The sequence below is a fragment of the Photobacterium proteolyticum genome, assembly GCF_001939735.1.
Lineage (GTDB): Bacteria > Pseudomonadota > Gammaproteobacteria > Enterobacterales > Vibrionaceae > Photobacterium > Photobacterium proteolyticum.
In genome coordinates, this window is the sequence record NZ_MJIL01000087.1 from 1 (window position 1) to 115,343 (window position 115,343).

The following is a 115,343-nucleotide window of genomic DNA, read 5'->3' on the forward strand; positions in this document are numbered from 1 at the left end:
AGCCAGAGCCGGATATCAATGCATTGCTCCCCTGGAACTTCTCACATTAATAACCGCCCCGTGGGTTTATGGGGCGCATACGCTTCTTTGGCTCTAGAGGAAGGATCATTGGGAGGTAAAGATTGAAATTATGTCGTCGTAAACTTAAAGCGTTTTTGCATAGTTAGGCATATCTCTCTAGTTGTGAAATACAATATGAATATATGCCCATATGCTAATTAGATGCGGATAATAAGGTGGACACTTACCTAATAAGCACCTCTATTAAGGTTAGTGTCCGGTTCTAAGAGTTGGTTCGCTCACAACTAGGAAACACGGGTCCCTAATTAATAGCTGCAGCTCTAACTACCGATTGTTCCAACAACTCTTGGCTTCTTGCAGATAATTTTCATCTTGAGTTAAACGACGAACTATCTCTTCGACAGCCTGTTGCGAGTATATGTGTCTGTTAGCCAGAGCTTGATGATGATGAAACTCATTGTTACTCCTTTTCCATTTCAATTTACCTACAATCGCTTGAAAACAATTGTTGTTGAAAGTTGGCTCGCCTTTTTTATCCTTAGCAACCAAGCAGCGTTTCAATTTAGTTGGTTCGAAGCGTACTTTTAACTGTTCGTTAATAGCCCTAATCGCTGTTGCTTGGCTATATTTATGTGATTGTTCTGGATCAACCGTTTTTTGAACAATCAAGGCATTCTTAAGCTGCTCTAGATCCTCTGCTTTCCCGTTGGCCTTAGCGATAATTATTTGGCCTTCTGCATCATCCTTCGCATACACCAGCGAGACATTGATAGGTATCGCAAACTCGATATCATTTGTCCGTTCTATCTCGTCCTGAACTGTTTTAGCTAACTCCAACATTTCCTCTGCTGCTTCACCATAATAGCTTTTCAATAGTGATTTGGGTGGTAACTTGAAATCGCCCACTAAAGAGATCATTCCAGAATGCTGAGACTGTAAAAATTGAACTTCAGTGAATTCTTCAAATTTCGATGAATAGTTAAGGATTCCTGCTTGGAATACACGTGATGCCAAACCTTGAAGCTCAGGCATTAGCAGATGAACGGCATCATCTCGCCATCCAGCGATAAGCTCGATATTCTTACGTGTTTTATCACCACTCTTAAATACTTTATCTAGACAATTCCGCAAAGAAATAGTTTGCTTAATGCCCTTTTTGGTCGGCTTACAGTAAATTGCCATTTCACCATCAGACTCGATAATCATCGACTTCAGTAACTGCTCCCAGGATGTTGAGAATAGCATCACGAACCCATCAAGTTTGTTCTCTAGTGACGGTCGGTTATACAGTTCGAGTGCCAGCATCATGTTGTCGCGGGATTTTTTGATTAGAGCCTTAGCTAGATTTGATTTACACTTGTGGCCTAATTCTTGATAATGCTTACTTTGGGACAAGCGCTTTTTGAATTCAACGAAGCCTATATCTAAGGTGTTAACTGCTTCATACTCATCACCATCTAGAAAGGATAAGAACTGGGTAATTTGCCCTTTGCTAAAGTAAGAATTGAAAGTGTTTGGTTTCCAGCCAGTGGCACCTATGACTTCTTGCTTAGTAAATGTTTTTTGTTGGCGTTGCTTCTCCTTTAGAAACTCAAAAAACTTTTTCTGTGCACTATCTCTCGACATACATACCTTCGTTACTGATTAAAGTAAAAAAACCAAACTCAAGATATCAAACTCATTTCATTTATTCTTTGATAATTACGCGTTTTTTAGAGTCGAGATACCAGGAAAAATCAGACACAAGAATACACAGAAACACTACCACCGGACTCAGACCAGAAACATAGAAATTCAGCCTTGGGTATGGTGGCACGAAAATTACACACAGTTCATCAACACAGGAAATTTACACAGGGAACAGGAGATAGACAGGAGGGAAAATTTGGAAAGTGATAACTCCAAACTTCAGGCACAAAAAAACCAGCTCGAAGCTGGTTTATTGTTTAAGGTAATAACCTTCTAAGTTCGATATTTAATTATCAAACTAAAATATGGAGGCGCGTCCCGGAGTCGAACCGAGGTCCACGGATTTGCAATCCGCTGCATAGCCACTCTGCCAACGCGCCTTATATTTAGATGGTGCCCCGGGCCGGACTTGAACCGGCACAACGCGAACGTCGAGGGATTTTAAATCCCTTGTGTCTACCAATTCCACCACCAGGGCACGCAATTCTTGATTGCGATGCTCCTAACCAATGTGCTTTATAAAAAAGCGGTTAGACACCATCTTTGATACTGAGTACATCAATATCGCAAAATTTGGAGCGACACACGAGGTTCCCGATCTTCGAGGAGCTAGGCGTGACCTCAACCTTGGCAAGGTTGCGCTCTACCAGCTGAGCTAGTGTCGCAAATGGAGGCGCGTCCCGGAGTCGAACCGAGGTCCACGGATTTGCAATCCGCTGCATAGCCACTCTGCCAACGCGCCTTATATTTAGATGGTGCCCCGGGCCGGACTTGAACCGGCACAACGCGAACGTCGAGGGATTTTAAATCCCTTGTGTCTACCAATTCCACCACCAGGGCACGCAATTCTTGATTGCGATGCTCCTAACCAATGTGCTTTATAAAAAAGCGGTTAGACACCATCTTTGATACTGAGTACATCAATATCGCAAAATTTGGAGCGACACACGAGGTTCCCGATCTTCGAGGAGCTAGGCGTGACCTCAACCTTGGCAAGGTTGCGCTCTACCAGCTGAGCTAGTGTCGCAAATGGAGGCGCGTCCCGGAGTCGAACCGAGGTCCACGGATTTGCAATCCGCTGCATAGCCACTCTGCCAACGCGCCTTCGTGTTACATATAAAAGCAGTCTTTCGACTTACCGCTTAACGAGTCTCCCCGCTGCGGTACGAGGTGTAATTTACTGATTTTAAATAATGAGTCAATGAAAAAATGTCGATTTTCTTTCAACTGCTCAAAAAGCAACAAAAGCAGCGATAAACCATGCAAAAACTGATCAATAACACAACACACCCTGTTTGCACTGAAGACGCACAGCTTAAAACAATAAAGGCCGCAGTGCGGCCTTTATGATTCAAAAACGAAGCTGAACTAGCTAACACTCCACTGTGACAGCGAGCGCTTAAAGTCGTCGTAGCCAAACTCGTTCAGTTTTTCGATGTCCCCATTCTGACGCTGACAGTACACCGACGGCATCTTCAAACCGTTAAACCAATTGAGCTTCACCATGGTATAGCCTGCGCTGTCCATAATATGGAGGCGCTGACCAATCTCCAGCGGCTGCTCAAACTGAGTCACACAGAACTGGTCGCCCGCCAGACAAGAACAGCTACCAATCACATACTGATGATCGCCGCTGTCGCTTGCTTCTGCGATAGAGGCAGGCTCATCGTAGATTAACGTATCAAGACGGTGCGCTTCGGTCGCACTATCTACAATCGCTGTCTTGACTTCGTTTTCAACGATATCAACCACGGTAACAACCAAATCCGTCGTCTTGGTGATGATAGCCTCACCCGGCTCCAAATACAGCTGAACACCGTGCTTTTCAGAGAATGCCTTCAATGCCGCAGCCAGCTTTTCAAGCTGGTAACCCGGCCAGGTAAAGAACACGCCACCGCCCAGACTCACCCAATCAAGCTTATTCAGATATGGACCGAACTGCTCAGAAATAGCATCGAGCAAAGCGATAAAGGCATCAACGTCTTTGTTCTCACAGTTCATGTGGAACATCACACCGTCCAGCGTTTCAAACACTGACGGGTCGATATTGTCTGCCTGAACACCCAAGCGCGAGAACTTACGCGCCGGGTTCGCCAAATCCTGACCGGCATAGCTCACGCCCGGGTTCAAACGCAGCCCTAACGACGCCTTGCCTTCAACAAGATGACGGTAAGCCGCCAGCTGGCTTTGCGAGTTGAAAATCATCTTGTCGCAGATATCAGCCACTTCTTTGACGTCATCTTCGCTGTAGCCAACGCTGTATGCGTGCGTCTCGCCACCGAAAGTTTCATAGCCCAGCTTCACTTCATACGGACCACTGCTGGTCGTACCGTCCAAATAAGGCTTTATGATGTCGAATACGCCCCAGGTCGAGAAGCACTTCAGAGCCAATACCAGCTTCACGCCAGACAGCTCTTTCAGCAGCTTGGCCTTCTCCAGATTGGCAATCAGCTTTTCTTCATCAATCATGAAGAAAGGGGTTTTTAGATCAGTCTTGTTCATTGTTCGGTCCGTGTATTGCAGATCCGTAAACTAAATAAAGCTGGTATCGGAATACCAGCTTTATCAATACTATTTATTTTGGGGTTAAGTTGTTACTTAAGGATGTTGATCAGAGGCTGACCCACTTCCAGCTCTTGTACGTGCCAGTCCAGACCGATACCCGGCATTGTTTCCAGGAACGGATCCGGGTCTAGCTGTTCCATGTTGAACACGCCAGCTTCTGCCCAAGTACCGCGGAAGTACTGAAGCGCAGCAGAGATAGCCGGAACACCAGTGGTGTAAGAAATCGCCTGATGCTCAACATCTTCGTAAGCTACTTCGTGATCAGCATTGTTGTAGATGAACACGCTGCGCTCTTTGCCGTCTTTTTTACCCTGAACCCAAGTACCGATACAGGTCTTACCGGTGTAGCCCGGCGCCAGAGACGTTGGATCTGGCAGGATAGCCTTCAGTACTTTCAGCGGCTCAACCACAGTACCGTCTTGTAGCGTTACAGGATCCGGGCTTAGCAGGCCGATATCGCGCATGCAGTTGAAGTAGTTCAGGTATTTGTCACCAAAGCCCATCCAGAATTCGATACGCTTGGCAGGAATGAATTCCTTCATAGAGCGAACTTCATCGTGCGCCATCGAGTAAACTTTGTGGCTGCCTACTTCCGGGAAGTCGAACTCCATCATACGGGTGTGACATGGTACCTGCTTCCACTCACCATCTTCCCAGTAAAAAGAATCACCCTGGATTTCCAGCATGTTTGTTTCTGGATCGAAGTTAGTTGCGAACTTCTTGCCGTGATCACCGGCGTTAACATCCATCACATCGATAGTGTCGATTTCATCAAACAGGTGCTTAACCGCATAAGCGGCAAATACGCTTACTACGCCCGGATCGAAACCGGCACCAAGAATGCCTGTGATACCCGCTTCTTTGAATTTCTCGCGGTAGCCCCACTGCCAATCGTAGGCCTGTGGAACCTGCTGGCCTTCAGAGCACAGGTCAACCGCTACAGATGTATCCAGGTAAGATACCTTGGCCTGGTAACACGCTTCCATGATTGCCATGTTCACCCATGGAGGACCAGCGTTGATAACCAGATCAGGCTGTACTTCCTTGATCAGGGCAACCAATGCTTCAACGTCGTCAGCATTTACAGCGCGTGCTTCCAGCTTCTTTGATGGATCTTTCAGGTTGTTCTTCTTCTGGATCGACGCAATGATTTTTTCGCACTTAGAAACAGTACGGGATGCAATCGTAATATCACCAAGAACGTCGTTGTTTTGAGCTGCTTTATGCGCAATTACCCAGCCAACACCACCAGCACCAATTTGTAGAATAGCCATCGTTATTTTCTTCCGTTAATAATCAATACGTTTTAGAACGCTGGTGCTGCCACAACTGTTTCCAGCCAGTGCGCAGCAGCACCTATTGTTAGTAAATCAATTAATCAACCAGCGTACGGGCCAGATCATTAATATCGTTAAGTAAGGTTTCGAAATCAGCCATCGTCAGACACGGGTTCAGAATAGTGAACTTAAGTGCCACTTTTCCGTCGACCACGGTTTCACCCAATACAGCAACACCTTTCACCAGAGCTTCAATACGCAGCTGCTTGTTGAACTGATCGATATCGACTGTTTGATCGCCAAGGGAGCGGAACAATACCGTCGACAAAGCGGGATCGGCCAGCAATTCAAAGTCAGCAGACTGATTGATCAAATCGGCAACCTGCTGCGCCTGTCCCAGCAAATGATCATACATCGCGCCAAGCGCCTGGGTGCCCACACACTGCATCGTCATCAGCACTTTCAGTGCATCAAAGCGCTTAGTAGTAGCAATCGACTTGTCGACCAGGTTTGGCAGCAGATCATCTTCACGATTCAGGTAATCAGCATGGTGCAGCAGGTATTTAAAGTGCTCTTTGTCTTTCAGCAATACCGCACCGCAGCTGATTGGCTGATAGAACAACTTATGGAAGTCCACGCTGAGCGAGTCTGCTCGCTCAATACCGTGCAAGCGCGTCTTATGGCGGCTCAAGATCAACGCGCCACCGTAGGCGCCATCAACATGCAGCCACAGGTTGTGCTGCTGGGCAACATCTGCCAGACCAGCCAGGTCATCAATCGCACCGTGATCGGTCGTCCCTGCTGTACCCACAAGGGCAAACGGCATCAAGCCTTCGCTTTTCATCGACTCTATGGTCGTCACCAGCGAGGCCAGCTTGATTGTGCCATCTGGGTTGGTATCGACACACTCCACGGCATGTTCACCCAGTCCAAGCAGCGATGCAGATTTCTGTACCGTGAAGTGAGACTTCTTAGAACATAGGATACGCAGTTTGCCCGCATAATCCGGCAAACCTTCTTTTTGGATGTTATGGCCGGAAATCGTATCTGCCGCCCAGTCACGTGCCAGCAACAAGCCCATCAGGTTGCTCTGGGTACCACCACTGGTAAACACGCCATCAGCCTGCTCGCCAAGCTCATAAACACCGCACAACCAATCGACAACCTTCTGTTCCACATAAGTTGCAGAACTTGCCTGATCCCATGAGTCCATTGACTGGTTCAATGAGCTGATAAATGCCTCGGCGGCAACCGCTGGCAATAAAGGCGGTGTATGCAGATGCGCAATGCAGCTTGGATGCTGAACCATGATCGAGTTCTTGGCGATCAGTTCTCCAGTCTGCTCAATGACTGTCTCCAGCGGCAGCTGCTGATCGTCCAGCTCGATGTTGTTGATCAAGTTTTTCAGTACCAGCGGCTCGAGCCCTGAGTACGGCGCATCAGCCGCTTCGAAAACTTGTTTCAGAACTTGTGTGGTCTGGTTTAGCGCAACCTCAAGCTCGTCTGCACCGCCTTCACCGGTGTGGATGAAGTACGAACGCCACTGCTCCTGATCCGATTCCGCATTGGCTTCTGAAATTGTTGCCGGGCCAGCTGTAGCAAGAATGGCCTTGCTCAACGCTTCGAGGGCAAAATCAATTTGCTCGTAGCTAATAATCAACGGTGGCAGAAAACGCAGAACAGAACCCTGACGTCCGCCTTTTTCGATGATCAGACCACGCTCCAACGCAGCGCGCTGGATATTCGCCGTCATTTCAGGATCGGCTTCAGGCTCACCGAACTTGTTCTTCTGATTGTTTGGCTTAACAATCTCAACACCCAGCATCAAACCTTTGCCGCGTACTTCAGCGATACAATCGGTATATCCGGCAATGCGCTCCAGGCCCTCACGCAGGTACTGGCCAGCTTTTTCGGCATGCTCTACCAGGTGATCACGACGAATAATTTCCAACGCTTTTGCACCGGTCGCCATTGCCAGCTGGTTACCACGGAATGTGCCGGTATGCTCACCCGGACGCCAGGTATCAATCGACTTGTCAAAGAGCAATACAGACATCGGCAGACCGCCACCGACAGCTTTCGACAAACAAAGAATGTCTGGGGTAATGCCTGATTCTTCAAACGCAAAACGGTGACCGGTTTTACCGATACCACACTGGATTTCATCAAGGATCAGCAGAATGCCATGTTCTTTGGTGATACGACGCAGCTCTTGTAGCCAGAAAGCCGGAGCCGGGATCACCCCACCCTCGCCTTGCACAGGCTCAACAATGATCGCCGCGGGTTTCTGTACGCCGCTTTCATCGTCGCTCAGCATACGTTCGATATAACGAATGCTTTGTTTGGCTCCTTCATTGCCTTTCAGGCCGAACGGGCAGCGCAGGCTATATGGGAACGGCAGGAAGTGGACATCTGCCATCAGCCCCTGACGACGCTCTTTCGTCCCCAGGTTACCCATCAACGCCATGGTTCCGTTAGTCATACCATGGTAGGCACCATGGAAAGCCGCCATCGTGTTTCGGCCAGTGGTTTGCTTGGCCAGTTTAATCGCCGCTTCTACAGCGTCGGCACCGGAAGGGCCACAGAACTGAATACGGGCGTTGGCTGCAAAATCATCCGGTAGGAAGTTCATCACTTCTTTGATGAATTTATCTTTGGCCGGGGTTGTCATATCCAGAGTCTGGTACGGCAGCCCCTGGTTTAGCTGTTCGATAATTGCCTGGTTGATTTCTGGGTGGTTATAACCCAGAGCCAGTGTTCCGGCACCAGCCAGACAGTCTAGAAATAGTTGGCCTCGGCTATCTTCCACCAGCGCGCCTGATGCTTTCTTGATAGCAAGAGGCAGCCTTCTCGGATAGGAGCGCACTTCCGACTCATAATGCTCCTGACTCAGCAGCAGTTCATCGGGTGTCAAATCGTACAATTCATGTACAACCGGTACGTTTGAGGCTAGCTTGATATCGTCTAAATCAAACACATTACTCATGGGTGTCATCCAATAATTAACACGTCATATGAAACATGACGCTCGGCAGAACATACCTGAGGTAATATCCGACTCAACTTATATAGCATGCAATCTGATTAATACATTACATAGCCACATAGAGGGTCATTAGGATTGTCAGGTATTCTTTTCCTGCCGGTAAACACAAAGATACCATCAGCCAAAAGCTAATGAGGTAACAGGTTTACAGCAAAAAGCTGAAATGATTTAGATAGGAAATATCAAGGTTCAGTAATAATACTGCAGTTAGGTAAGACTAAGCTGATTTGGGTTTTCAATGTTAGTGTTTTCAATGTTGGGTTCCTTCAATATGCTCCTGCTCTATTTGGTGGCAGGTCCGCGCTATTAATGCCCTTCTACTGACGAAAGGTTCGCCAGTACCTACGGCACGTTGTGACACAATCAGCCTGAATTCATCACAACGCATATGTCTCAGTAATACTGCCCCCTGAGATTGCGCAGAAAAGTAACATATTGTGTGTCTGGATGCCAAGTGTTATTTCACAAGCTGCCCGCCCCTATCAAAACTGAGATTATCCTCTCTTATATATAGCGATAACGACACTTTGCCTAACCGCATCCGTTGACACTTTTTTAATACAATGTGACTCGCCTTAAGGATATAAACCTGATTTCACAACAGAACATGAAGCAGTTCAAAAATCATACAACAGAGTTATGTTAGGTTAATCAACAGGAATCAAAGTTAATTTAAACTACGTCTCGGCATGGTGATCGTTATGAACAGTCATTTTCTGTCAAAGAAGAAACTATCGGCTTGTATAGGCCAGCTCCTCCCCTGAGGTAAAACATACGCTGACAGTCTGTCAAGCATGGCTTACTTCATCTCTCTGGCAAAACTCAACTTCCACCTCAAAATCACGATACCCGATCCCGGTTAATTTCAGCTTCTCTCTTCATTCATCAATTAATTTAATACTTTGGGCGTAGCTCTGCTTTCATTCGCCCTAAAAACAATGATAAGGAAATAATATGGAAATTATCCTCGGTATTGCTGCACTACTGGCAGCATTGGGTTTGTTTTCAGTATTCAGTTTCAAGGCTCCCAACGGCAGTGCGGCTATGAGTGGTCTTGCTGATGCCGCCATTGCGACCTTTCTGGTTGAAGCCATTCATAAATATGTCATGGGGAACCTGCTTGGCATCGAGTATTTGGCTGATTTTGGCAACATGGTCGGTGGCATGGGGGGTGTCGCGGCGGCTACTCTCGTCATGCTACGAATGGGAGTACAACCTGTCTTTGCCATCGTCACGGGTCTAGCTATGGCTAATCTCGGGATCCTCGAGGGCTTCATTGCCGGTTACCTGTTCTCTTTCGCAACACCGCTATTTAAGAAATACCTTCCCGAAGGCGTCGATGTCATTGTCGGTGTCTTGACCCTGGCACCACTGGCCAGACTACTTGGTATCTTCATAAGCCCGGGACTGGATATGCTGATGGGCACACTGGCCAATATGATCACCGAAGCTACCCTGCTATCGCCGCTTGCTATGGGCTTCTTGCTAGGCGGACTGATTAAGATGGTCTGTACTTCACCGCTCAGCTCAATGGCACTCACAGCTATGCTCGGTTTGACGGGCTTGCCGATGGGAATTGCAGCCATCGCCTGTGTCGGTGGTTCATTTACCAACGGGTATATTTTCCACAGCCTCAAGCTCGGCAAGTCCAGTAACACCGTTAGTGTGATGCTGGAACCTCTCACTCAGGCCCATATCGTTACCCGTAACCCTGTGCCTATTTTTATGTCGAACTTCCTCGGTGGTGCCATGGCAGGTACCATCGCCGCCTACTTCGGTATTATCAATGATGCCCCAGGCAGTGCAGCACCGATTCCAGGACTGCTAGCCTCTATCGCCTTCAACGATCCGCTAACACTGTTTATGGCAGTGGTTGCTGCCGCTTTCGCAGGCGTTGTCGGTGGTGTCATTGGTAACCAGATCTATAAACGTTTGTTGGCTGACCGTGTTCCATTACAACAATTTGTAAATGGTTAATCATCAAAAGTAAGACACAACGTCGATATAGGCTTACCCTTTGGTAAGCCTTTCTTTTCTTCCGCAATACTTCTTATTAATCCAGTCATCACTAACGTGATCAACAGAGCAAAACGAGCACCTCAATTCATTCATTTACTAAATGTCTTACATTTAATTGCTATAATTCAACAACCCTAGAAATTGTTGCAAAAAGTATACTAATAATGCGAAACACCGATGACTTCCTGATTTTTTACCACCTGATCGAACAAGGCTCTTTCAGCAAAGCTGCCGAGCAGGTTGGTTTAACCAAATCCGTTGTCAGTAAACGTATCACCCGACTTGAAGAAGAGCTTGGCGTACAGCTTCTATACCGCACAACACGCAAACTTACCCTGAGTGAGGCCGGTGAAGTCTTCTTCAGTCATGCCCGCGAGGTATACCTTTCGGTACAAAATGCTGAGGATGCGATGAGCGGCCTTGGTGAGAGCCTTTCCGGCAGTATCCGTATCACCGTTCCGACAATTTCCGGAGAGCTGATTTTACCTCAGGCCATCGCCGAATTTAGCGATAAGTACCCTGAGATCACGGTTCATATGGATCTGGACAATCGTTTCGTCGACATAGTCGAGGAAGGCTATGATCTGGCCATCCGCACCGGTGTGCTTCCGGACTCAAGTTTTATCGCCCGCCGACTCGCTGATGCCCATTGGGTGATCTGTGGTGCTCCTGCTTACTTTGAGCGTCGCAGCGAGCCAAAGACTTACCAAGATTTGGCAGATCACAACTGTCTTGCCTATTCCTATCAAGAAACGGGAGCCACCGAATGGCTGTTCAAAGGGCCATCGTCACCTTTTACCGTTAAAGTCGCTGGCAATTTCAGTACCAACAATGCATCGGCATTAAGGCGTGCCGCGCTTATTGGACAGGGACTGGTATATGTGCCCAAAGTATTGGTCGCCGACGATCTGAGAGAAGGAAGACTGGTAGAAGTGCTACAGCACCAGGTCGCGAAGTGTCTCGGGATCTTTGCCATCTACCCCTACACTCGCCACCAACCTGCAAAAATAAAGCTATTCATTGAACACCTTTATCAATGCTATCGACAACATGAAGATAAGTTCTAGACACTAAAAAGTGTGGCCATCTCTGGCCACACTCTTCTTATATTGATACTTTCAGATATCAAATCACTAAATCAGGGTACTCATTATCGCTGCACCCACGCCGTAAACCACCATGGGTACAACCGTTCGCTTGATAATAAAACCTTCTTTATTGGCAATGCCGAGAATAGTCGATACCGCAATAATATTATTGATACACACCATATTCCCCATAGCGCCACCCACTGATTGCAACGCCAAGATTGTTGTCTGTGGCAACCCGACGTTAATGGCGATGGTTTGTTGAATAGCCCCAAAAGTAAGGTTAGACACCGTCGCCGATCCCGAGAAGAAAGCCCCAAGCGCACCAAGATAAGCCGCAACATACTGCCAGCTGGTTCCCATCAGATCGGAAAACGCCTGGCCTGTTGTCATAATGGGTGAGTTTTCACCACCCGTCATCATCAGCTTAACCATAATCAAGGCACCAACAAGCGCAATAAATGGCATCTTGATACGGTTTCCAGTTTCAGCAAACATCTGCTTCACCACACCGGCTGGTAGTCTGAACAATGGGATTGAGATCAGGACCACCAATAGGAACGGAATAAGCGCAGGTACATACAGTGTTTTATATGCCCAAGACACATCTGTGCCTAAAATGTGACTGAGTTTAAATATCAACGCCTGGCTGATACTAAAATCTCCCAACGGACCAAAGGACACACTGAACATCTCTGTGCTGTCCGTTAACATCCCCTTAATGCCAAATTGCTTGATGCGGGTAACTATCAAAATCACAATCAGCAAAATAGTCGGCGTCATTGCTTTGAAAACATCATGCGCCGCAACGGGAGCAGATGCCGTGCTTTCCGCAGATGATGGGGTTGGAACCAGGCCAAAACCACTTCGCGCCGTAATCACAGACAGCACCAAGCCGATGGCACCACCCACCAAGGCAGGAAACTCATAGTTCCATTGCGCCAGCAAGAAATAAGGCACCGTACAAGATAAAGTACTTACAAGAACAAACAGGTAATTACGGCGAATTTCATTCCAGCTCACGATAAAACGCAATGCCATAGGAGGGATAATAAAAGCAGCGATAAGATGAATGAGTGCTGTGATCTTGCCCGTTTCTAGCAAAGCGACATCATCCAGCCCCAAATTCGAGAAGCCAAACCACGTTGGTGTGCCTACCGCACCAAAAGATACTGGCACAGAGTTCATTACCAATGCCAGCATGGCAACTTTCAACGGATTGAAGCCAAGGCCTACCAATATAGGTGCCGCGATGGCTGCCGGGGTACCAAAACCGGATGCTCCTTCGATCATAAAGGCAAATGCCCAGCCAATGATCATCAACTGCGCAACCTGATTGCGGCTAATACCTTCCAGCCAGCGACGAATAACGTCCTCTGCACCTGATAGATATATCATTCGATTCAAAAGAATAGCACCAGCAACAATTGAAATCGGCGTGATTGCAGACAACATACCAGCAATGATATTGGCATTAATTAAGGTTATATCAGTGCCAAAGTAAAACAATTGCAGTGCACCGACCATTGCTGCCGTAATAGGCAAAGCAATATGAGACGGTACGCCATTCTTCTTTGTCATCATCCAAATAAGAATAACAATTGGTATCACCGATAAAAATAGGGACGTCATTAAAATATACTCCGTGTATTCAGACCCAGTTATCGCCATATAAAACAGCATGTGTATAGTAATTCGGGTCTTGCTAACTTTGACGTGTAAACTACACATCCATTTTTATTATTGAAGGCTGAGTGTATTATTATTGTGGGTTGAATATTTTAATGACCTTTTTAATTATTACCACTACCAAAACAACAGTTAGTTAACCAAACGCCTACAAATCAAATAGAAACATATTGTCAACGAAACACCCCCGATCAAAACAAACCTTATCAAACAACCACTTAAAGACAAAAATCAAAAACACCAATTATAATTAAAGAGGTATATGACACAGTAAGTTTCACAAACATTCACTATATAAACGACAAATACAAGTAAATATGACAATTTATTCAAGAGTAATCCCAATAGTTAACATGGGTTAAAAAATACAATATTGTAAACTTACAAAATAACTTATACCGCAGGCATAAATAGCGTTTAAAGGTGAAATAAAATAACAACAAAAATTAGTAGCAGCACTTGTTTATATATATTTATGATATGAAAAATTAAGATTAAATGTGAATAATATAAAATGACAAAGGTCTAACAATGCAATAATTAACCCTAAATACTTATTGCAAGGTATCTGCATTTAGGATTAATAAAAACTTTTCATTTTAGCCATAAAAAAGAGCAAGCTGTGTTGCAGCTTGCTCTTTCAATTTAAAAACATTATCCGCGGATAAATCTATAAAATTAGCTTCTACGCGCCTGACTTACTTTATCGACCAAATAGAGAATAGAGCGATACTCTATACCGCTATGTTCCGACAGACCAATCTCACAAGTGCGGCTATTCGAGTAACCTTCTTTACAGTTTTCAGGCACCTGAGCTTTGAGTGGCGACAGTGCCGACTCATTGAGCTCTGGCGTCGTAAAGCCCTTATCACCGGCGAAGCCACAACATTGAATATCTTCAGGGATTATTACCTGATTGGCACAAGCCTCGGTCACTTGCTGCATAACTCCGGCCAACCCTTTACGGCGTGAAGTACAGGTAATATGTAGCATTACAGGTTCATCCTGAGGAGTAATATCAAGGCGTGGCATCACAAAGTCCGCCACAAACTTGAACGGCTCGTAGATAGTAATATCCTTACGCAACGTATCTTTGCTCAGGCTTGCACACGGGCTGGTATCCATTAGCACAGGCAGTGTTCCCTGCTCTGATGCTGCCCATAATGCCTCTTCAAGCTGCTTGGCTTTGCTATTGGCCGTATCAACAAACCCTTTGCTCTTATACGGCATCCCACAGCACTGGCTACTTAAATCATTGGGCAGAACGACTTCATAACCTGCCTTTGCAAGCAGCGACATCGTTACTTCTGCTAACGGACGCGCATCCATAGCCTTCTTCTCGGTCCCCATATTCCTCGAAGCACAGCTCGGAAAGTAAACGACTTTTTGCTTAGACACCGAATGGATGATCAACGCCTCGGGCTTCGGCATCTTGCCTGCCGACCTTGGCATATGCGGCGTCCAGAGCGGAATTTTCTGGCCGGATATTTTATGGGCAGCCTTCGATAGCGCCTGCATATTCTTACTGCCTAGAACCGAGTGCATTCCATTCGCAGCACTGAGCCCTACCCGCGTAGCTGCAGTAATGCCATTAAAGTTGTTTGCCGTCCAACGAGCTATGCTTTTCGCCATCCCGGAATGGTCTTCACGTAGCTTGCGCATCAGATCACCGGTATTAATTCCGACAGGGCAGCGATCGGCACACAGCCCTGTGGCCGCACAGGTATTTATTCCCTGGTATTTAAATGACTTTTCCATTTCTGCCAGTCGTGCCGGATCTTCATCGGTACGACGCAAGCGGCTGATCTCACGAAATACGGTATTACGCTGCCGCGGCGTTAGCGACAGGTTGCGCGACGGGCAGACTGGTTCACAGAAGCCGCACTCAATACACTTATCAATCAAGGTATCGGCAGCCGGCATCTCCTTGAGATCTTTAACATGGGCCTGATGGTCATCATTGAGAATAACCCCCGGATTAAGGATTCCGGTACTGTCAAAGATACGCTTGATTTGCTGCATCAGGGCATAGCCTTCCTCGCCCCACTCCAACTCTACAAACGGTGCCATGTTGCGTCCGGTGCCATGTTCAGCTTTTAGCGAGCCTTGGTAGTCAACCGCAACTAGCTGAGCGACCGCATCCATAAATGCACTATATCGCTCTACCTCTTCTTCAGTATCAAATGCCTGAGTGAAGACAAAGTGCAGGTTACCGGCAAGCGCATGACCGAAAATAATCGCTTCGTGATAGTGATATTGGGTAAACAGTTCCTGCAATTCACGTACAGCAGGGGCCAGCTGTTCAATTGGGAAAGCAACATCCTCAATGATAACGGTGGTACCTGTTTCACGCACTGCGCCTACAGCGGGAAACAGCCCTTTGCGGATACCCCAAAGCTGAGCACACACTTTCGCATCACGGCTAAAGGCAACTTGCTCAATCGGTGAGAACGCGTTGATAAGTGAAGTTAACGCTTCCCTCTGCTCAGACAGCGCCTGTTCATCTTCAGCATGAATTTCGATTAATAGTGCTGCCGCCTCGGCATTGCCGTTAGCACCTAATTGGGCAATAAAGTCAGGCATTCCCGGCTCATCGGCAACAGAAGCCAGTGAACGGCTATCCATCAGCTCGACAGCGGCAACATTGGTCTTGCTGAGCTCACTGACGGCTAGGCAGGTCTTTTCGATATCAGCAAAAACAAACAGTCCCGACGCCTTGAAAGCATGGTCAACAACTGTGTTATAGGTAATATCGGCGATAAAACCCAGTGTCCCTTCCGAGCCTATCATCAGGTGCTGAAGGATCTCGATCGGATCATCATAATCCACTAGCGAGTTAAGACTGTAGCCGGTGGTATTTTTTAGACGATATTTGTGCCTGATTTTATCCGCTAGCTCAGGGGTATCGTGACAATGCTGTGCCAGAGCCGATAGGTCTGTCAGCAACACTTGATGACTTTGTTTGAATTGGGCAACACTATCGGCATCCAGCGTATTAAGAATGGTGCCATCAGCCAGGACAATGGTCATTCCGGCCAATGTCTTATAACTGTTTTGCGCCGTGCCACAACACATACCGGACGCGTTATTTGCAGCAATGCCCCCGATTTTACAGGTGTTGATAGACGCCGGATCCGGACCAATCTTACGGCCATACGGTGTCAGAAACTTATTAGCCTCTGCGCCGATGACTCCCGGCTGTAACCAGATTTGCTCGCCGTCGTTGAGAATTTTGTGATTGCGCCAGTTATTCGTGAGTGTGATAAGCACTGAATCAGATAACGCCTGCCCCGATAAGCTTGTTCCTGCCGCCCGGAAAGTCACTGGAATATTCAGGTTGTAACATGCCTTTATCGCGAAAACGACTTCATCCAAGGTATCAAGCTGAAGTATTAACTTGGGGACCAAGCGATAGAAACTAGCATCAGTACCGTATGCCAACGTTAAGGTGGGATCGGTGATAATCCGCTTATCATCAATCTGATGTTGTAATTGATCAATCAATGTCTTGTAGGGCTGCTGCATTGTGGCTCCGTGTACTTCCATATGCATAATGCATCTATTGTTATCGGTCGGGCTTGTGCTTCGCGGTGCGATTCACGCATTTATTGTAATAGCCATAGTTTAACGAGGGCGATTTAGTAAATAAATAACCTTGAATTCACAAGTTCGTTGCAAAATATCGATCAATTGGTTGAGCATACCGACACAATGCGTTCAGTCGCTTCAACCATAAACACAGAATCTTGGCCGAGTTTAAGATTAAGTATTGAGTGAGGGGGGCAAGGGTGCAGAAAGTAAAACCAAATTTCAGGCATAAAAAAACCAGCTCTAGGCTGGTCTAATGCCATCCCATCAAGATGGGATGGAGGCGCGTCCCGGAGTCGAACCGAGGTCCACGGATTTGCAATCCGCTGCATAGCCACTCTGCCAACGCGCCTTCGTTATTGCTTCTTTTTGGTAACCGTCAGAGTCATGCCCTGTTCGGTATGCGCGCCATTTTACAGAACCCACAGGGGCTGTCACGCAAAAAATGAAAAAATGAAACTGTTCGCTGCAATTTCCACCAATTCCGACAAAACATCTTCTAACATTAGGCTGAATGTTGTTGCAACTGCCTCATAGGCAACAAAAAGCGGCCTAAAGCCGCTTTTCTACAGTTCTTTCACCTATACTCAGGCATCCTCTGAATTAAGCAAATCGTCCTTTGCAGCCTTCAGGTAAATGTACATTGACCAATATGTCAGCACCATTGCCACGTACAGCGCAATATAGCCAATCCACACTAACCATTCGGTTGGGTGCCAAAGCAGAACAAGCAACGCAAACATCTGTGATCCTGTTTTGACCTTGCCAACCCAAGAAACAGCAACGCTGGAACGCTTGCCCAGTTCTGCCATCCACTCACGAAGCGCCGAGATAATAATCTCGCGACCTATCATGGTCACGGCAGGGATTGTTACCCACAAAGAATGATAATGCTCGACAACGAGCACCATTGCCGTCGCCACCATAACTTTATCGGCAACAGGATCGATAAAAGCACCAAAGCGCGTCGTCTGATTAAGCTTGCGAGCCAGATACCCATCAAACCAATCTGTCACCCCGGCTACAAAGAAGATCAATGCGGTCGCGAACGGCGCCCAAGTGTAAGGCAGATAGAATGTGACCACAAAAAATGGGATAAGCAATAGCCGGATGAAGCTGAGGATATTTGGAATCGTTAAACGCATAATTTATTAGTTCTTATGATTGACTTCATTAGGGTGCCGCAAAGCTAACTGTGTTGCAATGCGTCATAAATTTTCTCGGCCAAGGACTTACTGATACCGGGTACCTTAGCGATTTCTTCTCTGCTTGCTCTTTTTAGTTCTTGTAGACCACCCATATACTTCAATAGTGCTTGTCGGCGCTTCGGTCCTATACCTTCGACATCTTCCAATGCACTACGTTTTCTGACCTTGGCTCGCTGAGCCCGGTGACCACTAATCGCGTGATTATGGCTTTCATCGCGAATATGCTGGACCAAATGCAAAGCCGGTGAATCAGACGGCATCGAGAACTCTTCCCCTGTGACCAAAAGTAGGGTTTCCAGTCCAGGTTTACGTGTGGTTCCCTTTGCCACCCCCACCAACATTGATCGCTTCGGCCACTCTTTCATCAGCGGACTAACTACATCATACGCTCTTGAGAGCTGACCTCTACCCCCATCGATAAAAATTATGTCGGGAATCTTATCTGGATCTAATTGTTTTCCATACCTTCGAGCAAGAACTTGTGCCATTGCCGCATAGTCATCTCCCCCTGTTATCCCGGTGATATTGTAACGGCGGTACTCCTGCTTTAATGGCCCGTCCTGATTAAATACCACACAGGAGGCAACGGTTTTCTCACCCATGGTATGGCTGATATCAAAACATTCCATCCGCTCGAGAATATTAAGTTTCAGTGCCTCGCTCAACGCCGTGAAACGCTGCTGAATGGTCATTTTGTGATTTAGCTTGCTGGTCAGTGCCGTGTTGGCATTTGTTTGCGCCAACTTCTGATAGCGAGCACGATTTCCACGCGACTGGGTTTTTAGCTCCACTTTCCGCCCGGCCAGCTCAGTCAATGTCTCTTCCAACACTGCTTTCTCTTCGCCCAGATCGGCTCCGAGCAAAATCACAGAAGGGATAACCCGGCCTTCTGCCTGGTTAAGATAAAACTGGCTGACAAAACTGGAAAGCACTTCCGTTAAATCGGCATCATTGGGCATTTTTGGGAAATAGCTACGGCTGCCGAGGATTTTGCCCTGACGGATATACAGCGCATGGATACAGGCCATTCCACGCTCATGGGCAATACCGATAACGTCCATATCATCTTCGTTGTCATGGCTGACAAACTGCTGCTCCTGAACCCTGCGCAAAGCCTGGATTTGATCGCGATAGGTAGCCGCTTTTTCAAAGGCAAGCTGCTGGCTGGCCTGCTCCATTTTTTCAACCATGGTGGCAATAACCTGACGATCTTTGCCCTGTAGGAACAGACGGACAAAGTTTACCTGCTCCTGGTAATCTTCGTCACTGACTAGCCCTTTCACACACGGGCCGAGACAACGACCAATCTGGTACATCAGGCACGGACGGCTACGGTTGGCATAAACGGAATCTTCGCACTGACGCACCGGAAAGATTTTTTGCAGCAAGTGTAGGCTTTCGCGTACCGCGCCCGAGTCAGGATAGGGACCGAAATACTCCCCTTTGCGTTTCTTTGCACCCCGGTGAATCATCAGTCGAGGATAGGCGTTGGCACTAAGAAAGATATAAGGATAGGACTTGTCATCACGCAGCAATACATTGTACTTGGGCAAGTACAACTTAATGTAGTTGTGCTCGAGAATCAGCGCTTCTGTCTCGGTGTGCGTCACAGTGACATCCACTTTGCGTATATTCTTCACCAAGGCACGGGTTTTCTCTCCCGACACGTTGGTACGAAAATAGCTCGACAGGCGCTTTTTCAGATCTTTGGCTTTGCCAACGTAAATGACCTCGTCAGCCTCGTCGTACATTCGGTATACGCCGGGCTGATGAGTAACAGTTTTGAGAAAGCTTTTTGAATCAAAGCTTTTTTCGTCAACAGATTCGGACACTACAACGTCTCTGTGTCTAACATTCCATGACGAATTGCAAGGTGGGTCAGCTCTACATCACCGTTGATATCCAGTTTATTGAACAGGCGATAACGATAACTGTTAACCGTTTTGGGGCTTAAGTTCAGCTGCTCAGAAATCTCTGTCACTTTCTGGCCTTTGGTGATCATCATCATGATCTGCAGCTCACGCTCAGACAGGTCTTTAAAAGGATTCTCAGAATCTGGTGCAAACTGGCTTAGCGCCATTTGTTGTGCAATTTCTGGGGATATATAGCGTTGTCCGCTATTCACCATACGGATCGCATTGACCATTTCATCCGGACCAGCACCTTTAGTCAGGTACCCCGCAGCCCCAGCCTGCATCACTTTGGTCGGGAACGGATTTTCGGTATGAATGGTTAAAACGATAATTTTGACATCGGGATTAAAACGTAAAATCTTACGTGTCGCTTCAAGGCCACCGATCCCAGGCATATTCATATCCATAAGAATGATATCCGCGTGTTCAGCACGGCACCACTTTACGGCTTCTTCACCACTGTCGGCTTCCCCTACCACTTTTATACCACGGACATCTTCAAGAAGACGTCGGATCCCTGTGCGAACCAGTTCGTGATCATCTACAAGGAATACATTAATCAAGCTGTATCTCCAATATGATTTGGCTCTGCACCCAGCCAGAATTGGCGGGATAGCTATTACTGATCTTACCCAATTTTACCCTAACTTGAAATCTGAACTGATGCTGTTTCTGTGTATCAGCGCAAAGTTTCCGCTAGAATTCATACTTGACAAAAAGGGCTCTAATACTGCTTTTTGCATGTTTGAAACTCAATCATGCTGCACAGCAGTATTTACCATATATGCAAAAAAATAAAGTATAAAATTCAATATATCCAGAAGGTTATCTGCCACAAAGGGAAATAGACTAACATCATATATATTGAGTATGTTCTTAATAGCAAGTTATCACTGATAACACTATGAGGTATAGGAAAAAATCAGCTTTACGCGAACAATTTTCGAACAAATAACAATTATCTCTTTTCATATCCATTACTTATAGACACGACAAATAAAATAACGTGCTAGAATCCAAATCGTAGCACTGTCTAACTATCGGTACAATTTTAGCTTAGAAAGCCCAATAAAAAGATCATTACAATTCTTCAGTTTCTAAGTAAATCTAAAGTTTGTATCAATTTTGCGAATATTTATGATTAGGTGGCTTATAACCTGAGTGCGTACGTGCCACCTTAGGTTTCGCAAGCACCACGATCCCCCCCGAGCCAATAGCAAAGAAGCGATTAACATTTAGACGTCTAGATGTAAGGCTTTCCTTTATTGGCCGGCTTCATGTATGATTGCCGCCGCTTATGTCTACCCACATAACCGCACTTGCACAAAATGGATATTTGCGCGCAGGCGAGAACACACTTTTGGTGTGTTTTTTTGTTCCTGTTGAATAGGTTGGCGGCCGTCTGCTTCTACTAGAGCTTTTCAGGTAGGCATGACAAAGAAAATACCCATAAAGAGTAAATTAAGGTTATGTCATGAATCTTTCAGCCAAGACAGTGGTTCTTATTGCCATCGGCGCAGCACTATATGGTATAGGCGGCCTGCCTATGTTTGGTATCCCTGTTTTTGCTAATACCACACTCAAGCCTGCTATGGCCGTACTGGCCTTGTTCAGCGTATTATTCGGGCCGCTTGTCGGTTTTCTGGTGGGCTTCATCGGCCACTGGGTAACAGACTTGTTTGCCGGCTGGGGCGTGTGGATCACCTGGGTATTGGGCTCAGGCATTGTTGGCATGCTAATCGGCCTCTATCCCAAAATCACCAAAGAGCGCCTGGAAAAAGGCCGGTTTTCAAAACTGGATTTCACCCTGTTTATCTTGCTTGCCTTTATCGGCAATGTTGTCGGTTATGGCTGCTCGGCCTTCCTTGACGCCGTCCTTTATGCTGAACCATTCACCAAAGTCTTGGCCCAACTTACCATTATTGCTGCAGGCAACACCCTGCTTATTGCCGTTGTCGGCCACTTCATTTTAACCGCCGTTGCCAAGCGAAAAAAACAAAGCTACAACCTGAAAGAGGCCTACTAGAGCATGACTATTGCGTTTTCTAACTTCTCGTTCAAGTATTGGGCATTAGAAAAGCCGACCCTAAAAAATATCAATCTCACGATTGAAAAAGGCGAGAAGGTTGTCATTGTCGGCCCGAGCGGTAGCGGCAAGTCAACCCTTGGTCAGTGCCTTAACGGCCTTATTCCGTTTGCAGTCAAGGGTGATATCACCGGAAGTCTGTCTATCAACGGCCAAGATACCCGTGAGATGGATCTCCACCAGTGTACCAACATGGTCGGCACCGTCCTGCAAGATACCGATGGCCAGTTTGTGGGGCTAAGCATTGGCGAGGATATCGCCTTCGCATTAGAAAACCAGATGGTTGAACAAAGCGAGATGCACAATATCGTTAAGCAAACGGCGAAGATGGTCGATCTGGAGGAAATGCTGGACCTGTCACCGTTCGATCTCAGCGGCGGCCAAAAGCAACGAGTCTCGCTGGCGGGTGTAATGGTAGACGATGTCGATATCCTGTTATTCGATGAGCCACTGGCAAGCCTGGACCCTAAAACGGGCAAGGCAACCATCGAAATTATCGATCAGCTACATAAGAATTCAGGCAAAACCGTCATCATTATCGAGCACCGTCTCGAAGATGTTCTTCACCGCAACGTCGACCGAATCATCCTGATGGAGCGCGGGGAAATTGTAGCTAACATGACGCCTGACGAATTGCTGGCCAGCCCGTTACTCGCCCGGCACGGGATCCGTGAACCACTTTACCTGTCGGCACTCAAAGCGGCTGGCTGCGAAGTCACCGCAGCCGACAAACCCGCCCACCTGTCGACGCTTGACCTCGACAGCTTCAAACCTCAGCTACTTAACTGGTATCAGCAAAAAGGTATCACAGAACAGAATGAGACCAGTCAGCCTCTGCTCTCGGTTAACAACCTGAGCTATTCATACGATGACCAGCGCAAGACACTGGACGATGTGAGCTTCAGCATCAATAAAGGCGAATTTGTTTCAGTCCTCGGCAAAAACGGCTCCGGAAAATCCACTCTGACCCGCTTAATCATGGGGGTACTTGACCCGGACGAAGGCAGCATTGAGTTTAACGGACTTGATCTTAACGAAAGATCTATTTTTGAACGAAGCGAGCACATCGGTGTGGTTTTGCAAAATCCGAATCACATGATTTCACACCATATGATCTTTGACGAGGTTGCCTCAGGCCTTCGCAACCGCAATGTACCGGAGCAAATGGTCGAGAAAAAGGTCCATGAGATCCTGGAACTATGCGGGCTGGGCAAATACCGCCACTGGCCAATCGAAGCACTGAGTTACGGCCAGAAAAAGCGGGTGACTATCGCCACTATCTTGGTGCTTGAGCCCGAACTGCTGATCCTGGATGAGCCGACTGCCGGACAAGACTACCATCACTATACGACTATGATGGCATTCATTCGTGAGCTCAACCAGAAGCTTGGGATCACTATCCTGATCATTTCCCATGATATGCATCTAGTGCTGGAGTATACCGATCGCTCCGTGGTCATTGCCGACAGTCAATTGCTGGCCGACCAGGCTGTCCATAGCATTTTCAGCCAACCCGAGCTGCTTGAGCAAGCTAACCTAACCGTAACTAGCCTCTATACCATGGCCAAAGCGCTGGGTATCGAGCGTATTGACAACTTTATCCGTTGCTTCATCGACCATGAGGCAAGAAAAACCGCATGAAAACAAACAAAATCAAATTTGGTATCAGCTACGCCAATACCGGTTCACCGCTGCATGCATTAAACGGCATCACCAAGTTCATTCTCTTCATGGGCTGGGTGACTATGGTACTGATCACATTTGACCTCCGAGTCATTTGCGGTCTAATCCTGGTCGGGTTCAGCTTACTGAAACTCAGTCGAGTCCCGTTTGCAACCTACAAGCCGCTAATGATAGGCACGGCATCGGTGTTGATGATGAACGCCCTGTTTATGTTCCTGATCGCCCCGCAACAGGGCGTGGAATATATGGGTAGCGAAACCGTACTGTTGGCGATGGCAGGCAACTATTCGATCACCGCAGAAACCTTGTTCTACCTGCTGACAGTGACGCTGAAGTATTTCAGCATGTTCCCTATCGCATTGGTCTTTGTATTTACCACCCACCCGACCGAATTCTCGGCCAGCTTGAACAAGCTTGGTGTCCCTTACCGCATTGCCTATGCGGTCAGCCTGACTTTGCGCTATCTGCCAGAGGTGACCAAAGACTTTATCAATATCATGCATGCCCAACAGGCTCGTGGCGTCGATATATCGAAAAACGTGCCTGTAGTGACAAGAATCAAGAATGTCGCCAAAATCCTTGGCCCACTTATTTTCTCGAGCCTGGATCGTGCCGATGTGATATCCAATGCCATGACACTAAGGGGCTTCGGACGCAACAAGAAACGCTCTTGGTATAGCCTCAAACCAATGACAAAGAACGACTATATCGTACTCGCCGTTATTGCCGGTGTACTCACGCTGGGCTTTATCAACCGCTACCAGTCTGAGCAACTATTCTGGTACCCGCTCTAAAGGCGACGGGAAGGTCATTATTTACAAGCCGCCAGCGTGCGGCTTTTATTTTGCCCTCAGCAACGGCAGCTAAAACTTCCAGCCAACCGACCCTGACCAATCTTTTTCTCTAACACTTTTCAAAGCGGCGTGATTTCCCCCCCACCAGCTCACTCCCACGAAGCTAAAGATAACGCTCTCTGGTCAATTCAAATTGCATACAATTAGCGCAAAAATATAAAACATTTTAAGAGACTGATTTATAACAACTTAAACTAAACCCCCAACCCAAGATGTTGCAAAATTGTGATAAAAAAGTTGACCATCAAGTCAACAAAAGCCAATATTGACTCAACGGTCAATTAATCACAGTCGAGAACAGGAGGTCCCTTGATTAAGTTCTTACTCAACCAGGAAGTGCGTGAGGAAGACCAAGTCTCACCGAATATGACGGTGCTGAGTTACTTACGTACCCATGTAAAGAAAACAGGAACCAAGGAAGGTTGCGGTTCTGGTGACTGTGGTGCATGTACAGTAGTTCTCGGTGAGCTTGTTAACGGCAAGCTACAATATCGCTCGGTCAATTCATGCCTGACTTTCATATCCGCATTGCATGGCAAACAACTGATCACCGTTGAAGATCTCCAGTCGACAGACAATAAGCTTCATCCCGTCCAGCAAGCCGTTGTCGATTTTCACGGCTCGCAGTGTGGCTACTGCACCCCCGGTTTTATCATGTCGATGTTTGCCCTGGGCAAAAACAAGCCTAATGCCAACAAAGAAGAAATTTTTGAATCACTGGCAGGCAATCTTTGTCGCTGTACCGGCTATCGCCCTATCGTCGATGCCGCTATGTCACTGAGTACAGAAAAGCCCCTGCTGGATCAATTTGCTGAGCTTGAGCAGGCCACTGTCGCCAAGCTTAAACAACTCGAAGATCAGCCAGCCACGCTGACCTATGACGACCTCTACAGCTTCTCGCCAAGATCAACCGACGAGCTTGCGACTTTGCTGCTCACACATCCCGATGCCCGGCTGGTAGCCGGCGGTACCGACCTTTCGCTGGAAGTCACCCAGTTTCACCGCCCGATAGACAAGTTGATCAACCTCGGACTGGTTGAAGACATGAAGCACCTCCTTGAAACGGATACCCATATTGAAATCGGTGCCAACCTGCCAATCAGTGATTGCTATCAGGCACTAAGCAAGTACTACCCGGATTTTGGTGAGCTATTGCATCGCTTTGCCTCACTGCAAGTCCGAAACCAAGGCACGCTGGGCGGCAATATCGGCAACGCCTCCCCGATTGGCGATACCCCGCCACTTCTGATCGCACTTGATACCGAATTGGTGCTGCGCAAGAGCAACCAGAGACGCACAATCGCCCTGGAAGACTATTTCATTAGCTATAAGGTCACGGCACAGCAGCCATCCGAGTTCATCGAGAAGATCCTTATTCCCAAGCCGGCGAATAACACAGACGGTCACAAAGAGTTTCGCGCCTATAAGCTCTCCAAGCGTCTTGATGATGATATCTCGGCTGTTTGCGGGGCATTTAACATCGACGTTAAAAACGGCAAAGTCGCCGATGCCCGAATTGCCTTTGGTGGCATGGCGGCCACGCCGAAACGTGCCTCGAGCTGTGAAGAGGCGCTCATCGGCAAGGTATGGTCGATAGCCACGGTCAAAGCTGCCATGCAGGCACTAGAGCAAGACTTCGAGCCACTGAGTGACTTTAGGGCCAGCAAAGAATACCGGACCCTGACCGCTGCCAACATGCTGCACCGCTTCTTCATCGAGCAACAGAATACCAACAGTCAAATCGAAACAAGGGTGACCTCATATGTCTAATCACAATCATCCGGCGATGACCCACGAAGAAATGGTCGCCCGGGTCAAAAGGGATCTGAAAACTGGCGTCGGCAAAAGCGTGAAGCATGACAGTGCCAGCAAACAGGTTACGGGTGAAGCCGTCTACATCGATGACAGACTTGAGTTTCCGAACCAGCTTCATGTCTATGCCCGCCTGAGTACTCAGGCCCATGCCGTTATCACCAAGCTGGATGTTTCACCCTGCTACGAATTTGACGGTGTGGCAATCGCTATCACCAGCAAAGACATCCCGGGCCAGCTTGATATCGGCGCCATTTTACCCGGCGATCCCCTGCTTGCCGATGGCAAGGTGGAATACTATGGCCAACCGGTTATAGCTGTTGCTGCCAATGATCTGGAGACCGCCCGCAAGGCGGCTCAGGCGGCCATTATCGAGTACGAACCTTTGCCTGCCATTTTGGACGTCGAAGAGGCCCTTGCCAAAAAGCACTTTGTCACTGAAAGCCACCAGCAAAAGCGCGGCGACTCTGCAGCTGCCTTGAAAAAAGCTAAACATATTCTGGAGGGTGATATTCATATCGGCGGGCAGGAGCACTTCTATCTGGAAACACAGGTCAGCAGCGTCATGCCAACCGAAGACGGCGGTGTGATTGTCTATACCTCGACTCAGAACCCCACTGAAGTCCAGAAATTGGTTGGTGAAGTCCTTGGGGTGCCGATGCACAAAGTCGTTATTGATATGCGCCGGATGGGCGGCGGCTTTGGTGGCAAGGAAACACAAGCCGCAGCCCCAGCCTGCCTGTCTGCCGTTATCGCGACGCTAACAGGCCGCCCGACAAAGATGCGCCTGTATCGCAACGAAGATATGACCATGACAGGCAAGCGCCACCCGTTCTACAACCAATACAAGGTTGGGTTTGATGATGACGGTCGGATTCAGGGGATCGATATCACCGTTGCCGGTAACTGCGGTTACTCGCCGGATCTGTCCAGCTCCATCGTCGATCGCGCCATGTTCCACTCCGACAATGCCTATTACCTGGGCGATGCTACAGTCACCGGCCATCGCTGCAAAACCAACACCGCCTCAAATACCGCCTACCGCGGCTTCGGTGGCCCGCAAGGCATGATGACCATAGAACACATCATGGACGAGATTGCACGCTACCTGATAAAAGACCCGCTCGAGGTCCGCAAGCAGAACTATTACGGCCATGAAGAGCGCAATGTCACCCACTACTATCAGACAGTGGAGGACAACTTCATCCACGATATCACGGCCCAGCTTGAAGCCAGCAGCGATTATCATCAGCGCCGTAAAGACATCGCCGAGTACAACAAAACCAGCCCAATCCTCAAAAAAGGGCTGGCCATCACGCCGGTCAAATTCGGGATATCCTTCACCGCAACGTTTCTGAACCAGGCCGGTGCCCTAATCCACATCTATACCGACGGCAGTATCCACCTCAATCATGGTGGTACTGAAATGGGCCAGGGTCTCAATACCAAAGTGGCACAGATAGTGGCGCAGGAGTTTCAGGTCGATATCGACAAGATCCAGATCACCGCCACCAACACCGACAAAGTACCGAATACTTCGCCGACAGCCGCTTCGTCTGGCGCTGATCTGAACGGCAAGGCGGCACAAAATGCGGCTCAAACCATCAAGCAACGCCTGATTGATTTTGGTGCCGTTCACTTCAAAGTCGACAAGGAAGAGATTGTCTTCAAAAATGGCATTGTCCAGATCCGGGATAAATTCATGCCGTTTGAGGAGTTTGTCCAACTGGCCTACTTCAATCAGATTTCGCTTTCGAGTACCGGCTTCTATCGGACACCAAAAATTTACTACGACCATCAAAAAGCTCGAGGACGTCCCTTTTATTATTATGCGTATGGGGCATCATGTTCAGAGGTAGTCATCGACACTCTTACCGGCGAATACAAGATCTTACGAGCAGATATTCTTCATGACGTCGGCGCCTCCCTTAACCCGGCGATTGATATCGGACAAATCGAAGGCGGGTTCATTCAGGGAGTAGGATGGCTAACTACTGAAGAACTGGTCTGGAATGAACAAGGCCGCTTGATGACCAACGGTCCGGCTAGCTACAAGATCCCTGCAATAGCCGACATGCCAATCGACTTCCGCACACACCTGCTGGAAAACCGCAGTAATCCGGAAGATACCGTCTTCAATTCCAAAGCCGTGGGTGAGCCCCCTTTCATGCTGGGTATGTCCGTCTGGAGCGCGTTAAAAGATGCCATTGCCTCTGTTGCCGTCGATGGCGCGATCCCGAAACTCGATACCCCGGCGACGCCCGAGCGCGTGCTGTGGGCAGTTCAGGCGGTCCAACAACCGCAATATACAGAAGTAACCCAAGAAAACCCTGCAGAGGCCACAACGAACATCAAATAACAACAATCAAGATAACAACCGCCAAGGAGTATGACATGTATAACGATAACTGGATCCATGAACTGGCCAAACTCGATGAACAAGGTGAAGCCTGTGTCATGGTAACGGTACTGGCCGACAAGGGCTCTGTCCCGCGCGATGCCGGAACCAAAATGCTCGTTACCCGAAACACTATTGTGGCAACCATTGGCGGTGGTCATCTTGAGCACAAAGCAGTAAAAATGGCACGCGACATGCTTCTAATGGGAGACAGGCATACCAAAGTTGAACATTTCAACTTAGGCGCCCGCCTTGGTCAGTGCTGTGGGGGCATGGCAACGCTCAGTTTCGAGCCTATCGGCCACCAGCAAAACCACTTGGTGCTTTTCGGTGCCGGTCATGTTGCCAAAGCATTGCTCCATATTGTGGCAACCCTGCCCTTCCGTGTGACATGGATTGACCAGCGGGAGCACGAGTTCCCGGAAGAGTTACCAACCGGAGTGAAAAAACTGGTCTCCGATGATCCCGTGGCCGAGGTCAAAGATATGCCCGCCAACAGCTACTACTTGGTCATGACCCACAACCACCAGCTGGATTTTGATCTCGCCAAGGCAATTCTCAACAGAAATGATACCGCCTACTTCGGCATGATAGGGTCACTGACCAAAAGGAAAAAATTCGACTACCGATTAACAGAGCGCGGCTACAGTCAGGAAACGATCGAGCAAATGACCTGCCCGATCGGAATCAGTGCCGTAAAAGGAAAACACCCGGCAGAAATTGCTGTGTCGGTCGCTGGCGAGTTGATTGCCCATTATCAGGGAGTCCCCATGGAGCAAAAACGCCCGACAAGTACCACAGCAGCAGAACCGGCAACTCAGGCGAGCAATAACAGTGCCTGAGCGATAAAGGAATAGCACCATGACAACGGAAAAAATCGCGTATCGCGCATCCATCTTACACAGTATTGCCGACCCGAAAGATGTCGGCCTGGAAAAGAGCTATCAATATTTTGAAGATGGCATGATCGTGGTTGAAAACGGCCATATCGTGGATATCGGCGAGGCTGAACAGGTTCAGGCTCGCCACCCAAGTAACATAGAGACCGTGAAGTTTGAAAACAAGCTGCTCACCTCCGGGTTTATCGACACACATATTCACTACCCGCAAACAGGCATGATTGCCTCCTACGGCGAACAGCTACTCGACTGGCTGGAAAATTACACCTTTCCGGAAGAGCTCCGCTTTAAAAATCCTGTCTATGCCCAGAAAGTGGCCTCGTTGTTTTTGGATGAACTGGCCAGCAACGGAACAACAACCGCGCTGGTTTTCGGCACCGTTCATAAAGAATCGGTCTATGTGTTTTTTGAGGAAGCCGAAAAACGCAAGCTGCGGATGATTGCCGGCAAGGTACTGATGGACAGAAATGCACCCGAGTACCTCACTGATACGCCGGAATCCGGCTACCTGGATTCCAAGGAGCTTATCGAACGCTGGCATAACCGGGGGCGATTGTTATATGCCGTCACCCCGCGGTTTGCCCCAACCAGTACCGATGCCCAGCTCGAAACCGTTGGCAGGCTACTCAAAGAATACCCAAACGTATTTATGCACACGCACTTGTCGGAGAACAAAAAAGAGATTGAGTGGGTCATGGAGCTCTTCCCTGACAGAGACAACTACCTTGATGTCTACGATCATTTCGGCATGTTGCATGAGCGCTCGGTGTTTGCCCATGGTATCCACCTGTCAGACTGTGAATGCCAACGTTTGTCCGAAAGCGGCTCGGCAATCTCATTCTGCCCCACTTCCAACCTTTTCCTCGGCTCAGGGTTGCTCAACCTGCCGAAGCTGGAGAAGTTTAATATCAATGTCGGGATGGGAACTGATGTCGGTGCAGGTACCAGCTTTTCACTGCTACAGACCATGAGCGAAGCATACAAAATCATGCAGCTTCAGCAGGAGAAACTGCACCCGCTGAAATCGCTGTTTCTGGCCACGCTGGGTGGCGCCCGTGCACTGCGTCTTGAAGATAAAATCGGCAACCTCGAAGTTGGCAAAGAAGCGGATTTCGTAGTTCTCGATCTGCACGCTACCCAGTTGATGCGTTTTCGTATGAACCAGGCGAAGAATCTGGAAGAAAAACTGTTCGTCCTGATGAGCCTGGGAGATGACAGAACGGTTAGCCAAACCTATATCTACGGTGAAAAGGCCTACGATATCAACGGACAGCACTCTGACCAAAAAATAGCCGTGTAAGCCAATACCAGCACTAAACAAGGACTTTTCTGGCTGCCTGGCAGCCAGTCACACTAACCATGAGCACTGAATTTATGTCTGATAACAAGAATACACAAACTCGCGTCACGACCGTATTACAGCGCATGAGTGAAATGGTCAGCAAGGACGCCAGATATGCCGACATCTTTGCCGGCGAGCTAAACACCATGCTAGAGAAGATTAAACAACAAGACGGATTCGGTGAGCAGGCCGAATATGACCCGCGAGGAGACGGCCGCGAGGGTACGTTCAGCCTGGATTACGTTGCCGGTATTGACGATGACTGCCCTCATGGCATACCTACGACTCATGATTGTGAGCTTCGGATTCAGCACGGCGTCTGTGCCGGTTGCGGCCGCCAGACTGTTTATCCCAAGTAGAGTCACAGCTCCAGTAACAACACAGGAGCCTGCTCACTGAGCCGTCTCCTGTATTACGGTTAATCTATTTTATCCAAACAAACAATCTTATCTGGACGATAAAAGCACTTTGAGTAACAATTATAACTAATAAGCAGCCCTGTCTTTTATCCACATGCTATATATGATCTTAGCCCCCTATCTAGTTTGATTATGCGAAAAAAACAAATCAATAATCATCATATCCTCCTAACCAAACATACTCCCTCTAAAGCACCAAGCGTGTATATAAAATAAGACATCATGGTATGAGTTACCTTCTATGATAGATATACCAGTCATACGTAGTTGGATAATACTCAACATGAAAAAAATAATTATATGTTTTGATGGAACTGGAAATGAACCCAAAGATGCAGAACAGAAAATCTCATCAAATGGAAAACTAAAAGATAACAACATATCAAATGTCCTAAAATTACACTTACTATCTGGAGGAAATATTGAGAACACATCAAATCACTTTACTGATCAGGTTTCATTCTACTATTCTGGTGTAGGAACTAGGGGGAACTTCTTAAGGCGGTTAGTAAAAAAAGCAATTGCTTTAGATGCGCCACAAAAGATAATGAAGGAAGCTCAAAGAGACATAGAGAAAAAATATAGGAAGAATGATAGCTTATATATCTTTGGATTTAGCCGTGGAGCAGCAATCGCAAGAATGTTCGCTTCAAATCTTTATAAATATGGGTTGCAAGATACCGACGGTGAACTTGATTCTAATCCTAAAATTGAGATGCTTGGAGTTTGGGATACTGTCGCATCATTTGGTAAACTAAACATAATATCAAAGAATCGCCCTATTTCAGATGTTATTTTTGAGGATAACAGAATCTCTCCTGCAATTAGAAATGCTTACCACCTTGTTTCAATAGACGAGAACCGTTTAGCATTCAGGCCTACTCTCATGAATCATCAGGATAATATACAAGAGGTATGGTTCCCTGGTGTTCATAGCAATATAGGAGGAGGATATAAGCAAAGTGGTCTATCTGATATCACACTCGATTTTATGCTTAACGCCGGAAAAAATCACGATTTAGAGTTCTTGTCTGTTAAAGATATTCCTAATAATAACTTACAAGGGATAGACCAGCACGGTGACATGATAACAATTGATAGGGATGATATTTTATATAGCCCTAACAGTAAAGGAAAACTACATAAGCATAAAGAATTTTGGCGAAAAGGTATTAAGAAGTTCATCATGGCTCCAAGAGATGTTGTCGTTGTTAAAAATAACATCGTATCAAACCAACTTCCAATAGTTCACTATTCTGCAATTGAAAGAATGAACCACAAAAGGAAATATAAGCCATATTCATTATTAGATGAAGACTATCTAATTCTTGATGAACATGGAAATATACAATCAAAATAAACAACTCCAACTTTCATAGTTTGTAATGAGGTATAAAAATGAAAAAATGTGCCTTAGTCATTGGACATAAAAAACAGTCACCTGGAGCTCTCAACAAATCATCAGGAACAACAGAGTTTGCCTTTAACGAACAACTTGCATTAGATATTGAAGAGAGAGTAAGCGGAGTAAATGTACAACGTATATATAGACGTACCTATCGTACTTTACCTACGGATATTAATGAGCTCAACCCAGACTTTATTATCAGCTTACATTGTAATGCCTTTAATGAGTCAGTATCAGGAACAGAGGTACTCTACTACCATCGTTCAAAAAAAGGAAAACGAATAGCTAGCATTTTAAATGATCATTTAGTGGATGCTCTTGAACTAAATGACCGAGGAGTTAAACCTAAAACATCAGAGGATAGAGGAGGCTACCTACTTAAACATACAACCGCCCCCTGCCTTATTGCAGAACCATTTTTTATAGATAACAACAAAGATTTTCAGGTTGTAAATGACAAAAGAGAGGGGCTAATTACAGCCTATGTCAATGCTATTCAATCAATTTCAAAATCACTATAGTAATAAGCAAGTAATATATCTATAACCAATTACTACGCGTCTCCAAATATACAGAATGCTATGCCTATCATCCCTCTCTGCAGGGATGATAGCCCAATTGACAATCCAAAATACCATCTATAACAACGGTTCAGTCAGAGAACCATATTATGATTGCCATTCACCATATAGCCTTAATCACAGTGATAATGATTACAATTATCGTGCAATTTCTCCTATTCAACCAGTTATTCATCAATAAGCCACTTTTCCGCAATCTATCTCACACTGATATAAATCAGCGCCTATGCTTAAACTTGGCAAAAACAATATTTATATGTGCCACTTATGGAGGAAGTATTATGCAAGGCAAGACCCAAGTACTCAGTTACTTGAATCAGGTGCTTACCGTAGAGCTAACTTCGATTAACCAGTATTTTCTGCATGCGAGAATTTTCAGAAACTGGGGGCTGGATGAGCTGAACGAGAAAGAATATAAAAAATCAATCAAAGACATGAAGCAAGCTGACGATCTGATTGAACGTATTCTGTTCCTCGAAGGGCTTCCCAACCTGCAACACCTCGAGAAGTTACGGATAGGTGAAGACGCCGAAGAAATGCTTCAATGTGATCTTGCACTGGAGATGGAACAGTTGGCACTGCTGCGAGAAGCCATTGCTTTTTGTGAAACCGAGGCCGATTTCGTCAGCCGGGAGTTACTGGAAGACATCCTGGCCTATGAAGAAGAGTATGTCGACTGGATTGAAACTCAGCAGGAACTGATTCGTAACATTGGCATTGAAAATTATCTGCAATCTCAAATGTAGAAAATAGGTGACGCATATGAAAGGTAATAGCAAAATCATCGGCACGCTCAACGCATTATTGGCCGGAGAGCTCACCGCAATGGATCAATACTTTATCCATTCCCGCATGTATCAGGACTGGGGGCTGGAGAAGTTATATGAACGCATTGACCATGAATTTGACGATGAAAAAGGCCATGCATCCCGCCTTATTGAACGAATTCTATTTCTCGAAGGCACGCCGGATATGACCAAGCGTGAAGATCTCAAGATTGGCAAAGACGTACCCGAAATGCTTGAAAATGATCTGCTGCTGGAATATTCCGTCGACAAGGCGCTCAAAGAAGCAATCAAGGTCTGTGAAGAAGAGCAGGACTATCAGTCACGCGAAATCCTTGAGGTCATGCTAGCGGATACCGAAGAAGATCACGCCTACTGGCTTGAGAAGCAGCTGGGGCTGATTAAGAAAGTCGGCCTGCAAAACTACCTCCAGTCGCAAATGTAATTCCCAGATAAAGCGAGTACAACCGAGCGGTTACCCCCCTCGGTTGTATCACTCTTTCTTGAAGCCACAAAGTTGCTAGATAATTACTGATTATAGAGCTTGTTCATTCGCCTCTGAACTGTCCGACAATGCCTTGCAAAGTCATCGATAACTCAGATAACTCCTTACTCGATTCTACTGTTCTTGCCGCTTCAACTGCACTTTGTTCAGAGATCTTGTTGACATTAACAACATTTTTGTTGATTTCTTCAGTTGTTACACTTTGTTCTTCTGAAGCATTCGCGCTTTGAGTATTCATATCATTAATTTTGGCTATTGCCTCTGTGATCACATTAAACGCATCACCAGACTTACCTGCATCAACCACGCTGGCCTTCACAAAATCGCTGCTCTTTTCCATACTTGCCACCACATCATGCGTTCCTTGCTGCAGGCGCTCAATAAGTTCCTGGATCTCAGTCGTCGAATCTTGAGTTCGCTTGGCCAACCCGCGTACCTCATCAGCAACAACAGCAAATCCCCTCCCTTGCTCTCCCGCCCGAGCGGCCTCAATTGCTGCATTGAGGGCCAACAAGTTAGTTTGATCGGCGATACCACGGATGACATCGAGGATCCCGCCAATATTATCGGCTTCCTGTGCCAGCTCACCTAACCGGCTCGAAGTAAGACTTATTTCATCATCAAGCTTACTAATACTTTCAATTGTACCTTGTACAATCTCAATACCTGTTTGCGCCTCACTATGAGCATCATTGGCAAACTGCGCGGCCTTAACAGCATTCTGTGCGACTTCCTGTACAGAGATAGACATCTGGTTCATGGCAACAGCTACCTGATCCGTCATATGCTGCTGCTCTTGCGCTCCTCTACTGGTATTAGTGGTTATTGTAGTTAGATGCTCGGATGCATCCCCCAAACGCTTGCTAGCATCCGTTATATTACCAATAATCCCTTTAAGACTATCGGCTGTTGTCTGTATTGCGGATAGCAAAATACCAACTTCATTTTTACCTCCGCGCTTAACCCGAATAGTTAAGTCTCCCTTTGCCAATTGATTTGCCGCATCAACAGCCTCACCAATCGGGCGGGAAATACTATTAGAAATTACAATTCCACACCCAAATGACATAACAACAGTGATCAGTCCACCAGCAATAATAACCAAGGTTGCCAATGAAGAAGCATCTTCAGATGAAGCTTTGCGCTTACTCATTAGATCTGCTTCAATACGAACAACGGTAGCAACCTTTTCACGTAGGCCATCCATATAAGTTTTTCCCTGCTTCTGGGAAACAACATTATACAAGTCGTCGATCAGCTTAAACTGATTGACATTACGAACAAGAGCAATGGCTGCTTCAGCATAGTTATTCACCCACTCATTCACATTTCTGGACAACATAGTGTGTTTTATCGGAGGCAATAACCTAGCCAGATCCCGGCGTCCAGTATTGTAGGGCTCAAGAAACTCTTCCTTTCTGTTAAGCATGAAACCGCGCAGGCCTGTCTCCATATTGATCACTGCAGCAAGGATTTCATCACCTGTATATCCGAAATCACCATTAGCAATTTCTGCCCTCAATCCATCCATTTTTTGCTTGCCGATCCCGGAGGCAATTAAATCCTGTAGCTGGCGGTGATATTTCTCACCCTCCCGAATGTTTTCTCGAAGAGCAATAATTCCGTCAGCATATGCTTGCCAAGCTTTGGCATCTTTCGCTATAGCAGCAAAACGCTCTTGCTGAGATGGATTGTCACTGGTGAGCTCTACAACCGTTTTTAGGTGGTTTAAGAATTTGTTTTTGCCGGCTATATAGGGCTCCAGGTAATCATCCTGACCACCGATAGAAAAACCCCGCAGTCCTGTTTCCTGATCAACCATCGCATTGACCAAGCCATTACTATGCTCAATCACACGGTAAGTATGTTCCACCATCTTAGAGGTCGAGCTCATCGTCTGGATAGAATTCCAAACAATTGAAAAAAGTACCAATAAGACGATGATGGTGGCGCAGTTACCAAGAAGCAACTTATTCCGAATTGACATATTTGATAAATTCATAATATTTCCTAAACCCTAATCCTTGGACTTAGCAAGCAAGCGAAAAGGTAGCCAACGTATAGTAAAGAACATAGCAGCTACCTCCTCCTTAACAAACCTAAATGAGTTAGGCTTCAAACTCATTTTTAAGCTTGCCTGGCAGGTAAACTAAATAAACAACCAAAACACATATAATTAGTTATAGAAAAATTTTATTGTTTTACCAATGTTATTTTAATACGTAAAAACACTACTAATTAGTACGCCATAAGCCAGAATTTAATTTATATTAAATAATAAAAGGCTAGCACAACATTAGCATTAGGTTATATAGACCTTCATCACAAATTAGCTAACCCCTCTTATAATCGCTTTTATTCCTAAAAAATATCGAAGACATCTAATACCCCCTTCCATGCCACTGCTTTAATGATTATGAAACCTTATACCCACCATTACCACCACTTCTACCAACCCAGATTAAACCTTTAAAACATCAACTTACAACAAACCAAGTTAAGAAGGAGCAAAAGAAAAGCCTAACAGAAGCGATGAGATGATAATATCACCGTTAATTGTATAGCGATTCAGGCTGGTAATATTATCAAGTTACATGATCACCAGCACTATTGATAAGTGAGATTAATTATCTTTTAGTTTGTTTGATTAATTTAAATATCAATATATATATAAAACAATTGATAGCAATAGTTAAAATCACAGAAAGTCGCATATACAGCATTCTATTCCAAAAGTTGCAAATTCAGCCTTAATAAACCTACCATCACAGGTTTCAGCTACGTTATTTCCTATATAAAGCACATTACCGTCGGTTCTATCAGTTTTATCAACCAATAAATGACCACTAAAAATTATAAGAACACAATTCTTGCTTCAAGCAGCTTGCCCTATAAGTATGCAAAAACTATCCTCAACTTAGGGATATATGCCATCCGGTGATTTTCGTTGAAAAAGTTCTTCCGGCGAAAGAAGAGCTTACTATCGTACTTTTCGTCAGAACAAGGGCTGGTCATGGAACTGTTTTTTGTCCTTCTCATCCTGCTGGTCACCACTCGTATATTTGGCGAAATCGCCGAGCAACTTGGCCAGCCGAGCCTCGTCGGCGAACTTATCGCCGGCATAACGCTTGGTGCCTTGGCTGCACAGTTCCAAACAGAGCTCTTCCCCCAGCTCGACGAACTTGGCAGCAGCCCTGTTTTTAATACGATCACCGATCTGGGCATGTTTTTTATCATGCTTCTAGCCGGCATTGAGCTGCAACCCAGCCGACTCATTGAATACTCAAAGGATGCTCTAGCCGTTGCGGTGAGTGGCATGATACTGCCAATGGCCCTCGGTATCGGGCTGGGCTGGCTGTTTCTCCCATCATCAGATGCTTTTTTTGCCCAATGTGTCTTTCTCGGCACCGCACTTACCATCACGGCGGTACCCGCTACCGTGCGCATCTTGATGGATCTGGGTAAACTCAATTCAAGATCAGGACAGATCATCGTTTCGGCAGCCGTCTTCGATGATGTCCTGAGTTTGTTGTTACTGGCCTGGCTCACGGCACTGATCAGTGCCGATCCGCAAGCCAACAGTTTCGAGCTATTACCTCTTATTGCCAAAGTCGTTGCCTTTTTTGTCATTACTTTCATTGTCGGTGTTTTCGTTTTTCCGTTCGGTGGCCGTTTTATGGGGGCAATTAAGCAACGGGAGTTTAAGTTCAGTGCTCTTCTCATCGGTGCTATGGCCTTTTCTGTACTGGCGGAACTGCTCGACCTCCACTTTATTATTGGGGCTTTTATGGCTGGGTTGTTTTTTGATCGCCGGACCATCAGTGAGTCAGCATACATTGAAGTACGATACAAAACCTCTGCCATGACCTACGGGTTTCTGGCTCCCATTTTTTTTGCATCTGTTGGTCTCCACCTCGATTTATCCGCAGTCTTCACCGTACCGCTTTTCGTCGTCAGTCTGCTGCTTGCAGCCTTTTTCGGCAAATTTATCGCCGCAGGTGCAGCGGCCCACTGGATGGGGCTTTCATGGCAGGATTCTGCTGCTGTTGGCGTGGGAATGAGCGCACGGGGTGCGGTTGAGCTGGTTATCGCCGATATTGCCCTCAAAGCCGGTTTGTTTTCTAATCTCATCGTCAGTTCCCCCGTAGCAGAAAATATATACTCGGCCGTTGTGATCATGGCTGTAATAACGACATTAATGACACCGATACTGCTTAAATATATTTATTCACGTAATACATAACCTGCACCATAAACCAACAAACCGTAAATGCTTAGTTAAATAAACCGCGAACAATTTCACAATAAGGGCTCTTAAACCTACCATTACTTTTAAATCAGTCTATTCCATTACATACCTCCCCTAACACCCACATTGCAATAGTTAAACTAATACATAAAAGTCAGCCGAGAGATCAGACAACCTAAACAAACAGCACATTAAACAAGGCAAGAACACGAAGAGCAGATAAAAAATCACAAAAACAGCAAAACACCGAAACTTTAAAACAAATGACACATAAGAAATACTTCTCACAAACATAAAAATAAATAATGAATAGCTCGCTCTTTTTGCGACATAACGCCAATGTTTGACATTACCAGTAATGTTAATATCCCCCCGCAATTACAGTTTCTTACAAAGATTCGCATTCATTATCCATTAATAAAGAGATTTAGTTATGTGGAATAGACTTAATAAGTCAATGATGGTTTGCCAAATGATGTTTGGCCTATCATTTTACGGCGTGATGGTAATTCTGACTCGATTCTTCCTGGATGATCTCGGGTATAGTGAAGCTAATACCATGATGGTCGTCGGCGCCTTTTCTTCGATTGGTCCACTATTTGCCATCGCTGGCGGATTTATCGCTGATAAATTCCTAGGAGCATACCGCTCTCTGACTATCAGTTTCGGTGGGTTTGCAACAGGTTATACCTTACTGGTACTGGGTGCCTCGGCATCAAACGTTCAAATGAGTCTCGTCGGTATCGCACTCGCCAGCTACTCCAGGGGTCTGATGTCTCCTTCTTACCCAAGCCTATATAAACGTACCTTTGCAACAGAAGAAGATTTTGAAAATTGCTATCCGGTAAACTATTCAGTAAACAACATTGGCTCCTTCCTGGGTCAATACCTGTTCCCAATGGTTGTACTGGCTATCGGCTTCAATGGCAGCTTTATGCTATCAGCAGTTATAGCCTTCATCGCGTTTGCCACTCTGGTTATTTCTCACAAGCCTTTGGTTGGTGTCGGTGCCGAAATTGACCAAAAACCAGTTAGTCCTAAAAAGTGGGTAGCATTTGTTGGTATCTCGCTATGTATGATCGGCCTGGTATTCTTCATGTTCTCCAACATGGATATCGGTAAGAACATTGTTTACGTCATCGGCGCGGCGGCAATTGGCTACTTTATCTCACTGATGATCAAAGCTGATAAATCTGATGCTCTGAAGATGGGCACCATCCTTATCATTACCGTGCTAACAACAGCCTTCTTCGTCTACTATGGCCAGATAATGACTTCCATGACCATGGTAACTATCAATACTATGCGTGGTGACCTGTTTGGATTCATTCCTATTGCGCCAGAAGCATCCATGGCAATGAATCCACTATGGTGTATCGTTGGTGGCCCGCTAATCGCGATGACTTTCTCTTCCCTTGAGAAGCGCAACATCAACTTCTCGACAGCGACAAAGGTTGGTTTCGCGTTCATCCTGACTGCGATTGCATTCGGTATTCTGACAGCTGCAGTAATGGGCGTTGGTCCCGACGCAGTGATCCGCCCGGAAATCTTCCTGGCCGTTCACTTCTTCCAAGCACTGGCTGAAGTGATCGTAGGTAGTATGGTTGTTGCCTTCATCTTGTCGGTCGCACCAAAGCATATAGAGAACTTCTCTGTTAGCCTGTTCTCTGTGGCCATCGCACTAAGTGGTATTGTTGGTGCGGTATTCTCGACTTCAATTGCTCTTGAAAAAGGCCAGGAAATCACTCAGGAAATTATCCAGTCTGTTTACGGTGGCTATTTCAGCACACTGACTATTCTAGCTGCGGTTATGGTAGTGGTAGCATTGATGGCTTCTCGCATCATTCGCATCATGCTTAAGAGCAGCGAAACTGCAAATGAAGAGTTGGCGCCTGCACAAGCTGAAGGCTAAATTCTCAAGCTCAGCTTCTATCTAAAATGAGTTGCTTGCTCCAAAAGGCTTCCCTATGGAAGCCTTTTTATAAAAGAAAAGACAACATTAATGAAACTAATAAAACTTAAATATATTGATATTCTAAGTAAATAATCAGCCCATAAACTAACAAGCACCAAATACTCATTTAAAAAAGCAAACAGTTATTATCACAATAAGGGATTGTTAAACTTATAGTTGTTTATGCTAATTGCCTACCCATTTAGCATAAATTCTGAAACGCCTGTAATTTTGAATAGCTAAACTAATAGCAGAAAATCGATTACCTCATCAGACCACTTGATTTTTACAGCATAATTAATGCTTAAAATCCGTTCAAACAGGCTAAAAGTCGATATTTGAGCTAGATCAAAAAACTTCACACAAAAACCATCATAAGAAATACTATATTAATCCATTATAATAAATAATGTATATCTCGCAGGTTTTGAGACATAACGCCAATGTTTGATATTGTCAGTAATGTTAATATCCCTCCCGCAATTACAATTTCTTACAAAGATTCCCTTTAATTATCCATTAATAAAGAGATTTAGTTATGTGGAATAGACTTAATAAGTCAATGATGGTTTGCCAAATGATGTTTGGTCTATCATTTTACGGCGTGATGGTAATTTTGACCCGATTCTTCTTAGAAGATCTCGGGTATAGTGAAGCTGATACCATGATGGTAGTAGGTGCCTTCTCTTCGATTGGTCCTCTATTTGCCATTGCAGGCGGATTCATCGCCGACAGATTCCTTGGCGCATACCGCTCCCTAACTATCAGTTACGGCGGCTTTGCTACAGGTTATACCCTGCTGGTACTGGGTGCTTCTGCATCAAATGTTCCTATGAGCCTTGTCGGCATCGCGCTGGCCAGTTACTCCCGTGGCCTGATGTCTCCTTCCTACCCAAGCCTTTATAAGCGTACCTTTGCAACAGAAGAAGATTTTGAAAATGGCTATCCGGTAAACTACTCGGTAAACAACATTGGTGCCTTCCTGGGTCAGTACCTGTTCCCAATGTTTGTTCTTGCTATCGGCTTCAACGGAAGCTTTTCGCTGTCAGCGGCAATGGCCTTCATCGCATTTGCCATTCTGGTTGTTTCTCACAAGCCTTTGGTCGGTGTCGGCGCCGAGATTGACCAAAAACCAGTCAGCCCCAAAAACTGGGCCGCATTCATCGGTATCTCGCTATGTATGATTGGCTTGGTATTCTTCATGTTCTCAAACATGGATATCGGTAAGAACATTGTTTATGTAATCGGTGCGGCGGCAATCGGCTACTTTATCTCACTGATGATCAAAGCTGATAAATCTGATGCGCTAAAGATGGGTACAATCCTTATCATTACCGTACTGACAACAGCCTTCTTCGTTTACTACGGTCAGATGATGACTTCCATGACCATGGTAACTATCAACACTATGCGTGGTGACCTATTCGGATTCATTCCAATTGCACCAGAAGCATCAATGGCAATGAACCCACTATGGTGTATCGTTGGTGGCCCGCTAATCGCAATGACTTTCTCTTCACTTGAGAAGCGCAACATCAACTTCTCGACAGCGACAAAGGTTGGTTTCGCGTTCATCCTGACTGCGATTGCATTCGGTATCCTGACAGCAGCGGTAATGAGCGTCGGTGAAGATGTGGTTATTCGCCCAGAAGTCTTCCTGGCTATCCACTTCTTCCAGGCACTGGCTGAAGTTATCGTAGGTAGTATGGTTGTTGCCTTTATCCTGTCGGTTGCACCGAAGCACATCGAGAACTTCTCTGTAAGCCTGTTCTCTGTCGCCATCGCACTAAGCGGCATTGTCGGCGCGGTATTCTCTACCTCGATTGCCCTTGAGAAAGGCCAGGAAATCACCCAGGAAATCGTCCAGTCTGTTTACGGTGGCTACTTCAGCACACTAACCATGCTGGCTGTGGTTATGGTAGTTGTGGCACTGATGGCATCTCGCATCATTCGCATCATGCTTAAGAGCAGCGAAGCCGCAAAAGAAAGCATGGCTTCTGCACAAGCTGAAAGCTAAGTTCAGTTTGCTAGCTTGAATTGAGCACTCCTCTAATAAGGCTTCCGTACGGAGGCCTTTTTTCTATTTAGTCACTGCATTAATGACTGCCGCCTGATTTCACCCTGCCTCTTTCATATATCTCGCCTGTAGTGTTGTAACCGGCCTTTAACCGACCTCCCCCATGTTCTATGACAGCAAAAATATGCCTAACAATGCACATTTAATCCACAATATGGTCTGACATCATACAAATGGGAAAAATATCTCCAAAACATTAATTTGCCTATTGAATGTCATGTAACAAAACATTACATTTCACGCCCTTATTAATAAATATAATAACTATTATCATTAGCATTCAAAGGAAAGGCATGCCCAACACTACTCCATTTACACGTCGAGCACTATCAAGCGCCGTACTCTTAGGTACACTTTCTCTGCTTAACGGCTGCCTGGATCATGACTCAACGTCAACACCAGCCCAGAAACCATCGACAACTCCAACTCCAACTCCAACTCCAACTCCAACTCCAACTCCAGCGCCTGTCACGCCGCCTGCTACAACGGCAAAAGCCTTTACTTTCTCAGCCAAAGTCACCCATGACGAGGCCGCAGGCAGCACCTATACGCTCTCACAGCCTAGTTCCAAGTTGACAATTACCGGCACCGTAGATAATGACGGCCGAATTGACGCCACTATACCGGCAGGTACCGAGCTTGATCAGCCTTTGCAAGTCAGTGTTACATTATCTCTTGATACATTTAAGTATCTGAGTGAAAACCCTAGAAACAATTGCCAGCAACCAAAAGGCTTCACGCCTTGCCAAAACAAGCCTGCAATACAAAGCTGACGAAGGCATATCACCCCGTGTTCCTGAAATAACCTTACGTACCACCGCAGAATTTGCCCTCGCCGATGCAGATCTCAACGGGCTGCTTTCAGCTCAGGAAATCCAGCAAAAATACAGCGATAGCATACAGAGCGACTACGATGCCGAGGTGGAGGACCTGATGACAGCTGCGGAAGCTGCCCGCAAAAACCCCTCCAAGCTCTATTATAAAACTACCTATGAAATGATGGGCAAATTCCGGGCAGACAAACCGGCCAAGCATGCCTTCTTTGCAACCAATAGCGACATCATTCGGACCGCTCGCCAGTCGCTGTTCAACAAAGCCAGCACACCGAATGAAGAAGTGAGTGATTTCTTACGCCTGGACAGCACGGGCTGGCCTCTCATTGATCAGACTCTCGCCTATACCGAGCAGTCTTGGTCATGTGTGGATGACATCCGACGGGTATCTATCAAAAGCTATGGCACCCGATTGTGGAATACCAATGATCAGGTCACCACTAGCTCAACCCATTCCGGGCTCGGCAACCTTATTCAGACGGCAAACAGTTCTTCAGTGTGCAGCAAGTCATCCTGGCGCCTGCCAACAGTTACCGAACTGTCGGCACTGTTTTCCGGAACTGAAATTAAGTTTCCGAATACCTTTCCAACCCTGGACATCTCCACCCAATATTGGGCGACCAACGAGAACAACGAACAGGTACTTGTTAACTTTTCATCAGGTGCCGCAGTTACAACGCAGCCTATTGAAACAGATAGTGCCCGAGTGATGCTGCATAGCTTCGAACCTTATGATGTATGGTTCAACATCGACCCGGTTGACACGCCTGTTGATCTTACCGAGCTACGAAATACCTATTCGCAATCGCCGTCTGAATGGCCAGCACCTATCGTTGACGAAGGAATCGAGTGGGAAGAACTGGGTCTGCGTCCTGCCGTCCCATTTCCTGCTGATAACCCGTACTCAGAAGAAAAAGTTGCCTTAGGTAAGGCGTTATTCTTTGATACCAGCCTGTCAAAAGATGACACCATTTCGTGTGCCAGTTGTCACGATCCGGCCAAAGGCTGGGCTGACGGAATAAGAACGGCAATCGGCATTGACGGTCAAAAAGGACCAAGAAATACGCCGACAATCATCAATACAGCCTATTACGATACCTTGTTCCTGGACGGCCGTGTGGGTTCACTGGAAGAGCAATCTTTACACCCCATCTCTAACCCTATTGAGATGGGTCTTCCTCATGACGAACTGCTACTAAAACTGGATCAAAAAACGGAATACGCCGCAATGTTTAACGCGGCATTCGGGAATGAAACCATTACGCTGGATCGCATTGCCAAGGCCATCGCCACATTCGAACGTACCATCATCAGTAAAGAGAGCGCATTTGATCAGTTCCTGAAAGGCGATAGCAATGCCCTTACTGATCAGCAGCTACACGGCCTGCACCTCTACCGAACCAAGGCTCGCTGTATGAACTGCCATAGCGGCCCAATGATGACGAACAATAAGTTCGAAAATATCGGTCTGACATATTATGGCCGTAGCCTGGAAGATCGCGGGCGTTACAATGTGACTTACAAGGCTGAAGATATGGGGCGCTTCAGGATTCCGATACTTCGTGATATCAAGGCAACCGATCCGACGACTCACCTTGGCTTGTTCCAGCTGGCGATGACCTTCCCTTCCAGCGATCGCGTCTTTGGGTTATTAGCGATGTATAACAACGGCATGACACGAAACCGCAGCGGCAACTTCCCGCAATATGCAGCCAAATACGACCCGAACTTCCCGACGGTATCACCTCAGATCGAACGTCTCGCGATGACCTCGGCAGAGCTCAAGGCACTTGACGCCTTTATGTCTGCTATCTCTGCCGATATCCGTCCTGACAGCGCCAGCCCTGAAGAAATGGGGATTACCCCTGCTAGCCACTAAGAAGAGATGCATACTGATAGCCTCACCTTGAGGTAGCTGATAACACTATCCCCCGATAGCTAGGATCTTATATTCCTAGCTATCGTTTTTTGTCCCACGAGTACTTATCCTAGTCTATTATTCTGACCTGACCTTCTTAACAACACGTCTACCAAATTTACGTCTCCTTCATGATGACGGTTCCGATTCCTTATCCTACACTTTGTCTTGTAAGGATTATTAGCCACTAACGTAAATTTATCTTGCAGTGATCACTCAGGCAGGAGGACAGTTATGAGCTTAGCTCGATTGCTTTCTCTCGTATTGAAGCGTAAGCGTGCTGAAGATAAACATGCAAAGCTGAAATCTCGATTGAACTATGCCATGTCTCAGAACAACTATTCTGAGAAGCAACATCAACACCGTAACAACGACTAGCCTACCAACTTGCCTGGACAGCTTATTATAAAACGATCGCATCCTGCGCTTGTTAGCTAGAAAGGCAAGTTCACTACATACTGTATGATATCTATTACTTAAGACGAGCAGCAGACTGAATATATCTATGCTTAAATTAGCTGTAGTAGTGACCTGTCGGACGGTGTAAATGGAAATCGGGCTAAGAGCTATAGGCAGATCCAGGTGGTGGTGGCCTATTCGTGTTGTACTTGCTGGTGGACTGTTAGTTCTTCCCCCCTTGGCTGGTGCCTATTGGGCAGGAAAACCACTGGCCCCTTACCTGAACTTATTACCCTCGACACTCTATGTAGAACAACCGCCGTTTTCATGGCCCGTCTTTCTCATGCTGAGTGCCTTTATTCTTGTGTGTACTTTGCCCTTCTTATATCGCTATTACTCTGTCCCCAAAGTTGCGGTCTATAAGCCCCCTTCACGTTTCAGGTATCCCTGGTGGGGATGGATGGGATTAGTGTTGCTCCTCGTCAGCTGGACAATGGCCATGGCGCATAATGACACTCCCCAGGGATTACAGCGTTATACCTTCACGCCTATTTGGCTGGGGTATATCCTGGTTATTAATGCGCTGAGCGTTAAGCGAGTCGGATCCTGTCTGATGATCGAACGCCCCAAGATGTTTCTGCTGCTATTTATTGTCAGCTCGGCATTCTGGTGGTTCTTTGAATACCTCAACCACTTTGTCCATAACTGGTACTATCTAGGACCACCTATTTCCCCGCTGACACGGGTAGTGACTGCCAGCCTGGCTTTTTCTACAGTACTGCCTGCTGTTTTGAGTACCGTTTACTGGATAGCAACGTTTAAGCAATTTCACCATGCCTACACAGATTACTGGACATTTAAGGTGCCGCATCCAAGAGCCGTGGCCCTGTTGGCCTTATCCATATCTACCCTCTCACTGTTCGCGCTGGGAGCCTGGCCTGATTCTACCTATCCCCTGATCTGGGTATCACCGCTCATTGTATTGATATCCTTACAGGCCCTGACCGGGCAGCAAACGATTTTTTCTGTTCTGCAGCATGGTGACTGGCGGCCGTTTTGTCTACCGGCACTGGCCGGCCTACAATGTGGATTTTTCTGGGAGCTTTGGAATTATGGCGGTATGACTCCCTGGAAGTACAACATACCTTTCGTTGATCGCTTCCACCTGTTCGAGATGCCCCTGCTTGGCTATGCGGGTTACCTGCCTTTCGGGCTCGAGTGTATTCTGATCGCATCTTTTCTTGGGCTTACCGTCCACAACGGACCGCAAGCCCAACGGTGATGGATGTCAGGAGCTCACAGCGACAGCAGCCGGAGACGAAACCACCTTCAGCGACAGAGTCAGTGAGAAAGTGGCTACTGGCTCATTCCCGTCGCGCGTCGGGCATGTGACGGTAACGGAGACGGGTTCATTTATCCGCTTCCCGGTTTGGTGGCTCCTTTCTAGCATCTCGCTGATCATCTTCCCCTGATAACAGCTAAAGACCACATCATCTTCGGGCCGACGTAAAAACTCTCCCTGAACAGATTTAAAAGCCAGCGACACATCCAGCCCTGAATGGTTAGCCATATCCATCGCCAACAAGCCTGCAGCCACATCAGCCCCAATGGCCAATGCTCCAAAGTACATGCTCTCAAGATGGTTTTTTGTCTTGTCATTGAGCGGGATCTTCAGTGACAGGTGTTCATCGCTTATCTCCAGGATTTCCGGAGTACAATAATCAATTAGCTTAACTTTCTGTTTGCTAAAACTTTTCAACATCTCATTTGCCTGATCGACTCTGCTATCCATTGCCTTCTCTCTTTTCCATCAACTCATTAGACCAGTTAAGTTCGTTGTATCGAAAAAGTCAAACTTCGATTTAAAAATACAAAAAATCCCCGACAACGTGTTGTCGGGGAGCACTAAAAATATGCAAGGAGATTTAACGGACAAACATGTGAAGTGAATCCACTTCCTAATATTGCAGAAGCACCGGGCGCTACTGGATCAACGCTCCTTGCTCGACCCAGTCACCAATAAGCGCACGCTCTTCATCGGTCATTTGAGTGAGGTTGCCAAGCGGCATTACCCGAGTCTGTACTGTCTGCGCCACGATACGTGGTGCATTGACTTTTATCTCCTCCGGAGTATCCAACATCACCCCGGCAGGCGCAGTTTTGAATGCCGCATGGGTAGGGTTGGCGGAATGACAAACCGAGCAACGTTTCTGAATTACTAAGTTAACCTCTTCAAAACGAATGTAGTTTGCTTGTGCCTGAGCCACTTCCTTGTCCTCAACACTCACTGGTGCCGATGCAACAGGCGCTGCCGACATTTTTGCTGCGTAAGGTGAGGTTACAAATGCCAGAGTAATCATACCCAAAGCCGCGGCTGGCACTGTCCAGGCATATTTCTGGCCGTCGTGACGCGTATTGAAGTAATGGCGAACAAGAATACTGAAGACAGCGAGGCCAGCCAGGATCAACCAGTTATATTCTGAGCCATAAGTGCTCGGGAAATGATTGCTGATCATAATGAACAATACAGGCAGTGTCAGATAGTTATTATGACGCGAGCGTAGCAGGCCTTTTGCCGGTAACTCGGAATCCGGCTCCCGGTTCTCTTCTACCGCTTTTACCAGTCCGCGCTGCGCTGGCATGATGACGCGAAAGACATTGCCGACCATGATAGTGCCGATAATCGCACCGACATGAATATAAGCACCGCGGCCACTGAATACCTGGCTCAGCCCGTAAGCCGCCCCAACCAACCCGAGGAATAGTACTGCTCCAAGCAGCATCGGGGTCTGGCCCAGCTTCGAATTACAAAGGAAATCATAAATAAACCAGCCAGCCGCCAGCGCTGCAATCCCTAGCGCGATAGCTGTGGAAGGTTCTAGCCCCGAGCCCGGTGCAATCAGATAGATTTCCGCATTGAGGTAATACACCACTGCCAGCAGGCAGATACCTGAAATCCAGGTAAAGTATGCTTCCCACTTAAACCAGTGCAGCTTCTCAGGCATTGTGGGCGGAGCAAGTTTGTACTTCTCCAGGTGGTAGATCCCACCGCCGTGAATTGCCCATAGATCACCAGTTAGCCCTGTTTTGGGATTAACGCGGTTAAGGTTATTTTCAAGCCAAACAAAATAAAATGAAGCACCTATCCATGCTATACCCACAATCATGTGAATCCAGCGAATCGCCAGGTTCAACCATTCTGTCATATGTGGATCCATAACTAACTCCTGTCATGTTCAGCGCCCTGATCGCCCTTGGCTTATCAGAGTGCTTCGGTTAACGCCGCCTGCTCCAAACTGTCCAAAGCCAGATCCACCTGAACATCATCGGTGAAATACACTTCATCACAGTTGTTGCCCTCACCCGCCCTATCAACGATCAGGAACTGATCCTGATCGCTGAGTGCCAAAACCGGGTGGTGCCAGACACCTTTATGGTAATTCACCCCCTGTTTACCGTTGCTGAGAAAGGCTCTCAGAGCATTGGGATCAGGTTTATCACCTTTGGGGGCAACAAGGATCAGGTATTGATTGCCCAGAAGCGGAATAAAGGCCTGAGAACCCAGCGGATGACGCTCCATCATCTTTACCGTCAACGGATATTGCAGTGGTGTTGCCTGGAAGATGCTGATAATCGGCTTGCCGCCTTCATCAGCAACATCCACTTCGGCCAGACTGTGATAACGGCGAGTCGAACCGTTATTAATCATAAAATAATCACTCGCACCCTTATCGATCACATCACCGAATGACTGAAATGCTTCCTTTGTCAGTGGCTCAATGGTCAACTGCCTTACCGTGGTCGCTGGTTGCATTATTCTCTCCTGAGCTGATTAGTTACGCTTGTTGTTTAAAACCAAACAAGCGAAGACGACTGATCCCGCCATCAGGGAAGATATTCAGGCGCACATGTGTGATCGGCCCGATGTCATTCACCTGATCAGAAAATTCATGAATACTGTCGGCAGCCAGCTTCTGAGATGGCAGCAATTCACGCCAGAACAAACTTTGGGTCGCTACCTGATCATCAGTCCCACCCTGCACATAGGCGGCCTGGATAGAGCAGCTATCGGGGAAATTGCCCTTGAAATGTGCGGTATCGACTGCAACTTTGTTGACTGTTCCCGGATGGCCGAGAGCCACAATGACCCAGTCATTTCCCGGCGTCCGGCGGCGGGCCGTTTCCCAGCCGTCACCCATGTTCTCACCGCGCCCCGGACGAAGAATATTGGCTTTCTTGCCAAAGTGTTCATCGCTGCAGGCCAATGCACGGCCACCATTTTCCAGCGCCGCCAAATCCACTTCTACGTCAGCTGCGGTTTTATCCCAGTCCACACTTGGCAAGCCATAAACCCGCAGGCGCGCAACACCACCATCGGGATAGATATTCAGCCTGACATGGGTAAACACCTGTTCATTATCAACGGTATGTTCATGATGGCTGTCACCCTGCAGGCTTTGTGATGGCAGGATCTCCTGCCACTCTGTTGCCTCTGTCGGATCACCGTCCAGGCTATAGCAGGCATCAACAGACGCTGAAGGAGGGTAGTTACCTGTGAAAAACGAAGTATCGATATCCAGCCCTTTGATCGTGCCAGCAAAGCCGAGGCGGACAATACAATAATCGTACCCTTCTTCGCGTTTGCGGCGAGATTCCCAGCCATCCATCCATTTGCCGTTGTCGTCATACAAGTCTTCTTTAAACACCGGCTGAGCACTGCTGATCAGACGGCTCTTGTCGGCAAAGAAATCATCGGTGGCATAAATGGCAACCGCGCCAATTTTCTCATCTGCCAGGTTGACGTATTGTTCAAATGTCGTTGTCATTTCCTTTCCTTCTTCAATTCCATTCGTCATGAAATGCGTGGTTTGAGTTAGTAATCAGGACATCAGCCTCGGCTTACATGTCCTGCAGGCGAAATAGTGCGATCTTGTTGATCTCCTCTATCGCCTTCGCAAACTCAGCTGCACTGTCATTTCCTAATCGCATCTCAAAGGATTCGAGTATTTGGTAACGATTGGCCCCTTTCACTGCCATAATGAAGGGAAACTTGAAGCGCTCTTTGTAGCTGTTGTTAAACTGGGTGAATTGTTCGAATTCTTCCGGAGTACACTGATCGATCCCTGCCCCTGCCTGCTCGGCTGTCGACGCCGCAGTCAGTTCTCCGGTTACGGCGGCACGACCGGCCAAATCCGGGTGAGCATTGATCAGCGCAAGTTGTTCCTTAACATCCGCTTGCAGCAAGACTTCTGCCATCCGCTGATGAAGAGCTTCAACCTGATTATCGGTATCTGACACCCCTTCATCATAGGTACGTTCAGCCACCCAGGAACTGTGTTCGTAAATATCAGCAAAGTGGGCAACAAATTCTTCGCGGCTCATCTGAGCTGGCTGACAGGTGTTAAAGCTTGCCATTATCGTGACTCCTTCATGCTTGGGTGCGGATGGTGTTCGTGCCAGTGACGGGCAATATCTATTCGGCGGCAAAACCAAACATCGTCATGCTGCTGGACATAGTCGAGAAAGCGTTTCAGGGAAGCGATACGCCCCGGCCGTCCAATCAGGCGGCAATGCAGGCCGACCGACATCATCTTCGGCGCAGTCTCCCCTTCTTCATACAAGGTATCGAAGGTATCTTTGAGGTAGCTGAAGAACTGATCACCGGCATTGAAACCCTGAACGGTAGCAAAACGCATGTCGTTGACGTCGAGGGTATAAGGGATGACCAGCTGTGGCTTGCCTGCTTCCTCATGCCAGTAGGGCAGATCGTCATCATAGGCATCAGAGTCATACAGGAAGCCCCCTTCTTCAGCGACAATCTTGCGGGTATTAGGGCCGGTTCTTCCTGTATACCAGCCCAAAGGACGCTGACCGGTGATCTTCTTGATGATCTCGATCGCTTTCACCATATGATCCCGCTCCTCGCTGTAATCCATGTTCTGGTAGTCAATCCAGCGATAGCCGTGGCTACAGATTTCATGGCCAGCCGCAACCATCGCCCTGGCGACATCGGGATGTCGCTCCAGCGCCATTGCCACAGCAAAAACAGTCAGCGGTATATCGTATTTTTCGAACAATTTCAGAACTCGCCATACTCCTGCACGGCTGCCGTATTCGTAGATTGACTCCATACTGATATGCCGCTGCCCCTGAAGCGGCTGCGCGGACGGTATTTCAGACAGAAAAGCTTCCGATTCTTTATCTCCGTACAAAATACAACGCTCGCCACCCTCTTCGTAGTTCAGTACGAAAGAAATCGCGACGCGGGCATCATTTGGCCAATGGGGATGCGGGGGCGTATCACCATAACCAATCAGATTACGCGGATAGTCTGTACTCATCACATGACTCCTTTCTAGCGTTCCAAATGCCAATCATGTTCCAGTTGCTTGGCAAGGCAATATCTAAACTTTTAGCACAGATTGTATACAATCAAAAGTGGAAATGTGAAAATTATGTTTAATTGACTTTAGGGTCAAATTAAACAATGTCATCAAACCCCTTTAACATCAACGCATAAGTTCATAATTTGTCATTTCGCCCACAAAATTGGTTAACACTTTTGTTACATAAGACTTTACTATTTGCACTCATTGTGTACATAGTTAGTAAAAGTTAAATACAATCTCAGCAAGGTTGAACTATCTCAACAAGCACCTGTTGACTTCTAACCTCTTGCTGATATTGATCTTTTAAGTTAACAATGGAGAGCGCTCAGCGCGTGACAAATGATGGGACGATTAACGACACATGTACTAGATACTGCAAATGGCATTCCAGGCGCAGAAATCAAAGTGGAACTGTATCGGATTCAAGATGCCTCTTTGCACTGGGTTAAAACCGTATATACCAATGCTGACGGACGAACCGATGAGGCTATTTTGGATAACGAGAGCTTTAGTCCGGGTAAGTATCAGTTAATCTTTCATACCGCCGACTACTTTAAACAACAGGGAGTGTCACTGCCTGATATCCCCTTCCTTGATGATGTGGTGATCCGCTTCGGCATCGCTGACTCAAGTTCGCACTATCACGTGCCCCTACTCGTATCACCTTATAGTTTCTCAACTTATCGAGGGAGCTAAAGCTTCTTTAACGCTGTCAGGGCAGCATACAAGTGTGTTCTGCCCAATAGCGAAAACAAAAAATCATTACTCGCCTTCCCCCTTTGAATGAATGTGGTATTCACAGGCACCGGCATGCACTGTTCTGGATATGGTTCGGCACACCCATGGTGCATCAAACTAAATTGTATACATATTTACTATTAAGCAATTAATTAGCGATCTACTGCTGTCACTATCTTTTCTACTGGCCCTGAAAGGGTTGCCATACGGGCTTTTGCTGCATTCAAAAAGCAGACCCAGTAAAAAAGATAACAAATACAGAAAGCTGGAACGATTTTTGCGAAGCGTAGAGAATATGAACTGTAGAAATACAGACACTAATAGTCGGATAAAACAGAAATAACAGGCTTCATTGTGAACGATATAAATACAAATTGAGTTCATTTTAGGGACGTTAGAAAGAGGAATGTAGTCATGAATGACACTAAGGCAGAAGTACTAAATGAAAAGGCGCAGGGTTCCGCCCCTTTCCTGGAACGGTTTTTCCAGTTAAAAGCACATGGAACTAACGTAAGAAATGAGCTCATCGGTGGCCTCACTACCTTTGCGACCATGGCTTATATCATTTTTGTTAACCCAAGCATTATGTCTGCCTCGGGCATGGATGCCGGGGCGGTCTTTGTCGCGACCTGTATCGGCGCAGCAATCGGTACCCTGCTGATGGGCCTGTTTGCCAACTGGCCGGTTGGCCTGGCACCAGGCATGGGGCTCAATGCCTTTTTCTCGTTTACCGTCGTCGGTGAAATGGGCTACAGCTGGGAAGTCGCGCTAGGCGCGGTCTTTATTTCAGGTGTGCTTTTTGTTGGTATGAGCTTTTATAAGGTCCGGGAATGGATCATCGAAAGCATACCTGAAAGCCTGCGTTATGCGATGACCGCTGGTGTCGGCCTGTTTCTTGGCCTCATCGGCCTGAAAACAGCAGGGATTGTCGTCGAGAGTCCGGCAACTCTGGTCACGCTGGGAGACTTTACCCAGCCGCAGGCACTGCTTGCCGCTATCTGCTTTCTGATCATCACAGTGCTGAGTGAACGCAAGGTGTTCGGCGCAGTCCTGATTGGCATAATCGGCGTAACTTTGGTCGGTATGATGCATGGCCTTGTCGAGTACCAAGGGCTGATTTCATCACCGCCGAGTCTTGCACCAACCCTGCTTGCAATGGACATTACGGGCGCACTGAATATCTCAATGGTCAGCGTGATCCTCGCTTTCCTGTTCGTCAATATGTTTGATACCGCCGGCACCCTGATAGGCGTTGCCGAGCGCGCCAATCTGGTAAACAAAAAGACAGGTCGTATCGAGGGGCTGAGCAAGGCACTGAAAGCCGACAGTATCGCCAGCGTCGCAGGTGCCTGTGTTGGCTGTCCGCCTGTTACCAGCTATGTCGAGAGTGCTTCCGGTGTTGCTGCCGGCGGTCGCACCGGCCTGTCAGCCATCGTGATCGCCGCCCTCTTCCTGGCTGCCATTTTCTTCTCTCCGCTTGCCGGAATGATCCCTAGCTATGCCACAGCGGGCGCGCTGATCTACGTTGCTTTCGTCATGATGAGCAGCATGCAGCATGTCAAATGGACAGATTTTACCGATGCTGCCCCTGCCGCCATTACTGCACTGATGATGCCGCTGACCTTCTCGATTGCCAACGGCATTGCTCTGGGCTTTATCACCTACACAGTGCTGAAAGTCGCCACCGGCAAAACCAAAGATGTGTCGATAAGCATGTATACGCTGACCGCTATCTTTATCGCCAAGCTCATTTACATCGGCTAGACCACACGACCGTGACACTACGCAGTTTGTAGAAGTCATTCTTTGTACCAAAACGCGTTAATTCGAACGATGGATTACAGAGGATCACCAATGAAACTTCTCTACACACTTAACGAACGTCCCCCCTACGGGATCACCCTATTACTGGCCTTGCAGCACATGCTGGCTTCAATCGGGGGGATCGTCGCCATCGCACAATGTCTGGGCGTAGGGCCAGTCAGGTATCACCATTGTCACAGTATTGCTCAACCAGTGAATGCCTGAGACTGATGCCAATGATGAAGAAACAGATACAATGCAGCTAAAAGAGATAGACGAACAGCCCCTAACAACGGGTGAAACTGCAGAGTCCAAGCAATAACAACCGGTACTCATACAGGCTGCCCGACGCCTCAGTGTTCAGGCAGCTATACAGGAACAGATGAAGATGCCCGCCAGCATCTAGTAACTCCCGGGTTAGTCAATGCTCAAAAGGCCAAGCAGTTGATGTGGCTGTTACCTGAAATTAAGCATCTGGTAACAAGTGCCTAAAAACAAGCACCTGAAAAAAGTGCAAAAGACAATCCAGCCTCTTAAAGGCTGGCCAACTTGGAAGGGAGGAATCACAGAACCAATACAATCAGGACAAAGGCGTTATTCTGGCTGTTCCAGCTTACAGCCGTTAATCACCAAGTGAGTCAGAAACTCAGCCGCATTAGCAAAGTCCTGTTCATCAAGCTGTTCTTTATCCATCACCTTGCAGATCTGCCAGCTGAAGTCGGCATAGGTTTGCGTGGCCGCCCATATCGTAAACATCAAGTGCTGTGGTGACACCCGCGCCATTGCTCCGCGCTCGATCCAGCTTTCGAATTTGGCAATGATCATCTGCGACTGGCTGTGAAGTTTATCGGCAATATCGTCAGGAAGGTACTTGGCCCCCGTCATCACCTCGTTGGCAAACGCCTTGGAGGCATAAGGGTGGTCACGAGATATTCTCAGCTTTGTCTTGATATATTCGCTGAGAGCTTCAGCCGGATCATCAAGTTCTTCAACCGGACGGGAAGCCTCAAGCAAAGGTTGGGTGACACTTTCGAGCACTGCTCGGTATAAGTTGTCCTTGGCTTTGAAGTAATAATAGATATTAGGCTTGGGTACATCGGCAGCCTTGGCAATATCAGCCACCTTGGTCGCCGCATATCCTTGCTCTGCAAAAAGCTGACAGGCAACTTGTATAATCAGCTCTTGATTTTTCTCTCTTATCCGTGACATCGACAGTCCCGCCTATCCGATAAATTCAAATACCTAAACCATATATTGCATGCCACCGATACCAGCCTTTTATCAATATGTCATGGCATTGTTATATACCCAAGCTACCTCAAGATGCTCGTTTCAGCGAGAATTACTTGGCTTGTAGGCTAGGCACCGATTTGAAAATCTAGTGGTTCTAAATTGATAATCGGTAACAACGCATAGAAGCCAAGTAAACTCGCCCTTTGGGAGTGAGCCAGCGTGCCCATTTCTGTGTCAAATAACGTTGAAAGGGGCTACCATTCCTACCGCTATTTTCCTTGAACTGAACACGCTGGTCTCACTCTGAATCCTGCATCTTGAGGTAGTTTGGGTATATATGTTTTTTCTATAGTAATGGATATCTGATAGCGACGAAAGCTCCGATGCCCGGTTCAGTTACCCTGAACAGTGGCATTTACATCAACAAGGACGCTCTGTTTGTCAGTAGCCAACACCCGAGCTACTGCCAGCTCTCGGCTTCATCAACAAGGTGCTGGCTGGTATCAATGGCATTAAGTACAGCAAGATATAGATCAGAATCCTCTTCACCATATGCGGCCAATTGGGCTTTGACTTGGTAAAGCTCCTCAAGGTTTTGTTCTTGTTGAGCAAGGTAACGCCCTACCTGCCCGCTGTTTTCGCTAGCCAGAGCAGGCTCATGATCAACGATTGCAAACAGAACTGTCAATCCCACCGCGAGCGACGCAAAAACACCAGCTTTTGATATCTTCAACATGCCTGAACTCCTTCTGCTAACGACTCCAAGTACTTTGTCAAACAATCGAACACCTTACAATTAATGTCAGCTGAACCTGTTAGTGATTGTTAATAAACACATGTCGTGATTAATATCACAAATTTGTTGACCAGCGGGTCAGGTATTGGTTAAATAGCCCGCGATTTGACCCTAATCACTGTTTTCTCGAGTAACTTGCCTATGACAATGACAACCAGCCACACTGCGCACCTCAAAATGTTTGCCTTCACAACACTGATCAGCCTTTCATTCCCGATTGGTAGTCACATTACCGCGCAGCTAAATCCACTGGTTGTTACTTGGATACGCTACCTCCTTGCCAGCCTGCTGTTTTTGGGACTTCTGCTGGGACAAAAACAGTTCCGTATACCAACCGCCAAAGACTTTGTGCGCTACACAGTGATCTGCCTGCCGGCACTGACCTACTTCGTCACCATGTTTATTGCACTGCAAGATACCAGTGCCCTTGATACCAGCGCGCTGTATACCACGGTTCCGCTTATGAGCGCCATGCTGGCCGCGGTGATCTTCAGACGTCGTACGCCACTGACGGTCATTATTGCCCTACTGGGCGGAATGCTGGGCGCAGGGTTGATTATTTTTCGTGGCGATCTGTCTGCAGCAGGTTCTATCGCATTAACCAGTTCGAACAAAATCTATCTGATCGGCTGTTTGGCAATGGCCCTGAACCCGATCGTGGTCAAAAAATACTATCGCGGCGAATCCATTACCCATATGACTTGCTGGACATTAATCTGTGCCACAGGGCTGCTGACACTGGGGGCAGCACCCCAACTCGCCACCACGGACTGGTCTGTCATTTCATCCGACATCTGGCTTGGCATTGGTTATCTGGCCGTTTTTGCAACAGCACTGAGTTTCTTTTTATTCCAGCAAGGAAGCGTGTCGCTAGCACCCGAGCAGGTATCGGCGTATACCTACCTGATCCCGGTGATGGTGTTAATCGTCGATCGCGCGCTGGGACATGTCGAGCCTTGGTCACATGTTGGTTACGGCGTGGTAATAGTGATGCTCTCAATGATGGTGATGATTGGAGGTACCTCAATTATCGCAACGTTACGCCGTCACAAAACCACCCCCTAATCAATTAACCGTGAACATGCTGAGCCATTATCAGCCCGGGGGCCAATGCATATTGCGTCCGCCAAGCAAGTGCAAATGGATATGGTAGACCGCTTGTCCGCCCTGACGATTGCAGTTCCAGACCAGGCGGTAACCGTCCTCAGCCAGAGACAAGTCCTTGGCCAGTTGTGTTGCCGTCAGGATCATATGGCCAATCAGTGTTGAGTGTTGCTTTCCGAAATCGTTAATCGTCACGATATGCTGATGCGGCACGATAAGAACATGCGTCGGAGCCTGAGGGGCATTGTCGTTAAACGCGACAATTTGCTCATCTTCATAAAGCAAGGTCGAAGGTATCTCTTTGTTCGCAATTTTGCAGAATATACAGTCCATTAGCTCCCTTCCTCCGCATAGTGGTATTAACTGTTAACTGGCTTGTCAGCCTGCTCTAAAACTAGATGTATCAAGAATCAGTATAAGCATAACTGGATATTATCTTTTTACCTTCTACCAGCCGGGATAAGTCCCCCCTGTCCAATAAATAAGGCTCTGAAGACTACGCAGGAAAAAGCACCATCACTTATGCTGAGAAGTGTCACGCTTGACGGATCTGTCATCAAAGGGAGGTTCGTTTGTTGGAAGGAGCAACCAATGACCACCGCTTTTATCACTCATGGCGACTATCTGAAGCATGTGATGGGGGCGGATCACCCCGAGTGCCCGGAGCGTCTAGGGGCCATCACACAGTATCTTGCATCAACTGAACTGGGCGATAGGGTCAAATGGATGGCGGCACAAACCGCCTCAGATGAACAAATAGAGCGAATCCACCCAGCCGAATACATCTGCTGGCTCGACAGCCTGCAGCCTGAGAAAGGCTTGGTTTATGCCGATGCTGATACCGCTCTGAATCCGCATACGATGCGTGCCGCCCGCCTGGCAGCAGGCGCCGTTACTATGGCCACCGATATGGTACTCGACCAGCAGGTTACCAATGCTTTTTGCGCGGTTCGACCGCCCGGGCATCATGCCGAAACCAGTACAGCAATGGGGTTTTGCTTCTTTAACAATATCGCGGTTGGCGTCGAGCATGCCCTTAGCCGGGAAGAGATAAAACGGGTCGCCATTCTCGACTTTGACGTCCACCACTGCAACGGCACTATCGACAGCTTCAAAAATCGCCCGGAAGTATTGGTTTGCTCGACCTTTCAGCACCCTTTCTATCCGCTTAGGTATTACGACATTCAGCGCCCGAACATAGTCAACTCCCCCCTGCGTGCCGGTACCAAAGGCAGTGAGTTTCGCCTTGCAATTAAGCGCGACTGGTTACCCGCTCTGCACAAGCACCAGCCGCAAATGATATTTATCTCAGCCGGATTTGACGCCCACAAAGACGATCCGCTGGGACAACTTTTGCTCGATGAGAGTGACTACCGCTGGGTGACGAATATCATCACCGATGCTGCTGCCTGCTATGCCGAAAACAGAATCGTGTCTACTTTGGAAGGGGGCTACAACCTGCTGGCACTGGCACACAGTGTCCACGCACATATCGATGTACTCGCGGGAAAGACAAACGATACCTGATCTATACAACAGGCTGAGAAAAAACAAGAAAGGCCAGCAGTATGAGTCATACTGCTGGCCTTGGATACACGGCTCAACTAATGCGCGAAACTAGTCGAACAAGTGACAGGCAACGAGGTGCTCTCCACCCTGTTCGCCGGTATTGTGAGTAGCTGGCCGCTCTTCTTTACACCGACTTGAAGCATGAGGGCAACGCGTGCGGAAAGTACATCCGCTCGGCGGTGCCAACGGTGAAGGGACATCCCCCTGCAGCTTCATTGACTCTTTGCTGGCAGTCGGATCCGGAATAGGAATCGCCGACAGCAACGCCTTGGTGTAAGGGTGCTTGGGGTTGCGATAAAGCACTTCAGCCGGCGCTTTCTCGACAATCCTTCCCAAGTACATCACACCAACTTCATCACAAATATGCTGAACCACACCCAGATCATGGGCAATAAACAAGAAAGAGATACCCTTTTTCTCTTGTAGCTCCGCGATCAAGTTAAGTACCTGAGCCTGCACCGACACATCAAGTGCTGATACCGGTTCATCGGCAACAATGAACTTAGGTTCCAATACCAGTGCCCGCGCAATACCAATCCGCTGGCGCTGACCACCCGAGAATTCGTGGGGATAACGATTCAATACCTGAGGACGGAGGCCAACAATCGCCATCACTTCGGCAATTTTTGCTTCACGCTCCTCTTCGGTCCCGATCTTGTGAGTATCCAAAGGCTCGCGCAAGATCTCGTGGATCGTCATTCGCGGGTTGAGCGAAGCATACGGGTCCTGGAAAATGATCTGAATATCACGCCGCATTGCTTTAAGTTCACGATTGCTTAGCGAAGAGATATCTACGCCTTCCAGCTTCACTTCACCTGAGGTTGGCTCGTGCAGACGCAAGACACAACGCCCCAGTGTCGACTTACCGCAACCGGACTCGCCCACCAGACCAAGTGTTTTCCCCCGCTCGATGGAAAAGCTGACATCATCAACCGCTTTACAAACCGCTTGAGTTCCAAAGAAGCGACTGCCCGCCGTAAAGTGCTTCTTAAGGCCGTTAACCTCTAACAATACTTCGCTCATTGGGCATCTCCATTCGGGCTATAACAAGCAACCTTGTGATTTTCACATCCACTAAGCTGAGGAACGGCTTGATGGCACTGAGTATGAACCTTGTCACAACGGTCTGCAAAACGGCAGCCGTTCGGCAGGTGCAGCAAGTCAGGAACCACCCCCTTAATCGTTGGCAGGCGCGGGATCTTCTTATCACGTACAACCGGGATCGACTCCAGCAAACCTTTGGTATAAGGGTGTTTCGGATTAGCAAAGATCTCTTCTACCGGTCCTTCCTCGATAATTTGACCGCAGTACATCACCACCACACGCTGGCATGACTCAGCCACCACACCTAGATCGTGGGTAACCAAGATCACGGCCATATTTAGCTCTTTTTGCAAGCGGACCATTTCATCCATCACCTGAGCCTGTATGGTCACATCCAGTGCGGTTGTCGGCTCATCCGCCAACAGCAGATCCGGGCCACATGACAGTGCCATCGCAATCATTACCCGCTGGCGCATACCACCGGATAATTCATGTGGGTACTGATCAATCCTTTTCTCGGGAGAAGGGATCCCAACAGTATCCAGCATTTCGATAGCCCGGGCACGAGCCTGCTTTTTGCTGACACTGTTGTGAAGCCGGATCACATCGATCATCTGCGTTGAGATCTTCAACACCGGATTCAATGCCGTCATCGGCTCCTGGAAGATCATCGAAATTTCGTTACCACGAACTTTCCGATACTCTTTCTCGCTCAGACCTACCAGCTCACGACCTTTAAAGGTAATACTGCCATCAACAATTTTTCCCGGCGGTGACGGCACCAGCCCCATTATTGATAACGAACTAACTGACTTGCCGCAGCCAGACTCACCGACAATAGCGACCGTTTCACCCGGCATCACCTTAAAGTTCACTCCGTTAATTGCGCGAACCGTGCCTTTGTCGGTTTTAAATTCAACCGTAAGATTCTCCACCGATAGCAGTGGGGTTTGCTCAGACATATTAAATCTTCCTTGGGTCCAACGCGTCTTGCAGCGAATCAGAGAACATATTGAAGGCCAATACCAATACAAACAGCATGCCTGATGAGGCGAAGAAGTTGCAGAAATGGCCGGCTGTTACCTCACCACTGGCTTCTGCAATCATCAGTCCCCAGCTAATGCTGTCTTTTACGCCCAGCCCCAGGAAGCTCAAGATAACTTCACTTTTGATTGCGGTAATAAACAACAGGGTCATTTCCACCAGCAGGATGTGAGAGGTATTAGGGAGCAGATGTTTGAAGATCACCCGGTAAACCGGCACACCCAGCGAACGGGCCGCCTCGGTAAACTCCATATTTTTCAGCTTAATAACCTCTCCGCGCACCAATCGCGCCGTGCCCATCCAGAAACAGGACATCATGGCGATATGCATGGCATAAGGGTTATCAGCCAAGGCAACGGCAAACGCTGCCACCATCAGGTAGTAAGGGATACAATCGAGGCAGTTCATCAGCCATAGAAAAAGTTCATCAATCCAGGTACCAGAAAAGTAACCCGTTGTTGAACCCACCAATGCCCCGGTAATCGTTGCAACCACCGCAACGGTCAGGCCGACTTCAAAAGCCGTTTTGGTACTGTAGATTGCCCGTTGGAAAATATCCTGGCCGTTAATATTGGTACCGAACCAATACTCGGCCGTTGGGCCCATTTGCCCGTCGGCGAGCAGTTCGTCCCACCCCTGGGCAATTACGCCGAGCCATACCAAAATCGCGGTAAGCAGGTACAAGCCAACCACAGAAAGGCTGATCATTCCCACTTTGTCACGCGTGAATTTGTGAAAAGCTTTGGTCCATAGGGATTCACGTTTTTCCGGTGCCACCGCGCTACTTCCCTGGTCCATTATTGCGTCCGACATTGCTTATTGTCCTTATTTAAGAGAAATACGCGGATCAACAACGCGATACAAAATATCTACCAGGCTAACCACAAGGATGAACATCAATGTGGTCAATACGATAATTGCCTTCAAAACAGGCAGATCACCGGTGGTAATCGCGTCGTAGGCTGTCAATCCAACACCCGGAATACCGAAGTAGCTTTCCAGTAAAAGCGCACCACCCACTACAACGAAAGGAATGGAGAACACAATACGGGTTACTATCGGAATCAGGGAATTTCTCAGGACATGCTTGAATAAAATCGTGCTCGCACTGTGACCAAACGCCTTGGCCGTGCGAACATGGTCCCGGGTCGTCTCTTCAACAATCACCGCTCGGTAGAATCGGGTGTTATAGCCCAGGGCCACGAACACCGATGATATGGTCGGTACAGTGATGTAGTAGAGGTAATCCGAGAGGGAATTCACTTCCCAGCCATAGACTGGGAAGAGATTCAGGCCATAACTGGAGCAGAAAATCAGTTGCGTCGTTATGATTACAATGAGATACGAAATACTCATCCCCACTACAGAAGACGACATGATCAACTTATCCAGCCAACTGGATCGGTGCATGGCAGCAAACAACGCCAGCATGACCCCCAGCACGTTACCCAGAATAAATCCGGGCAACTGCAAGGCAATCGAGACCGGAATGGTCTTCGCCAGAATCGACGTCACCTTTTCACCGGTTGAATCGGAATACCCGAAATCAAACAAGACAACTTCCTTGATGTACTCAAAGTAGCGTACAAAGAAAGGCTGGTCGTAACCGAGCTGATGTCGGATTTCATTGATCTCTTCGATGGTAGGGTTCCGGCCCAGCAAGTCGTAAGTCTTGTCTGGTCCGAAATAAACCATCAACACAAAGCTGATAAGTGTCACCCCAAAAAGCAACGGGATGCTGTACATCAGCTTCCTGAAACAGTGTTTTAAAATCTCCATAATGACCCAGCTTTAGTTATGATTTGATGTCAACGTATTTCAGATAGTTACCCATTACGTCACGCTGTGGCCACATGATGGCGTTTTTGTGCCACATGCGAATACGCGTGCGCGAGTAACCGCCGATACCGACACAGTCGTCGACAACCATCTGGTTCATCTTCTTGTAGATTTCGGTACGTTCTGGGCTTGGCTGCATTACTGAAGCTTGTTCGTAAAGCTTGTTGAACTCTGGATTGTTATAGTTCGAACCATTGGAACCCGGTGAGCGGTTAGGACCGTAGAACAACTGCAGGGTATTCTCTGCATCCGGGTAGTCTAGTCCCCATCCCATAGGAATTAGCTGGGTTTTGCTCATCTTCACGTCTTTGTTGAAGTCGCCGAAGGTCGCATAGGTTTTCTGTCTAACTTTCTTCTTCGGATAACCAATTTTGGTCAGGTTTCCGCGGAATTGCTCAAAGAACTGCTTATTACGGGTACTAGATACACCCGGATAATTCAAGACAGGTAGGTTTTGCTTGGTCCAGCCATGTTGCTTAAGCAATTTCTTCGCACCGGCAATATCTTGCTTAATTGAAGACTGATCCATATTTGGATCAAAGCCGTCTGTTCCCGGAACGATAAAGCCAGGATACGCTTCACCAATGCCCAGATAGAAACGATTCACACGCTGCGGCCAGTTGAAAGATTTCACAATCGCACACCGCAGTGCTTTGTTAGCGGCATTGATCTCAGGATCGTTCGAATACCCGAAATACTCATCATCAAAATTGAAGAAGTTATAAACCAGGCCAGCTTCAGGGTTAACGCGGAAGTTAAATCTTTCTGCATACTCTGGCTTTAGCTGTACAGGGTGCTTGCTAGCCAGCACTTCGTTCATCTGCTCGTTTTGCAGCGTCGTGTTGACAATTTCTGTTCCCTTGCTAAAAGAGTTCCAGCGTGCAGATGCCTGTTTTACCCAGTTCAGCTCAACACGGTCAACGATAGGCAGTGTCTTTCCTTCCAGGCTTGCAATACCAGTAAAACCATGTACTTTTTCGTCGTAGCCAGAACCGGCCAGATCAAAGGTCTCTTGACGGTAATCGGTATTTTTTTCCAGTACTGTCTTGGTGCTGTTGTGAGACACCAGCTTGAACGGACCAGAACCAACAGGGTGAACAGATAGCTCACGACCGTACTTTTCAACCGCTTCGACAGGAACAATACTCGAATAACCCATTGCCAGGGTGTAAGTCAGCTGCGGAAAAGGCTTGATAAGCTTAATCTGTACCGTGTGAGAGTCCAGTGCCTGTACACCCTCAATGGTTTTCGAGTAGTCAGAACCGTTTGCTTTCCAATCATCGACTCCGACTATCTTGCCCGTCCATAGCCAAGAACCCTGAGAGCGGTTTTTCGGATCAAAGTGACGCTTGATCGAATAGACGAAGTCTTCCGCGGTAACTTCGCGCCCTTTACCATCGGCAAACGCCGGGTCATCGATGAACTTCACGCCTTTTTTAAGCTTGATGGTATAGGTTAGCCCGTCTTCCGATACCTGCGGCATGTCCAGTGCCAGGTTCGGCTTGAGCTCGAAGGGGGATTTTAGGTATTTGTATTCGTAGAGTGTGTCGTATACTGCTGTTGTAACTGTGTTTGCATATGTTGTACCGGCTTGCACCGGATCAAAGGTCGTTGGGGTGCCGTCTTCGGAGAACTTCAAGACTTTAATGTCGTCCGCCATTGCCATGCTGGAAGCCACCAGCGCCGCCAACGGTAACAAAGTAAATTTTTTCATATAACTTCCTGTTAATTAATCTCATGCTTTTGTTACATCCATGAGCGATATTTTTTGAGCAAAAGTTGTCATTTTCAGCCCTAAAACCGGAGACGTTGACTAACGGGCTGCAAACTGGCTCAACGTCCAAGTCTCGCCCGATACAACCTCAGCAACTTACTGTTGCCTGAGGGTCAAAAACCCCAATTTATAAAAAGAATATTAAACCAAGTGCAACATGGACAACAGCATCTTGCAGCATAAGTGGGATGTAATGCAAATATTTCTAAACATTTGATACAGTTATATCAGCCTCATATACCAATCCTGACAGGCGATATCGCCTAACCCTATTTCAACAAGCCAGTAACCCGTAAGTTAAGCGCTATAAGAATATTTACCATCACTGCAGCTAGGCTATATCAAGCATCAATTCTCTATTTCCTTGGGTAAACACGAACCCTCAGATTTCGGTGAGTAAATGAGATATATTCATGTAAACAACAGCATGAGTGACAAAAAATGAAGTTAGACGCAATTCTCTGGGATTACGACGGAACCCTTGTCAATTCTGTTCCCAAAAACATTGATATTACCAAATGCATTTTGTCTGAGATTGTTCCTCATTTGACAGGCGATAACCTGCCTCACTGGCTACAAAGCGAAGCGGCATACCATGAAGCCAACCACGCAGCCAAGAACTGGCAGGAACTCTATGTGAAGTTCTACGGCATGAGCGAACCTGAGATGCTGGCGGCAGGATCACTCTGGGGAAAACACCAGCTCAGCAACACTACCCCAGTCAAACTATTTTCCGGTATTGATTCCGCAATACACGAATTATCCGCCATTCCACACGGTATCTGCTCGCAAAATGCTTCCACAAACATCATCAAGGTTCTAACCGAAGTGCGGATCAATGCCTGCTTCAAGGCCATTATCGGCTATGATGATATCGCTCAGCACAATCAAAAACCTTCACCGGAGGGTGGACTAATCTGCCTGAGTAATATGTTTGACAAGCTGGAGGATATAACGGTGATGTATATCGGTGATCATGAAGCCGATGTGCAGTTTGCCCGCAACCTGCAAGCCTCACTACCCTCAACCTCCAAGGTAATTTCGACAGCTGTGGCATATAGTGGGGCTACCCCCGAAATCTGGTCAACCCAGCCAGACTTTATTATTCAGTCTCCACGGGAACTAATCTCGCTTTGTAATCTCAATAATTGAATTAGTATCTAACAGGCACCTAACATAGGCGGCTCCAAATCTGAAGTACGCTGATTCTCGACTTATTGGTGCTCAACTTAAACATAAGTTGGGTAGACTACACACTACCCAGCTTAAGATAAAACGAGACTTTAGCGATTACACATTAGCTATTACACATTGGCAAACTGTGGCAACCATTGTCGCTGGGCCGCAAACATCTCTTTAAACATGGCATCGATTTGCTCAAGGGTACACACGGTTGCTGTTACAGGATCCAGAGCCAGTGCATAACGCGCAGCATCAAGATCATTGGTCAGTGCCGCCTCGACAATCAACTCTTGCACGGCAGTATTGGTTTTGATCAAGCTGGCACACTGCATTGGCAAGCGCCCCATTTGTTGTGGGTGAAGGCCTTTACTATCAACCCAAATCGGCACTTCAACGACACAGTTTTCAGGTAAATTATCAATCAACAATCCTGCCGACTGACGGTTCGGCACGTTACCATTAATTCGCGTTCGCTCACCACTGACCGCCGAATTGATCAGCTTTGGTGCATTTAGCATATTGGGCTCGATAACAAATTTCTGTATACCTGCTAACTGGGCGTCAATTTCAGCCTCACCCGCAGCATGCACTTTTTCTTCCAGTGCCAACAAATCCCAGCGTTGAGGAAGGAAGTGATTAATCATCTCTTCATTTTTGCGGAAATAAGGCAGGTAATCACTACAGTGCCAATGGTTTTCGGTGCACCATAAACCAAAGAATTTCAGCACTTCACAACGTACGCCATCTGCAGCATAAACCTTGGAGTCATTAACCATTTCACGAATTTGGGGCAACAGATCCTTGCCGTTAGCCGCCATTTTGGTGATCCAGGTCATATGGTTAATACCCGCAAACTCGTAATCAATATGTGAAGGTACATCCTGATACATCAGTCGCTGCCAGCGCTCGGGGGTCGACGGATGATCAACCCAATCACCCTCCCCCAAATATCCGGCCAACTGAACGGTGGTATAAAGTACTCCATAACACAAGCCAATAGACTGGATCGTGCTGTAATCTTTTGCCGCCCAGGTTAATGGTGCAAGAGGGTTAGCATAGTTAATAAACAACGCCTCGGGGCAAACTTCTTCCATGTCTCGCAGTATGGCTAGCATTGGGGGAATATGGCGTAGCGCACGGAAAATACCGCCCGGCCCCATCGTGTCGCCAACTTCCTGTATCACCCCGTATTTGGCTGGTATTTGCATATCCAGTCGCCATGGTTCCAGACCTCCTACCTGAATGGCATTAATAACAAAATCGGCACCACTTAGCGCCTGGCGCCGATTTGTTGTCATGCTGAGCCGAACACGAATATTAGCCTGCTCTGCCATTTTCTCGATAAGCTGATAACTTCGCTTAAGTACCTCGGGATCAATATCCATCAGCACCAAATCAATGCCATTCAGGGCAGGATAAGAGAACAAGGCCGAAGTAATCTGGCGAGTGAACATCACACTGCCCGCACCGATAATGGTTATCTGAGTCATATCTATCCCTTATTGAAAAGTAACCGCCGCCATGAGCCCATGTGCTGTTTGAGCATCATGCTATGGACCATCAGCGAAGCAAGAATGGTGACACCGTAGATCAGACGGGTCCAAAAACCGGCTAACCCGGCGCTGATGATCCCGGCTTCTAAAATACCGATAATGCAGGCACCGAACAGAGTACCGACTAGAGTACCACGGCCCCCAAGGACAGATGTGCCGCCAATGAATACCGAGGCAAAAACCAATAACATGTAACCCTGCCCCTGATTGGGCCACCAGCTGCTCATCTCAAGACTGACAAACACCCCGACCAAAGCCGACACCGCCCCCATCAACATAAAAAGCATCAAGCGGGTGCGCTCAACCGATACCCCCATCACGCGTGCCGCTTTTGGGTTATCGCCAATAAAATTGACGTTATCACCGAAAACATGACGAGAGAGGATCAGCCAGAGCAAGAAAACCATCAAAAGTGCCCACAGTACTTGGGCCGGGATGAAATCGGCGATACGCCCGACCATCAGGGTGTGAATCCAGCTATCACGCACTTGCGGGATACTAAGCGCAAGGCCATCAGCCAGCACGGTTGTCAGGCCACCAAGGAAGAACTGAGTGCCGATAGTGGCAATTATTGAAGGGATACGGAAATACACCACCAGTATTCCATTCAGGATACCGCACGTGATACCCGCAGCAATCGCCGCACCAAATGCCAGTATGGGTGACTGAGTTAGCTGGAATATCTGGGAGAAAACAAAACCACCCAGCGCAACAACAGCCGGGAAACTCATATCAATTTCACGTGCAATGATCAGCAAGGTCAAAGCAAAAGCCAGCATCGCCGTAAACGGGATCGTCGACATGAAAGAGATGTAAATACGGCCATGGAGGAAGGTATCAGGGCTAGATACCGTAAAGAGTCCCCAGAGAGCAACAAGGATAAACGCAGTTAGCACCGGAACCCGGTGACGGAGCATAAACAAATTCATCATGCCCCTCTTCCGACTGCATCCAGCAACGCCATTTGAAGCGAAGACTGGGTCATCTGTGATTTTCGGTACTCCGCCACGATACTGCCGCGATCCATCACGACAAACCTGTCGGCAACCCGGTAGGCATCATTCATATTATGAGTGATCAATAAACACGCTCTGCCCTGCGACTTTAAAGCCTCGATAAAGCACAATACTTTTTCGACCTCGCCGACTGACAGCGCTGTTGTCGGTTCATCCAGTATCACCACCCGGGCATCAAATAACATGGCACGGCCTATTGCCAATCCCTGACGTTCACCGCCAGAAAGTGAACTCACAGGCGCATCGATATTGGCTCCAACGCCGCGAAAATCTAAAGTTTTGAGAAGCTGAGCAGCTTGACTGCGCTCTTCTTTGTGATCAATAAACCCCAATCTGTTATGAAGATGCCGGCCAAGAAACAGATTTCGCCAAACGGGTTGCTGCTCGCCAAGGGAGCCGGATTGATAAACGGTTTCTATACCTAACTGGCGGGCCTGCTGTACCGTATAACGGTGAGTTGGGATTTTCTCTCCCTCAATACACAGCTGACCATCCTCAACTTGCTCGGCACCGGCGATCAACTTGATAAGGGTCGACTTTCCTGCACCGTTATCCCCGAGCAGCGCACACACTTCACCACGATTGAGCGAAAAGTGAATGTCTTTCAACGCATGAACCGGGCCAAACCATTTGTTCAACCCGGTCAACTCAAGCACTCGCTCCGTCATTAACGAATGCCTTTTGCCGCCAGGGGAGCGATAAAATCGATATTACCCTGGCTAACAAAACCCGCTCCGGTATTGATATCAAGGCCCGAGAAACCATAGCGCTTACTCAGCACAACCTGCACCACCGACAGGTAGCCCATCAAGTACGGCTGGCTATCGGCAACCAACTGGACATAACCGGTTTTAATCGCATCAGCTGTGGCTGGCGACAGGCTAAACCCTGCCACATACAACTCTTGCGGACGAACCCCGGCATTGCGCAAGAAGTTCCCCATTTGCGATGTCAATGCGCCATGATCCACCATAATTAGTTTTACTTTTGGGTTACGCGCCAGATACGCCGTGATCACATTGGTTCCAAGGGAAGGATCTTTATCTGTTTCAGGTGAAATCTGAAGGAAGTCGACAGCCAGCCCGGCATCTTCAAGCGTACTGATCAGGCCTCGGGTTGAATCACTACGCTCGGCGATATCTTTAATCCCCCAAACCAATGCTTGGTCACCGGCCTTGAATTGGCCACGACGCAGCGCTTCTTTGGCCAAGTGGACACCACGAGCTGCATTACTCACCCCAACATAGCCGAAACCTTTACTTTGTTCGGCCGACATCGTGCCAGGAAGCGCTGTGTCAACAGATGTTACCTGCACCCCTTTGCTAAACGCTTCGTCAACCAAACCCTCGTAGGCACTATCACCCGGGTGCCCCATCACCACAATACCCGTCGGTTTAGCCGCCAAAGCCAGCTTGAAGTTCTCGATCATCTTTTGTGGCTGCCAGTCTGAGTACATTACACGCAGATCGACCCCCAGATCACCTGCCGCCTGTGTCGCGCCGTTTTGAACAACCGTTGCGTATGGCCCTCCTACCGGACCGCCGACATCAAACCAAATCGACATATCCTTCCCGGAAGAAGCTGCCACTGCTGTCGAAGCGGATAACGAAACCACAGCCGAAAATAGAGCAGACAATGCCACTTTTTTCGATTTACAGGATAAAGCGCCACAAATTTTCACAACCGTAATACTCCACATTGGTATATGCACTTGTTGCGCATAATACCCCCAAAGTATTAATTATTCTCAAGAGAATATTCTTTTTATGAGTTCTATCTCAGTAAGTGAAAATCTCGACAAGGCATAGAAAGACGAAGATCACTGAATGAAAATCTGTCTACAGAAAATGTGTCAAGATGAAGGCCCAAAAACGACAAAAGCCCATTTCTGCTGGGCTTTCTAATGTGGCGGAGAGATAGGGATTTACTTGCTCGCAAGCTCGCGCCCTTCGGGCTATTGCCTTTTCGCACCTTCGGCACCCTATCTCTAATCACAATATTTAGGCGAAAAAAAACCGCTGAATTATCAGCGGTTTTCTTTAATGTGGTGGAGCGTTCTGGGTATAGGGGGATTTTCAAATCCCAGCCTACGAACGGCTTCTGAAACGACAAAAGCCCAGCATTGCAGCTGAGCTTTCTAATATGGCGGAGAGATAGGGATTTGAACCCTAGATACGCTACAAACGTATGCCGGTTTTCAAGACCGGTGCTTTCAACCACTCAGCCATCTCTCCGTAAGTGCGGCGAATAATACACACCCACTTTGTAGGTGTAAATACCCCTAGGTACCGACTGCTTAGTTATCAACCAAAACCGCCAGTTTGTAGCTTTTTCAAAGCTCTGAGGAAACAGACCTTGCAGCCTAAGAAAACCGTGTGATACTAAAAATGACGAATAAAAAGTTAGGAAGGGAGCCTAAGTGAAATTCGGGTTAACTATCTCGGTACTGATAACCGCTTTATCAGACAGTGTGGCATCTGCTTCGGCAGCCGAAGAACTACAAGCGTTTGAAGATGCGATCAAGCAAGAATGCAGTATTTTGTTTGATCGCGAGTTTTCCCGCTATCGACTACATGTCGATCCCTATGGCGCAAAATCATATGGCATTGCGTTTGCCAAAGGGAAGCTACGCCGAAATTCAGGTTTGCGCGCACCAGACTCATCCATGATCTGCATTTATGACAAACGCTCTCGCCGTGCCGAAATAAGCCAGAGTTTCGACTCTGAACGTCTCAATTAATCACTCACAGCCACTCGACCAGTTTTATAAGGAAGTCTAGGCTTACGCGTAACCAAATAAACAGCCATTGCGGCTAGCAGGAAACCGATCACACCATAGCCATCAAACGATTCGTCAAAAACCAGCCAGGCTTGAAAAGCCGTCATCGGAGGCACCAGATAAAAGGTAGAAGCCACTTTTGACGCTTCCCCGTTTTCAACCATATAAAGAAGCAGGAAGATCGCAATACCTGACAGCACCACAACCGCCCACACCAAGGCAAAGATAAACTCTGGGGTCCAGTTCACCACCATCGTTTCGGTGGTCAAAGCAACGGGAAGAAACACAAGTGCTGCTGCCGTATATTGCCATACAGCCCCCCCAACCATGTCCACACCCTGACAGAACTTCTTCTGATAGAGGGTACCCAAGGTGATCCCCAGCAACGCAAATGCGGTAAATATATAGGCTGCCTTTCGACTCCCTTCCTGTTGCCACTCCATATTTCCTTGCAGCACCAGTCCAATCCCGATAAAACCAATAAACAAACCGATCCATTGTGACAGGCGCATCTTCTCATTCCATGCCATCACTATAATCACCGCGGTTAGTATTGGCTGAAGCCCGACTAACAACGAGCAAAGCCCGGCAGGCATCCCAAGCGAAATCGCCTCATAGGTACCACCAAGATAAAACCCATGAATTAATAAACCCGACATCATTGAGTGGAATAGCGCCTTCCCACGTGGCAAGTGGGCACGAAGTACAAACATCAGCAATATGAAAAGGATGATATTGGCTACCATGCGGATCAGCAGAAACGTGGCCGGTTCTGCATACGGGAGTCCAAACCGCGCACCGATAAAGCCTGAGCTCCAGAGAATGACAAAAATAAACGGTATCATGCGAACAGCCATCACTATTTCCTTTCCTTTTTATTTGTTAGACATTACTTTAATCAGGTACAGAAAAGTTAATAGAGACAGATTTATCTACTTTTTAGGATACAGATTGCCAACCGAGGAGATATGGTGTCGAAAAAATATCAGCAAGTTGTTGATCTCATCACTGAGCGGATTGACAAACAAAGCTATCAACCCGGTGACAAATTACCCTCAATCCGAGACTTGAGTACCCAGTTGGCAATCAGCAAAAATACCGTTATTCGTGCCTACCAACAGCTAGAAGCCAGTCAACGAATAGAAGCCCATCCTCGTTCGGGGTACGTGGTCACCCAGCTAAAAAGTCCGGCCACGGCAACCGTCAGTGAACCCGGCTATGTCGATTTGATGTCTCTGAGCAAAGAGATCATGAGCCTGTCATTGTCTCATCAGGTATTACCGGCAGGCTCCGCACACCCCGATACTCGCTTTCCGGCCATCCGTTCCCTCTATGCCGAAATCGGCCGCCATAGCCGCTATCAAACCAATATTCCCAGCCACTACCAACTTCCACCAGGTAATGGGGTACTACTTCGCCAGCTCGTCTCTATCAATCAGGAACTTGGCGTAACAACCTCGGCGAACGATATTCTGATCACCCATGGTGCTCAGCAAGCCATCAGCCTCAGCCTGCAGGCCGTCACCCTGCCCGGCGACATTGTGCTTGTTGAATCCCCAAGTTACTTTGGCAACCTGCTCCTGCTTGAGTCGCTGGGCTTAAAAGTGGTCGAAATCCCAGCCAGTGTTACGAGCGGAATGGATTTAAACGCCTTAAAACAAGCCCTTGAACGCTGGCCTGTCTCGGCAATTATCATCAATCCCAGCTTCAACAACCCGGCCGGCTATGTCATGTCCGAGCCCGATAGACTGACGTTTTTAGATATCACCAAAGAGATCCCAATCATAGAAGATGATGTGTTCGGCGGATTGGCCTATGATCGCAGGCTGTTGCCGCTCAAGACACTGGATAAGGAAAATCGGGTGATCTACTGCAGTTCACTGTCAAAAACTTTGGATTCCCGCCTGCGTATCGGCTGGGTCATTGCCGGAAAATATCAGGATCAGATAGAGAAACGCCTGATGACTGACAATATGGGCAGTTTGAACTTAGTGCAGTCTGCCGTCGGTCAGTTTCTGACAACAGGTAAATACCGTCAGCACCTCAGCAAAATTCGAAAAAATTACGCCAGGAGGCAACGCCAGTTTTTTAAGCTCTTCACAACAGAGCTCGATCGCTTCCCATGGCTGCAAGGCCAGTACCACCTCTCCCAGCCTGAAGGCGGTTTCCTTTGCTGGCTCACCTTGCCTGAACACGCAGACTGCACCGACATCTACCAAGAAGCACTTCGACAAAACATCAGCATTCTACCCGGCAAAATGTTCAGTACCCAAAGCCAGCATAACCACTGTATCCGCCTGAGCTTCGCTAATTTTGATGATAACAACCAGTGGGAATCTGGTCTGAAGAAACTCGCGCAGATCATTGCCGACCATACCCAATAATGCAGTTTCAATAAAAACCACAGCAAATAAGGAAGGCTTGGTCTAAATTACAGATTAAGCCTTACTAACCAAGAACTTTAGCTCATGATGACGTCTGTTATTCGCACCCTTTCTCTTGTTTTACTATCCATTTCTGGTGCACTCATTCTTACCGGTATCGCTAGAGCCACAGTGGTAATAACAGGCTCAAGCAACAACATGGACTATCAAGTCTCTCTTGTGGCCCAAAACTTGTCTGTTCCCTGGGGAATGGCTTTCATTAGCCCAAATCAACTGCTGATCACCCAACGCCATGGGGAAGCTGTCATCCTTGATACTGCCGGAAACAATCGAATTCAGGTTAAGGGCTTACCAGATGTTGCAGCTGCAGGACAAGGAGGTCTGCTTGATGTTGTGGCCGAGCCGGGCTATCAACAGTCTAATGACTGGCTGTACTTTACCTATAGCAAAATGCTTGGTGATCAAGCTGTCACCGTTCTGGCTCGCGGTAAGCTCAAACAAGATACGCTGATCCAGTGGCAAGAACTGCTTGTTGCTGACTCCGCCACAACCAGCTATAGACACTTTGGCAGCCGGATCGCCTTTGATCAGCAAGGGCACCTGTTCTTCTCCGTCGGTGATCGTGGTGAGCGCCCTAACGGGCAGGATCTCACCACCCATGCCGGAAGCATTCTCCGCCTCAACATGGACGGGACTGTTCCAACCGACAACCCGTTTGTCTCCCAGCCAAACGCGCTTCCCGAGATCTGGAGCTATGGCCATCGTAATCCGCAAGGCCTTGCCTATGATCGCGGCAATACTCGACTGTGGGCAATAGAGCATGGGCCGCGTGGCGGTGATGAAATCAATCTGATCGAAAAAGGCAGTAACTACGGCTGGCCTGTTACTTCCCATGGCAAAGAATATTGGGGGCCTCTGTCAGTGGGTGAAGCAACGGAGAAAGAAGGCATCGTCTCACCACGTAAAGTCTACATACCCTCTATTGCCCCAGGCAGCTTACTGCACTATACAGGCGAAGCCTTTCCCGGATGGCGGGGAGATCTATTTGCCGGCGCGCTAAAACTTGAACATATCAACCGCATTTCTTTAGGCAAGAACGGCGATGTTCTCTCGGAAGAACGTTTGCTGTCGCCACTGAAAGAGCGAATTCGGGCCTTGCTCCAAAGCCCCGAGGGTTGGATTTACTTCACTACTGATTCTGGCAACTTATACCTGATTTCACCTAAGCCTTAATCACTTATCCGCAGAACTTGCGGATATTTATTCACACCCTGTCCGCTAACAACATCCTTATAGCAATAGATACAATGGCATATACCCATCACAACGCATGCAGTTTCTCGCTTTCAATATGCATAATATGCATGGATTTCGTGACGAATAGTCATTTGTAACACAAGCAAGTCTCCCCTACTATGCCGCCTCTTTTTTTGGCTCGAGGCACTGATGTTTTCCCAGTCTCTTATTGCACAGCTTCTGCGCATGGCTGTGCTATTAATCATTGCCCTTTTGGGCGTACACCATTGCCAACCTTTACTGGACTCTCTGGCACAACAAGCCATGAGTGGCGGCTGCCACCAGCAAAGTCAAATTGAGCCTAACTTTTCAGGTCTTTAAACCATGAGTATTTTTCGCTTTCCACTCCTAGTATGGATGGGAATTGGAACCTTAATTATCAGCCTAGGGATCAGGCAATCTTTCGGTATTTTTATGATGCCTATCTCTAACTACTTCGATACCGGCCGTGAGTTCTTTAGCCTGGCTATCGCTCTGCAGAACCTGTTGTTTGGCGTTTTTCAGCCATTTGTTGGCATGGCCTCGGATCGCTGGGGCGCGCAGAAAGTTATTTGGGCCGGATCGGTTTCCTATGGCCTTGGTCTCTATCTGACATCCATCGCTATCGAGCCAAGCTGGCTGTATTTGTCATTGGGCGCATTAGTTGGCCTGGGATTAAGCGCCACCAGCTACGTCATCGTATTAGGAGCGGTTGCCCGTGTCGTACCCGCAGAGCACACGGCCAAGGCTTTTGGTCTGACGACAGCAGCAGGATCTTTCGGCATGTTTGCAATGATCCCCGGCGCGCAGCTGCTGCTTAGCGAGCTTAACTGGCAAAACACACTACAAATCTTTGCCATGCTTTGCTGCCTGATGCTGGCATTCTCATGCTTCATTCGCTGCAATAGCCAGACATCAAAAGATCAACCTGAATACACTGCAGCAGACCAGACGTTGAGTGATGCGCTAAAAGAAGCTTTTAGTAACCGTAGCTATTGGCTGATCCACATGGGCTTTTTCGTCTGTGGTTTTCATGTCATGTTTATTGCTACCCACCTGCCTAGCTATCTGGCTGACAAAGGGTTACCCGGTACAACCGCTGCAATGGCACTGGCAAATGTCGGGATCTTCAACATTTTCGGTACCTACTTCTGGGGAGTTGTCGGCGACAAGTTTAACAAGCGTTACGTCATGACTGCGCTTTACCTGCTCCGTACTGTAGTCATCGCTGCATTTGTTATCTTCCCTGTTACCGTAGAAACTGCGGCATTCTTCGGGAGTGCTATCGGTTTTTGCTGGCTTGGAACCGTACCGCTGACTTCAGGGCTGGTCAGACAGATCTTCGGCGCACGTTACCTGTCAACTTTGTACGGGTTGGTGTTTTTTACCCATCAGCTTGGCAGCTTTCTCGGTGCCTGGTTTGGTGGCCGTATTTATGACTATTATGGCTCTTACGAGCCCATCTGGTGGACAACGGTCGTCATGGCATTCCTTGCAGCCCTTATTCATCTGCCAGTTGACGACAGACCGATCGCTCGTCACCCCGCAACCGCATAACCTCCATCATAAGCACCAGCGAACAGTCACCAGGCTGTTCGCTGCCTGCGCCACCTTGCGTCTATCACCCCATGTTCAATAGTCTCACGCTCCTGTTCACACATCACTCAAATCAACAGCAGTAAACAACAGCCTGCATATGGTAACTGCCTCGCAACGTTTACAGTTTCTTCTGTATACAATAACTGTTGTCATAAATGCGATTTAACCGTCAACAGGTAAACAAGGACTACACTGCACTCAAGGAAAGAAGCACCAATATGGATCTAGACTCACTCAACAACCATTACTGTTCCAACCCGGAACTCCTCAATGATGCGTATGCCATTCGATACCAAGCCTATTTACAACAAGGCTATATAGAAGCCAACACTCAGCAAAGACTAGAGGACGAATTTGACAGCATGCCGAACAACCATACTTTTGTTCTGAAATGCAATCAGCGATCAATTGCCTCCTTGCGAGTATCGGTGATTAAGCAGCAGCCCGGCTGGCTTGATATTCCGGTCAAAAGACTGTTTCCCGAAGTCTTTACCGAATTAGAAAATAAGTATGACACGCTTATGGAGCTAAACAGGCTCACTGTCTTGCCTGAAATCACCGACTTTTCAGCGACTGTGCCGCTTGCGCTGTTCGCCAACCCAATGCATCTGACCGAACTCTCTGGCAAAACACTGGTTATCTGTGCCGCGAGAAAAAATCACAAGCGATTCTACGAGCGCCTTGGCTTTAGGAAAATCACCGATTACAAGCGGTATCCAACCCTGAAATTCGATACCGCCATGTTTGTCAGCGAGTGGGATCCTGATAAGGATCGTTTGGGACAATATCCGCTAAAAGCCCATTACTCCCAACTAAAACCTGTGTTATCAGATACCGAACTAGCACAGATGTTCCGCTAACAACCCGAAACTGTAACAGCCAGCGACAAAGCTTTCTTCGGTGAGAATGAAGGTGCCAGTTTCATTTTCATCGCGAAGAGATAAAAAAATCCCCTTGCCATTGGCTAAGGGGATTTTTCACTAATACTACAGATCTGTTTACAGGTGCTCACCGCGGCGAAGCGCATCAATACGCTTGTCTAGCGGCGGGTGTGTCATGAACAGCTCAGACAATGACTTCTTGCCATTAATACCGAAAGCCATCATTGAGCCTTCTAGCTGAGATTCGTGGCTTACCTTCAAGCGCTCAAGTGCTGCAATCATCTTCTCACGTCCGACAAGGTGCGCCGAGCCCGCATCAGCTTTAAACTCACGATGACGGCTGTACCACATCGTCAGAATACTCGCCAGGAAGCCAAACAGGATTTCCATGATTGTTGAAACAACGAAGTACATCATGAAGCTACCGCCTTCGCCCTCACCCTCTTCGTCGCCATTATTAAATCCGCTTACAGCACCGGCAACCAAACGGGAAACAAAGATGACAAAGGTGTTCACGACACCCTGCATCAGCGTCATAGTGACCATATCACCATTAGAAATATGGCTGACTTCGTGCGCCAATACAGCTTCAGCCTCGTCACGGGTCATGCTGTGAAGCAAACCAGTCGATACCGCAACCAGTGAATCATCTCGCTTGGCTCCCGTCGCAAACGCGTTAATATCTGCTGAGTCATAAATGGCAACAGTCGGCATGCCTATACCAGACTGCTGAGCCTGGCGCGATACGGTTTCCATTAGCCAATGCTCGGTTTCATTTCGCGGATGCTCAATCACCATTCCGCCAACAGAGCGCAATGCCATCGACTTTGACATAAACAGCGAGATTAGCGAGCCACCAAAACCAAACAATGCCGCCATTACCAACAGGCCGTTCAAGCTACCGGGCTGTAAACTGGTAAAAGCATAGATAAGGTTCAAGACAACACTGAAGACCAGCATCACAGCAAGGTTAGTTGCCAAGAACAATGCAATTCGCTTCATATTTTTAATATTCTCCAATTAGCAATCAAGCTTTCTAGTTCTGTACAAACGATGGTTTACCATAAACAAACTGCATACAGTGCCACCAATTCGATTTGTTATTTATAGTATGGTCGATCAATCTAATTACAAGTAAAAGGGGTAAATTGTTACGTTTCGTTAGTATTGTTCCGAGGATACGTCACTGTTATATATTGATATCAAGCCATAACTGTACCCTATCATCGTACGCTATCCAAGAATCCGGACTCCGCTGATAACATGCTCGACAATCGGTGATGTTAGTCATAAATGGCAGCTTTAGACTTTAGTCTTATTGAAAGTATGAGAGCATTCCACTATTGTCGAAGGTATAGCATCAACGATGCAGTATACCGTCGTCGAATTTTCAAGGAGGAATGATGGCTGATCACGAAAACTACCAGGTTGCTATTGATATCCTACGCTGTCATCTAGGTATGTCAGCAGACGAAGCCCACAAAGAACTTGGTATTGAGCCAACTGCTAGCAAAAAGCTTTCTGATACCCAAGAAGCACTCATCGGACTGACTGGCGAAAGCTAACCTAAGCGTTAAATAACTTCCTAAGACCTCCTCTTTCCAAGGAGGTTTTTGTTTCTAAAATGCATAATATCTCTAACACGCAAAAAATGTGACTCTCGTCACCAAATACAGCCTGCATTCAGCGTGTCCAACGCATAATCACACCAAACACAATTAATGATAAATCTGCCTGTAACCTCGGGTTTCGCTTATCGCGATTAACCAGACTACGGCGGGTAAGGTTCTATTATGCAATCGACTCTAATCAAAACAGAAAGCGCCCATGCCAAGGCGCAACCATTACACCCATTGATTATATCAACTGCGTACTTCTTTGGAGTGGCCCTACTTCTTGCGGCTTCAGCCCTTGCTATCCACTTTGAGGTTATTAGGTACAACGGCAATATCGGTGAAAACTCATTAATCGAATACCTGCAGGAAGGCTACCTTCTAATTACAGCCAGCCTTTTTGCTGCAGTTGCTGTCAAACAGCGTGAGCAGCGAGGCTTTGCCCTGCTGGTCAGTGCATTTTTCTCTATCATTTTGATCCGGGAACTTGATAGCCTGTTTGACCAAATTCAGCACGGCTTCTGGAAATACCCTGCATGGATACTGGCAACAGTTGCTATCAGCTATGCCCTATCCCATAAGGAAACATCAATAAAACCACTAACCAACTACATCAGGCATAAAAGCTATGGTTTGATGTTAGCCGGTATTGCGACCTTGTTCGTTTTTGCCCGCATATACGGCATGGGAGACTTATGGCAGGGCGCCATGCAAGAGAACTACCTGCGTTCGGTAAAAAACCTGGCAGAAGAAGGGGTGGAGCTGCTTGCCTACAGCCTGATCGTGTTCGCTGCAGCATGGTATTGCATACCTGAGCTATTCAGACAGAACAAGTAGCATCTCATCATAGGTGACTAAACCAGCCAACAAAAAAACCCTGCCAGAGTGCAGGGTTTTGTTTATCGAACAACTCAACGCGGAGTCTGCGCGCTGGTGATTACTCGCTACAGTCCCAGAGGAGAAAGGTCAATGTACTTTGACAAGTCACGCTTCTTGATACCAGGCATATACGGGATCTCACCCAGCTTATTCCCCGGCAGGTTCTCTTCCAACATCCGGATAATCTCCGAATAGTTTTCAGTACCCGGATTTATGCGGTTTGCTACCCAGCCAACCAGCTCCAGGCCGTCATTCTTAATCGCTTCAGCAGTCAGAATGGCATGGCTTAAACAACCCAGTTTAACACCAACAACCAGTACAACCGGCAATTTCTCTTGCTTCACCCAGCTCGAAAGAAAATCGGTACGCGAAACCGGTACACGCCAACCGCCAGCGCCTTCTACCAGTACCACTTCAGATTTCGATTTAAGATGCTCCAGCCCCTGAGACAAGATATCAAAGTTAATCACTCTGTCTTCCTGCTCGGCTGCCAGATGCGGTGACACTGCCGCTTCAAACGCATACGGGTTCACTTCGTCATAGGCAAGATCGACTACGGAAGCATCCTGAATATACAATGCGTCTGAGTTACGCATCCCCTCATCGGTCGGCGCACTGCCAGACGCAACAGGCTTATAACCCGCCATCTTAATGTTCGCGCTGCCAGCTGCGTGTAAAATTGCGCGAGAGGCAACAGTTTTACCGACTTCGGTATCTGTTCCTGCTACAAAGAAAGCGTTAGTCATTAATAATTACTCCAAAACAGACTTGGTATGTTGCCGGCAGTTGGCCATTCTCATCTCGGAACTCAGCATAAGCGTTCTCTAACGCCTGAATCGTTTTACGACCGGCCAAGCCTGCCTTGCGCTCCTGCTGCAGATGTGTAGCCCCTATCCCTTTCAGGTCTTTCATGAGTTCAACTGCCGTATTGTATTGCATCGTGATAGGCGTAAATTCTAGGCCATCGCTCGAACAGCCCGCTTGCGCCAGCGCAAGTTTTATCGCTTTTGGCGAAAGAAACTCATTTACATGTTGATACTGATCAACTTGCTGCCACGATTTAGCAAGCTCATACAACGAACCGTCAGCCAGTGTCGAGAACAGGATCAAACCGCCGGGTTTCACCACTCGCTTCAATTCTGCAAGCGGTACCGACAGATCGTCACACCACTGCAGAGCCAGGCTGCTAAAGGCAATGTCGAACTGATTTTCCTCGAGCGGCAGATTCTCGGCATCGGCCTCGATATATGTAACCATATCGCCACACCGCTTCTTAGCATGAGCCAACATCTGAACCGATAAATCCGCAGCACTAACCCGATAACCACGTTGCAACAATTGATCGCTGAAGTAACCCGTTCCACAACCAAGATCAAGCGCACGGCTGCCGACCTGACTGACAGCCGGAAGCTTGTCCAATAAAAGGTGACCGACCTGGCGCTGGAAGGCCGCCGCTTTATCATAGTGCTTGGCCGCCCGGCCAAAAGCCTCGGCTATCGCTTTTTTATCCTGCGGTTGGATCTCATGCTGACCATGAGTGACTGCATTCATTCCGTTAGTCATGAATCACCTCATTAATAGCTGTTGCAAGCTTGTCGATATCTGCTCGGCTGTGCGCCGCGGTCAATGTAATACGTAGACGCGCGCTGTTGGCCGGAACCGTAGGCGGACGGATAGCACTCACCCAGATCCCCCGATCTTTAAGTGCCTGGGAGGCCGCCATTGTTTTATCACTGTCGCCAATGATCAATGGCTTGATCGGAGTTTGGGTCGCAACAAAATCAATATCCGGTGCAATCCGTTCAGCAAGGCGGTCGCCCAAATCTTGCAGCTTGTCCCGACGCCATTGATCCGCTCGGATCAAAGAGCATGCCTTGCTTAGGGCAAACGCCTGTGCCGGCGGCATTGCCGTCGAATAAATAAAGTGACGAGCAAACTGGACCAGATATTCCGCCGTTTCCTCATCGCATAACACCGCGGCCCCCTGCAGGCCAAACGCCTTGCCAAAGGTGACAATCAGTACATCGGCCTTGACCCCGGCGTGATCACAACTTCCGCTGCCTTGTTCGCCCAAAACACCACACCCATGCGCATCATCAACCACCAGCCAGCTGTGATGATTGACGCACAGCCGTTTGATATCCGCCAGTGGCGACAAATCACCATCCATACTGAAGACCCCTTCCGTTACCACCATACGGGCCGATTCGGGGGACTGCTGGTCACTGCGCAAGAGAATACGTTCAAGGGCTGTCATGTTGTTATGGGCGAAGCGTCGCATGGTTGCCGGTGACAACATGCCTGCCTCCATCAGCGAGGCATGATTCAATTTGTCCTGAATCAGCACATCTTCCTTTTCCAGCATAGTAAACAACAGTGCCTGATTGGCACTGAAACCGCTGTTGAAAAGCAATGCCCTATCATAGCCTAGCCAGTCGGCCAGTTGCGTTTCCAGCTCATGGTGGGCAGAGTGAAAGCCGGTCACCAATGGCGAGGCCCCGCTCCCGGTACCATACAGGCTTAACCCTTGCTGCCAGGCTGCAATCAGTGCTGGCTCCTGCGCCAAACCTAGGTAATCATTGCTGGAGAAGTTAACAAGCGACTCACCCTGACAGTCAATCATCTGCTGGTGACGATCAAGGCGGGTACGTTGGCGATACAACCCCTGAGTCTTACGGTCACTCAGGGCCTGTGTAATACGGTGTTTAAAGCGAGGCATCGTAGAACAAATCGTCTTTTGACGGACGGGCTGCGACTCGCTGAGCGACCTGACCTAAAAGCTCTTGTTCTTGTATCTCATCAGGTTTTGCCGCCTGCTCCTGACGGTTGATACCGAGCTTGGCAAACAGCTGCATATCTTTGTCTTCACCCGGGTTCGGTGTCGTCAGCAATTTACAGCCGTAGAAAACCGAATTGGCACCCGCCATAAAGCAAAGCGCCTGCATCTGCTCGTTCATATCTTCACGACCAGCAGACAGACGGACTGCCGACTTAGGCATGATGATGCGCGCCACGGCGATAATCCGGACGAAATCGAACGGGTCGACATCCTCTACCGACTCCAGTGGCGTGCCTTTCACCTTAACCAGCATATTGATCGGCACACTTTCCGGGTGAACCGGCAGATTGGCCAGCTCCACCAGCAGGCTTGCTCGGTCACGCGAACTTTCGCCCATACCGATAATGCCGCCCGAACAGATTTTCATTCCAGCGTCACGAACATGACCCAGGGTATCCAGGCGATCCTGGTAGGTACGGGTAGTGATAATATTGCCGTAATATTCCGGCGATGTATCGAGGTTGTGGTTGTAGTAGTCAAGGCCGGCATCAGCCAGCTCATTGGCCTGATCACTCGTGATCATGCCCAGGGTCATACAGGTTTCCAGCCCCATGTCCTTAACGCCACGGACCATATCAAGCAAATATGGCATATCGCGTTCTTTCGGGTTTTTCCACGCCGCCCCCATACAGAATCGCGTCGCACCAGATGACTTGGCCTTATTGGCCGCATCCAGCACACGTTCGACTTCCAGCAGGCGCTCGCGCTCTACGTCGGTACGGTAATGGGCACTCTGCGGACAGTACTTACAGTCTTCCGGACAAGCGCCGGTCTTGATTGAAAGCAAAGTACTAACCTGTACCTTATTCGGCTCATGATGCTGGCGGTGAACCTGCTGAGCTTCAAACACCAAGTCCATAAAGGGCTTGTCAAATAAGGCTTGAACTTCCTTGACGCTCCAGTCGTGACGTACTTCCACGTGTAATAACCTCTTTAGTCAGTGGCTGTTTGGCAACTGGAAAACAAGTAGGGCCAGGCTAAACAGCGACTTTATTCATTCTGTTTTCATTTGAATCAAGACATTAAATATCGATCCAAACGGGTATCAATACTTGGCTAGTCTACTTCGAGCTAGTAAACTGTCAACCACCAACAAGGGCAAAGGTTTACATCTGTGCAAAATTTAATCAACCCAATTGATCTAGAATTTGACCAGCAGCACGTCTGGCACCCCTATACCTCGACACTCAACCCGCTCCCCTGCTATCCGGTTGAGAGTGCCGACGGCGTCTACCTTCAGCTAGAAAACGGCAGGAAAGTCATTGACGGTATGTCTTCATGGTGGTCAACGATTCACGGCTATAATCACCCGGCACTCAATCAGGCCGCCAAGGCACAGATTGATAAAATGTCCCACGTCATGTTTGGCGGGATCACCCACCAGCCTGCCGTCGACCTCTGCAAGAAGCTGGTCGATATGACTCCGGCCCCCCTACAGCACGTATTCCTGGCCGATTCCGGCTCCGTTGCTGTAGAAGTCTCATTGAAAATGGCTCTGCAATACTGGCACGCCAAGGGAGAACGCCGTCCTAAATTTCTGACCGTCAAGCATGGCTACCACGGTGATACCTTCGCCGCCATGTCTGTAACAGATCCCGACAATTCCATGCACAGCCTGTATAAAGGGTTCCTGCCGGAGCATATTTTCGCCCAGTCTCCCCAGTGTCGATTTGATGCAGAATGGAACGAAGAGGATATCCAGGACTTCAAAAACAAGCTCGAAGCCAACCAGAATGAAATTGCAGCCGTGATCATCGAACCGATTGTTCAGGGCGCCGGTGGTATGCGAATCTACCATCCGACGTTTCTGAAACGCGTTCGCGAGTTATGTGACCAATCTGGCATCCTGCTTATCGCCGACGAGATTGCCACCGGCTTTGGCCGAACTGGCAAGCTGTTCGCCTGCGAGCACGCCGGGATCAGCCCGGACATTATGTGTGTCGGCAAAGCACTAACTGGCGGCTACATGACACTTTCCGCCACCCTCACCACCAAGCATGTCGCTGACACAGTCTGTGGCGGGGAAGCCGGCTGCTTCATGCACGGTCCGACATTTATGGGCAACCCGCTGGCCTGTGCCGTTGCCAATGCCAGCCTTGAACTGCTGCTCCAGGGTCAGTGGCAGCAACAAGTCACCAACATAGAAAAACAGCTTGCTCGTGAACTGCCGGAAATTGCTAAGCTAAAGAAGGTGAAAGACGTACGCTGGCTGGGTGCAATCGGGGTAGTTGAGCTCTTTGAGCCTGTTGATATGGCAAAAATACAGAAGGATTTTGTAGACAACGGTGTCTGGATTCGCCCTTTTGGCACACTTGTCTACATAATGCCTCCATTTATCATTAAACCACAGGAACTTAGCCGCCTTACTTCCGCAATGTTACGAACTCTGCAGTAGTATCGAAAAGCAGACAATTTCCTAAAATTGTCTGCTTATACTTTTCACTAGCGTTACATCCATTAAATAACGTCAGTAAGGCTATGAATTATGCAGTTACCCCTTTTTCCGTTACAGCTGTATTTGTTACCGGGCGGTATCAGCAAACTCAGGATCTTTGAACCCAGATACACGCGCCTGGTAAAACTTGCAATGGCGTCCGGAGAAGGCTTCGGCCTGTGCATGAAAGACAGTGAAACGCTTTGTCATTTCGGCACCCGAGCTATTATTACCGACTTTGAACGCCTTCCCGACGGCTTATTGGGCGTCACCGTCAAAGGTGTCGAAAAGTTTGTGATCAATGAACACTGGCAGGAGGATGATGGACTCAGGTTCGGTGATATCACCCTGATGAAGAACTGGTCTCCCACGTTAATGAAGTTTGCCGACCGGGATATAGCAAACAGTCTCCGGGCCTTGTTTGAAGAATATCCGGAACATGCCACCAACTACCCCATTCCAGACTACGAGGACATGACCTGGGTATGCCAGCGCTGGCTGGAAATATTGCCCCTGGAAACAAACCAGAAGCAATGGTTTATGAGTAGAAGAGACCACCGGGCTGCGCTGTCTTTTCTACACAATATTATTGATGAACAACTAAAAAAAGAATAACACGAGATAGAGGATTTCTTGCTGTTATGTCTCAATCTCTGTCACGGACGTGCCTATTCACAATGACAAGATTGAGATCCTCAGTTCCTGCAAGCAACAGAGTAAGTTGCATCTATCACCAAGACACACAACCAAAGCGACTAAAGCCCTATCCCCGGCCATCACGAGCCAGCCGGCTATCGACCTGACGACGATACCATTGCGACAATCTTCGCCGGATAAAAGGAAATGTGATTATCCAGGCCAATGGCCTCAGCCACCAAATCTGCTGCAGTAGTAGGATATAAGCATCAAGTTCTCGATAGAGCACCCCTTCGGCATCCTCGACATGCAACTCCCTCAAGGCACAGGCGGGATCAATACCACGCTCCACTAAATAGGCTTCCTGATCGGTTATATCAAACCAGCTGACCTGGTCAATGTGTTTGCCGAGCCAGATTTCATAACGCGCACGATCCTCGACGCAACTTGCGCAGGATCCATCGTAATAAACCGTGAAATGTGTTTTGGACATAGTTCCAACCTAACGATGCAGCAACAACTTACCTGCTTTCTTAAATGTAGGAAAAGATGTCTATAAATAGCAGGAAATATCAGTATTTGTAGTTAAATTACAACATATCAGGCCTTTCATAATGATAACCATTCTTATCCGTGTAAACATTCTGAAAATTTCGTTAAATATTCTGCTTTTTGATTGGCAAACAATAGCAAAATGATTGTTTCCAAATCTAATCCAATAAGAATCCCACACTTTAAGCATTGAATACAAAGCATTGATAATAAAATAAATTAGCTCGATGCCAATTTTAACATTCGGAGCAGAATCACAAACAATCCATTTATCATACATATAACAAAACAAAAACAGATAGCCAGATTGATTTTCGCGCCTAGAATACTCCCCCCACAAGATTGCCGGACAAGAGTGTCTCTACCGACAATTAATAATTAGAAAAATAACTTCACAAACACAATCTGAACACCGACTAATAGAGTGGGATATAGAATGATAAACCTTGCAATATCCGTTGTACCGATCTTGCTTCTTATTTGGATGATGACCAAAAAAGATGCCCTACCTTCGCACATCGCGCTGCCTGTTACCGCGCTTATTATTGGCCTGCTACAACTCTTTTACTTTGGCACTGATATCACCCTGATCTCTGCCAATATTATTGCCGGCTCTTTGTCCGCAATCACCCCAATTTCAATTATTGCAGGCGCTATTCTTCTTAACCGTGTTATTGCCCTTTCTGGTGCCGAAGATGTTATCCGCCAGTGGCTAGAAGGGATCAGCCGTAACCAGACAGCGCAGCTGATGATCATTGGCTGGGCCTTTGCCTTCATGATTGAAGGGGCATCAGGGTTCGGTACGCCAGCCGCTATTGCCGCACCTATTTTGGTCGGTCTGGGTTTCAACCCACTCAAAGTCGCCATGCTGGCACTGGTCATGAACTCGGTTCCTGTCTCTTTCGGCGCGGTCGGCACACCAACCTGGTTCGGCTTTAGCAGCCTGGGGCTCAATGAAGAAGCATTGATGGAAACCGGCCGCCTGTCTGCCCTGCTTCATTCAATTGCTGCTTTCATTATTCCGGTTATCGCGCTTAAGTTTGTTGTCAGCTGGCAGGAAATTCGCCGCAACCTGCTGTTTATCCAGCTAAGCGTACTTTCTTGTACCGTACCTTACTTACTCTTTGCCCAATGGAACTACGAGTTCCCATCACTAATTGGCGGTGCGATTGGCCTTACGCTGTCTATCCTGCTGGCACGCTACAACATCGGTCTTGAAACACCGGAGTCGGCCTCAAACATTAAGACAGAGCAGATCCCTTTTAAAACGATTCTGAAGGCTATGAGCCCGACACTGCTACTGATCCTTATTCTAATTGTCACCCGTATCCAGCAACTGGGTATCAAGGGGATGCTGACAGACAGCACTCCACTATTTAACCTGAGCCTGGGCTTTAGTGATTTGAGTGTCAGCCAGGCGCTAATCATTAAACTGGGCAATATTCTAGGTACGGAAACTAGCTGGGCATACAAAACGTTATACGTACCGGCACTGATCCCTTTCCTGCTGGTAGTACTCATTTCTATCCCAGTACTGGGTATGCAGCGCAGCACGGTCAAACAAGCTTTTACCGAAACAGCCAGCCGCATCAAAATGCCATTTATTGCCCTTGTCGGCGCACTGATCATGGTGAAGTTTATGATGATCGGCGGAGATAAGTCGCCAATCATGACAACTGGTCAGGCATTCTCCAACCTGATGGGCGCCAACTGGCAATGGGTTGCGTCTTACCTGGGTGCACTGGGTGCGTTCTTCTCTGGCTCGGCCACCGTATCCAATCTGACCTTTGGCGGCATCCAGCAGACGATTGCCATGAATGTTGCCCTACCGGAAACAACGATTCTGGCCCTGCAATCCGTCGGTGCCTCGATGGGTAACATGGTTTGTATCAACAACATCATTGCTGTTTCGACCATTTTGGGTATCGCCAACAAAGAAGGCTACATCATCAAGCGAACCGTTGTGCCCATGGTGCTTTACGGGGTGATTGTCGGTCTGGCAAGTGCCTTTGTCTAATCAGACAAACTTAAGTCGCAATCTGTGTTCAGCGTGAAATATCACGCTGAACACAAAAAATAACTACCACAATATAAACACGGGTAAACCGTCACTGGAGCAATATCATGAAGGTAAACTTTTTTGCCACCTGCCTGTGCGACACGGTAAAAGCCGAGGTTGCCAAAAAGTCTGTCGTGCTTTTGGAACAGCTTGGCTGTGAAATCATCTTCCCTGAAAAACAAGGATGCTGCGGCCAGCCTTCATTGAATAGTGGCTACATTGAAGGCAGCAAGCCGGCAATGAAAAACCTGATTGCCGCCTTTGAAGAAAATGATCACCCTATCGTTACACCGGCAGGTTCATGTGCAGCCTCGATCAAACGCTATCCGGAATACCTTGCCGACGAACCAGAGTGGGCTGCCCGCGCACAGAAGGTAGCCGACCGCCTGTTCGAACTGACTCAGTTTATTGTCAACGAGCTAGGTGTCGAAAATGTCGGTGCCCGCCTGAAAGGCCGTGCCGTTTATCACCCGTCATGCAGCCTGATCCGCAAACTGGGTGTGCGTGAGGAACCGCTTCGCCTGCTGGCCAATGTCGAAGGCCTGGAAATGGTGCCAATCAAGAATCAGGAAACCTGCTGTGGTTTCGGTGGCACTTTCTCGGTCAAGATGTCAGAGATTTCCGGTGAGATGGTCAAAGAAAAGGTCCACCACATTAGTGAAGTCCAGCCAGAGTACCTCATTGGCGCCGATATCAGTTGCCTGATGAATATTGGTGGACGTATGACCCGCGAAGGGCGTCCGGTAAAAGTACTGCACATTGTCGATGTGCTGATGAGTCGTTAAGAGGGCGTTGTTATGTCAATGAAAACCAGCAATATCAAATTTAAAGACCGTATTGACGTCCAAATGCAAGACGATTTCATGCGCAAATCCGTTGCCAATGCCCAGGAGCGCATGTTTACCAACCGTGCGATTGCCGCCGAGAAGCTCGGAAACTGGGAAGAGTGGCGCGAGATGGGCATGGATATCCGCAACCACGTTCTGGAAAACCTGGATTACTACCTTCAGCAACTTAGTGACAATGTCCAGAAAAATGGTGGTCATGTGTTCTTTGCTCGTACGGCAGAAGAAGCCACGGCATATGTCGAAAACATTGTCCAGGAGAAAAACGCCAAGAAAGTCGTCAAATCCAAATCCATGGTGACCGAAGAAATTGGCCTCAACAAAATCATCGAGCGCAATGAGTGCGAAGTTGTTGAGACCGATCTGGGCGAGTATATCCTTCAGGTTGATGACTGCGATCCACCGTCTCATATCGTTGTTCCGGCTCTGCACAAGAACCGGATGCAAATCCGCGACGTTTTCAAAGAGAAAATTGACTATCAGGGATCTGACGATCCGGAAGAGCTGACCCGCTATGTACGTGACTATATCCGCCATGATTTCCTGGAAGCGGATATCGGTATTACCGGCTGTAACTTCGCCGTCGCAGAATCTGGCACGGTAACGCTGGTTACCAACGAAGGTAATGCCCGTCTGGCCACTAGCCTGCCGAAAACACACATCGCCGTGATGGGTATGGAGCGCATTGTTCCGACCTTCGAAGAACTGGATATTGTTGTCAGCCTGCTATGTCGCAGCGCCGTTGGCCTGCCGCTAACCGGCTACGTAACGGCCCTAACGGGCCCACGCGAAGACGAACATTGTGATGGCCCGGAAGAGTTCCACCTAGTAATCATTGATAACGGCCGCTCCGATATTCTCGGTTCGGAGTTCAAAGATATCCTGCGCTGTGTACGCTGTGCTGCCTGCGTCAACACTTGTCCGGCCTACCGCCATATCGGCGGGCAATCCTACGGTTCTATCTACTCGGGTCCAATCGGAGCCGTGCTCTCGCCACTGCTTGGCGGTTATGACGACTTTAAAGATTTGCCATACGCCTGTAGCTTGTGCCGCGCCTGTCACGATGTATGCCCGGTGAAGATTCCGCTGTCGGATCTGCTGCTCAAGCACCGCCAAAAAATGGCGGAAAGCAAACAGACACCACTGCTTGAACGCGCCACTGTCGGTGCCTTCAACTTCATCAACGCCCGACCTCTGCTATGGGGCAATACCGTAAAAGTGGGGGCCACGGTAGCCAGCGGCCTGATCCGAGACGGCAAGCTACCTGTCAATATCGGGGTCAGTGCATGGACCGAATCACGCGACTTACCTGAGCCAGATGGCGAGTCATTCCGCAGTTGGTTCAAAAAACGTAACAAGGGATAAAGGTGGGAATTATGGCTAACAACGACTCAGAAAAAACAATGGTTCACCAGAGCGAACAGCGCATCTATAACCGCGACAGCTTCCTTGACAATATCGCCGAAAAGCTTGGCCGCGAGCGCAAGACAACACCCGTCGAACGCCCTGCGCTAAAATACACCTGCCATCACGAAGTGCTGGCCGATAAAAGTCAGGACGAACTGAAAGCGACGCTGATCCACTATACCGAAACAGCTCTCGGTGCCCGTGCGATTGAAACGACTAAGGCCGAACTGACTGCGACACTAAAATCAGCCTGTCTGTACTACGTTAGCAACGAGGAAGAGAATACCGAGCGCCAGGACAGTGAAACCATACTGTCGGCAGATAAAAGGCTACTGGCTCTGGTTAATCCGTCTGAACTGGCCGACGAGCAGCACACCGTCCATGTCTGGGATCAGTCGGCAGGTTACGAGCCAAACATTACAATTGCCGAACGTGCGCAGGTCGGTGTGGTATTTGCCGAGCAGGCTCTGGCGGAATCCGGCACTATGGTGCTCTATAGCAATCCAGCACAAGGCCGTGCAGTCAGCTTGTTACCGGAAGCCTCGGTCTTTGTTGTACCGAAGAGCGCGCTGATCCCGCGTCTGACCCAGGCAACAGCTGCCTTGCATGAAAAAGCCAAGAACGGCGAGCGGATCCCGTCTTGTGTGAACTTCATCTCAGGCCCGAGCTCAACCGCCGATATTGAACTGATCAAAGTGGTTGGTGTTCACGGCCCAGTCTACGCCACCTATGTCATCATCGATGACATGTAGCCTGGTCTTCGTTTCCTCAAACCACCCTCCCTGCAAAAGTTGCGACCGTATGGTCGCTTCTTTTGTATATACCGATTATTAATTTAGAACCACTAGATCTTCTAATCGGAGCCTAGCCTAGTAGCTAAGTAATTCTCGCTGAAACGAGCATCTTGAGATAGCTTGGGTATAATGCAGTCAGTTTCGAGGAGTAACCGTTTCCATGCCCCAAATTGATGATCTCGTCTTATTTACCCAGGTGATAGAACATGGCTCGTTCAGCAAAGTCGCCGAGCTAAATACAATCACAAAGTCCGTTGTCAGCAAGCGGATCAGCAAGCTTGAATCCGAGCTGGGTGTCCAGCTTATCTACCGAACAACCCGGAAGCTGACCCTGACCGAACCCGGTGAAGTCTTATATCATCGCTCCAAGGATATCCGCCAGATCGCCCATTCGGCATTCGATGCCGTGACCGGTTTTAGCGAAACACTCTCCGGCCACATCCGGATGTCTGTCCCGACCATTTCCGGCGAACTATTGCTGGCTGAAGCGGTGTCGGATTTCTGCCAGAAGCACCCCGGCATGACTGTCGATATGTCGCTGGACAACCACTTCGTTGACCTCTTGTCCGAGAACGTCGATCTGGTGATCCGTACCGGCTACCTTGAAGATTCCAGCCTGATCGCCCGCCATATATTCAACTCACGCTGGGTCATCTGCGCCTCACCGACATACATCGAGCAATACGGTATGCCGATGACACCCAAGGCTCTCCAGCACCACAATTGCCTTGGCTACAACCAGCAGAGCACCGGCCCGTTCGATTGGCAGTTTATCCGTAACGGCGAACTATATACGCTAAAAGTCGCTGGCAATTTCTCATCGGACAATGCCGCAGCACTGCGTAAGTCGACTCTTGCCGGCAACGGCCTGTCCTACCTGCCTACCTGCTTGATTTATGACGATCTCCAGCAAGGCAGCCTGGTCGAGGTGTTGCCGGAGCATGCCGGGAAAGTCGTCGGGATCTATGCGGTCTATCCGTACACCCGCAAACCGGCTAAACGTATTCAGGCACTGATCGAACATATCCGCGAGCGCTATCTGGAAATCAAGGACCGTTTCTAATCAGGTCCTCCTCAATGAGCGATTCAACACAACCTTAAGCAAAAAAATGACGAGCCTAAAAAGCTCGCCATTTCTAGCCTCTAACCTCAGCAGATGTTATCTCTCGGGATTATGAACCGAGAGTTACGCTGCTGAATGCGACAAGGATTTTTTATTCTCCTCATCAACAATTTCCGTCAGGATCTGGGTAAAGATGTCACGCAGGTTATTCCAGTACTGACTGAAGCGGACCTCGTCGCGCAGGAAGGTTGTCATCACCGCAGAGCGCAGAATATACACCGAACCTTCGGTCTCCCACTCTTGCACATCAAATCCGCGCTCACGCACATAGATGCTCGGCGTGTCACCATATTCATCCACCGTCAGGGACGTTGACGAGGTGAGAAAGTCTTTGCTGTAGGCTCGACCCGACGCATAAGAGCAACGCTCATAGACGCGCTGGTTCAGGCTGTTGTGATCTGCCAGACTGTCATTGCCCAACTCTTTAAACGTAAAGTTGACCATATGAAAATCCGGATGCATCAACGGTCGGACTTCAAAACTGCGCCCCTGAACAACAAACGGCTCAGCCGTAGCCAGTTTATTGGTAAACCAGTCTGCCGTTACAATACCGCGACCAATCACATGACCGTAGCCACTGATATTTAACGGCACCAGGCGGTGGGCAGCCCATACTGCCGCAGCTGTCGAACCCGCTTTGGAGCCTTCCATAATCGAAGAGCCCAGCATCACCGGCTTGTCACCGACGTCCTGCTCATCAGACTCTTCAAATACATAGGCCGCATGATAGGAAATAAGGTCAACGATACGGCTGTCTTTCATCGCAACCGCCCCGGCAGAGTATGGGATATACCCCACCTTGTGCGGATCGACAGTGATAGAATCGGCTTCTGACATCGCCTGAAACGCGTCATATACATCACGCTTAGGCCACACCACGCCCTCAGGGATAATCTCTTTGCTGCGATAGCTATCAACCAAAGCGTCATAGTCCATGAACTGAGACTCTTCATCCAGGAACATAGAGCGGACATAGCCACCGTAGGCAGCATCAACATGAATATAGAACGAGCTACCGTATTTATCCTCGCATTCCTGTCGCAATTTCACCACTTCGTGAACAGCATCCACGGAGCCTTCTTCGGTTGTCCCCACCACCGATACCATACCCAGAATCGGCGTACCTTCTTCCATGAGGCGGAAGGTTATTTCACGCATTTTCTTCACGTCTGTACGGTAGTTGCTATCGACATCCAGCGGAACAATGTGCTCCTGTCCCAAGCCCAGAATATCCATGGCTTTCATCCACGAGTAGTGCTTCGATCGCGGTACCAGGAACTTGCCCAGCTTACCCGGCTCGACACCAACGCCTCGTGCAGACAGCTCCCTAACCTGCTCGAAGATGCCACGCTTCTTCAGCTCATCGGTTAAATCCAGCACGTCTGAAGTCTTCATGTTCAGCAATTGCTGTTCAGTTAAACCTGCGACCAAATCTTTTGCGCCATCATGATGAGCCATCGCCAGCGGCATTGATTTCAGGTTTCTGGCAACCCATATCCCCTCGTAGTTGGCCACTGTGCCACCCGAGGTAATATGCCCCCACGACTTGCCGACGTCATAACCAAACATCTGGCAAAGATCACGGCCGGCCTCAAGTTCCAAATCTGTCGTTACAGGCGAGGCTTCAACCGCACAGTTATTTTGGTTGTACATCATCGTCATCACGTAGGCCAGATGCGACACCATCAAGGTATCGGCATTCATGTGGCCTAGGTAGCGTGGTGAAAACCATGGAACGGACTTTGTCTTAAGGCGGGAAGACAAATCGCGAAGAATGTCTTCTGTACGGTATAAGGTATCGCGGAAATCTGGTTGATACTGGCAATGCGGAGTCACCAGAGCCGAATCTTCCGGGTGGAAGCCAGAGCGCCAATGCATATGCTCCGTTATAGCATATTCCATCATCTCTTTATAGAAAACCCGGTTTTCAGATTTAGGCCCCAGGAAAAGGGCATCGACATTTACATCTTTGTTCATAATAAACCCATACTGTAATCGTTTGGAAAACCAATGAAATGGTCCATGACCATAAGTCTGTTGGTCCTCAATTCCACACTACAATCCAAATTCAGGCAGAGACCTATTCCCTCCGCCAAATCACAAGGTCTGATCGTTTTTCGAAAATTAATGCAATAGCAATCAACAGCAGTTCATCACCACGACCATGACTCAACGCCAAATCTGCCACCCCGAAATAGCAGGTAGCATAACCAATCTAAGGCGTTATTAATTCGAAGACTTCTTAACTCGGAATTGGCAGCGATTCTACCGCAATGATCGAGACTTATATATGCAACAAGGAAGGTAAATAGGCATTTTGTAAATCTGGGTGACCAAGTTGTGGGCTTTATCACTAAAAATAGCTCAAAATTAAAATATTAAATCCGGCCTTTGGGCTTATGGGCCGGATTAATGTCTGATAGTACTAAGGGCGGATATGCTCAAAGTCCACTGTCACTTCTTGTAAGCCCTCGAAGCCAGCTAATGTCTTACCTTGGCTAACCCGAACAATGTCAGCTTTATAGTAGTAGGGCTGCAGTGTCCCTTCGTATTTAGGCGACAAAGCATAATACAACCGAGCTGGCTTTTCATAAGCTGCCTGGGTGCCAAGATAGCCAACCAAGGCATGCTCAAACTGATGATAACCATTGCCCCAGTGAAATTGCTTAGGTGACCCGACTCCGCCATATTGGTGGTCTACCCAAGCATCAAAATAGGTGTTGAGGGTAAAGTTGAGCTGCTGGCTGGTACTGCCCGGCTCAAGCATGTTGAGTGTCACCGCAGCCTGATCCAGCTCCGCCCACTGCCAGGAAGATATATACCAGTTATACTGGCCGCTTCGCCAGCTCAGAATTTCCGGCAACGTCTGCCACTGGCTATAAAGCTGTTCGGACAAGTATGGCTTCATCTGAGGCGGACTCATCCCATATGCCGCGCGCTGTAACGTCAGTGCCATCCCTTTGCGTCCCAACTGCTCCCAGTCAGGTTGCTGCAGATAGCGGCCAACCAGGTAAGTCATCCAATACGCCTTGATGGTATGGCCGTAATCATTGTGTCGAGCATTAGCCATTTTCACCGCTTTATGATGAATAGCACCATAAAAGCGCTGCTCGTCTTCGGAATGGTATTGCACCAGCATCTGCTCGGTTAGCCAATACAAATCCTGACGCCACTTCTGGCGGGCAGGCTCAGGCAATAACGGCGTAACCAGCAGTAAGTAGGCATTGATTTGATCCAGTTGGGCAACAAGCTCCTGCTGTTTGCGGTATTGCTCGTCTCCGTCTTCGATAACCCAGAGCAGTTGATTGGTAGCGTTATCGCGATACTGACTAAAGATAAACTGCTGTTGCTCGATCAGGGCCTGCTCGACCACGGGATCGCGGGTGAGGTAATAGTAGAAAGCCAGCCCAACAATGGCATAGGCCTGATCCTGAGAGGTTCGCTGCTGCCAGTTCAGACCGGGCTTGCCATTTTCACGAAAACTGATCATACCGCCATTTTGCTGATCCCTGAGCGTATGCAATAAATAATCAACGCCAGCCTTGGCCAGCTTCAGGGCTTCGACATCACCGGTCAGGTGATATAGCACACCATAGGCGTAAATTTGACGTGACTTCATCCGGGTATAGTCACGAGAAAAATGACTTCGGATCCAATCCTGATTAAGCTCGTTACACGGGGCATCGATATTAAGCAGCGCACCGTTATCACAGCGGAAAGTCGGAAAATTTCCGATCGGGGTACCTTTGGCAGTATCCATTATCCAAAACGGACGCAAACCGTTCTCGACATGTTCAAGCCATCGTTCACCCGTTGGTAACGGCGAACTCTCTGACGGGCTCACTCCCGACAAGTTCTTTTCTGACACACTTTGTGCCATCACCGGTACTTGAAACAGCCAGAAGGCACTCAAAATAAACAGTAACCACCGGGTGGGAGCCTGTACCCAAGCGTTCATGATGCTCCTTTATATTTATCCAATAAAATCAATAGATAATATAATGACAAGGACCTGCACAAACTGTCTTTAAGCTCACAGCAATAAGGTCTTTAATTAAATCATCGTGGCTATTACTTCTTAACCCGCTTCATTGCTGAACGGAATACTTCAACGACCGCTGATGCCAACGCTGTTTCCGGGTGGGAAGCGTTATAGTCTTCGAGCGCTGTAATATAATTGGATTTAAACTTTTCAACGGCCTCTTTCTCATTGTCGGCATAGATAAAATCATCTTCGACTTCAAACCCCTGAGCAATTAGCTGCTCTTTCTCCCGGAGAAAAGTCTCTGAAGCCGAGTCCAGGAAAGTAAACTGACGACGGTCGGTATTTGGCAGGACGAAAAATTGATATTTGGCCATATCTTCTCCAATCATATTAACGGGATGAATAGCTATATCGGCACATCGTGAGTGACCGGACAAGCCCTGAATTTAGTGTTCATTGCTATGTTCAAAAAAATAAACCCAGCGGCCCATTGTTTATCCCAAATAGCACCGATTTCTGAGTATTCGCCCCAACCAATATCGAATTGACTTTATATCGTCTCCAGACCCTCATTGATCGCACCTCTAGCACCTTCGTTCGAGCAATCAGTGTAAGTCTTACTGATTCAAGTTACCACCTCCCTACACCAATCCTTCACCCTTTATTTTTCAATAGGTCACAACCAAACCTGTCTAACTAAGTAGTCAACATCAACATAATTCCATGCAGACTAGTCAAGCTTAGATCACATACAGTCACGGCATTTTTGTTTAGCATGGTTCGAATTCGATCGTAATTAGCTCGAATTCGAACCGCAAGTGTAATCGATAACAACAATACCGAGCAGTATGGCTGGCATTCATTCTGCTTTATTTCATAACCATCTACATAACAACAAAGATATTCACTACAGATCAGCGCAATAAAAGAGGGAGCAACATGGCATTAGGGAAAATGAAATCGATTAGATACAGCTACCCACTGTATTTTACGGGCTTTATGCTCATTGTGGGGCTGGTGACCACACTGGGTATTACCTACTGGGTATCCCCCAAGTTAGTCGAAAACGAAGAGACGATTATCAAAGGCGTACTTCAGGCGCTAAATAATGAAATATCAATGGAGTTGGAACAAGTTCAGTCGCAGCAGCGCGCCATCACCCAAACCATCCCGCTAGTCTCAAGCGAGCAGATAGATCAGATTTTACCGGGCCTGGTCGATCAATACGGCAACAGCAAAGTCTTTGGCGGTGGTATCTGGCCACTTCCCGAACAAAGGAAACAAGGAATTGAGAAATTCAGTACCTTCTTCCACCGCGACGCCAGCAACAAATTAATCGTCAATACTTATTGGAACTCGAAAGACTCGCTTAAGTATTACGAACAGGTCTGGTACAAAAATGGCCTTGCTGCACCTGCCGGGCTTTGCGCATGGGCACCGGCATATAAAGATTCGGCCAGCCCCGAGGCCAGAACCAACTGCGCCATGTCAATCTTCAAAGACAATCAGCGTTACGGCGTGGCAACCATTGATCTGGCTCTGGGCTTTTTCAATGAACTGGCCGCCAAGAACGAACAAGCCCTAAACGGGGATATTCTTATTGTCGAAGCCAACGGAAAAATCCTCAACAACACACGTAGCATCAATCGCTCGCTGGTGCTCGAAAACCTTTCATCAGTCACCCAGCAATTCCCTTTTGCGGCCAGCATCAATAAACACCTCGCCGAGGTAAGAGAAGGAGTCCCGCTACAGCTTAACTACGATGACAAGGGTATCGCGCATACTCTGTTCATGAACAAAATTGCAGGAACCCCATGGATAGTCGCCTTCAGTACTGAAACAGCGTTGCTCGAAGTGACCACCGATTCTATTCTCGCAACTCTCGCGTCTATCCAGCTCCCGATTGCTGCCACTATTATCGTATTTTGCTTTATTGCCTTCTCTCGCCTGACCCGGCGCCTTGCGGCATTGAGAAATAATATCGAGTCCCTGTCGTCGGGTGAAGCCGATCTAACCGCCGAGATCACTATCAACAAATACGATGAAGTCGGTGATATCGCCCTCTCCGTCAACCATTTTATCCTCTACCTGCGCAATATGATGGGCTCGGTATCTGACGCCAGCCACCAGATCTCGGACATCATCCAAAATGTCGAAAACCAAAGTCGCACCAACCAAAGTATTGTCGACCAACATGCCGGAGAGACCGTACAGATCATCACCGCGATCAATGAAATGGCAGAAACAGCCGAAACAATGGCACGTAATGCCACTGAGACCGAAACGGTCACACACGAAACAACCAGTTCCGCCGACCAGTCTAAGCTGACCATTAATCAGGCCAGCGACAGTGTCTCCTTACTGATGGAACAAGTTGAGACAGCCTCAACCAATGTCACGGAGATGAGCAATGAAACGCAGAATATCAGCTCAGTGCTCAACGTCATTCAAGACATCGCCGAACAGACAAACCTGCTGGCGCTGAATGCGGCCATCGAAGCGGCGCGTGCCGGCGAGCAAGGCCGGGGCTTTGCTGTCGTCGCTGACGAGGTTCGAGCACTAGCGGCTCGTACCCAAAGCAGCACATCTGAAATCAACGAGATGCTGAACCGCCTGCAAACAGGGGTTAACAGCGTCGTTACGGCAATGGACCACACCAAGGCTCGCTGCTCGGTCGTCGTCGGTGATACACAACGCGTGAATGGCGGCTTAGATGAAATGATTGGAGCTGTGAACACAATCAGTCATTCGAGTACGCTAATTGCTGCGACGGCAAAAGAACAGCACGCGGTAACAGAGGAAATTAATCAGAATATGGCCCAGATCCAAAACATCATCGAGATGCTGACGACCAATGCCAAGCAGACCACCCGTTCAACCCATTCTTTATCGGGTGCCAACAAGCAGTTAAATGAACTGGTCAGCCAGTTCAAGCTCAACTGATTCTAATCTGGGGAAAATTGAAGCTCATACTGTCAGGAGGCCATCACCGGCGGCCTGACAGATAGAGTGCCCCGCCTAACCTTCGATCAACTTCATGAGCAGGTGACCGTCATACATCGCCTGCTTTACCAAAGCAGCTCCCGGCATAGTTGCCTGGGTATAAAAACAGCTTTGTTCGATCTTCAGATCCTGATTATAGACAGGCAGCGACTGGGTGCGAACACACTCCATGATGGCTGGATAAAGTACACTCTTGGCGCGGTTAAACTCTCCGCCAATCAGAATTTTCTCAGGATTAAACAGGTTCACCATGATAGCAATAGCCTGCCCAAGGTTATGCCCCAGTTCGACAATAACCAGTCTCGCCAGCGTATCGCCTTCAACGGCCGCATCACAAATCTTTTCAATGGTCAGTACCTTGCCGTGAAGTGAAGACGGGTGCCCTTCACGCAAACCTTGCTCGACCTGCTCGATAATAGCTTTAACACTCGCCACCGTTTCCAGGCAACCGTGGTTACCGCAGAAGCAACGTTTGCCGTAAGGTTTAATTTGGATATGGCCCAGCTCACCAATATTGCCGACACGCCCCTGCAGTACGACATTATCCAGCACAATACCCGCTCCCACGCCATGGTGTACCGAAACCAGAATGGAGTTGGCGACATCGCGTGAGTTGCCGAACAGCTTTTCAGCCAGCGCCCATGCGCGCGTGTCGTTGCCGATAAATACCGGTAGCCCGGTCGCCTCATGGATGGCGGGGCCAAGTTCAAGGTTATGCACATCATAGTGCGGCATCTGCAAAATAATGCCCTTCTCGGCATTCACCAATCCCGGCAGCGATACGGCGATAGCAGTAATACGATCTAGCTCGCCAACGTGGTTGGCGAAGAATGTATTGATTTCTTCAAGGAGCTTCTTAAGCACAGCATCTTGCTGCAGCACTTCGATATCCTGGCGCTCTTCGACCAGAATATCACCACCAAGCTCATGAAGGGCAATTGTCAGGTACCCTCGCCCAAGCCGGATCGACATGAACTGCCAGCCTTCATTAGCCGGAAGCAAGCCTATCGCCGGGCGGCCTCGGCTAGTCGATTCCTGATACTGGGTTTCCTTTATCAGGTGTGCCTCAATCAACTCTCGGGTGATCTTGGTGATACTGGCAGGTGCAAGCTGGCTGCGTTTAGATAGTTCGATACGAGAAATAGGGCCGTACTGGTCAATAAGCTTGTAGACGCTGCCGGCATTATTTCTTTTAATATGGTCGATATGACCAGGCTGAGCGACATACATGCCAATACTCCCGACATTAAAAGTGAAAATAAATGTTAGTGGATTAATTTTTTTACTTTGCGAACTAATTGTGAAGCCGAATCTTTCTAAGACGTGATACCCATCACGACTAATACGCAACTGTACCCATTTTTTGTGCTGTCAAAGCATTATCAGGCATCTTTTTTCGGTAGTTTTTTTACTAGTAAAATTTAAGATATACCAGTCAGAAATTATTGCATGCCGACCCTACATACACTTGCTTTTCTTCGCACTATCCGACCAGTTGATATAGCCCAAATTGCACGTGCCACTAATGAGTAAAGACATCCGCCGCGAGTTTTGACATAATACTCTGCTGCTATTTTTGCAGACAGTTATTGCAATATACGATGTTCAACTCGCCACGAGGTTAGCGGTGTACAAAATTAACGAAGTCTTTGAAACCATTCAAGGTGAAGGTGTATTTACCGGCGTCCCAGCCATCTTTGTCCGTCTGCAGGTCTGCCCTGTCGGCTGCGCCTGGTGTGACACCAAACAAACCTGGACGGCCGAACCACAAGATTTTGCCCCGCTGGAAGACATCATGGCAAAAACTGCCGACTCGCCGCTTTGGACAAACCTTGATGCAGGCGGCGTGGTTACCTTGCTAAAAGATCAGGGCTATACCGCCAGACATGTCGTTATTACCGGCGGGGAGCCTTGCATCTATGATCTTATTCCTCTTACCCAATCACTGGAAGACGCAGGCTTTCGCTGTCAGATCGAAACCAGCGGCACATCGGAAATCAAGGCTACCGCCAATACCTGGGTAACCGTTTCTCCCAAAATCAACATGAAGGCAAAACTGGCTGTTCTGCCTTCAGCACTAGAGCGCGCCGACGAAATCAAACACCCGGTAGGTACAGCAAAAGACATTGAACAACTCGACAACCTGATCGACGGGGTCGCGCTAAAGCACGATGTCAGCATTGCCCTGCAACCAATTAGCCAGAAACCAAGAGCCACGGCGCTGTGTATCGACACCTGCGTGAAACGCAACTGGCGCCTGTCGATCCAAACCCACAAATACCTTGCCATTGCCTAATCTACGAGATTAGCTCTCGCGGTATACCGCTAACCCAAGTCATCAGGCGATGGCTTGGGCAAACATGACTTTTTCAGCAAAATCCCTTATTCGACCCTCCTTCCAGGCTTGCCGTGTAACGACAAGTGACATCTCATAAACGTATTTATTCTTACATTTTAGAACCCTGCCCAATCTACAAGACGGTGCCGCTCCTTTAACACAGCCAAAATTCCGTAAACCTATACTGAGCGCAAAACATAATAAATGTTTGGGGATGTTGTTATGCGCGCTTATCTAGGATATTGCCTTGCCGCTTTCTGCTGCCTGTTGCTCATGGCTTGCGGCGGCGGGGGTAAAGACGAACCCGTAGCAGCCGGAGAGGCCGCTCCTGCCTTAACCAAGTTTACAATTACCGTTGATACACCGACGGAGTTACTCACCGCCAAAACGACCGGCTGGGGCGTTATCAGCTCCGCCTATGCGGAAGCTCAGGCGAATCTTAACGAAGGCAGTTTTGCCGCCGTCTGGCTAGACAGCAAAGGAAAGATCCTCGAGCGTATTGATATCGCCAGCTGGCAAAACCTCGGCAACGGTACCTATGTGATAGAAGCCGGAACCCGGCTCAGAGTCAATGCCGTACTGCTCATCGATCAGTCTCCTACTCCGGATATTACGGTAACGATTGGTGATGCGATCCCGTCTCACCTTTATATGGCACCTCTCGTCGAAGAAAGGATTGCCGTCAGCCTGAAATCAAGCCTAGCCTATTATGCCCTGACCCAGCGAATTCAGATTGACGAGAGCTGGGGGATCTTCGAGGAGATCTTTTCTAATCCGTCACGCAGCAAACTGTTCTTGTTCCAGCAGGATCTCAACGCTATTGCCGATGATTTTGAGGCAACCTTGCTACCCAAAGTAGGACTTGAAAACATGAGACTTAGCAACCTGATCTCGCTTTCTATCGTACAAAGTATGACAGCAGGCAGAATGGAGCGCTTCGTCACAGAGCAGGCAGCTGCCGAGGCCAATGTTCAGGCTATCCTCAACGATGGCTACTGGAAAGTTGGCAGCTTCAGTTCCAACAGCGGCAGCGGCATTCTCGCTGAGCAAATGGTATACGACGGACAAGAGGCCGAGATCGGGGAAACAACCATCACTGAGTATCGCTGGGATAAAAACGGCGCTGAAGATATCTCGCTGTCGGAAGTTTTCACCTATCTCAGCGGTTCGACCAGCTTCGGCTCTGACGACATTACCCATCAGGTGCTCACATCCGACGGCTGGGTCGGCCTGTTCGACTACCTCAAGGTCGAGGTCGCAACAGCAAAAACCCTGTTACTGACCGATGCAGCACTGAGCAAGGAAGACGAAACAGGGATCACTATGAATGCCAGCGTGTATCCTCTTTCCGGCAAAAAGATCCATGACTACCTGTCTGGCAAAGATAACCATTACGTTACCCGCTATGTCCAGCCAGAGGCGACATTTGAAGACGGCGCATTCGGGTTTTACTTCACCTGGCGACCTGAAAATGAACGCTACCTGTTGTGTGACAACAGCAACAACAATACCGACTGCCGGATCTCGCCCGTGTTACTGCCCGATACCGGCTATACCGACCTGGACAGTGTCCTGACAGATCCGAGTGATGCGGCAAGCAATATTGACAATATAAACGGCTTCAAAGTCGCAGATAACGTTGTTGTCGAATTTATTACCGACAATGTTTTTACCGCTAGGTACTGGGTCAACATTGCAGGCGATAGCTGGAGCGTGCAGGAGGTCAGTACCTGGGCCCCTATCAATATCTCTGACAAAGCCATGCTCCGCTTCGAGGTGCCGGCTGTTATCAAGCAGTTGTCTGACAACTACCCATTTGAACAACAAAACCTGTTCTTGGTCGAAGATCGCGGTTTTGTCCATATTGGCGAGAGCCTGCTTGATAATGATACCTTCCACTTTTCCGGCTTCGATAATGTCGCCAAGGAGCAGATTTTTGCTGCAACCAGCCGTGAAAACCTGCCTCCGTTCGGGGTTTGTAACTTCGGCGATGGCTTCGGGACCAATCTGAGCAAATTCCTCAATGCCGTCACAGAGTGCGGTGGCGACGAGCGATTCACCTCGCAAAGTGCCAATGCACTTGTCGATCAACACCTGATCCAGATCTCCGAGCAGGGAGATATCTCGGCCATGATCCTGCGCAGCAACAATAGTTGGGAACAGTACAACAATACAGCTCTGGTTCCCGGCAACCGCCAATGGGCACTCAGCGACGAAGGCTACCTACAACTCACCCCGAATAGCTCCGACGCTGATAGATTTGACTACTGGTCATTAACCAGCCTGGATCGCAACAGAGGAATTCTGGCTCTCAAGGTCTACTCGGCTAACAGCGAAACCGGCAATCAGATCTCAACCCTCTTAACCAAGCAGTATGCGCCTGACCAGCTGGCTGCCTGTACTACGCAGAATTCTGGATGGGCTCAACCTTCTGCCACCCCTGTAACCAAGAAAACTCTGGCGCAATATCAGGAACAAGTTGCACTGTGCAAAGTCATCTGGGAGCAGCGAAACCCGCGCTTCACCGAATCACTGCTCATCGGACAAACCGGTAACACCAGTGACGATAAGGCGTTGCGCTTTGCTGGTGACAGCTCGCGCTTCCTGAAGCTCAGCGATAATTTTGAAGGCGACTTTTTCACTGGGAATTACATTCACGAGGGTGGTTGCAAATTTAATATCCCGATCAGGTGGAAACTCGAAAATGACGGTACGTTATATTACGAGGCTGTTGACGGTTCGTTAAACGAGCGAATAGCAATGACCGATACAGACGGTTTCCGTTTCGCTATCAAGGGGTTTAACCACCAGACCCGCTGGCAGGAAGATGCAAACTTGCAGTTCGCAGCCGATGACGGCGAGATGTGGAGTGATATTATCTCGTTAATAAGCGCATCAAGCGTGCCGAATGTTACCCACCAAGAGCTGTTAGACAATCCCGAGATCCCTGAAGAAGGGCCGATTGCAGGTACCGTTCTTAACGATGGGCTTGAATGTGCACCTCCGGCACCTCCACCGCAGCCTGCACCATAAACCCCTACCATCTGGGTGAATATCCAGTTATATAGACAGAAAAAAGCTCGCATTGTCGAGCTTTTTTTTGTCAAAGCAAAATGTGCCGATATTTTTCAAAATCTGTTTTATTTGTGACCCACTTGTCACGTCCAACTTCACAATAACCAACGCAAAACTATTTTTTAACAACCGCAACAAGTACAATATACCCATATAAAAATTATAAGAATAACAGACAGAACTGTTATCTGAACCAACTGAAGTCGCTCTTCAACATGTCAAAAAGCTAGGCAATTACCTTCCCGTTGCTTTGGCTGCTGCCGTGGAAAAAGAAGAGGCTCGGGCGGTACCGATTCAGATTACGTGAAGCCCTACAAAGAGATCATGGAAGATGCGCTTAACAATTGCTCACAAGCTCCTCTTAACACTATTCATCGTGTTCACCGTCGTGCTGATCACATCACTGGCCTATGAATCGCGCCAGCAAAAAGTACTACTAGAGTCGGTTATTAGCGAGCAAACCCTGGATAAAGCCGGCAACTACTTTGACAGCCTGAACATGATGATGCTGACAGGGACCATGGCCCAGCGCGAAACCTTGCGGGACAAGGTTCTTTCCCACAGCGGGATCGAAAACGTCCGTGTCATCCGAAGCCCGGCGGTAACGAATATATTCGGTCCGGGCCTTGAAGATCAGGCGCCAGTTGACGAATTTGACCAACGCGCACTTAAAGGTGAGCAAATTACCGAAACTATCACCACCAATAACAGCCAAAGCCTACTTGTTGCCCTGCCAATGAAGGCCAGTTCCAACTATCGCGGCACCAACTGCCTCCAGTGCCACATCGTGCCCGAGGGCGAGGTGCTTGGCGTGGTTCGTCTGGAATATAACCTAGGCCCTCTCTATCAGCGCGTCAATGAGCAACTACTGATTGCTGGCGGAATTATGGCTGCGATTGCAGCAACCGGCTTTCTGTTCTCGTTAACCCTGATCCGCAGAATGATTGTCAGGCCGTTACGCCGAGTCTCGGAGTACATGAAGCAAACTAGTGTGAACAAAGATTTGAGCGGACGCCTCAATGAAACCCGGACCGATGAGATCGGCGAGCTGTGTCATAGCTATGATCAGATGCTTGATAACTTCTCTGCCAGCCTGCAACAAGTACAAAATACCTCAGAATCACTTACCCTACAGGCCAATCAGTTAATCAATGTATCGGCAGATACCACCAATGCCGCTGACAGTCAGCGCAATGAAACATCTGAAATGTTTGTTGCCATCGATGATATGCAGCACCAGCAACATGACATAGAACAACGCACCACGGAAGCTGCAAACTTGAGCCAGAGTGCTTCTCAATCAGCAATTCTGGGTACTCAGTTGGCCAACGATGCCGGCAATGACATCAAAGTTCTGGTCTCCGATATCGAAAACGTCAAAAGTCGTATTGATAACCTGAATGAGCAAAGCCAGCAGGTTGCCAGTATTCTAGATGTGATCCGATCCATTGCCGAACAAACTAACCTGCTGGCTCTGAATGCCGCGATTGAGGCTGCCCGAGCTGGTGAGCAGGGCCGCGGTTTCGCCGTCGTTGCCGAAGAAGTTCGCAACCTGGCCAACCGTACCCATCAGGCTACCGGTGATATCCAGTCAATTATCGAAGCGCTGCACAGTGATTGCGAAGCGTCAGCCAGTGCCGTCGAAGCAACCTGTCAGACCGCCCATAGCAAAATGGCGACCATCGAACAGTTGTCCCATGCATTGTCCGAAATCGGTAGCGGCATTCAGGTAGTCAATAACCACGCCAACGATATTCAGCAGCAAAGTTCTGCCCAAGCCAATATGGCCGATTCCATCAGAACAAAAGTCGAAACCATTACCAGTCATGCAGACGATACCTCCGCTCATGCACTACAATCTCGTGAGATTAGTGTAAATCTTGAGCAGTTGGCCGAACAACTAGAGCGATTACTTCATCAATTTACCCTTTCAAGTGATAACAATGCTTGATGCTTGACGTAAGACAGGTAATATTGCTCTTTCGGACTGTATCTTTAAGTACAGATCTATAAAGTGCCTTAACGGAGAATAATTTAAACATGACTTACGCGCCTGTAACAGACGTATTAAGCGGAAAGCTAGCAGTAGACACTGAAGTCACTGTTCGCGGTTGGATCCGCTCACGTCGTGATTCCAAAGCTGGAATCTCTTTCCTTGCCATTTATGACGGCTCTTGTTTCGACCCGATTCAGGCCGTGGTCCCTAATGAGTTAAATAATTACCAGGAAGAAGTACTTAAACTGACAACTGGTTGCTCTGTTGAGGTGACTGGCAAGATTGTTGAATCACCGGCTAAAGGTCAGGATTTCGAGCTTGCGGCAACTGAAGTAAAAATCGTTGGCCTGGTTGAAGACCCAGACACTTACCCAATGGCAAAAACACGTCACTCTATCGAGTACCTTCGTGAAGTGGCTCACCTGCGCCCACGTACTAACGTGATCGGTGCGGTTGCACGTGTACGTAACTGCCTGTCTCAAGCGATCCACCGCTTCTACCACGAGCAAGGTTTCTTCTGGATGTCTGCGCCACTGATCACAGCTTCTGACTGTGAAGGTGCCGGTGAAATGTTCCGTGTTTCTACCCTGGACATGGTGAACACACCGATGACTGACGCAGGTGAAGTTGACTTTGACAAAGATTTCTTTGGTAAAGAAACCTTCCTGACTGTATCTGGCCAGCTAAACGCAGAAGCTTACGCTTGTGCTCTGAGCAAGGTATACACGTTCGGCCCGACGTTCCGTGCTGAAAACTCGAACACCAGCCGTCACCTGGCTGAATTCTGGATGGTTGAGCCAGAAGTTGCATTCGCTGAGCTTGATGACGTAGCAAAACTGGCTGAAGACATGCTGAAGTATGTATTCAAAGCCGTTCTTGAAGAGCGTCGCGATGATCTTGAATTCTTCGCGCAGCGTATCAACAAAGATGCAATTACTCGTCTAGAGCAGTTTGTAACTTCAGATTTTGCACAGGTTGACTACACTGACGCTATCCAGATCCTGAAAGATTCTGGCCGTGAGTTCGAGTTCGATGTTGAGTGGGGCATCGATATGTCTTCCGAACACGAGCGTTACCTTGCCGAAGAACACTTCAAAGCACCTGTTGTTGTGAAGAACTACCCGAAAGACATCAAAGCGTTCTACATGCGTATGAACGACGATGGCAAGACAGTAGCCGCAATGGACGTACTGGCGCCGGGTATAGGTGAAATCATCGGTGGTTCTCAGCGTGAAGAACGCCTGGAGCTTCTTGACAAGCGTATGGTTGAAATGGGTATCGACCCTGAACACATGGGCTGGTACCGTGACTTGCGTCGCTACGGCTCTGTTCCTCACTCAGGCTTCGGTCTGGGCTTCGAGCGTCTGGTAACTTACGTAACAGGTATGGCTAACATCCGTGACGTAATTCCATTCCCACGTGCGCCACGCTCTGCAAACTTCTAATCTCAGTTAGAAGTGCACAGGAACCTATCTATAGAGGTAGGTCACCGACTTAACAGGACGAGCTTTATGCTCGTCCTGTTTGTTTTCAGCCTTGCTATTTCTTTCAGCCTGATTCCGCCCCCCCTACATAACTGGCCGCAATATCGACAGGTGGAATATCATAGATAGCGAACAGAGTCAGACGAATAGACTTACTCATTCGCATCGAATAAGCTTATGCCTATCCGCTTGTGTGCCCTAAGCACCAGCACTAAACCCGATGAGTCTAATATGATCAGAGAAACTACCCTCGCGCCAGCAAGCCTGTGGGCCAAACCCTTCGTTTCAGAAGTCGCTGAAATTATCAACCTGCTAAAAGAGTATGGGTATGATTCAGCAACCCTCGCCCGTTTAACTGGCCTACAAGAGAAAAAACTCTCTGATTGGATGTCACGCTACAAGCGTGAACCTGAGAATATTTCTAATATTCCCTACCCTTGCTGGTGTTTTCTCGCAGCCCTTGCTGGCCGCCCGAATATTCAAAATAACGGTCAGCCTATTAATGTCGATGCAAGGAAAGTAATGCGCGCATTCAAACCAACTGCGTTTAAAAATAGAAGCATTTTTGAAATGCCTAGCGACAAAGAATTTAAGCGCATTATTGGTGACAACACCTTCACCGGCATAACGGTAGAAAACCTTTGCGACACCTTTCAGTGGAAACCAACTCAACTCTCTGAAAGTCTGGAAAAAAGTACACTTCCTTTCTTAAATTGGTGTCTTATTCTCATGCTTTGCGGTTTCAATATCCAAAAAATGCTGCTGACACAGCATGAGGGAGAAATCTCGCTGGATGAACAGCTCAGCTAAGGCGGTTCCAACTATAACAAAGGCCACCCTTCCCTTGGGTAGCCTTTGTTTATCACACTAAATCGATGTGTTTGATCTCAGTATTACTCTGCAGAACCCGGACGGAACTTCTGCTGAACACCAAGCAGGAAGTTACGCAGAATCTGATCTTTACATTCACGGTAATGCTTGTTGTCTGGTTTTCGGAAAAAAGCGCTTAGCTCATGCTTGCTCATATTGAAATCAACCGACTCCATAATTTCAAGTATATCTTCAGCCTTGAAATTCAATGCAATACGCAACTTCATGAAAATCATGTTATTGGTTAGACGTGACTCAGGCTCAGGCTGAACGCCCTCCTTCTTGCCGCGTTTTGTATTAATCAGGCCATTGAGGAAAATCGCCAGTTCACGGTCAGTACACTTCTTAAATGCAGCATCATCATCTTTCTTCAACCAGCCGCTAACTTGCTCTCGGGTTACCTCATGGTCCGCGGCAGCAAAAATGCTGATCATTGCCGCATCGTTATAATCAAAGGTATAGCGAATACGTCGCAAGATGTCGTTGTTAAGCACAGTAAATCCTAGTATTAGTGCAGCATTGCCGAAATGACGTACTGCGAAATTGCCCGCTACTTTACCAGATAATAGCCCCCATTAGTTACAAACGCTGATTTAAAGCTGCTATAGTGACCGTCACTCAGATCAAGCGAAGAAACAAAGCACATGAACACGCAACCCAATAACCCGCTGCACGGTATTACTCTGCAAACCCTACTCGGCGAGCTGGTTGATCACTATGGCTGGGAAGAACTGGGCAGGCTGGTTAACGTCCGCTGCTTCAACAATGACCCGAGCATGAAGTCGAGCCTGAAATTTCTCCGCCGTACTGAATGGGCAAGAAAAGAAGTCGAACAGCTATACCTTGATACCTTCTTTATCTAGGAACGTATAAACACTGACAAGTCACAAATGCTGTCGTCATTACATACCCTAAAGGCCAGCCGCGTAACCGGGCAGGCCTTTCTGAACAGGAGACGCTAGAAAGCACTGAATTAGGCCGTTTCAGGCTTCAGAGTTACTTGCTCCGAAGCGGAGATCGGCTCATCTTCACCTTCCATATTTGCCAAAACGAAAGGCGTGGCTTTTCTATTAATTATCCCCGATACATACCACCGTAACCTGAAACTTTCTTGCAATAACGGTAACTTCCAACTCCAGGCTGAATATGACGAACAATGTAAGAATTGTGATTTGGTATGTTTATCGACAGTATGTTATTAAAGCAGGGCTTTTTATATCCTTTAGTACAATAAACAGACCGAATTCATCATATTTGACCGTTTCCATCGGAGAGCAATCCTATTGGAAGCCACCCCCTACCATCTGTGATCAATTTCATACCAACAACCTCAGATATCGCCAAATATTGTAAAATTACACACATTCATTTTTAAACAACGAAAAAACAATCAAAAAGTGTATTTTTGCACCTCTATATGTGGCTAAATATTGTAATTTTATTACAAATGAAATTAGTAACGATTGTCATAAACTGGTGAAGATTAACCAAAAGCTATAACTATGAGCGACTTTGAAAAAATCTTTCATGAAATTGTTGCATTTTGTTGTCAATACTTACCTACAAAGGGTATAAATAAGGTTATGACCGTTTGTTTTTACCAGCATGGATGACCACGATGTTTGAGAAAATTACTGCTGCACCTGCCGACCCAATTTTAGGCCTGACCGAAGAGTTCAAAAAAGACGCCCGCCCGGAAAAAATTAACCTGGGTGTGGGTATCTACAAGGATGAGTCTGGCAATACCCCTGTTCTGGCAACAGTAAAAAAAGCAGAAGCTATTTTATTGGAAAAAGAAACAACTAAATCCTACCTCAGCATTCCTGGTACTGCTGAATACGGTTTAGCTGTTCAGCAGTTACTTTTCGGTGCTGATGCATCCATTATTTCGGACAAACGCGCGCAAACCGCTCAGGCACCAGGTGGTACCGGTGCCCTTCGTGTTGCTGCCGAGTTTATCAAGCGCCAGCTAGGCGATGTAAAAGTGTGGATCAGCAACCCGACCTGGGCCAACCACATGGGTGTATTCAAGGCTGCCGGTTTGGAAACTGTACAATATGCCTACTACAACGCAGAAACCAAAGACATGGACTTCGATTCTGCCCTGGCTGATCTGGCTAACGCTGCGCCTGGCGACATCGTTCTGCTTCACGGTTGCTGCCATAACCCAACAGGTATCGACCCGGACGCCGCGCAATGGCAGAAATTGGCTGAGCTTTGTGTTGAGAAGCAACTGCTGCCAATGTTTGATTTTGCCTACCAGGGCTTCGCAAAAGGCGTAGAAGAAGATGCACAAGGCCTGCGTATTTTCGCTGCTCAGTGTAAAGAGCTGCTGGTTGCTAGCTCCTTCTCCAAGAACTTCGGCCTATACAACGAGCGTGTCGGTGCCTTTACCCTTGTTGCCGAAAGCAACGAGCTGGCAGTGACGGCCTTTAGCCAGGTGAAGAGCATTGCCCGTGTAATTTACTCTAACCCACCAGCTCACGGTGCAGCAATTGTTACCGAAATCCTAAACGATGCTGCCCTGCGCGCCGAGTGGGAACAAGAGGTTGCCGACATGCGCGACCGTATTCAGGAAATGCGTACGCTGTTCGTGCAAACTCTGAAAGATCTGGGTGTCGAGGCAGACTTCAGCTTCATCGAGCGCCAGAACGGTATGTTCTCTTTCTCAGGCCTCAACAAAGATCAGGTTAACCGCCTAAAAGAAGAATTCGGTATCTACATTGTTGGCTCGGGCCGGATCAGCGTCGCGGGCATGACAAAATCCAACATGCCGCCGCTGTGCAAGGGTATCGCAGCTGTACTTTAACTTGGGCTTTTCAAGCCGAAGCTCTGTAATATAGAACTTCCACGTTAAAGCATCTAAACAACAAAAAGGGCGCTCTTCGCGCCCTTTTCTTCACCTGTGTACTCTTTAGCTGTATAGCCTTTCAAACTCATCTGTCTCAAATTTAACGATGCAAAGAAAATCTGTTACTTTGAGCCTGAATCGCCTTTACCTTTATCTTTCATCCTGAGTCGCTCGGCTTCTTCAGCCAGATTTATCGAGGGGCAAGACATTGCAAAAAAGCTCCCTCTCATATTGGTGTTCTAACTGCTCTCGCCAGGGCTTGTTAGAAACAGGGACCAAGTAAAAGGTTTCTCTTGAAGTATCAGTAACAAAGGCCATTCCATGCTGCATCAGCTCGTAGTGAATATCATGGACAAATCCCAGAGAAAAACTCTGCCTGCCCGTTAGCTGATTGATATCTTCGCGCGTCAAACATACCCCTTGATCTTCATCAGCAAAGCGATTGCGGAGCCAGTCAGAAAACTCTCTAGCACTTATCATTGTCATAAAATATAGCCTCCGAGTATCAATTTCCCTGAAGAGTTTACTCCGTTATAGTTAAGTTATAGCAGAGCTGCGGAATATCGACAGCGGCAAAGTAAATTTGTCAATAAAATCAAGTGCCAATAGAAATGACTGATTTGTTCGATTCAATATCGCGGATTGCAGGATGAATATCTGAAAGAAAGGTAGGCAGAGATGTGTCAGAAAAAGAACAGCTTGGATAAGAATTAAGAAGGACACCCGCTCCTGCTTTGGCAGGAGCGGGCTCGGCAAGGATTAAAGTGCTTTATAAAGTACTTTGTTACCTGCCAATTGGATACGCTCAACCAGACCTTCTTCGGCCAGTTTCTTAAGCGCACCTGTTGCCCATGAAGCTGCTTTCGCATCTTCCTGGCCAGCTTGAAGACCAATACCCTTAGGATTGATACCTTCAATGTTCTTAACCACAATATCCAGCACTGCCTGCTGTTTTGGAGTTAAAGACACTTGAGCCGCAGCCGGAGCTACCGCTTCAACTGGCTTTTGCTCTTCAACAGGTTTTGCCGCTGGAGCAGCTTTTACTGTTTCTGCAGTTGGTGCTTTTTTTACAGCAGCTTTCACGGCTGCCGGTTTGGCTACTGCTGCTACCGTTGCTTTTACGCGTTTTTGCAGCTTAAGCTGAACTTTACGTTTGTGAGAGATTCTCATTAAATTTCCTACTCCGTTGCACTACTTTCAGTCACCACCATATACCAGTCAAGGAATGAATGAGCTTGGTATTTCCAGCGGGAAAAAGTAAGCGCGTGTTATACCAAGTATGTTAGAGAAATGCCAGCAAACGGTCATTTAACCCGCAACAAAACATGATTTTACTCAAAAATAAGCGCAGGGTTCTCATTTCCGACAATTAGTAGCTGCCTAAAAATGTATCTAATATCAAACGATAACCTATAACTAAGCGGGTATTTTCAGCAAATAGGTCCAATTATGGCTACTTCATTAAAATCTCATTGACTAATATGCATTAGTGGGCACAAAAATATTATGCCACGGGATCAGCCATAATTAAGAGAAGCGATCAGTAAGGAGAACAGCTTGGAGACACGCTATATAAAGCCACCGATATCGAAGCCCCGGGGACTTCTGCTGATTATCAGCCTGGCAGCATTTATTGCCCTTGGCCTGACGGTGTTCCTTGTGCCGGCGATTAAATCTGCCGCTGTCGCCATCTTATTGCTGGCAATCGTCACCTTACTGATCATCGCGATAAAACAGGCGCAAGAGCCCGAGCTGTCCTTTACTCTTACCTTTATGCATATTCAGTTTCATAGCCCGAGTGGCGGCTGGCTTGCGCGATGGAAGAATATTGCCGAGATCGGCCCTGCCACAATTGCCAACCAAGGTTGGCACCAGCCGATACCTTGGGTCGGGATCCGGCTGAAGGATTACGAAGAGTTCCTTGACGCCATCTGTCCTCGTATTGCCAGCAAGATCCTGCTCGAGCAACGGGCATTGCTGTTTCTTGCCTACAAGCGGATGGATAACCCACCCCATGAAATAGAAGACATGCTGTTTGACGATACACACTACATCGGTCGTAGCGGAAAAACCTTCAAAGGTTTGCTGGCTATGCTGGCCAACCGAATGCAATACAACCGTGAGCTGCTCGGCTATGACTTCTTCATCTCGGAAGATCTGCTCGACCGCTCAACCGAGGATTTTGTCGGCCTCACCCGCCGTTATCTGGCGGCCTCGTAACTGGCTGTTTCCTTTCCCTCGGTTTCCTGCGCT

At 47.9% G+C, this 115,343-nt stretch carries 93 protein-coding genes and 9 tRNA genes (1 of these 102 running past the window's edge); 50 read left to right on the forward strand and 52 right to left on the reverse strand.

Features of this window, described 5'->3' with window-relative positions; genetic code table 11:
• Positions 1-345: 345 nt before the first annotated feature.
• From BIT28_RS18195 to BIT28_RS18245, 11 genes are all read right to left on the reverse strand, one after another.
• Entirely contained in the window at positions 346-1,647 is a 1,302-nt protein-coding gene (locus BIT28_RS18195) for a DUF3644 domain-containing protein (protein WP_075766357.1), read from the reverse strand.
• Positions 1,648-2,016: 369 nt separating this feature from the next.
• Positions 2,017-2,090, reverse strand: a tRNA-Cys gene (locus tag BIT28_RS18200).
• 11 nt (positions 2,091-2,101) lie between these two features.
• A tRNA-Leu gene (locus BIT28_RS18205) sits at positions 2,102-2,188 on the reverse strand.
• Positions 2,189-2,284: 96 nt separating this feature from the next.
• A tRNA-Gly gene (locus BIT28_RS18210) sits at positions 2,285-2,375 on the reverse strand.
• Between the two features lie 3 nt (positions 2,376-2,378).
• Positions 2,379-2,452 (reverse strand) — tRNA-Cys (locus tag BIT28_RS18215).
• Positions 2,453-2,463: 11 nt separating this feature from the next.
• Positions 2,464-2,550: transfer RNA gene (locus tag BIT28_RS18220), tRNA-Leu, on the reverse strand.
• Between the two features lie 96 nt (positions 2,551-2,646).
• Positions 2,647-2,737, reverse strand: a tRNA-Gly gene (locus BIT28_RS18225).
• 3 nt (positions 2,738-2,740) lie between these two features.
• Positions 2,741-2,814, reverse strand: a tRNA-Cys gene (locus BIT28_RS18230).
• Positions 2,815-3,078: 264 nt separating this feature from the next.
• Entirely contained in the window at positions 3,079-4,212 is a 1,134-nt protein-coding gene (nspC, locus tag BIT28_RS18235) for a carboxynorspermidine decarboxylase (RefSeq protein WP_075766359.1), read from the reverse strand.
• Between the two features lie 92 nt (positions 4,213-4,304).
• Positions 4,305-5,549, reverse strand: coding sequence for a carboxynorspermidine synthase (locus BIT28_RS18240; RefSeq protein WP_075766361.1), 1,245 nt, complete (start codon positions 5,547-5,549; stop codon positions 4,305-4,307).
• 100 nt (positions 5,550-5,649) lie between these two features.
• Complete coding sequence (locus BIT28_RS18245; RefSeq protein ID WP_075766363.1) at positions 5,650-8,538, reverse strand: pyridoxal phosphate-dependent class III aminotransferase; 2,889 nt, start codon at positions 8,536-8,538, stop codon at positions 5,650-5,652.
• A gap of 1,014 nt (positions 8,539-9,552) precedes the next feature.
• Here BIT28_RS18245 and BIT28_RS18250 point away from each other — a divergent pair.
• Positions 9,553-10,575: a PTS sugar transporter subunit IIC gene (locus BIT28_RS18250; RefSeq protein WP_075766365.1), complete on the forward strand. Its 1,023-nt coding sequence runs from the start codon at positions 9,553-9,555 to the stop codon at positions 10,573-10,575.
• A gap of 206 nt (positions 10,576-10,781) precedes the next feature.
• A complete protein-coding gene (locus tag BIT28_RS18255; protein WP_075766367.1) occupies positions 10,782-11,684 on the forward strand; it encodes a LysR family transcriptional regulator in 903 nt (300 codons plus the stop codon).
• 66 nt (positions 11,685-11,750) lie between these two features.
• Here BIT28_RS18255 and BIT28_RS18260 read toward each other — a convergent pair whose 3' ends face one another.
• The 6 genes from BIT28_RS18260 to uvrY all read right to left on the reverse strand — a co-directional run bounded on the left by BIT28_RS18260 (position 11,751) and on the right by uvrY (position 20,666).
• Positions 11,751-13,337, reverse strand: a complete 1,587-nt coding sequence (locus tag BIT28_RS18260; RefSeq protein WP_075766369.1) for an L-lactate permease — start codon at positions 13,335-13,337, stop codon at positions 11,751-11,753.
• Positions 13,338-14,072: 735 nt separating this feature from the next.
• Positions 14,073-16,919 (reverse strand): FAD-binding and (Fe-S)-binding domain-containing protein, encoded by a 2,847-nt coding sequence (locus BIT28_RS18265; RefSeq protein WP_075766371.1) that lies wholly within the window; start codon positions 16,917-16,919, stop codon positions 14,073-14,075.
• 341 nt (positions 16,920-17,260) lie between these two features.
• Positions 17,261-17,334: transfer RNA gene (locus BIT28_RS18270), tRNA-Cys, on the reverse strand.
• Between the two features lie 235 nt (positions 17,335-17,569).
• Entirely contained in the window at positions 17,570-18,127 is a 558-nt protein-coding gene (gene pgsA, locus BIT28_RS18275) for a CDP-diacylglycerol--glycerol-3-phosphate 3-phosphatidyltransferase (protein ID WP_075766373.1), read from the reverse strand.
• Positions 18,128-18,171: 44 nt separating this feature from the next.
• The gene (gene uvrC / locus BIT28_RS18280) at positions 18,172-20,022 is read right to left on the reverse strand and encodes an excinuclease ABC subunit UvrC (RefSeq protein ID WP_075766375.1); all 1,851 of its coding nucleotides are present in this window, start codon (positions 20,020-20,022) and stop codon (positions 18,172-18,174) included.
• Entirely contained in the window at positions 20,022-20,666 is a 645-nt protein-coding gene (gene uvrY, locus BIT28_RS18285; protein ID WP_075766377.1) for a UvrY/SirA/GacA family response regulator transcription factor, read from the reverse strand. The genes uvrC and uvrY overlap by 1 nt, the downstream gene beginning before the upstream one ends.
• A gap of 911 nt (positions 20,667-21,577) precedes the next feature.
• On the opposite strand from uvrY, the gene BIT28_RS18290 reads away from it, so the two are divergent.
• The 12 genes from BIT28_RS18290 (at position 21,578) to bfr (BIT28_RS18345) (ending at position 34,815) form a co-directional block, all read left to right on the forward strand.
• Positions 21,578-22,129 carry an ECF-type riboflavin transporter substrate-binding protein gene (locus tag BIT28_RS18290; RefSeq protein ID WP_075766379.1) on the forward strand — a complete coding sequence of 184 codons (552 nt, stop codon included), beginning with the start codon at positions 21,578-21,580 and terminating at the stop codon, positions 22,127-22,129.
• Positions 22,130-22,132: 3 nt separating this feature from the next.
• A complete protein-coding gene (locus tag BIT28_RS18295) occupies positions 22,133-23,830 on the forward strand; it encodes an ABC transporter ATP-binding protein (RefSeq protein ID WP_075766381.1) in 1,698 nt (565 codons plus the stop codon).
• On the forward strand, positions 23,827-24,666 hold the full coding sequence (locus tag BIT28_RS18300; protein WP_075766383.1) for an energy-coupling factor transporter transmembrane component T family protein: 840 nt from the start codon (positions 23,827-23,829) through the stop codon (positions 24,664-24,666). The genes BIT28_RS18295 and BIT28_RS18300 overlap by 4 nt, the downstream gene beginning before the upstream one ends.
• A gap of 369 nt (positions 24,667-25,035) precedes the next feature.
• Positions 25,036-26,496 (forward strand): xanthine dehydrogenase small subunit, encoded by a 1,461-nt coding sequence (xdhA, locus tag BIT28_RS18305; RefSeq protein WP_075766385.1) that lies wholly within the window; start codon positions 25,036-25,038, stop codon positions 26,494-26,496.
• Positions 26,489-28,897 carry a xanthine dehydrogenase molybdopterin binding subunit gene (gene xdhB / locus BIT28_RS18310; protein ID WP_075766387.1) on the forward strand — a complete coding sequence of 803 codons (2,409 nt, stop codon included), beginning with the start codon at positions 26,489-26,491 and terminating at the stop codon, positions 28,895-28,897. Before xdhA ends, xdhB begins: the two co-directional genes overlap by 8 nt.
• Positions 28,898-28,932: 35 nt before the next feature.
• Positions 28,933-29,778: a xanthine dehydrogenase accessory protein XdhC gene (xdhC, locus tag BIT28_RS18315; protein ID WP_075766389.1), complete on the forward strand. Its 846-nt coding sequence runs from the start codon at positions 28,933-28,935 to the stop codon at positions 29,776-29,778.
• Between the two features lie 19 nt (positions 29,779-29,797).
• The gene (gene guaD / locus BIT28_RS18320) at positions 29,798-31,135 is read left to right on the forward strand and encodes a guanine deaminase (RefSeq protein ID WP_075766390.1); all 1,338 of its coding nucleotides are present in this window, start codon (positions 29,798-29,800) and stop codon (positions 31,133-31,135) included.
• Between the two features lie 74 nt (positions 31,136-31,209).
• On the forward strand, positions 31,210-31,536 hold the full coding sequence (locus BIT28_RS18325; protein WP_075766573.1) for a hypothetical protein: 327 nt from the start codon (positions 31,210-31,212) through the stop codon (positions 31,534-31,536).
• Between the two features lie 343 nt (positions 31,537-31,879).
• The gene (locus BIT28_RS18330; RefSeq protein WP_175577562.1) at positions 31,880-32,956 is read left to right on the forward strand and encodes a phospholipase effector Tle1 domain-containing protein; all 1,077 of its coding nucleotides are present in this window, start codon (positions 31,880-31,882) and stop codon (positions 32,954-32,956) included.
• A 38-nt stretch (positions 32,957-32,994) separates the two neighbouring features.
• The gene (locus tag BIT28_RS18335; RefSeq protein ID WP_075766392.1) at positions 32,995-33,525 is read left to right on the forward strand and encodes an N-acetylmuramoyl-L-alanine amidase; all 531 of its coding nucleotides are present in this window, start codon (positions 32,995-32,997) and stop codon (positions 33,523-33,525) included.
• 341 nt (positions 33,526-33,866) lie between these two features.
• A complete protein-coding gene (bfr, locus tag BIT28_RS18340; protein ID WP_075766393.1) occupies positions 33,867-34,331 on the forward strand; it encodes a bacterioferritin in 465 nt (154 codons plus the stop codon).
• A gap of 16 nt (positions 34,332-34,347) precedes the next feature.
• Positions 34,348-34,815, forward strand: a complete 468-nt coding sequence (bfr, locus tag BIT28_RS18345) for a bacterioferritin (RefSeq protein WP_075766394.1) — start codon at positions 34,348-34,350, stop codon at positions 34,813-34,815.
• Between the two features lie 103 nt (positions 34,816-34,918).
• On the opposite strand, the gene BIT28_RS18350 is transcribed toward bfr (BIT28_RS18345), so the two are convergent.
• Positions 34,919-36,877, reverse strand: a complete 1,959-nt coding sequence (locus tag BIT28_RS18350) for a CHASE3 domain-containing protein (protein ID WP_075766395.1) — start codon at positions 36,875-36,877, stop codon at positions 34,919-34,921.
• Between the two features lie 1,011 nt (positions 36,878-37,888).
• Between BIT28_RS18350 and BIT28_RS18355 the strand changes: the two genes are divergently transcribed.
• The 7 genes from BIT28_RS18355 (at position 37,889) to BIT28_RS18375 (ending at position 47,587) form a co-directional block, all read left to right on the forward strand.
• Positions 37,889-39,118 carry a cation:proton antiporter gene (locus BIT28_RS18355; protein ID WP_075766396.1) on the forward strand — a complete coding sequence of 410 codons (1,230 nt, stop codon included), beginning with the start codon at positions 37,889-37,891 and terminating at the stop codon, positions 39,116-39,118.
• 439 nt (positions 39,119-39,557) lie between these two features.
• Entirely contained in the window at positions 39,558-41,036 is a 1,479-nt protein-coding gene (locus BIT28_RS18360; protein WP_075766397.1) for a peptide MFS transporter, read from the forward strand.
• 580 nt (positions 41,037-41,616) lie between these two features.
• Entirely contained in the window at positions 41,617-43,095 is a 1,479-nt protein-coding gene (locus BIT28_RS18365) for a peptide MFS transporter (RefSeq protein WP_075766398.1), read from the forward strand.
• 353 nt (positions 43,096-43,448) lie between these two features.
• Positions 43,449-43,928 (forward strand): hypothetical protein, encoded by a 480-nt coding sequence (locus BIT28_RS29630; RefSeq protein WP_083651944.1) that lies wholly within the window; start codon positions 43,449-43,451, stop codon positions 43,926-43,928.
• Positions 43,852-45,867: a cytochrome-c peroxidase gene (locus BIT28_RS18370; RefSeq protein ID WP_075766399.1), complete on the forward strand. Its 2,016-nt coding sequence runs from the start codon at positions 43,852-43,854 to the stop codon at positions 45,865-45,867. Before BIT28_RS29630 ends, BIT28_RS18370 begins: the two co-directional genes overlap by 77 nt.
• Positions 45,868-46,140: 273 nt before the next feature.
• The gene (locus tag BIT28_RS29635) at positions 46,141-46,284 is read left to right on the forward strand and encodes a hypothetical protein (protein ID WP_175577563.1); all 144 of its coding nucleotides are present in this window, start codon (positions 46,141-46,143) and stop codon (positions 46,282-46,284) included.
• A 169-nt stretch (positions 46,285-46,453) separates the two neighbouring features.
• The gene (locus BIT28_RS18375; protein ID WP_139310491.1) at positions 46,454-47,587 is read left to right on the forward strand and encodes a hypothetical protein; all 1,134 of its coding nucleotides are present in this window, start codon (positions 46,454-46,456) and stop codon (positions 47,585-47,587) included.
• Positions 47,588-47,593: 6 nt separating this feature from the next.
• Here BIT28_RS18375 and BIT28_RS18380 read toward each other — a convergent pair whose 3' ends face one another.
• From BIT28_RS18380 to puuE, 6 genes are all read right to left on the reverse strand, one after another.
• A complete protein-coding gene (locus BIT28_RS18380; protein ID WP_075766401.1) occupies positions 47,594-48,097 on the reverse strand; it encodes a PaaI family thioesterase in 504 nt (167 codons plus the stop codon).
• A 190-nt stretch (positions 48,098-48,287) separates the two neighbouring features.
• Positions 48,288-49,523 (reverse strand): urate hydroxylase PuuD, encoded by a 1,236-nt coding sequence (locus BIT28_RS18385; protein WP_075766402.1) that lies wholly within the window; start codon positions 49,521-49,523, stop codon positions 48,288-48,290.
• A 44-nt stretch (positions 49,524-49,567) separates the two neighbouring features.
• Positions 49,568-50,119: an ureidoglycolate lyase gene (locus BIT28_RS18390; RefSeq protein ID WP_075766403.1), complete on the reverse strand. Its 552-nt coding sequence runs from the start codon at positions 50,117-50,119 to the stop codon at positions 49,568-49,570.
• A 22-nt stretch (positions 50,120-50,141) separates the two neighbouring features.
• Positions 50,142-51,131 (reverse strand): allantoicase, encoded by a 990-nt coding sequence (gene alc, locus BIT28_RS18395; protein WP_075766404.1) that lies wholly within the window; start codon positions 51,129-51,131, stop codon positions 50,142-50,144.
• Between the two features lie 73 nt (positions 51,132-51,204).
• Complete coding sequence (gene uraD / locus BIT28_RS18400; protein WP_075766405.1) at positions 51,205-51,720, reverse strand: 2-oxo-4-hydroxy-4-carboxy-5-ureidoimidazoline decarboxylase; 516 nt, start codon at positions 51,718-51,720, stop codon at positions 51,205-51,207.
• Positions 51,720-52,646, reverse strand: coding sequence for an allantoinase PuuE (gene puuE, locus BIT28_RS18405; RefSeq protein ID WP_075766406.1), 927 nt, complete (start codon positions 52,644-52,646; stop codon positions 51,720-51,722). Before puuE ends, uraD begins: the two co-directional genes overlap by 1 nt.
• A gap of 390 nt (positions 52,647-53,036) precedes the next feature.
• Here puuE and uraH point away from each other — a divergent pair, with 390 nt between their 5' ends.
• The 3 genes from uraH (at position 53,037) to BIT28_RS29640 (ending at position 55,460) form a co-directional block, all read left to right on the forward strand.
• Complete coding sequence (gene uraH / locus BIT28_RS18410; protein WP_075766574.1) at positions 53,037-53,390, forward strand: hydroxyisourate hydrolase; 354 nt, start codon at positions 53,037-53,039, stop codon at positions 53,388-53,390.
• A 456-nt stretch (positions 53,391-53,846) separates the two neighbouring features.
• Complete coding sequence (locus tag BIT28_RS18415; protein ID WP_075766407.1) at positions 53,847-55,196, forward strand: NCS2 family permease; 1,350 nt, start codon at positions 53,847-53,849, stop codon at positions 55,194-55,196.
• Between the two features lie 90 nt (positions 55,197-55,286).
• Positions 55,287-55,460: a hypothetical protein gene (locus BIT28_RS29640; protein WP_175577561.1), complete on the forward strand. Its 174-nt coding sequence runs from the start codon at positions 55,287-55,289 to the stop codon at positions 55,458-55,460.
• A gap of 369 nt (positions 55,461-55,829) precedes the next feature.
• On the opposite strand, the gene BIT28_RS18420 is transcribed toward BIT28_RS29640, so the two are convergent.
• Both BIT28_RS18420 and BIT28_RS18425 read right to left on the reverse strand, forming a co-directional pair.
• Positions 55,830-56,444, reverse strand: coding sequence for a TetR/AcrR family transcriptional regulator (locus BIT28_RS18420; protein ID WP_075766408.1), 615 nt, complete (start codon positions 56,442-56,444; stop codon positions 55,830-55,832).
• A gap of 484 nt (positions 56,445-56,928) precedes the next feature.
• Complete coding sequence (locus BIT28_RS18425) at positions 56,929-57,204, reverse strand: hypothetical protein (RefSeq protein WP_075766409.1); 276 nt, start codon at positions 57,202-57,204, stop codon at positions 56,929-56,931.
• A 201-nt stretch (positions 57,205-57,405) separates the two neighbouring features.
• Between BIT28_RS18425 and BIT28_RS18430 the strand changes: the two genes are divergently transcribed.
• Positions 57,406-58,329, forward strand: a complete 924-nt coding sequence (locus BIT28_RS18430; RefSeq protein ID WP_083651946.1) for a DMT family transporter — start codon at positions 57,406-57,408, stop codon at positions 58,327-58,329.
• Positions 58,330-58,359: 30 nt separating this feature from the next.
• On the opposite strand, the gene BIT28_RS18435 is transcribed toward BIT28_RS18430, so the two are convergent.
• A complete protein-coding gene (locus BIT28_RS18435) occupies positions 58,360-58,701 on the reverse strand; it encodes a histidine triad nucleotide-binding protein (protein WP_075766410.1) in 342 nt (113 codons plus the stop codon).
• A 258-nt stretch (positions 58,702-58,959) separates the two neighbouring features.
• Here BIT28_RS18435 and BIT28_RS18440 point away from each other — a divergent pair, with 258 nt between their 5' ends.
• A complete protein-coding gene (locus BIT28_RS18440) occupies positions 58,960-59,895 on the forward strand; it encodes a histone deacetylase family protein (RefSeq protein WP_075766411.1) in 936 nt (311 codons plus the stop codon).
• A gap of 90 nt (positions 59,896-59,985) precedes the next feature.
• Here the strand turns inward: BIT28_RS18440 and BIT28_RS18445 are convergent, their stop codons facing one another.
• The 5 genes from BIT28_RS18445 to BIT28_RS18465 are packed head-to-tail and all read right to left on the reverse strand — an operon-like array spanning position 59,986 to position 65,578.
• Positions 59,986-60,960 carry an ABC transporter ATP-binding protein gene (locus tag BIT28_RS18445; protein WP_075766412.1) on the reverse strand — a complete coding sequence of 325 codons (975 nt, stop codon included), beginning with the start codon at positions 60,958-60,960 and terminating at the stop codon, positions 59,986-59,988.
• Complete coding sequence (locus tag BIT28_RS18450) at positions 60,957-61,943, reverse strand: ABC transporter ATP-binding protein (protein ID WP_075766413.1); 987 nt, start codon at positions 61,941-61,943, stop codon at positions 60,957-60,959. Before BIT28_RS18450 ends, BIT28_RS18445 begins: the two co-directional genes overlap by 4 nt.
• A gap of 1 nt (position 61,944) precedes the next feature.
• Positions 61,945-62,838 carry an ABC transporter permease gene (locus tag BIT28_RS18455; protein WP_083651947.1) on the reverse strand — a complete coding sequence of 298 codons (894 nt, stop codon included), beginning with the start codon at positions 62,836-62,838 and terminating at the stop codon, positions 61,945-61,947.
• 12 nt (positions 62,839-62,850) lie between these two features.
• The gene (locus BIT28_RS18460; RefSeq protein WP_083651949.1) at positions 62,851-63,804 is read right to left on the reverse strand and encodes an ABC transporter permease; all 954 of its coding nucleotides are present in this window, start codon (positions 63,802-63,804) and stop codon (positions 62,851-62,853) included.
• Between the two features lie 16 nt (positions 63,805-63,820).
• Positions 63,821-65,578 carry an ABC transporter substrate-binding protein gene (locus tag BIT28_RS18465; RefSeq protein ID WP_075766415.1) on the reverse strand — a complete coding sequence of 586 codons (1,758 nt, stop codon included), beginning with the start codon at positions 65,576-65,578 and terminating at the stop codon, positions 63,821-63,823.
• 501 nt (positions 65,579-66,079) lie between these two features.
• Here BIT28_RS18465 and BIT28_RS18470 point away from each other — a divergent pair.
• Entirely contained in the window at positions 66,080-66,790 is a 711-nt protein-coding gene (locus BIT28_RS18470; RefSeq protein ID WP_075766416.1) for an HAD family hydrolase, read from the forward strand.
• A 152-nt stretch (positions 66,791-66,942) separates the two neighbouring features.
• Here BIT28_RS18470 and melA read toward each other — a convergent pair whose 3' ends face one another.
• From melA to BIT28_RS18495, 5 genes are all read right to left on the reverse strand, one after another.
• A complete protein-coding gene (gene melA, locus BIT28_RS18475) occupies positions 66,943-68,310 on the reverse strand; it encodes an alpha-glucosidase/alpha-galactosidase (protein ID WP_075766417.1) in 1,368 nt (455 codons plus the stop codon).
• A gap of 2 nt (positions 68,311-68,312) precedes the next feature.
• Complete coding sequence (locus BIT28_RS18480; protein ID WP_245823775.1) at positions 68,313-69,305, reverse strand: ABC transporter permease; 993 nt, start codon at positions 69,303-69,305, stop codon at positions 68,313-68,315.
• Positions 69,302-70,057, reverse strand: a complete 756-nt coding sequence (locus BIT28_RS18485; RefSeq protein ID WP_075766419.1) for an ATP-binding cassette domain-containing protein — start codon at positions 70,055-70,057, stop codon at positions 69,302-69,304. The genes BIT28_RS18480 and BIT28_RS18485 overlap by 4 nt, the downstream gene beginning before the upstream one ends.
• The gene (locus tag BIT28_RS18490) at positions 70,057-70,953 is read right to left on the reverse strand and encodes a sugar ABC transporter substrate-binding protein (protein WP_245823777.1); all 897 of its coding nucleotides are present in this window, start codon (positions 70,951-70,953) and stop codon (positions 70,057-70,059) included. Before BIT28_RS18490 ends, BIT28_RS18485 begins: the two co-directional genes overlap by 1 nt.
• Positions 70,954-71,532: 579 nt before the next feature.
• Positions 71,533-71,623 (reverse strand) — tRNA-Ser (locus BIT28_RS18495).
• 185 nt (positions 71,624-71,808) lie between these two features.
• On the opposite strand from BIT28_RS18495, the gene BIT28_RS18500 reads away from it, so the two are divergent.
• Entirely contained in the window at positions 71,809-72,129 is a 321-nt protein-coding gene (locus BIT28_RS18500) for a hypothetical protein (RefSeq protein ID WP_075766421.1), read from the forward strand.
• Here the strand turns inward: BIT28_RS18500 and BIT28_RS18505 are convergent.
• A complete protein-coding gene (locus BIT28_RS18505) occupies positions 72,126-73,025 on the reverse strand; it encodes a DMT family transporter (protein WP_075766422.1) in 900 nt (299 codons plus the stop codon). The genes BIT28_RS18500 and BIT28_RS18505 overlap by 4 nt on opposite strands.
• A gap of 111 nt (positions 73,026-73,136) precedes the next feature.
• On the opposite strand from BIT28_RS18505, the gene BIT28_RS18510 reads away from it, so the two are divergent.
• From BIT28_RS18510 to BIT28_RS18525, 4 genes are all read left to right on the forward strand, one after another.
• Complete coding sequence (locus tag BIT28_RS18510; RefSeq protein WP_075766423.1) at positions 73,137-74,552, forward strand: aminotransferase-like domain-containing protein; 1,416 nt, start codon at positions 73,137-73,139, stop codon at positions 74,550-74,552.
• An 87-nt stretch (positions 74,553-74,639) separates the two neighbouring features.
• On the forward strand, positions 74,640-75,785 hold the full coding sequence (locus BIT28_RS18515) for a PQQ-dependent sugar dehydrogenase (protein ID WP_083651958.1): 1,146 nt from the start codon (positions 74,640-74,642) through the stop codon (positions 75,783-75,785).
• A 387-nt stretch (positions 75,786-76,172) separates the two neighbouring features.
• Positions 76,173-77,384 carry an MFS transporter gene (locus BIT28_RS18520; protein ID WP_075766425.1) on the forward strand — a complete coding sequence of 404 codons (1,212 nt, stop codon included), beginning with the start codon at positions 76,173-76,175 and terminating at the stop codon, positions 77,382-77,384.
• Positions 77,385-77,581: 197 nt separating this feature from the next.
• Positions 77,582-78,286: an N-acyl amino acid synthase FeeM domain-containing protein gene (locus BIT28_RS18525; RefSeq protein WP_139310492.1), complete on the forward strand. Its 705-nt coding sequence runs from the start codon at positions 77,582-77,584 to the stop codon at positions 78,284-78,286.
• A gap of 138 nt (positions 78,287-78,424) precedes the next feature.
• Here BIT28_RS18525 and htpX read toward each other — a convergent pair whose 3' ends face one another.
• Positions 78,425-79,309, reverse strand: a complete 885-nt coding sequence (htpX, locus tag BIT28_RS18530; RefSeq protein ID WP_075766427.1) for a protease HtpX — start codon at positions 79,307-79,309, stop codon at positions 78,425-78,427.
• Positions 79,310-79,710: 401 nt separating this feature from the next.
• Here htpX and BIT28_RS29645 point away from each other — a divergent pair, with 401 nt between their 5' ends.
• Together BIT28_RS29645 and BIT28_RS18535 are read left to right on the forward strand one after the other, a co-directional pair.
• Positions 79,711-79,872, forward strand: a complete 162-nt coding sequence (locus BIT28_RS29645) for a hypothetical protein (protein WP_175577564.1) — start codon at positions 79,711-79,713, stop codon at positions 79,870-79,872.
• A 228-nt stretch (positions 79,873-80,100) separates the two neighbouring features.
• Entirely contained in the window at positions 80,101-80,757 is a 657-nt protein-coding gene (locus tag BIT28_RS18535) for a hypothetical protein (protein WP_083651950.1), read from the forward strand.
• Positions 80,758-80,864: 107 nt separating this feature from the next.
• On the opposite strand, the gene bioD is transcribed toward BIT28_RS18535, so the two are convergent.
• From bioD to bioB, 4 genes are read right to left on the reverse strand one after another with little or no spacing between them, the layout of a single operon-like run.
• Entirely contained in the window at positions 80,865-81,545 is a 681-nt protein-coding gene (gene bioD / locus BIT28_RS18540; protein ID WP_075766428.1) for a dethiobiotin synthase, read from the reverse strand.
• Positions 81,538-82,362, reverse strand: a complete 825-nt coding sequence (bioC, locus tag BIT28_RS18545; protein WP_075766429.1) for a malonyl-ACP O-methyltransferase BioC — start codon at positions 82,360-82,362, stop codon at positions 81,538-81,540. The genes bioD and bioC overlap by 8 nt, the downstream gene beginning before the upstream one ends.
• Entirely contained in the window at positions 82,355-83,518 is a 1,164-nt protein-coding gene (gene bioF / locus BIT28_RS18550) for an 8-amino-7-oxononanoate synthase (RefSeq protein ID WP_075766430.1), read from the reverse strand. Before bioF ends, bioC begins: the two co-directional genes overlap by 8 nt.
• Entirely contained in the window at positions 83,505-84,557 is a 1,053-nt protein-coding gene (gene bioB, locus BIT28_RS18555) for a biotin synthase BioB (protein ID WP_075766431.1), read from the reverse strand. Before bioB ends, bioF begins: the two co-directional genes overlap by 14 nt.
• Positions 84,558-84,773: 216 nt before the next feature.
• Between bioB and bioA the strand changes: the two genes are divergently transcribed.
• Positions 84,774-86,033 (forward strand): adenosylmethionine--8-amino-7-oxononanoate transaminase, encoded by a 1,260-nt coding sequence (gene bioA, locus BIT28_RS18560; protein ID WP_075766578.1) that lies wholly within the window; start codon positions 84,774-84,776, stop codon positions 86,031-86,033.
• A gap of 90 nt (positions 86,034-86,123) precedes the next feature.
• The gene (locus BIT28_RS18565; protein WP_075766432.1) at positions 86,124-86,687 is read left to right on the forward strand and encodes an LON peptidase substrate-binding domain-containing protein; all 564 of its coding nucleotides are present in this window, start codon (positions 86,124-86,126) and stop codon (positions 86,685-86,687) included.
• 148 nt (positions 86,688-86,835) lie between these two features.
• On the opposite strand, the gene BIT28_RS18570 is transcribed toward BIT28_RS18565, so the two are convergent.
• Positions 86,836-87,201: a DCC1-like thiol-disulfide oxidoreductase family protein gene (locus BIT28_RS18570; RefSeq protein ID WP_075766433.1), complete on the reverse strand. Its 366-nt coding sequence runs from the start codon at positions 87,199-87,201 to the stop codon at positions 86,836-86,838.
• Between the two features lie 495 nt (positions 87,202-87,696).
• Between BIT28_RS18570 and BIT28_RS18575 the strand changes: the two genes are divergently transcribed.
• The 5 genes from BIT28_RS18575 (at position 87,697) to BIT28_RS18595 (ending at position 93,428) form a co-directional block, all read left to right on the forward strand.
• Positions 87,697-89,277: an L-lactate permease gene (locus tag BIT28_RS18575; protein WP_075766434.1), complete on the forward strand. Its 1,581-nt coding sequence runs from the start codon at positions 87,697-87,699 to the stop codon at positions 89,275-89,277.
• Positions 89,278-89,384: 107 nt separating this feature from the next.
• Positions 89,385-90,104 (forward strand): (Fe-S)-binding protein, encoded by a 720-nt coding sequence (locus BIT28_RS18580; protein WP_075766435.1) that lies wholly within the window; start codon positions 89,385-89,387, stop codon positions 90,102-90,104.
• A gap of 12 nt (positions 90,105-90,116) precedes the next feature.
• Positions 90,117-91,529, forward strand: a complete 1,413-nt coding sequence (locus tag BIT28_RS18585) for a LutB/LldF family L-lactate oxidation iron-sulfur protein (RefSeq protein WP_075766436.1) — start codon at positions 90,117-90,119, stop codon at positions 91,527-91,529.
• A 38-nt stretch (positions 91,530-91,567) separates the two neighbouring features.
• Entirely contained in the window at positions 91,568-92,323 is a 756-nt protein-coding gene (locus BIT28_RS18590; protein ID WP_075766579.1) for a LutC/YkgG family protein, read from the forward strand.
• Positions 92,324-92,525: 202 nt separating this feature from the next.
• The gene (locus BIT28_RS18595) at positions 92,526-93,428 is read left to right on the forward strand and encodes a LysR family transcriptional regulator (protein ID WP_075766437.1); all 903 of its coding nucleotides are present in this window, start codon (positions 92,526-92,528) and stop codon (positions 93,426-93,428) included.
• A 123-nt stretch (positions 93,429-93,551) separates the two neighbouring features.
• On the opposite strand, the gene BIT28_RS18600 is transcribed toward BIT28_RS18595, so the two are convergent.
• From BIT28_RS18600 to BIT28_RS18610, 3 genes are all read right to left on the reverse strand, one after another.
• Positions 93,552-95,465 (reverse strand): pyridoxal phosphate-dependent decarboxylase family protein, encoded by a 1,914-nt coding sequence (locus tag BIT28_RS18600; RefSeq protein ID WP_075766438.1) that lies wholly within the window; start codon positions 95,463-95,465, stop codon positions 93,552-93,554.
• Between the two features lie 448 nt (positions 95,466-95,913).
• On the reverse strand, positions 95,914-97,368 hold the full coding sequence (locus BIT28_RS18605; RefSeq protein WP_075766580.1) for an AGE family epimerase/isomerase: 1,455 nt from the start codon (positions 97,366-97,368) through the stop codon (positions 95,914-95,916).
• A gap of 191 nt (positions 97,369-97,559) precedes the next feature.
• On the reverse strand, positions 97,560-97,847 hold the full coding sequence (locus BIT28_RS18610) for a hypothetical protein (RefSeq protein WP_075766439.1): 288 nt from the start codon (positions 97,845-97,847) through the stop codon (positions 97,560-97,562).
• A 565-nt stretch (positions 97,848-98,412) separates the two neighbouring features.
• On the opposite strand from BIT28_RS18610, the gene BIT28_RS18615 reads away from it, so the two are divergent.
• Positions 98,413-100,416, forward strand: a complete 2,004-nt coding sequence (locus BIT28_RS18615; RefSeq protein WP_075766440.1) for a methyl-accepting chemotaxis protein — start codon at positions 98,413-98,415, stop codon at positions 100,414-100,416.
• 75 nt (positions 100,417-100,491) lie between these two features.
• On the opposite strand, the gene mlc is transcribed toward BIT28_RS18615, so the two are convergent.
• On the reverse strand, positions 100,492-101,706 hold the full coding sequence (gene mlc / locus BIT28_RS18620; RefSeq protein WP_075766441.1) for a sugar metabolism global transcriptional regulator Mlc: 1,215 nt from the start codon (positions 101,704-101,706) through the stop codon (positions 100,492-100,494).
• 397 nt (positions 101,707-102,103) lie between these two features.
• On the opposite strand from mlc, the gene queE reads away from it, so the two are divergent.
• From queE to BIT28_RS18645, 5 genes are all read left to right on the forward strand, one after another.
• Positions 102,104-102,772, forward strand: coding sequence for a 7-carboxy-7-deazaguanine synthase QueE (queE, locus tag BIT28_RS18625; protein WP_075766442.1), 669 nt, complete (start codon positions 102,104-102,106; stop codon positions 102,770-102,772).
• Between the two features lie 264 nt (positions 102,773-103,036).
• On the forward strand, positions 103,037-105,847 hold the full coding sequence (locus BIT28_RS18630; protein WP_139310493.1) for a hydrogenase expression protein HypA: 2,811 nt from the start codon (positions 103,037-103,039) through the stop codon (positions 105,845-105,847).
• A 373-nt stretch (positions 105,848-106,220) separates the two neighbouring features.
• Entirely contained in the window at positions 106,221-107,840 is a 1,620-nt protein-coding gene (locus BIT28_RS18635; protein ID WP_075766444.1) for a methyl-accepting chemotaxis protein, read from the forward strand.
• Between the two features lie 89 nt (positions 107,841-107,929).
• On the forward strand, positions 107,930-109,330 hold the full coding sequence (gene asnS, locus BIT28_RS18640; RefSeq protein WP_075766445.1) for an asparagine--tRNA ligase: 1,401 nt from the start codon (positions 107,930-107,932) through the stop codon (positions 109,328-109,330).
• Positions 109,331-109,600: 270 nt separating this feature from the next.
• Entirely contained in the window at positions 109,601-110,179 is a 579-nt protein-coding gene (locus BIT28_RS18645; RefSeq protein WP_075766446.1) for a hypothetical protein, read from the forward strand.
• Between the two features lie 83 nt (positions 110,180-110,262).
• Here the strand turns inward: BIT28_RS18645 and BIT28_RS18650 are convergent, their stop codons facing one another.
• A complete protein-coding gene (locus BIT28_RS18650) occupies positions 110,263-110,733 on the reverse strand; it encodes a YehS family protein (RefSeq protein WP_075766447.1) in 471 nt (156 codons plus the stop codon).
• A gap of 150 nt (positions 110,734-110,883) precedes the next feature.
• Here BIT28_RS18650 and BIT28_RS18655 point away from each other — a divergent pair, with 150 nt between their 5' ends.
• A complete protein-coding gene (locus BIT28_RS18655; protein WP_075766448.1) occupies positions 110,884-111,102 on the forward strand; it encodes a VF530 family protein in 219 nt (72 codons plus the stop codon).
• 755 nt (positions 111,103-111,857) lie between these two features.
• On the forward strand, positions 111,858-113,048 hold the full coding sequence (locus BIT28_RS18660) for an amino acid aminotransferase (RefSeq protein ID WP_075766449.1): 1,191 nt from the start codon (positions 111,858-111,860) through the stop codon (positions 113,046-113,048).
• Positions 113,049-113,270: 222 nt separating this feature from the next.
• On the opposite strand, the gene BIT28_RS18665 is transcribed toward BIT28_RS18660, so the two are convergent.
• A complete protein-coding gene (locus BIT28_RS18665; protein ID WP_075766450.1) occupies positions 113,271-113,576 on the reverse strand; it encodes a hypothetical protein in 306 nt (101 codons plus the stop codon).
• Positions 113,577-113,849: 273 nt separating this feature from the next.
• Complete coding sequence (locus BIT28_RS18670; protein ID WP_075766451.1) at positions 113,850-114,260, reverse strand: MarR family transcriptional regulator; 411 nt, start codon at positions 114,258-114,260, stop codon at positions 113,850-113,852.
• A 387-nt stretch (positions 114,261-114,647) separates the two neighbouring features.
• On the opposite strand from BIT28_RS18670, the gene BIT28_RS18675 reads away from it, so the two are divergent.
• Complete coding sequence (locus BIT28_RS18675; RefSeq protein ID WP_075766452.1) at positions 114,648-115,310, forward strand: DUF2982 domain-containing protein; 663 nt, start codon at positions 114,648-114,650, stop codon at positions 115,308-115,310.
• On the opposite strand, the gene uhpC is transcribed toward BIT28_RS18675, so the two are convergent.
• Positions 115,292-115,343, reverse strand: the 3' portion of a protein-coding gene (gene uhpC / locus BIT28_RS18680; RefSeq protein ID WP_075766453.1) for an MFS transporter family glucose-6-phosphate receptor UhpC. The gene runs 1,295 nt beyond the window's last position; the window shows 52 of its 1,347 coding nt (coding positions 1,296-1,347); its start codon lies off the right edge, out of view — the gene reads right to left on this strand; the stop codon is at positions 115,292-115,294. The two genes, BIT28_RS18675 and uhpC, sit on opposite strands and share 19 nt — an antisense overlap.

Coding starts and splice junctions, on each gene's coding strand:
- BIT28_RS18300 (WP_075766383.1), top strand. CDS start 23,827: ATGAAAACAAACAAAATCAAATTTGGTATCAGCTACGCCAATACCGGT.
- BIT28_RS29635 (WP_175577563.1), top strand. CDS start 46,141: ATGAGCTTAGCTCGATTGCTTTCTCTCGTATTGAAGCGTAAGCGTGCT.
- BIT28_RS18295 (WP_075766381.1), top strand. CDS start 22,133: ATGACTATTGCGTTTTCTAACTTCTCGTTCAAGTATTGGGCATTAGAA.
- BIT28_RS18670 (WP_075766451.1), bottom strand. CDS start 114,260: ATGAGAATCTCTCACAAACGTAAAGTTCAGCTTAAGCTGCAAAAACGC.
- BIT28_RS18575 (WP_075766434.1), top strand. CDS start 87,697: ATGATAAACCTTGCAATATCCGTTGTACCGATCTTGCTTCTTATTTGG.
- BIT28_RS18485 (WP_075766419.1), bottom strand. CDS start 70,057: ATGACGGAGCGAGTGCTTGAGTTGACCGGGTTGAACAAATGGTTTGGC.
- melA (WP_075766417.1), bottom strand. CDS start 68,310: ATGACTCAGATAACCATTATCGGTGCGGGCAGTGTGATGTTCACTCGC.
- BIT28_RS18375 (WP_139310491.1), top strand. CDS start 46,454: ATGGAAATCGGGCTAAGAGCTATAGGCAGATCCAGGTGGTGGTGGCCT.
- BIT28_RS18565 (WP_075766432.1), top strand. CDS start 86,124: ATGCAGTTACCCCTTTTTCCGTTACAGCTGTATTTGTTACCGGGCGGT.
- BIT28_RS18290 (WP_075766379.1), top strand. CDS start 21,578: ATGAATCTTTCAGCCAAGACAGTGGTTCTTATTGCCATCGGCGCAGCA.
- BIT28_RS18505 (WP_075766422.1), bottom strand. CDS start 73,025: ATGGCTGTTCGCATGATACCGTTTATTTTTGTCATTCTCTGGAGCTCA.
- BIT28_RS18335 (WP_075766392.1), top strand. CDS start 32,995: ATGAAAAAATGTGCCTTAGTCATTGGACATAAAAAACAGTCACCTGGA.
- BIT28_RS18250 (WP_075766365.1), top strand. CDS start 9,553: ATGGAAATTATCCTCGGTATTGCTGCACTACTGGCAGCATTGGGTTTG.
- BIT28_RS18265 (WP_075766371.1), bottom strand. CDS start 16,919: ATGCAGCAGCCCTACAAGACATTGATTGATCAATTACAACATCAGATT.
- BIT28_RS29630 (WP_083651944.1), top strand. CDS start 43,449: ATGCCCAACACTACTCCATTTACACGTCGAGCACTATCAAGCGCCGTA.
- BIT28_RS18385 (WP_075766402.1), bottom strand. CDS start 49,523: ATGGATCCACATATGACAGAATGGTTGAACCTGGCGATTCGCTGGATT.
- BIT28_RS18240 (WP_075766361.1), bottom strand. CDS start 5,549: ATGGCTATTCTACAAATTGGTGCTGGTGGTGTTGGCTGGGTAATTGCG.
- BIT28_RS18420 (WP_075766408.1), bottom strand. CDS start 56,444: ATGTCACGGATAAGAGAGAAAAATCAAGAGCTGATTATACAAGTTGCC.
- puuE (WP_075766406.1), bottom strand. CDS start 52,646: ATGAGTACAGACTATCCGCGTAATCTGATTGGTTATGGTGATACGCCC.
- BIT28_RS18585 (WP_075766436.1), top strand. CDS start 90,117: ATGTCAATGAAAACCAGCAATATCAAATTTAAAGACCGTATTGACGTC.
- BIT28_RS18365 (WP_075766398.1), top strand. CDS start 41,617: ATGTGGAATAGACTTAATAAGTCAATGATGGTTTGCCAAATGATGTTT.
- BIT28_RS18570 (WP_075766433.1), bottom strand. CDS start 87,201: ATGTCCAAAACACATTTCACGGTTTATTACGATGGATCCTGCGCAAGT.
- bioC (WP_075766429.1), bottom strand. CDS start 82,362: ATGACTAACGGAATGAATGCAGTCACTCATGGTCAGCATGAGATCCAA.
- BIT28_RS18450 (WP_075766413.1), bottom strand. CDS start 61,943: ATGTCTGAGCAAACCCCACTGCTATCGGTGGAGAATCTTACGGTTGAA.
- BIT28_RS18350 (WP_075766395.1), bottom strand. CDS start 36,877: ATGAATTTATCAAATATGTCAATTCGGAATAAGTTGCTTCTTGGTAAC.
- xdhB (WP_075766387.1), top strand. CDS start 26,489: ATGTCTAATCACAATCATCCGGCGATGACCCACGAAGAAATGGTCGCC.
- BIT28_RS18435 (WP_075766410.1), bottom strand. CDS start 58,701: ATGGACTGTATATTCTGCAAAATTGCGAACAAAGAGATACCTTCGACC.
- BIT28_RS18655 (WP_075766448.1), top strand. CDS start 110,884: ATGAACACGCAACCCAATAACCCGCTGCACGGTATTACTCTGCAAACC.
- bioF (WP_075766430.1), bottom strand. CDS start 83,518: ATGCCTCGCTTTAAACACCGTATTACACAGGCCCTGAGTGACCGTAAG.
- BIT28_RS18635 (WP_075766444.1), top strand. CDS start 106,221: ATGCGCTTAACAATTGCTCACAAGCTCCTCTTAACACTATTCATCGTG.
- nspC (WP_075766359.1), bottom strand. CDS start 4,212: ATGAACAAGACTGATCTAAAAACCCCTTTCTTCATGATTGATGAAGAA.
- BIT28_RS18455 (WP_083651947.1), bottom strand. CDS start 62,838: ATGTCGGACGCAATAATGGACCAGGGAAGTAGCGCGGTGGCACCGGAA.
- BIT28_RS18195 (WP_075766357.1), bottom strand. CDS start 1,647: ATGTCGAGAGATAGTGCACAGAAAAAGTTTTTTGAGTTTCTAAAGGAG.
- BIT28_RS18430 (WP_083651946.1), top strand. CDS start 57,406: ATGACAATGACAACCAGCCACACTGCGCACCTCAAAATGTTTGCCTTC.
- BIT28_RS18470 (WP_075766416.1), top strand. CDS start 66,080: ATGAAGTTAGACGCAATTCTCTGGGATTACGACGGAACCCTTGTCAAT.
- BIT28_RS18360 (WP_075766397.1), top strand. CDS start 39,558: ATGTGGAATAGACTTAATAAGTCAATGATGGTTTGCCAAATGATGTTT.
- uraD (WP_075766405.1), bottom strand. CDS start 51,720: ATGGCAAGCTTTAACACCTGTCAGCCAGCTCAGATGAGCCGCGAAGAA.
- BIT28_RS18595 (WP_075766437.1), top strand. CDS start 92,526: ATGCCCCAAATTGATGATCTCGTCTTATTTACCCAGGTGATAGAACAT.
- BIT28_RS18510 (WP_075766423.1), top strand. CDS start 73,137: ATGGTGTCGAAAAAATATCAGCAAGTTGTTGATCTCATCACTGAGCGG.
- BIT28_RS18480 (WP_245823775.1), bottom strand. CDS start 69,305: ATGATGAATTTGTTTATGCTCCGTCACCGGGTTCCGGTGCTAACTGCG.
- BIT28_RS18465 (WP_075766415.1), bottom strand. CDS start 65,578: ATGAAAAAATTTACTTTGTTACCGTTGGCGGCGCTGGTGGCTTCCAGC.
- BIT28_RS18610 (WP_075766439.1), bottom strand. CDS start 97,847: ATGGCCAAATATCAATTTTTCGTCCTGCCAAATACCGACCGTCGTCAG.
- BIT28_RS18330 (WP_175577562.1), top strand. CDS start 31,880: ATGAAAAAAATAATTATATGTTTTGATGGAACTGGAAATGAACCCAAA.
- BIT28_RS18390 (WP_075766403.1), bottom strand. CDS start 50,119: ATGCAACCAGCGACCACGGTAAGGCAGTTGACCATTGAGCCACTGACA.
- BIT28_RS18325 (WP_075766573.1), top strand. CDS start 31,210: ATGTCTGATAACAAGAATACACAAACTCGCGTCACGACCGTATTACAG.
- BIT28_RS18440 (WP_075766411.1), top strand. CDS start 58,960: ATGACCACCGCTTTTATCACTCATGGCGACTATCTGAAGCATGTGATG.
- mlc (WP_075766441.1), bottom strand. CDS start 101,706: ATGTATGTCGCTCAGCCTGGTCATATCGACCATATTAAAAGAAATAAT.
- BIT28_RS18525 (WP_139310492.1), top strand. CDS start 77,582: ATGCGATTTAACCGTCAACAGGTAAACAAGGACTACACTGCACTCAAG.
- pgsA (WP_075766373.1), bottom strand. CDS start 18,127: ATGCGTTTAACGATTCCAAATATCCTCAGCTTCATCCGGCTATTGCTT.
- BIT28_RS18490 (WP_245823777.1), bottom strand. CDS start 70,953: ATGTCGATTTGGTTTGATGTCGGCGGTCCGGTAGGAGGGCCATACGCA.
- BIT28_RS29645 (WP_175577564.1), top strand. CDS start 79,711: ATGGCTGATCACGAAAACTACCAGGTTGCTATTGATATCCTACGCTGT.
- BIT28_RS18515 (WP_083651958.1), top strand. CDS start 74,640: ATGACGTCTGTTATTCGCACCCTTTCTCTTGTTTTACTATCCATTTCT.
- BIT28_RS18260 (WP_075766369.1), bottom strand. CDS start 13,337: ATGACGTCCCTATTTTTATCGGTGATACCAATTGTTATTCTTATTTGG.
- bfr (WP_075766394.1), top strand. CDS start 34,348: ATGAAAGGTAATAGCAAAATCATCGGCACGCTCAACGCATTATTGGCC.
- alc (WP_075766404.1), bottom strand. CDS start 51,131: ATGACAACGACATTTGAACAATACGTCAACCTGGCAGATGAGAAAATT.
- BIT28_RS18615 (WP_075766440.1), top strand. CDS start 98,413: ATGGCATTAGGGAAAATGAAATCGATTAGATACAGCTACCCACTGTAT.
- BIT28_RS18605 (WP_075766580.1), bottom strand. CDS start 97,368: ATGGCACAAAGTGTGTCAGAAAAGAACTTGTCGGGAGTGAGCCCGTCA.
- BIT28_RS18660 (WP_075766449.1), top strand. CDS start 111,858: ATGTTTGAGAAAATTACTGCTGCACCTGCCGACCCAATTTTAGGCCTG.
- xdhC (WP_075766389.1), top strand. CDS start 28,933: ATGTATAACGATAACTGGATCCATGAACTGGCCAAACTCGATGAACAA.
- BIT28_RS18600 (WP_075766438.1), bottom strand. CDS start 95,465: ATGAACAAAGATGTAAATGTCGATGCCCTTTTCCTGGGGCCTAAATCT.
- BIT28_RS18645 (WP_075766446.1), top strand. CDS start 109,601: ATGATCAGAGAAACTACCCTCGCGCCAGCAAGCCTGTGGGCCAAACCC.
- BIT28_RS18425 (WP_075766409.1), bottom strand. CDS start 57,204: ATGTTGAAGATATCAAAAGCTGGTGTTTTTGCGTCGCTCGCGGTGGGA.
- BIT28_RS18535 (WP_083651950.1), top strand. CDS start 80,101: ATGCAATCGACTCTAATCAAAACAGAAAGCGCCCATGCCAAGGCGCAA.
- BIT28_RS18445 (WP_075766412.1), bottom strand. CDS start 60,960: ATGAGCGAAGTATTGTTAGAGGTTAACGGCCTTAAGAAGCACTTTACG.
- BIT28_RS18630 (WP_139310493.1), top strand. CDS start 103,037: ATGCGCGCTTATCTAGGATATTGCCTTGCCGCTTTCTGCTGCCTGTTG.
- BIT28_RS18255 (WP_075766367.1), top strand. CDS start 10,782: ATGCGAAACACCGATGACTTCCTGATTTTTTACCACCTGATCGAACAA.
- BIT28_RS18355 (WP_075766396.1), top strand. CDS start 37,889: ATGGAACTGTTTTTTGTCCTTCTCATCCTGCTGGTCACCACTCGTATA.
- BIT28_RS18460 (WP_083651949.1), bottom strand. CDS start 63,804: ATGGAGATTTTAAAACACTGTTTCAGGAAGCTGATGTACAGCATCCCG.
- asnS (WP_075766445.1), top strand. CDS start 107,930: ATGACTTACGCGCCTGTAACAGACGTATTAAGCGGAAAGCTAGCAGTA.
- BIT28_RS18665 (WP_075766450.1), bottom strand. CDS start 113,576: ATGACAATGATAAGTGCTAGAGAGTTTTCTGACTGGCTCCGCAATCGC.
- BIT28_RS18245 (WP_075766363.1), bottom strand. CDS start 8,538: ATGAGTAATGTGTTTGATTTAGACGATATCAAGCTAGCCTCAAACGTA.
- htpX (WP_075766427.1), bottom strand. CDS start 79,309: ATGAAGCGAATTGCATTGTTCTTGGCAACTAACCTTGCTGTGATGCTG.
- BIT28_RS18590 (WP_075766579.1), top strand. CDS start 91,568: ATGGTTCACCAGAGCGAACAGCGCATCTATAACCGCGACAGCTTCCTT.
- guaD (WP_075766390.1), top strand. CDS start 29,798: ATGACAACGGAAAAAATCGCGTATCGCGCATCCATCTTACACAGTATT.
- BIT28_RS29640 (WP_175577561.1), top strand. CDS start 55,287: ATGAAACTTCTCTACACACTTAACGAACGTCCCCCCTACGGGATCACC.
- BIT28_RS18415 (WP_075766407.1), top strand. CDS start 53,847: ATGAATGACACTAAGGCAGAAGTACTAAATGAAAAGGCGCAGGGTTCC.
- bfr (WP_075766393.1), top strand. CDS start 33,867: ATGCAAGGCAAGACCCAAGTACTCAGTTACTTGAATCAGGTGCTTACC.
- bioD (WP_075766428.1), bottom strand. CDS start 81,545: ATGACTAACGCTTTCTTTGTAGCAGGAACAGATACCGAAGTCGGTAAA.
- uraH (WP_075766574.1), top strand. CDS start 53,037: ATGGGACGATTAACGACACATGTACTAGATACTGCAAATGGCATTCCA.
- BIT28_RS18520 (WP_075766425.1), top strand. CDS start 76,173: ATGAGTATTTTTCGCTTTCCACTCCTAGTATGGATGGGAATTGGAACC.
- BIT28_RS18380 (WP_075766401.1), bottom strand. CDS start 48,097: ATGGATAGCAGAGTCGATCAGGCAAATGAGATGTTGAAAAGTTTTAGC.
- BIT28_RS18580 (WP_075766435.1), top strand. CDS start 89,385: ATGAAGGTAAACTTTTTTGCCACCTGCCTGTGCGACACGGTAAAAGCC.